89 protein-coding genes, 2 pseudogenes and 1 riboswitch are annotated in these 89,634 nt (G+C 60.1%); of the genes and pseudogenes, 38 read left to right on the top strand and 53 right to left on the bottom strand.

Going from position 1 to position 89,634, the window contains the following annotated elements; genetic code table 11:
• The 4 genes from purL to grxD all read left to right on the top strand — a co-directional run.
• A partial coding sequence (gene purL, locus AC2FNB_RS02000; protein ID WP_496744148.1) for a phosphoribosylformylglycinamidine synthase subunit PurL occupies window positions 1-1,532 on the top strand: 1,532 nt, incomplete at its 5' end.
• A 148-nt stretch (window positions 1,533-1,680) separates the two neighbouring features.
• A complete protein-coding gene (locus AC2FNB_RS01995) occupies window positions 1,681-1,917 on the top strand; it encodes a BolA/IbaG family iron-sulfur metabolism protein (protein WP_480748372.1) in 237 nt (78 codons plus the stop codon).
• 183 nt (window positions 1,918-2,100) lie between these two features.
• Window positions 2,101-2,334 carry a hypothetical protein gene (locus AC2FNB_RS01990; RefSeq protein ID WP_496744146.1) on the top strand — a complete coding sequence of 78 codons (234 nt, stop codon included), beginning with the start codon at window positions 2,101-2,103 and terminating at the stop codon, window positions 2,332-2,334.
• Between the two features lie 33 nt (window positions 2,335-2,367).
• Window positions 2,368-2,730, top strand: a complete 363-nt coding sequence (gene grxD, locus AC2FNB_RS01985) for a Grx4 family monothiol glutaredoxin (RefSeq protein WP_480748370.1) — start codon at window positions 2,368-2,370, stop codon at window positions 2,728-2,730.
• Between the two features lie 81 nt (window positions 2,731-2,811).
• Here grxD and AC2FNB_RS01980 read toward each other — a convergent pair whose 3' ends face one another.
• Genes AC2FNB_RS01980 through AC2FNB_RS01970 form a run of 3 tightly spaced genes read right to left on the bottom strand, consistent with a single transcriptional unit; the run spans window position 2,812 to window position 4,228 of the window.
• Window positions 2,812-3,162 carry an MliC family protein gene (locus tag AC2FNB_RS01980; protein ID WP_496744144.1) on the bottom strand — a complete coding sequence of 117 codons (351 nt, stop codon included), beginning with the start codon at window positions 3,160-3,162 and terminating at the stop codon, window positions 2,812-2,814.
• A complete protein-coding gene (locus AC2FNB_RS01975) occupies window positions 3,159-3,554 on the bottom strand; it encodes a cell division protein ZapA (RefSeq protein WP_480748368.1) in 396 nt (131 codons plus the stop codon). The genes AC2FNB_RS01980 and AC2FNB_RS01975 overlap by 4 nt, the downstream gene beginning before the upstream one ends.
• Window positions 3,554-4,228, bottom strand: a complete 675-nt coding sequence (locus AC2FNB_RS01970; RefSeq protein ID WP_496744142.1) for a hypothetical protein — start codon at window positions 4,226-4,228, stop codon at window positions 3,554-3,556. The genes AC2FNB_RS01975 and AC2FNB_RS01970 overlap by 1 nt, the downstream gene beginning before the upstream one ends.
• 235 nt (window positions 4,229-4,463) lie before the next feature.
• Here AC2FNB_RS01970 and tkt point away from each other — a divergent pair, with 235 nt between their 5' ends.
• Window positions 4,464-6,485 (top strand): transketolase, encoded by a 2,022-nt coding sequence (gene tkt / locus AC2FNB_RS01965; protein WP_496744140.1) that lies wholly within the window; start codon window positions 4,464-4,466, stop codon window positions 6,483-6,485.
• Between the two features lie 99 nt (window positions 6,486-6,584).
• Here tkt and AC2FNB_RS01960 read toward each other — a convergent pair whose 3' ends face one another.
• On the bottom strand, window positions 6,585-7,172 hold the full coding sequence (locus AC2FNB_RS01960; protein WP_496744138.1) for a hypothetical protein: 588 nt from the start codon (window positions 7,170-7,172) through the stop codon (window positions 6,585-6,587).
• Between the two features lie 631 nt (window positions 7,173-7,803).
• Entirely contained in the window at window positions 7,804-8,754 is a 951-nt protein-coding gene (locus AC2FNB_RS01955) for a DUF808 domain-containing protein (RefSeq protein WP_496744137.1), read from the bottom strand.
• A gap of 183 nt (window positions 8,755-8,937) precedes the next feature.
• Between AC2FNB_RS01955 and gap (AC2FNB_RS01950) the strand changes: the two genes are divergently transcribed.
• From gap (AC2FNB_RS01950) to gap (AC2FNB_RS01940), 3 genes are all read left to right on the top strand, one after another.
• Complete coding sequence (gene gap, locus AC2FNB_RS01950; RefSeq protein WP_496744135.1) at window positions 8,938-9,939, top strand: type I glyceraldehyde-3-phosphate dehydrogenase; 1,002 nt, start codon at window positions 8,938-8,940, stop codon at window positions 9,937-9,939.
• Window positions 9,940-10,015: 76 nt separating this feature from the next.
• Window positions 10,016-10,159, top strand: a complete 144-nt coding sequence (locus AC2FNB_RS01945; protein WP_496744133.1) for a hypothetical protein — start codon at window positions 10,016-10,018, stop codon at window positions 10,157-10,159.
• 82 nt (window positions 10,160-10,241) lie between these two features.
• Complete coding sequence (gap, locus tag AC2FNB_RS01940; RefSeq protein ID WP_480748361.1) at window positions 10,242-11,321, top strand: type I glyceraldehyde-3-phosphate dehydrogenase; 1,080 nt, start codon at window positions 10,242-10,244, stop codon at window positions 11,319-11,321.
• Here the strand turns inward: gap (AC2FNB_RS01940) and coaD are convergent.
• The 3 genes from coaD to AC2FNB_RS01925 form a co-directional block, all read right to left on the bottom strand.
• A complete protein-coding gene (coaD, locus tag AC2FNB_RS01935; RefSeq protein ID WP_496744131.1) occupies window positions 11,253-11,744 on the bottom strand; it encodes a pantetheine-phosphate adenylyltransferase in 492 nt (163 codons plus the stop codon). The two genes, gap (AC2FNB_RS01940) and coaD, sit on opposite strands and share 69 nt — an antisense overlap.
• 106 nt (window positions 11,745-11,850) lie before the next feature.
• Window positions 11,851-12,288: a CBS domain-containing protein gene (locus AC2FNB_RS01930; protein ID WP_496744129.1), complete on the bottom strand. Its 438-nt coding sequence runs from the start codon at window positions 12,286-12,288 to the stop codon at window positions 11,851-11,853.
• 61 nt (window positions 12,289-12,349) lie between these two features.
• The gene (locus tag AC2FNB_RS01925) at window positions 12,350-13,252 is read right to left on the bottom strand and encodes a LysR family transcriptional regulator (RefSeq protein WP_480748358.1); all 903 of its coding nucleotides are present in this window, start codon (window positions 13,250-13,252) and stop codon (window positions 12,350-12,352) included.
• A 100-nt stretch (window positions 13,253-13,352) separates the two neighbouring features.
• On the opposite strand from AC2FNB_RS01925, the gene AC2FNB_RS01920 reads away from it, so the two are divergent.
• Together AC2FNB_RS01920 and AC2FNB_RS01915 are read left to right on the top strand one after the other, a co-directional pair.
• Window positions 13,353-14,852, top strand: a complete 1,500-nt coding sequence (locus tag AC2FNB_RS01920) for a CoA-acylating methylmalonate-semialdehyde dehydrogenase (protein ID WP_480748357.1) — start codon at window positions 13,353-13,355, stop codon at window positions 14,850-14,852.
• A gap of 194 nt (window positions 14,853-15,046) precedes the next feature.
• Window positions 15,047-15,643, top strand: coding sequence for a L,D-transpeptidase (locus AC2FNB_RS01915; protein ID WP_480748356.1), 597 nt, complete (start codon window positions 15,047-15,049; stop codon window positions 15,641-15,643).
• 56 nt (window positions 15,644-15,699) lie between these two features.
• Here the strand turns inward: AC2FNB_RS01915 and AC2FNB_RS01910 are convergent, their stop codons facing one another.
• Together AC2FNB_RS01910 and AC2FNB_RS01905 are read right to left on the bottom strand one after the other, a co-directional pair.
• Entirely contained in the window at window positions 15,700-16,191 is a 492-nt protein-coding gene (locus tag AC2FNB_RS01910; RefSeq protein ID WP_496744127.1) for a fasciclin domain-containing protein, read from the bottom strand.
• A 71-nt stretch (window positions 16,192-16,262) separates the two neighbouring features.
• Entirely contained in the window at window positions 16,263-17,078 is an 816-nt protein-coding gene (locus tag AC2FNB_RS01905) for a class I SAM-dependent methyltransferase (RefSeq protein ID WP_496744125.1), read from the bottom strand.
• Window positions 17,079-17,249: 171 nt separating this feature from the next.
• Between AC2FNB_RS01905 and AC2FNB_RS01900 the strand changes: the two genes are divergently transcribed.
• The 5 genes from AC2FNB_RS01900 (at window position 17,250) to AC2FNB_RS01880 (ending at window position 22,084) form a co-directional block, all read left to right on the top strand.
• Window positions 17,250-18,365 (top strand): carboxylate-amine ligase, encoded by a 1,116-nt coding sequence (locus AC2FNB_RS01900; protein ID WP_496744123.1) that lies wholly within the window; start codon window positions 17,250-17,252, stop codon window positions 18,363-18,365.
• 122 nt (window positions 18,366-18,487) lie between these two features.
• Complete coding sequence (locus tag AC2FNB_RS01895) at window positions 18,488-19,630, top strand: acyl-CoA dehydrogenase family protein (RefSeq protein ID WP_496744121.1); 1,143 nt, start codon at window positions 18,488-18,490, stop codon at window positions 19,628-19,630.
• An 8-nt stretch (window positions 19,631-19,638) separates the two neighbouring features.
• Window positions 19,639-20,679 carry an enoyl-CoA hydratase/isomerase family protein gene (locus AC2FNB_RS01890; RefSeq protein WP_496744119.1) on the top strand — a complete coding sequence of 347 codons (1,041 nt, stop codon included), beginning with the start codon at window positions 19,639-19,641 and terminating at the stop codon, window positions 20,677-20,679.
• 3 nt (window positions 20,680-20,682) lie between these two features.
• Window positions 20,683-21,555, top strand: coding sequence for a 3-hydroxyisobutyrate dehydrogenase (gene mmsB, locus AC2FNB_RS01885; protein WP_496744117.1), 873 nt, complete (start codon window positions 20,683-20,685; stop codon window positions 21,553-21,555).
• Window positions 21,556-21,658: 103 nt separating this feature from the next.
• Complete coding sequence (locus tag AC2FNB_RS01880; RefSeq protein ID WP_480748349.1) at window positions 21,659-22,084, top strand: hypothetical protein; 426 nt, start codon at window positions 21,659-21,661, stop codon at window positions 22,082-22,084.
• A 2-nt stretch (window positions 22,085-22,086) separates the two neighbouring features.
• On the opposite strand, the gene AC2FNB_RS01875 is transcribed toward AC2FNB_RS01880, so the two are convergent.
• The 3 genes from AC2FNB_RS01875 to lpdA form a co-directional block, all read right to left on the bottom strand.
• Complete coding sequence (locus AC2FNB_RS01875) at window positions 22,087-22,671, bottom strand: VOC family protein (RefSeq protein WP_480748348.1); 585 nt, start codon at window positions 22,669-22,671, stop codon at window positions 22,087-22,089.
• Window positions 22,672-22,748: 77 nt separating this feature from the next.
• Window positions 22,749-25,607 carry an excinuclease ABC subunit UvrA gene (gene uvrA / locus AC2FNB_RS01870; RefSeq protein ID WP_496744116.1) on the bottom strand — a complete coding sequence of 953 codons (2,859 nt, stop codon included), beginning with the start codon at window positions 25,605-25,607 and terminating at the stop codon, window positions 22,749-22,751.
• A gap of 372 nt (window positions 25,608-25,979) precedes the next feature.
• Window positions 25,980-27,374, bottom strand: a complete 1,395-nt coding sequence (lpdA, locus tag AC2FNB_RS01865; protein WP_480748346.1) for a dihydrolipoyl dehydrogenase — start codon at window positions 27,372-27,374, stop codon at window positions 25,980-25,982.
• A gap of 216 nt (window positions 27,375-27,590) precedes the next feature.
• Between lpdA and AC2FNB_RS01860 the strand changes: the two genes are divergently transcribed.
• Entirely contained in the window at window positions 27,591-28,025 is a 435-nt protein-coding gene (locus AC2FNB_RS01860; RefSeq protein WP_496744114.1) for a hypothetical protein, read from the top strand.
• Here AC2FNB_RS01860 and AC2FNB_RS01855 read toward each other — a convergent pair.
• The 4 genes from AC2FNB_RS01855 to AC2FNB_RS01840 all read right to left on the bottom strand — a co-directional run bounded on the left by AC2FNB_RS01855 (window position 28,022) and on the right by AC2FNB_RS01840 (window position 34,480).
• Window positions 28,022-28,600, bottom strand: coding sequence for a DUF924 family protein (locus AC2FNB_RS01855; protein ID WP_480748344.1), 579 nt, complete (start codon window positions 28,598-28,600; stop codon window positions 28,022-28,024). The two genes, AC2FNB_RS01860 and AC2FNB_RS01855, sit on opposite strands and share 4 nt — an antisense overlap.
• 109 nt (window positions 28,601-28,709) lie before the next feature.
• Complete coding sequence (locus AC2FNB_RS01850) at window positions 28,710-29,981, bottom strand: MFS transporter (protein WP_480748343.1); 1,272 nt, start codon at window positions 29,979-29,981, stop codon at window positions 28,710-28,712.
• A gap of 108 nt (window positions 29,982-30,089) precedes the next feature.
• Complete coding sequence (gene queA / locus AC2FNB_RS01845) at window positions 30,090-31,136, bottom strand: tRNA preQ1(34) S-adenosylmethionine ribosyltransferase-isomerase QueA (protein WP_496744112.1); 1,047 nt, start codon at window positions 31,134-31,136, stop codon at window positions 30,090-30,092.
• Window positions 31,137-31,180: 44 nt separating this feature from the next.
• The gene (locus AC2FNB_RS01840) at window positions 31,181-34,480 is read right to left on the bottom strand and encodes a YhdP family protein (RefSeq protein WP_496744110.1); all 3,300 of its coding nucleotides are present in this window, start codon (window positions 34,478-34,480) and stop codon (window positions 31,181-31,183) included.
• A 165-nt stretch (window positions 34,481-34,645) separates the two neighbouring features.
• Here AC2FNB_RS01840 and AC2FNB_RS01835 point away from each other — a divergent pair, with 165 nt between their 5' ends.
• The 6 genes from AC2FNB_RS01835 to AC2FNB_RS01810 all read left to right on the top strand — a co-directional run bounded on the left by AC2FNB_RS01835 (window position 34,646) and on the right by AC2FNB_RS01810 (window position 39,381).
• Window positions 34,646-35,110: a peroxiredoxin gene (locus AC2FNB_RS01835; protein WP_480748340.1), complete on the top strand. Its 465-nt coding sequence runs from the start codon at window positions 34,646-34,648 to the stop codon at window positions 35,108-35,110.
• Window positions 35,111-35,131: 21 nt separating this feature from the next.
• Entirely contained in the window at window positions 35,132-35,986 is an 855-nt protein-coding gene (locus AC2FNB_RS01830; RefSeq protein ID WP_496744108.1) for a ferritin-like domain-containing protein, read from the top strand.
• Between the two features lie 183 nt (window positions 35,987-36,169).
• A complete protein-coding gene (locus AC2FNB_RS01825) occupies window positions 36,170-37,498 on the top strand; it encodes a DUF5930 domain-containing protein (protein ID WP_496744106.1) in 1,329 nt (442 codons plus the stop codon).
• Window positions 37,488-37,997 carry a bactofilin family protein gene (locus AC2FNB_RS01820; RefSeq protein ID WP_480748337.1) on the top strand — a complete coding sequence of 170 codons (510 nt, stop codon included), beginning with the start codon at window positions 37,488-37,490 and terminating at the stop codon, window positions 37,995-37,997. The genes AC2FNB_RS01825 and AC2FNB_RS01820 overlap by 11 nt, the downstream gene beginning before the upstream one ends.
• A 158-nt stretch (window positions 37,998-38,155) precedes the next feature.
• Entirely contained in the window at window positions 38,156-38,845 is a 690-nt protein-coding gene (gene aqpZ / locus AC2FNB_RS01815; RefSeq protein WP_496744104.1) for an aquaporin Z, read from the top strand.
• A 179-nt stretch (window positions 38,846-39,024) separates the two neighbouring features.
• Window positions 39,025-39,381 carry a hypothetical protein gene (locus AC2FNB_RS01810; protein WP_496744102.1) on the top strand — a complete coding sequence of 119 codons (357 nt, stop codon included), beginning with the start codon at window positions 39,025-39,027 and terminating at the stop codon, window positions 39,379-39,381.
• A 12-nt stretch (window positions 39,382-39,393) separates the two neighbouring features.
• Here the strand turns inward: AC2FNB_RS01810 and AC2FNB_RS01805 are convergent, their stop codons facing one another.
• The 3 genes from AC2FNB_RS01805 to AC2FNB_RS01795 all read right to left on the bottom strand — a co-directional run bounded on the left by AC2FNB_RS01805 (window position 39,394) and on the right by AC2FNB_RS01795 (window position 41,525).
• Window positions 39,394-40,356 (bottom strand): DUF3179 domain-containing protein, encoded by a 963-nt coding sequence (locus tag AC2FNB_RS01805; protein WP_496744100.1) that lies wholly within the window; start codon window positions 40,354-40,356, stop codon window positions 39,394-39,396.
• Between the two features lie 124 nt (window positions 40,357-40,480).
• Window positions 40,481-41,026: a peptidylprolyl isomerase gene (locus AC2FNB_RS01800; RefSeq protein ID WP_496744099.1), complete on the bottom strand. Its 546-nt coding sequence runs from the start codon at window positions 41,024-41,026 to the stop codon at window positions 40,481-40,483.
• A complete protein-coding gene (locus tag AC2FNB_RS01795) occupies window positions 41,019-41,525 on the bottom strand; it encodes a peptidylprolyl isomerase (RefSeq protein ID WP_480748332.1) in 507 nt (168 codons plus the stop codon). The genes AC2FNB_RS01800 and AC2FNB_RS01795 overlap by 8 nt, the downstream gene beginning before the upstream one ends.
• 133 nt (window positions 41,526-41,658) lie before the next feature.
• Here AC2FNB_RS01795 and AC2FNB_RS01790 point away from each other — a divergent pair, with 133 nt between their 5' ends.
• The 5 genes from AC2FNB_RS01790 (at window position 41,659) to AC2FNB_RS01770 (ending at window position 47,186) form a co-directional block, all read left to right on the top strand.
• Complete coding sequence (locus AC2FNB_RS01790; RefSeq protein WP_496744097.1) at window positions 41,659-42,855, top strand: phosphoglycerate kinase; 1,197 nt, start codon at window positions 41,659-41,661, stop codon at window positions 42,853-42,855.
• Window positions 42,856-42,999: 144 nt separating this feature from the next.
• Window positions 43,000-43,299 carry an FtsB family cell division protein gene (locus AC2FNB_RS01785; protein ID WP_496744095.1) on the top strand — a complete coding sequence of 100 codons (300 nt, stop codon included), beginning with the start codon at window positions 43,000-43,002 and terminating at the stop codon, window positions 43,297-43,299.
• 180 nt (window positions 43,300-43,479) lie between these two features.
• Window positions 43,480-44,469, top strand: coding sequence for a pyruvate dehydrogenase (acetyl-transferring) E1 component subunit alpha (gene pdhA / locus AC2FNB_RS01780; RefSeq protein ID WP_496744093.1), 990 nt, complete (start codon window positions 43,480-43,482; stop codon window positions 44,467-44,469).
• Window positions 44,470-44,484: 15 nt separating this feature from the next.
• Window positions 44,485-45,858: a pyruvate dehydrogenase complex E1 component subunit beta gene (locus AC2FNB_RS01775; RefSeq protein WP_496744091.1), complete on the top strand. Its 1,374-nt coding sequence runs from the start codon at window positions 44,485-44,487 to the stop codon at window positions 45,856-45,858.
• A gap of 14 nt (window positions 45,859-45,872) precedes the next feature.
• The gene (locus tag AC2FNB_RS01770) at window positions 45,873-47,186 is read left to right on the top strand and encodes a pyruvate dehydrogenase complex dihydrolipoamide acetyltransferase (RefSeq protein WP_496744089.1); all 1,314 of its coding nucleotides are present in this window, start codon (window positions 45,873-45,875) and stop codon (window positions 47,184-47,186) included.
• A 72-nt stretch (window positions 47,187-47,258) separates the two neighbouring features.
• Here the strand turns inward: AC2FNB_RS01770 and cysE are convergent, their stop codons facing one another.
• Entirely contained in the window at window positions 47,259-48,068 is an 810-nt protein-coding gene (gene cysE / locus AC2FNB_RS01765; protein WP_480748324.1) for a serine O-acetyltransferase, read from the bottom strand.
• A gap of 85 nt (window positions 48,069-48,153) precedes the next feature.
• On the opposite strand from cysE, the pseudogene AC2FNB_RS01760 reads away from it, so the two are divergent.
• A pseudogene (locus AC2FNB_RS01760) lies at window positions 48,154-48,488 on the top strand (TraR/DksA family transcriptional regulator).
• On the opposite strand, the gene AC2FNB_RS01755 reads toward AC2FNB_RS01760, so the two are convergent.
• The 16 genes from AC2FNB_RS01755 to AC2FNB_RS01680 all read right to left on the bottom strand — a co-directional run bounded on the left by AC2FNB_RS01755 (window position 48,469) and on the right by AC2FNB_RS01680 (window position 60,988).
• Window positions 48,469-48,765 carry a DUF7742 family protein gene (locus AC2FNB_RS01755; RefSeq protein WP_496744087.1) on the bottom strand — a complete coding sequence of 99 codons (297 nt, stop codon included), beginning with the start codon at window positions 48,763-48,765 and terminating at the stop codon, window positions 48,469-48,471. The pseudogene AC2FNB_RS01760 and the gene AC2FNB_RS01755 overlap by 20 nt on opposite strands.
• Before the next feature lie 5 nt (window positions 48,766-48,770).
• Entirely contained in the window at window positions 48,771-52,706 is a 3,936-nt protein-coding gene (locus tag AC2FNB_RS01750; protein ID WP_496744086.1) for a baseplate multidomain protein megatron, read from the bottom strand.
• The gene (locus tag AC2FNB_RS01745) at window positions 52,707-53,153 is read right to left on the bottom strand and encodes an NlpC/P60 family protein (protein ID WP_480748321.1); all 447 of its coding nucleotides are present in this window, start codon (window positions 53,151-53,153) and stop codon (window positions 52,707-52,709) included.
• Window positions 53,150-54,037, bottom strand: a complete 888-nt coding sequence (locus AC2FNB_RS01740; RefSeq protein ID WP_496744084.1) for a phage/gene transfer agent baseplate hub protein — start codon at window positions 54,035-54,037, stop codon at window positions 53,150-53,152. The genes AC2FNB_RS01745 and AC2FNB_RS01740 overlap by 4 nt, the downstream gene beginning before the upstream one ends.
• Window positions 54,037-54,669 carry a phage distal tail protein, Rcc01695 family gene (locus AC2FNB_RS01735; protein ID WP_496744082.1) on the bottom strand — a complete coding sequence of 211 codons (633 nt, stop codon included), beginning with the start codon at window positions 54,667-54,669 and terminating at the stop codon, window positions 54,037-54,039. The genes AC2FNB_RS01740 and AC2FNB_RS01735 overlap by 1 nt, the downstream gene beginning before the upstream one ends.
• 16 nt (window positions 54,670-54,685) lie before the next feature.
• Window positions 54,686-55,348, bottom strand: a complete 663-nt coding sequence (locus tag AC2FNB_RS01730) for an RcGTA-type gene transfer agent tail tape measure protein (protein WP_480748318.1) — start codon at window positions 55,346-55,348, stop codon at window positions 54,686-54,688.
• Entirely contained in the window at window positions 55,335-55,544 is a 210-nt protein-coding gene (locus AC2FNB_RS01725) for a rcc01693 family protein (RefSeq protein ID WP_480748317.1), read from the bottom strand. The genes AC2FNB_RS01730 and AC2FNB_RS01725 overlap by 14 nt, the downstream gene beginning before the upstream one ends.
• A complete protein-coding gene (locus AC2FNB_RS01720) occupies window positions 55,541-55,861 on the bottom strand; it encodes a gene transfer agent family protein (protein ID WP_480748316.1) in 321 nt (106 codons plus the stop codon). The genes AC2FNB_RS01725 and AC2FNB_RS01720 overlap by 4 nt, the downstream gene beginning before the upstream one ends.
• A gap of 4 nt (window positions 55,862-55,865) precedes the next feature.
• A complete protein-coding gene (locus AC2FNB_RS01715) occupies window positions 55,866-56,279 on the bottom strand; it encodes a phage major tail protein, TP901-1 family (protein ID WP_480748315.1) in 414 nt (137 codons plus the stop codon).
• A 25-nt stretch (window positions 56,280-56,304) separates the two neighbouring features.
• Window positions 56,305-56,718 carry a DUF3168 domain-containing protein gene (locus tag AC2FNB_RS01710; RefSeq protein ID WP_480748314.1) on the bottom strand — a complete coding sequence of 138 codons (414 nt, stop codon included), beginning with the start codon at window positions 56,716-56,718 and terminating at the stop codon, window positions 56,305-56,307.
• Window positions 56,715-57,053: a head-tail adaptor protein gene (locus tag AC2FNB_RS01705; protein ID WP_496744078.1), complete on the bottom strand. Its 339-nt coding sequence runs from the start codon at window positions 57,051-57,053 to the stop codon at window positions 56,715-56,717. Before AC2FNB_RS01705 ends, AC2FNB_RS01710 begins: the two co-directional genes overlap by 4 nt.
• The gene (locus tag AC2FNB_RS01700) at window positions 57,050-57,649 is read right to left on the bottom strand and encodes a head-tail connector protein (RefSeq protein ID WP_480748312.1); all 600 of its coding nucleotides are present in this window, start codon (window positions 57,647-57,649) and stop codon (window positions 57,050-57,052) included. Before AC2FNB_RS01700 ends, AC2FNB_RS01705 begins: the two co-directional genes overlap by 4 nt.
• 170 nt (window positions 57,650-57,819) lie before the next feature.
• Window positions 57,820-58,998 carry a phage major capsid protein gene (locus tag AC2FNB_RS01695; RefSeq protein ID WP_496744076.1) on the bottom strand — a complete coding sequence of 393 codons (1,179 nt, stop codon included), beginning with the start codon at window positions 58,996-58,998 and terminating at the stop codon, window positions 57,820-57,822.
• A 34-nt stretch (window positions 58,999-59,032) separates the two neighbouring features.
• Window positions 59,033-59,578 (bottom strand): HK97 family phage prohead protease, encoded by a 546-nt coding sequence (locus tag AC2FNB_RS01690; protein ID WP_496744074.1) that lies wholly within the window; start codon window positions 59,576-59,578, stop codon window positions 59,033-59,035.
• Between the two features lie 26 nt (window positions 59,579-59,604).
• A complete protein-coding gene (locus tag AC2FNB_RS01685) occupies window positions 59,605-59,823 on the bottom strand; it encodes a GTA head formation protein, RCAP_rcc01685 family (RefSeq protein WP_480748309.1) in 219 nt (72 codons plus the stop codon).
• The gene (locus AC2FNB_RS01680; protein WP_480748308.1) at window positions 59,816-60,988 is read right to left on the bottom strand and encodes a phage portal protein; all 1,173 of its coding nucleotides are present in this window, start codon (window positions 60,986-60,988) and stop codon (window positions 59,816-59,818) included. The genes AC2FNB_RS01685 and AC2FNB_RS01680 overlap by 8 nt, the downstream gene beginning before the upstream one ends.
• A 212-nt stretch (window positions 60,989-61,200) precedes the next feature.
• Between AC2FNB_RS01680 and AC2FNB_RS01675 the strand changes: the two genes are divergently transcribed.
• The 9 genes from AC2FNB_RS01675 (at window position 61,201) to AC2FNB_RS01635 (ending at window position 70,405) form a co-directional block, all read left to right on the top strand.
• Window positions 61,201-61,710 (top strand): hypothetical protein, encoded by a 510-nt coding sequence (locus AC2FNB_RS01675; RefSeq protein ID WP_496744071.1) that lies wholly within the window; start codon window positions 61,201-61,203, stop codon window positions 61,708-61,710.
• 312 nt (window positions 61,711-62,022) lie between these two features.
• Complete coding sequence (locus AC2FNB_RS01670; RefSeq protein ID WP_480748306.1) at window positions 62,023-63,357, top strand: adenylate/guanylate cyclase domain-containing protein; 1,335 nt, start codon at window positions 62,023-62,025, stop codon at window positions 63,355-63,357.
• A 64-nt stretch (window positions 63,358-63,421) separates the two neighbouring features.
• Window positions 63,422-63,565 carry a hypothetical protein gene (locus AC2FNB_RS01665; protein WP_480748305.1) on the top strand — a complete coding sequence of 48 codons (144 nt, stop codon included), beginning with the start codon at window positions 63,422-63,424 and terminating at the stop codon, window positions 63,563-63,565.
• 78 nt (window positions 63,566-63,643) lie between these two features.
• Window positions 63,644-64,150 carry an Lrp/AsnC family transcriptional regulator gene (locus tag AC2FNB_RS01660; RefSeq protein WP_496744070.1) on the top strand — a complete coding sequence of 169 codons (507 nt, stop codon included), beginning with the start codon at window positions 63,644-63,646 and terminating at the stop codon, window positions 64,148-64,150.
• Window positions 64,151-64,297: 147 nt separating this feature from the next.
• The gene (locus AC2FNB_RS01655; protein ID WP_496744068.1) at window positions 64,298-65,440 is read left to right on the top strand and encodes a glycine cleavage T C-terminal barrel domain-containing protein; all 1,143 of its coding nucleotides are present in this window, start codon (window positions 64,298-64,300) and stop codon (window positions 65,438-65,440) included.
• A 24-nt stretch (window positions 65,441-65,464) separates the two neighbouring features.
• A complete protein-coding gene (locus AC2FNB_RS01650) occupies window positions 65,465-65,965 on the top strand; it encodes an OsmC family protein (protein ID WP_496744066.1) in 501 nt (166 codons plus the stop codon).
• Window positions 65,952-66,737, top strand: a complete 786-nt coding sequence (locus tag AC2FNB_RS01645) for an enoyl-CoA hydratase (RefSeq protein ID WP_496744065.1) — start codon at window positions 65,952-65,954, stop codon at window positions 66,735-66,737. The genes AC2FNB_RS01650 and AC2FNB_RS01645 overlap by 14 nt, the downstream gene beginning before the upstream one ends.
• A 4-nt stretch (window positions 66,738-66,741) precedes the next feature.
• Window positions 66,742-68,376, top strand: coding sequence for an acyl-CoA synthetase (locus AC2FNB_RS01640; RefSeq protein WP_480748300.1), 1,635 nt, complete (start codon window positions 66,742-66,744; stop codon window positions 68,374-68,376).
• A 166-nt stretch (window positions 68,377-68,542) separates the two neighbouring features.
• Window positions 68,543-70,405 (top strand): adenylate/guanylate cyclase domain-containing protein, encoded by a 1,863-nt coding sequence (locus AC2FNB_RS01635; protein WP_496744063.1) that lies wholly within the window; start codon window positions 68,543-68,545, stop codon window positions 70,403-70,405.
• A 37-nt stretch (window positions 70,406-70,442) separates the two neighbouring features.
• On the opposite strand, the gene AC2FNB_RS01630 is transcribed toward AC2FNB_RS01635, so the two are convergent.
• The 16 genes and pseudogenes from AC2FNB_RS01630 to fabD all read right to left on the bottom strand — a co-directional run bounded on the left by AC2FNB_RS01630 (window position 70,443) and on the right by fabD (window position 88,953).
• Complete coding sequence (locus AC2FNB_RS01630; protein ID WP_496744061.1) at window positions 70,443-71,813, bottom strand: DNA-packaging protein; 1,371 nt, start codon at window positions 71,811-71,813, stop codon at window positions 70,443-70,445.
• A complete protein-coding gene (locus tag AC2FNB_RS01625; RefSeq protein WP_480748297.1) occupies window positions 71,722-72,066 on the bottom strand; it encodes a hypothetical protein in 345 nt (114 codons plus the stop codon). The genes AC2FNB_RS01630 and AC2FNB_RS01625 overlap by 92 nt, the downstream gene beginning before the upstream one ends.
• Window positions 72,067-72,519: 453 nt before the next feature.
• A pseudogene (locus tag AC2FNB_RS01620) lies at window positions 72,520-73,030 on the bottom strand (ABC transporter ATP-binding protein); the annotation flags it as partial.
• Window positions 73,027-74,076 (bottom strand): FecCD family ABC transporter permease, encoded by a 1,050-nt coding sequence (locus tag AC2FNB_RS01615; protein WP_480748296.1) that lies wholly within the window; start codon window positions 74,074-74,076, stop codon window positions 73,027-73,029. The gene AC2FNB_RS01615 and the pseudogene AC2FNB_RS01620, both read right to left, overlap by 4 nt.
• Window positions 74,073-75,083 carry an ABC transporter substrate-binding protein gene (locus AC2FNB_RS01610; protein WP_496744060.1) on the bottom strand — a complete coding sequence of 337 codons (1,011 nt, stop codon included), beginning with the start codon at window positions 75,081-75,083 and terminating at the stop codon, window positions 74,073-74,075. Before AC2FNB_RS01610 ends, AC2FNB_RS01615 begins: the two co-directional genes overlap by 4 nt.
• Window positions 75,084-75,233: 150 nt before the next feature.
• A riboswitch (cobalamin riboswitch) is annotated at window positions 75,234-75,426 on the bottom strand.
• A 42-nt stretch (window positions 75,427-75,468) separates the two neighbouring features.
• The gene (locus AC2FNB_RS01605) at window positions 75,469-77,205 is read right to left on the bottom strand and encodes a Mur ligase family protein (RefSeq protein WP_480748294.1); all 1,737 of its coding nucleotides are present in this window, start codon (window positions 77,203-77,205) and stop codon (window positions 75,469-75,471) included.
• Window positions 77,206-77,214: 9 nt separating this feature from the next.
• The gene (cphA, locus tag AC2FNB_RS01600; RefSeq protein WP_496744058.1) at window positions 77,215-80,019 is read right to left on the bottom strand and encodes a cyanophycin synthetase; all 2,805 of its coding nucleotides are present in this window, start codon (window positions 80,017-80,019) and stop codon (window positions 77,215-77,217) included.
• Between the two features lie 23 nt (window positions 80,020-80,042).
• On the bottom strand, window positions 80,043-80,930 hold the full coding sequence (locus tag AC2FNB_RS01595) for a cyanophycinase (protein WP_496744056.1): 888 nt from the start codon (window positions 80,928-80,930) through the stop codon (window positions 80,043-80,045).
• Between the two features lie 54 nt (window positions 80,931-80,984).
• Window positions 80,985-82,151, bottom strand: coding sequence for a beta-aspartyl-peptidase (iadA, locus tag AC2FNB_RS01590; protein WP_496744054.1), 1,167 nt, complete (start codon window positions 82,149-82,151; stop codon window positions 80,985-80,987).
• Between the two features lie 316 nt (window positions 82,152-82,467).
• Window positions 82,468-83,628: an endolytic transglycosylase MltG gene (gene mltG / locus AC2FNB_RS01585; RefSeq protein ID WP_496744052.1), complete on the bottom strand. Its 1,161-nt coding sequence runs from the start codon at window positions 83,626-83,628 to the stop codon at window positions 82,468-82,470.
• Window positions 83,629-84,894, bottom strand: a complete 1,266-nt coding sequence (fabF, locus tag AC2FNB_RS01580; RefSeq protein WP_496744050.1) for a beta-ketoacyl-ACP synthase II — start codon at window positions 84,892-84,894, stop codon at window positions 83,629-83,631. It lies immediately after the preceding gene.
• Window positions 84,895-85,230: 336 nt separating this feature from the next.
• Window positions 85,231-85,974, bottom strand: coding sequence for a 1-(5-phosphoribosyl)-5-[(5-phosphoribosylamino)methylideneamino]imidazole-4-carboxamide isomerase (locus AC2FNB_RS01575; protein ID WP_480748288.1), 744 nt, complete (start codon window positions 85,972-85,974; stop codon window positions 85,231-85,233).
• A gap of 123 nt (window positions 85,975-86,097) precedes the next feature.
• A complete protein-coding gene (locus AC2FNB_RS01570; protein ID WP_496744048.1) occupies window positions 86,098-86,637 on the bottom strand; it encodes a GNAT family N-acetyltransferase in 540 nt (179 codons plus the stop codon).
• A gap of 143 nt (window positions 86,638-86,780) precedes the next feature.
• The gene (locus tag AC2FNB_RS01565) at window positions 86,781-87,014 is read right to left on the bottom strand and encodes an acyl carrier protein (protein ID WP_480748286.1); all 234 of its coding nucleotides are present in this window, start codon (window positions 87,012-87,014) and stop codon (window positions 86,781-86,783) included.
• Between the two features lie 205 nt (window positions 87,015-87,219).
• On the bottom strand, window positions 87,220-87,957 hold the full coding sequence (gene fabG / locus AC2FNB_RS01560; protein ID WP_496744046.1) for a 3-oxoacyl-[acyl-carrier-protein] reductase: 738 nt from the start codon (window positions 87,955-87,957) through the stop codon (window positions 87,220-87,222).
• 57 nt (window positions 87,958-88,014) lie between these two features.
• The gene (gene fabD, locus AC2FNB_RS01555; RefSeq protein WP_496744044.1) at window positions 88,015-88,953 is read right to left on the bottom strand and encodes an ACP S-malonyltransferase; all 939 of its coding nucleotides are present in this window, start codon (window positions 88,951-88,953) and stop codon (window positions 88,015-88,017) included.
• A gap of 158 nt (window positions 88,954-89,111) precedes the next feature.
• Between fabD and AC2FNB_RS01550 the strand changes: the two genes are divergently transcribed.
• Window positions 89,112-89,634, top strand: a 523-nt coding sequence (locus tag AC2FNB_RS01550) for a cytochrome b (RefSeq protein WP_496744042.1), incomplete at its 3' end; no start/stop codon positions are given.

Here is an 89,634-nt window from a genome sequence, read left to right as displayed (position 1 = left end):
AGACCGGTCGCGATGGTGTCGGCGGCGCCACCATGGCCAGCGCCGAATTCGACGACACGATCGAGGAGAAGCGTCCCACCGTTCAGGTCGGCGACCCCTTTACCGAAAAACGCCTGATGGAGGCCTGTCTGGAATTGATGCAGACCGGCGCCGTCATTTCGATTCAGGACATGGGCGCGGCGGGCCTGACCTGTTCGGCGGTGGAAATGGGCGACAAGGGCGGTCTGGGCATCAAGTTGGACCTCGATGCAGTACCGCAACGCGAAGAGAACATGACCGCGTATGAGATGATGCTCAGCGAATCTCAGGAACGCATGCTGATGGTCCTGAAGCCCGAGAAAGAGGCCGAGGCCCGTGCAGTTTTCGAGAAATGGGATCTGGATTTCGCTATTGTCGGGGAAACGATTGCCGAAGACCGCTTCCTGATCGAGCACAATGGCGAGATCAAGGCCGATCTCGTTTTGTCAAAGCTGTCATCCACCGCGCCGGAATATGACCGCCCCTGGGTGCCCACACCTGCGGCGGAACCTGTGGCCGATGTACCGCAGATCGATCCGGTGGACGGCCTGCGCGCCCTGCTCTCTTCGCCCAACTATGCGGCGAAGCAGTGGGTCTATGAGCAATATGACACCATGGTCATGGCCGACAGCAGCCGCACGCCCGGTCTGGGCGCAGGCATGATCCGGGTGCACGGCACCGGCAAGGTGTTGGCCTTTACCAGCGATGTGACCCCCCGATATGTGCGTGCCAACCCCGAAGAAGGCGGCAAACAGGCAGTGGCCGAGGCCTATCGCAATCTGACGGCCGTTGGCGCGAAACCACTGGCGTCCACTGACAACCTGAATTTCGGCAATCCGGAAAAGCCGGAAATCATGGGGCAGTTCGTTGGTGCAATCAAAGGTATCGGCGCGGCCGTGGCCGCACTGGACATGCCGATCGTATCGGGCAACGTGTCCTTGTATAATGAGACAGATGGTCAGGCGATCTTGCCAACCCCGACAATCGGCGCAGTTGGCTTGCTGACCTCGACCGACGAGATCATCGGCAACGAAGTACGCGAGGGTCATGTGGCGCTGGTGATCGGTGAGACCGCAGGCCACCTTGGCCAGTCTGCGCTTTTGGCCGAAGTGTTCCACCGCGAAGACGGCGACGCGCCGCATGTCGATCTTGAGGCCGAAAAGCGCAATGGCGATTTCATCCGAGCCAATCGCGGCATGATCAAAGCCTGCACCGACCTCGGCGACGGCGGCCTTGCACTGGCGGCGTTCGAGTTGGCCGAAGCGGCGGGCGTGGGCGTTCATCTGGATGACGCACCGACCGAATTCCTGTTCGGCGAAGATCAGGCCCGCTATCTGGTTGCCTGCAACTTCGATCAGGCCGAAGCGCTGATGATCGCCGCTGGTCAGGCGGGCGTGCCGCTGGTATCCGTCGGCCGCTTCACCGGCGACAGTGTACGCATCGGTAGTTCCGAAGCCTCGCTGGCGGAGTTGAGCGAGATATTCCGCTCCAGCTTTGCCGCCGCCGTGGCCTGATCGTCCGGCTGTACTTTCTGTCTGAAATAGCGGCAAATCCTGTGCTCTGACAATGGCGCAGGCTTTGCATCTGCGCGCAGCCGTGACGCACTTGCGCCCCTCTGCGCATCGCTCTACATCTTGGGAAAGACCTATTGGAGTTACCTACATGCCGATGAGCGCTTACGAAATCGAAAAGCTGCTGCGCCAAGCCTTTCCGGATGCGGACATTCAGGTCGGTGGCAATGATGGCGTTCACATGTCCGCCATGGTGGTGGATGAAAGCTTTCGCGGCAAGAACCGGGTTCAGCAACAGCGTGCGGTCTATGCGGCCCTAAAAGGCAAGATGGACGGCCCGGACGGAGAGTTGCACGCACTGGCATTGACGACAAAAGCGCCGGAGTAGTGGATGAACCAATCGGATGGGCGTTACTACGGCTCGTTTATCTGATTTTGGATATTGTCAATTTCGTCGCAATACTCTTCTGCGACCTGCCAAAGCTACTGAAACACGGGCCTAGATATTGGCGCGTTACACGAAAAATGAGACGCCGCGCTTACGAACGACGCAAGGGATGAGTATCGATACATGACGTCTTGGCTGATATGGATCGGTTGCGGAATTGTCGCCTTGGTGGTTGCCGCCGCTGTGATTGAGGCTTATCTCAAACGCAACATCAGACGCCGGTTGTCGGATATGCGCCCTGACCCCGAAACCCTCAAACGCCGCCCGTGGGAGGCCGATGGGGTGTCAAAGGTGCATGACGAGAACCAAAGGTTGGAAAAAGGAAACTGGTGGCTTAGCCGCCGGATGACGAAATGAACCGCCCGTTGGGCAGATACAAGGACACGCAAGATGAGCGATGCAAAAACCCGGATCGACGAAACCGTCAAAGCCAATGATGTCGTGCTCTACATGAAAGGCACCAAGGAGATGCCTCAATGCGGCTTTTCCAGCCGCGTCGCCGGTGTGCTGAACTACATGGGTGTTGATTATACCGACGTCAACGTTCTGGCGGATGACGAAATCCGCCAAGGCATCAAGGACTATTCCGACTGGCCGACCATTCCGCAGCTTTACGTCAAGGGCGAGTTTGTCGGTGGCTGCGACATCATCACCGAGATGACCCTGTCGGGCGAACTGGACTCGATGTTCGACGAGAACGGCGTGAGCTATAACAAGGAAGCCGCCGACAAGATCCGCGAAGCCAACGCTTGATCTGACGGTCAGAGCGGGTGGTCATCGGGCTGCGCGCTCTGGCATTCCAATAGGCCGGCGTCACCGCTTGCCTGTCATGCTCTAGCGACTGGAACAGTTCCTGTACAAGATCCGTTCAGGGGCTGTTGATCCCGTCGCCTGATGAGTGATCGTCGCATCCCAGCCTTTCGAGCGCAGGACATAGGTGCCAACCGCATCAACCGATTCATAGCGGATGCCCGAACCGCTGGGGGCTTGCCGCATCGATACGAGCACCCCGTCAACAACCATGGCCGCCGCCGACGTTCCGTCTGTTGCATTGAAATAGGACACCGGGATCTGAGTACCGCCTTCACAAGTGAAGCTGACAGAAAGAATGTCGATTTCAGCCACGGCACTCGTGGCAAGAACTGACAGTGCCACGCCGCAGGCAAAAAAACGCGCACCCCTCATTTGCCTGCCTTCTCTTCAATAGCCGCGGCAAGAGACTCGGCCCGCGCCGCCATTTCGGCCAGCGTGTCCGTCACCGAAGGCGGGATGACCGCAACCTCGATCCTTTCGGGTTCCGGCATTGGTGCGTTGCGTAACGCCACCAACTGCGCCTCGCGTTCGGCAAGTTTCGCCTCAACCGCCTTGATCCGGTCCTCGGCTGCCGCGGCCTTGTCTGCAAGCATCAGCCCGGCCATCAGCAGCATGCGGGCTTCGGGCATCCGCCCGATCTGGTCGGACAGAACCTGCGCCTCGTCATCGAGCATCTTGGCGGCTGCGTGCAGATAGGATTCCTCACCCTCCTGACAGGACACGTCGAAACCGCGCCCGCCGATATGAATGGTCACGTCCGGCATTACTCCACCTCTCCTTCTGCCAGGTTGGCATTGGCCAAAAGCGGTTCAAGCCGGGCCAACACCGCGCGCGCTTCGGCGGCATCGGTTGCCCGCACCGCACGCAGGGCTTCCAGTTCCTGTTCGGCCGCTTCGTTGAGCAGTTCATGATCGGTCAATCCGGCTTCGGCCGCCGCCTTGAGCTTGGCGATCATATCGCGCAACTCGTCATTGGATTTTCGCAGACGTCGAAGATCGCCGTCCAGCCGGACCATCGCCTCTGCGTGGCTGACCCGTTCAGCACGAAGCATTTCCAGTTCCGCACTCAACTCCGCCACACGCTCGGAATTGGCCAGTTCTGCCTTGAGCGCCGCAATCTCGGCCTTGAGTGGACCCACTTCCTCTACCGCGTCCAGGGCGGCTTTGGCCTCGGCCAGTTCAGACCGCAACGCATCGGCCATTTCGCCGCCGCTCAACTCATCTCGCAGCGCCGCAATCTCGGCAGAATGGCGATCTCTCAGCGTATTGAGACGCTCTTCAAGTTGCGCGTTTGCCAGCCGTTCTTCCTGCAAGGCTTCGCTCAGCCCTGGTTCCTGACCGCCGTCAGTCGAGGCCTTTCCTTCCAGTGCGTCGACACCGGCACTGATCCGCTCCATTGCGGACAGGATGCGGTGGTGCAATTGTTCGATCTGGCTCATGCCTGTTTCACCTTTGATCCAAGGTTCATTGTTTTGCCTGCCGCCACGAATCGGAGGGGGCTGGCGATAGCACTAGTCTAACGAAACGGGGCGGAAAATACCCCCCTTTTGCTTTCAACGACTTGCAGGCCACAGTTGAGGTCCCCGCCCCGTTTCGTGCCGGGTTCTGCTTGCACTTTGAGGGTTGGATGCTATTGAGCGCGCAATTCGCCCGTAATTCAAAGGAACAAGTCCCGTGGACCTGACTGCGCTGCGCAATGCCAACCCCGAACACTGGGCCAAGGCCTCGGCCATCCGCTCTCTGACCCTCGACGCTGTGGCCACTGCCAATTCCGGCCATTCCGGCATGCCGATGGGCATGGCCGATGTGGCGACGGTTTTGTTCGAAAAGCATCTGAAGTTCGATGCCGCAAATCCGACATGGCCGGATCGTGACCGGTTCATCCTGTCTGCTGGCCACGGTTCGATGCTGATCTATTCGCTGCTCTATCTGACCGGCAGCGCTGAAATCACGCTGGACGAGATCAAGAACTTCCGCCAGTTGGGCGCCAAAACCGCGGGCCATCCGGAGAATTTCCTGGCAAGCGGCATCGAAACCACCACCGGCCCGCTGGGCCAGGGCATTTCCAATGCCGTGGGCTTTGCCATGGCCGAGGAAATTCAGCGTGCGCACTACGGCGGGAAAGTTGTCGATCACTATACGTACGTGATTGCAGGCGACGGCTGTCTGATGGAAGGCGTCAGCCAGGAAGCGATAGGTTTGGCGGGGCGTCACGAACTGAGCAAGCTGATCGTGTTCTGGGACAACAACAACATCACCATCGATGGCACCGTCGAATTGTCGGACCGCACCGATCAGGTGCGCCGTTTCACCGCCTCGGGCTGGCATGTTATCGAAATCGACGGTCATGACCCCAAAGCCATTGACGCCGCCATCGAGCAGGCCAAGAAATCGAAGAAACCGTCGATGATCGCCTGCAAAACCCATATCGCGCTTGGTCACGCGGCGCAGGACACTTCGAAAGGCCATGGCGCGCTGACGGATGCCGAGCAGCTGAAAGCCGCGAAAGCAGCCTATGGCGCACCGTTGGGCGCCTTCGAGGTTCCTGCCGACGTCAAGGCGGCGTGGGAAGCTATCGGGGCACGTGGCGCGACCGAACGGGCAGCCTGGGAGGAGCGCTTTGCCGCCCTTTCGGACCGCAAGCAGGCCGAGTTCAACCGCGCCTATGCCTTTGAAGCACCCAAAAAGCTGGGCAGCGTCATCCGGGCGCTGAAAAAGCAGGTCTCGGAAGACCAGCCCAAACTGGCAACCCGCGCTGCATCGGAAAAGGTGCTGAGCGTGGTCAACCCGGTGATGACCGAAACGGTGGGCGGCTCGGCCGATCTGACCGGCTCGAACAACACCAAGACCGGCGATCTGGGCGTGTTCGATCCGGAAAACCGCAAGGGCCGGTACATCTATTGGGGCATTCGCGAGCACGGCATGGCGGCAGCGATGAACGGCATGGCGCTGCATGGCGGTATCCGCCCCTATGGCGGAACCTTCATGTGCTTTACCGACTATGCCCGCCCGGCGATGCGTTTGGCCGCGCTTATGAAAATTCCGACGGTATTCGTCATGACCCATGACTCAATCGGATTGGGCGAAGACGGCCCCACCCATCAGCCGGTCGAGCATCTGGCAATTTCTCGCGCGACGCCCAACACCTATGTCTTCCGCCCCGCCGACACGGTGGAGACCGCTGAAAGCTGGGAAATGGCGCTGACGTTCAAGAATAGCCCATCAGTGCTGTCGCTGACCCGTCAGGGCGTTCCGACCGTGCGCACCGATCACAAGACCCGCAACCTGACCTCGCAAGGCGCGTATGTTCTGGCCGAGGCAGAAGGCAAGCGTCAGGCCATCCTGATCGCCACCGGGTCCGAGGTGGCCATTGCGATGGACGCCAAGGCAAAGCTGGAGGCCGAAGGGATCGGAACCCGCGTCGTATCGATGCCTTGCATGGAACTTTTTGCCGAACAGGACGAAGCCTATCGCAAAAAGGTTCTTCCCGCAGGCCCGGTTCGCGTCGGCATCGAGGCTGCCGTGCGGGCGGGCGGCTGGGATCGCTGGCTGCTGGGCGAACGTGGCCGCGAGGCCAAGGCCGCCTTTATCGGCATGTCGAGCTTTGGCGCGTCGGCCCCGGCGGATGAGTTGTACAAACACTTTGGCATCACGGCAGACGCAACTGTTGCCAAGGTGAAAGAGATGCTAACTTAGCCCAAACCGCGATCCAATAAAAAAACGGGAGCCCTCGGGCTCCCTCTTACTTTCGACTATTCACTCAAAGTCATCGGAATTCGAATCTGACCGATGTACCTACTGCAGCAAAACCACAGACACGCCACTGCGCCTGACCAGCTCTTTCATCGAGTATTGCCTGTTCTTTTTTAGCGGAAAAGGAATTCCGCTCATTCCCAATCCAAAGGGATCGCCACGAGTGTATTCCTCTTCAGCCAAGATGTGTTGATTTGCTTTGATGCAATTATACTCTCCACCCCTCTCCCCAGTTACCGGATTAATTGTCTGGGGTCCGTACTTCCAACAGAGCTGCGCATATTTCGATCCACGAACAGGTGCTTTAACAGTCCATTCCCCCACTACCACATCCGTATTTCCTGGATACCACAAAAAGGCTCGACCTTCTGGGTCGAGATATTCAACCTGAGTTCCGTGCTGGACATTGTAGTCCAGATATGTCGCACCTGAATATCGTTCACGCATTCCTGCAACTGAAAAGGTTGCAGAGGGATACCTTTCAATCTCAGCAGACCATCTGGCCTGATCTATCTTAAGCTTTTCTTGAAACTCACTAGGGGTCAAACCACTTGAACAACCACAGATCGAACCAGAAAGGACTACAAGGATAAGGGTTTTCGTCAGCGGCACCAGAGGTTTACGCTCCATCCAAATCTCGAATACTCGGCTGCGGGAATGGATTTTCCGATGGCCCCGGTCGGTACCGGTTGGCCAAGAACGGGAACAGTGCCGGGCGGAACTGAGTATTGTCGTCCAATCGAATTCCTTGTCACCTTCCGCCCCTGACACACCGTTTGAAGCGCAATGTCCTGTCCCATCTTGAAGGCGTTACTCGCGTTCTCATCGGTGCCGTAAGCCGCAGCAAATCTTTCGGCGGTCTCACGATTCAGCGGTGACAAAAAGATGTTGGACTTAGAGTAGGAGGTTCCTTCCGAAACTATGAGTCTAACACTTACTGGATAACCCGCGTGAGGACCGTCGTTTGGTATTTTAGAAACCGAGGCGCTTATGTAGCGCAACTTCTGCTGTTCGGTCGGCATTTTAATAACTACATACGAGCTAACAAGGCTAGGGTCTGAGTAGGTTGGCGCGGGCGTTCTCGTTGTCTGGTGTGAAGCAGAACAAGCCGAAAGAAGAGAGACGGAAACAGCCAGTACGGCGATGGCTCGCTTCGATATGCGATTCAACAGTTTTACTCCTAGAAACAAAAGGTTGTTTAATTGCCTAACCACAGAGGCAGGGTTTCGTTTTGAACGTATGGTCCTTGGCTTATTATACTTCAAGTCTTAAAAAATACTGGCCCCACAACCTTGGTTGCCAGCGGGATCAACAGCAGCCCCAGCGCCACCCCGAACACCCCGTCCATCGCCGCCTTGGCTGTCCACTCAGCAAAGCTGGCCCAGCCGGCGGGCACGGAATGACCGACGGCATAGGCCCAGTCGTGGATCAGATGGCCCAGCCAGCCAAAGCCCAGCACCTCCAGCCCGTGGATGATGATGGAGCCGCCGACCCACAGCATCGCCGCGGTGCCGACCACCGACAGGATCTTCATCAGCACCGGCATGAACTTGACCAGCCCGCGCCCCAGGCCACGGCCCACAGGCGTCGGCGCGTTTTGCGCCAGGAAAAGGCCCACGTCGTCCATTTTCACAATCAGCCCGACCGAGCCATAGACCGCGACAGTCACGCCAACACCGACCACGGCCAGCGTTGCCGCCTGCATCCAGCCATTGGGCACCTCGATGGCCGCCAGAGCAATCGTCATGATTTCCGCCGACAGGATGAAATCTGTCTTGATCGCCCCCTTGACCTTCTGCGCTTCCAGGTGGCCGGGATCCTTGATGCTCATGTCCTCGTCGATGGCATGACTGCCATGCGGGAAAAGCACGTGAAAGATCTTTTCCGCGCCTTCGAAACACAAATAGGCGCCGCCAATCATCAGAAGCGGTGTGATCAACCAGGGCGCGAAATTCGCCAGCAACATCGCCACCGGCAAAAGCAGGATCAGCTTGTTGAACAGCGAGCCACGCGCAATTTTCCAGATGATCGGCAGTTCCCGCGCCGGAGCGAAACCCTGCACGTATTTCGGCGTCACCGCCGCATCGTCGATGATCACGCCTGCGGTTTTGGCGCCAGCCTTCCCCGCAGCTGCCGCCACGTCATCGACTGATGCCGCCGCGACCTTGGCAATTCCCGCCACATCATCCAGCAAAGCCAGAAGACCACTCATTCCCGCGTCCTTTCGCTCATCCTGCCGCTTTGGAACCCTACCTGATCCAAGGCTTAGCGCAAGCGTTAGCGCAACCGCTCAAGTTTTGCGCTAACATATTCAATTTACGCCGCTTTTGATCTTTCTGTACAGGTCTGGCGCGTCTATATGGCCTGCAAGTTTCACGTCATTCGGAGTCGCAATATGACCATCAAGGTTGGCATCAACGGTTTTGGCCGCATCGGTCGCTGCACCCTGTCCCACATCGCCGCTTCGGGCCGCGATGATATCGAGGTGATCAAGGTCAACGCGACCGGCCCACTGGAAACCGCCGCCCACCTGATCAAGTATGACAGCGTGCATGGCCGCTTTCCCGGCGATGTGACCATCGGCAACGGCACCATGAACCTGGGTCGTGGCGATATGCAGATGTTCTCGACCTACGACATGAACGAGCTGGACTGGTCGGGCTGCGACGTGGTTCTGGAATGCACCGGCAAGTTCAACGACGGCGAAAAGGCCAAGGCGCATCTGGAACGTGGCGCCAAAAAGGTGCTGCTATCCGCGCCCGGCAAGAACGTCGACAAGACCATCGTCTTTGGCGTCAATGACGACCAGCTGGAAGCCGGCGACAAGATGATCTCGAATGGCTCCTGCACGACCAATTGCCTGGCACCTCTGGCCAAGGTTCTGGACGAAGGCGTCGGTATCGAGCATGGAATCATGACCACCATCCACGCCTATACCGGCGATCAGCCGACGCTGGACCGCCGCCACAAGGATCTGTATCGCGCCCGCGCTGCAGCCATGTCGATGATCCCGACCACGACCGGCGCCGCCAAGGCTTTGGGTGAGGTCCTGCCGCGTCTCAAGGGACGTCTGGACGGCTCGGCCATCCGGGTGCCCACCCCGAACGTGTCGGCCGTGGACCTGACTTTCCGCGCAGGCCGCGACGTGACCGCTGAAGAAATCAACGCATTGGTCAAGGCGGCCGCCGGTGGCCCGATGAAGGGCGTGTTGGGGTATGAACCCGCGCCGCTGGTGTCGACAGACTTCAACCACACCGAAGAAAGCTCGATCTTTGCGCCCGATCAGACCCGCGTAGTCGATGACCGCATGGTGCGCGTGCTGGCCTGGTACGACAACGAGTGGGGTTTCTCGGTTCGAATGGCGGACGTTGCCGTAGCCATGGGAAAACTCGACTGAATTTGACTTAACACCTTGAGATGAAACGCCCGCTCAGGTTATCTGGGCGGGCGTTTTCAATTGCACCGGGGCCCACATGACCAACAGAATCGCCGTCTGGTTTTTGGTTCTGCTGCTGGGAGCCGTCATGCTTGATTACAGCCTGTTCGGCACCGAGCACCTGCTTTTCCTTGGCAAGAAACTTTACGATTTTCTGGATTGGCTCGCCTTTTGGCGATAACGAGCGCCAAGTCTTGACATTTGGCGTCAATTCGTGATGTTAGCGCTAACTTTTCTTGAGGAAGCGAACTTTCGGCGCGAATATGACAATCAACCTTGCCATAAATGGATTTGGCCGCATCGGTCGGGGGATACTTCGTGCGTCCATGGAAAGCGGGCGCAAGGACGTGCAAATCGTCGCGATCAACGACTTGTCTTCGCCACAGATCAATGCGCATCTCTTTGAATTCGACAGCGTCCATGGCCGATATTCGAAGCCCGTGAAACTGACCGACACGCATCTGGATGTTGGGGCCGGGCCGATCCGGTTGACCGGCATTCAAGCTCCTGAAGATCTGAATTGGTCTGACGTGGACGTTGTTCTGGACTGTACCGGAGTATTCCGAACCCACGAAGGCGCCGCGCGCCACCTGAAGAACGGCGCAGGCAAAGTTCTGATTTCCGCACCGGCCCGAGGTGATACTCCGGTCAAAACCGTTGTTTTTGGCGTCAACGATCATGAACTCACCGATGAGCATCGGATCGTGTCAAACGCCTCCTGCACGACGAACTGCCTGGCTCCTGTCGCTGCCGCGTTGGATGCAGGTGTTGGTATCAAGCACGGCTCGATGACGACGGTGCATGCCTATACCGTCAGCCAACCCGTCCACGATACGGCGACCAAGGACCCCTATCGCTCGCGCGCTGCAGCCTTGTCGATGATTCCCAGCACAACTGGCGCCGCTGCGGCGGTCGGTCTTGTCCTGCCGCAATTAGCCGGAAAGCTCAGCGGGCAGGCAATCCGGGTGCCTACCCCGAATGTCTCGGTTGTCGATCTGGTTGTCGAGGTGTCGCGCCCCACCACGGTTGAGGAAGTCAACCGGATGCTGTGCGAGGCTGCTGCCAGAATACCGCAGGTTCTTGCGGCGGAGGACCGTCCCCTCGTTTCGGTCGACTTCAACCACGATCCGCATAGTTCCACAGTGTCCCTGTCCGAAACCACCGTTACCGATGGCACTCTGGTTCGGGTTCTGGCCTGGTATGACAACGAATGGGGCTTTTCAAACCGGATGCTGGATACGGCTGCGGTGATGGGAGCGATTGGTTCGCGATCTTCAGTGAAGCCGGTCCACCAAGGCGTCGCGAACTCGGGGCGTGACGAACTTCGACACGTCCCCGCCTAAGCGGGCAATTTCCTTGACCAGTTTCGAGGCGATGGCCTGGTGCCGCGCCTCGGCCATCAGGAATACGGTTTCGACGGAACTGTCCAATGCCCGGTTCATGCCGACCATCTGGAATTCGTACTCGAAATCCGCGACCGCGCGCAGACCACGAATGATGATTTGCGCGCCTACGTCATTTGCGCAATCGATCAGAAGGTTCTCAAACGGGTGCGCAACGATCTCAGTTCCGGTTTGTTCACTCAACTGCGCGCATTCGGCCTCGATCATCGCCACACGCTCTTTCAGATTGAACAACGGACCCTTGTCCCGGTTGATCGCAACGCCGATCACCAGTTTGTCCACCAATGCTGCGGCACGGCGGATAATGTCTATATGACCCAAGGTAATCGGATCGAAGGTACCGGGATACAATCCAACCCGCATGTCGCTCTCCTGCGCAAGATTGTTTCTGCGGAAGCAAACACAACTTCGCTGCAGGTGCAAGAGGGCACGCCGCCCACGGCGCACCCATGCTTCAACCCGCAGTGAATCAGTGACCCATGATCATGCCTTCCAGGGCATCCTTTTCCATTGCCAGTTCAGCAAGTTGCGCCTTGACCGCGTCACCCAGGGTCACGATGCCGATCAGCTTACCTTCTTCGACCACAGGCATATGGCGGAACCGCCTTTCAGTCATCTGTGAAAGAATATCCTGAACGCTGGCCAGACTGGTGCAGGTTACAAGATCGGATGTCATGTACTCGCTGACGGCCTGTGTCAGGCATCCACTCCCGCTTGCGGCAAGCTCTCGTACGATGTCGCGTTCGGATAGAATCCCGACGGCTGTCTGCCCGTCATCATCCGACACCACGACCGTCCCGATGCGCTTTTCCGCGAGGATTTTCGCAACCTCCGACACAGTCGCGGAGGATCCAACGGTGACCACGCCCGAGGTCGCCTTGGATTTCAGAATGGCCTGTACGAGCATATGCAATACCTCCGAAATATAATTGCCGTATTACAAAGCGTTGCTGCATTGCATGGCCCTGTCAAGATGAAGCTGCCGCCTCCAGCCGCGCTACCTCGTCGCGTATGCCGCGGCTGAGCGCCTCGGCGAACCGGTTCAGACGCTCGTTGCGCTTGTCGCCCAAGTGCCGCACCAGATGAAACCCTCGGGTCAGACTGATCTGATCGGTCAGGATTTTCCTGAGCTGCGGATGGAATGGCAAAGTGAAATCATGGGCCACGCAAACCCCGGTTCCCAGCGTCACCTGACGCAATTGGACAGAGACCGAATTGGACGCGAGTGGAACCCGCTCGATACCAATGTCGTTCAGGTAATCCAGTTCCCGGTCAAAGATCATATCGGGGATGTAACCGATCATGCGATGGCCCTTGAGGTCCTCAACCGAATTTATCCGGGGATGGGAGGCGAGGTAATCTTGCGTGGCAACCAAGTGCAGTTTGTAGTCACTGATCCTCTGCACCAGCAATTGCCCCGCCGTGGGCGCGCTCACTGTCACCGCCATATCCGCCTCGCGGCGAGACAGATTGATGATCCGAGGCAATGCAAGAATCTGGATGTCGAGATCGGGATTCGCGTCGCTGATCCTGGCGCAGACTTGTGGCAACAGATAGTTGGCGCTCCCGTCCGGTGCCCCGATGCGGATCTGGCCTGACAGTTTTTCAGCCGGTCCAGCCATTGCCCCTGCTGCCAGACGCATCGCCTCTTCGGCCTGTTCACCATGTTTCAGCAACCGTTCCCCGGCGGGCGTCAGCACATAGCCCTGTGGCGATTTCGTGAAAAGCGGAGCACCGAGAGCGGTTTCAAGGCGCGATATCCTGCGACCGACAGTTGCCGGGTCCAGTTTAAGCTGCTTTCCGGCACCTGACAGGCTTTCCTCCCGCGCTACGGCAAGAAACACCTTCATGTCATCCCAGTTCGGCTCCATTCCGTACCTACAATTTTGCAAAACTGCTTTGGAATATTGCCTCTGTTCAGTTGATTTATGCAAGCCTATGGTGCGCGCAACGTCACCGGAGGAGTTTCACATGCAAGAACTTTATCACTTCATCAATGGCAAACACGTCGCTGGCACGTCCGGCCGTACTGCCGATGTCTTCAACCCCGCAACTGGCGAAGTGCAATATCAGTGCCCGATGGCCAGCGCAGCCGAAACCACGGCCGCCATCGAACAGGCAGCTGCCGCACAGCCACAATGGGCCGCCTTCAACCCCCAGCGCCGCGCTCGCGTAATGATGGCCATGGTCGGTTTGATGAACCGCGACATGGACAAGCTGGCCGAGGCGCTGAGCCGAGAGCATGGCAAGACCCTGCCCGACGCCAAAGGTGACCTGCAGCGCGGTCTCGAGGTGATCGAATACTGCATCGGCGCGCCGCAGATGCTGAAAGGCGAATTCACCGACAGCGCCGGCCCCGGCATCGACATGTATTCGATGCGCCAGCCGTTGGGCGTGGTGGCCTCGATCATGCCGTTCAACTTTCCCGCCATGATGCCGCTGTGGCACGTGGGCCCTGCACTGGCTTGCGGCAACGCCGTGGTGCTGAAGCCCTCTGAACGCGACCCATCGGTGCCGCTGATGTTGGCGGAACTGTTCGTCGAGGCCGGACTGCCCGAAGGCGTCTTCCAGGTCGTCAACGGCGACAAGGAAGCGGTTGATACCCTTCTCGACAGCGACATCATTCAAGGCGTGTCTTTCGTGGGCTCCACCCCGATCGCGCAGTACATCTATGCCCGCGCCACCGCGAATGGCAAACGGGCCCAGTGTTTCGGCGGCGCCAAAAACCACATGATCGTGATGCCCGATGCCGACATGGATCAGGCGGCAGACGCTCTGGTCGGCGCCGGCTTCGGCGCGGCAGGCGAACGCTGCATGGCCGTATCGGTCGCCGTGCCGGTGGGCGAGGAAACTGCCGATCGTCTGATCGAAAAGCTGGTTCCGCGCATCGAAAAGCTGAAAGTTGGCCCTTACACTGCCGGTGACGACGTCGACATGGGCCCCGTCGTGACTCGTGAGGCAAAAGAACGGATCATGGGCTTGATCCAGTCCGGTGTCGATCAGGGTGCGGAGCTGGTTGTCGATAACCGCAACTTCTCATTGCAGGGTTACGAAGACGGCTTCTTTGTCGGCCCGCACCTGTTTGACCGCGTCACCCCCGACATGGACATCTACAAAACCGAGATTTTCGGCCCGGTCCTGTCCACTGTGCGCGCCGGATCTTACGAAGAAGCCATAGGTTTGGCGATGAGCCACGAATATGGAAACGGCACCGCGATTTATACCCGTGATGGCGACACCGCCCGTGATTTCGCCAGCCGCATCAACATCGGCATGGTCGGTATCAATGTTCCGATCCCGGTTCCGCTGGCCTATCACACCTTTGGCGGCTGGAAGAAATCCATGTTCGGCGACCTGAACCAGCATGGCCCCGACAGCTTCAAGTTCTACACCCGCACCAAGACCGTGACCGCCCGCTGGCCGTCCGGCATCAAGGAAGGCGGCGAGTTCAACTTCAAGGCCATGGATTGATCGACCTGCAATAACCGTCTTGACGACCCCGGCCAAACGGTCGGGGTCTTTTGTTCAGGCAGTTCTTTGCCGGACACAACCTGATTTCGCATCACGCTCACGCAAATTTCGAAAATTCCATCTTTAAAAGTGAACGCGCAGCGCATAATTTCCCGCGCAAATACATATCGAGCAGCGACATTCCGGAGGCAATCTTGTCCCAGCCCAAAATATCACGCCGCAGCATTCTATTGGGTGCCGCCACTACTTTGGCCACCCCTGCCCTCGTTCGCGCGCAGAGCGCTTTTCCGGCAGAGGAACCTCCGATCGAGACGCAGGTGCCCGTACGTCGCAATATCTCGTCTTTCTCGCAACAAAGCTGGCAGGACCATTTTGACCAACTGGGTGTCGGTTGCCTGCTGGCGGACATCACCAGCCGCGCGGTGCACTATTGGGGTGGCGATGGGCAGACGTATCGCCTGTACCCGTCCTCGGTACCGATGAGCGAAGAACTGACAAAGCGCGGCTATACTGAAGTTGTGCGCAAAACCGAGAACCCAAGCTGGACCCCGACGGCGTCGATGCGCGAACGGGACCCGACCCTGCCTGTTCGTATCGATGGCGGCGACCCAGGAAATCCGCTTGGCTCCCGCGCCATGTATCTGACCTGGCCCGCATATCTGGTTCATGGCACGCACGACACCCGAAAGATCGGGCGTCAAAGTTCATCCGGTTGCATTGGCCTTTACAACCGCCACGTCGAGGAACTGTATCAACTGGTGCAGGTCGGCACCCAGGTCCGGTTGGTGTAATAACAAAAAGCCCCGGCCACCAAGGGCCGGGGCAGTCTCCCTGAACACAGGGGTGCTCACTCAGGCAGCAGGACCGTATCTATGACGTGAATCACTCCGTTCGACGCTTCGATATCGGCCTGAACAACCTTGGCTTTGTCTACCTTTACGCCATTGCGAGCGTTTACGCTCAGCCGGTCGCCCTGCACGGTCAGAACTTGCGCGCGTTTACCGGCAATATCACCCGACATGATCTCGGCCGGCACGACGTGATAGGTCAGGATGGCGACCAGTTGATCCTTGTTTTCCGGCTTCAACAGATTTTCCACCGTTCCCTCGGGAAGTGCCGCGAAGGCTTCATCCGTTGGGGCGAATACCGTGAATGGCCCTTTGCTTTTCAGCGTTCCCACAAGGTCCGCAGCCTGAACCGCCGCAACCAGAGTGTTGAAAGAACCTGCTTCGACCGCTGTGTCGACAATGTCCATTTCTGCTTTGGCCTGCAACGGCACCGCGCCCGCGAATGCAACGCTTGCCGCAGCTACGGCTCCCAAAAACCCTCTTCGAAACATATCGGAAATCTCCTCTCCCGCTTGTGATGAAAGGAGATACGCAGCCTTTTTCAGATCGGATCAAAATTAATTTAGGTAATTTTCTGAACCCAGAGGCTTTGGGCCCTGCCAGCCTTGAGAAATGGCAATGCCTCTAGTGCATCCGGGCGGGCTTGCTGCAAGTAATAACCGGGCCAAAGCATCTCGAATCCACCGGACTGAAGCAGGGCGTGCAACACGTACTGTTCGGCCCATCCCGGGCAATCATAAAAAAACCGTTTCGGGTATTCATAGGGTAAGAACACGTCATGCACGTGGATGACCACACCAGGCTTCAATTGCGGGATGATGCGGCAGAACAGATGCGCCACGTCGTTGCTCATCCTTACGACATGGCTGGAGTCGATGAACAGGATGTCATCCGCTTCGAGCTCGGCAAACAGCTCCGGCTCCACGTCTTCAAGGCGCTTCTTTTCAAACCGATCCACCACATGCGCGATGTCGGCCCTTGGATACGGGTCGATCGCGGTAATCCGGGTATCCAGCCCGCCGTCGATGCTGGCCTGACGTGTTACCTTGGTAGAATTGCCGCATCCAACCTCGATCACGCGCCTTGGCTGATACCGTCGGACCATTAGGTAAAGCGCGTCCGCATCTGGACTGTCGAAATAGCCGTTTTCAGTGCGGTATCCTGTCTGGTTTTTTGATGGGTCCTTCAACGCTGCAAGTGCATTGCCGTGGGCCTCATAGTCTTCGACCAGGCTGGTGATATCGAAATCCTGCATCCCCGGCGACAATGTATATGCGGGGCGATCCAGGCCTCCTGCCCGTTCAAAGGCTTCAAGCCTCGCGCGCTCGTCCAATTCTCTGGTCTTGTCGATCAGTTTTACCCCGAATGAATCCAGCATCGCGTTTATCCGGGGGAACTTTCTGGGCTTCACCTGAGCGGTCCTTTTTGATTGCGGCTTCGCGCCTCAATACCCGGCCCACAGCGCCTTTCGCAAGAACCTGCGCCCAAACCCTTGGCAAAAAGGGGATTTCCGTATTCACTAGACGAAATTTCGAACGGGAGGCACGACATGCAGCAGGAGTTTACGCTGGGTATCGAGGAAGAATACCTGCTGGTCGACAAGGATTCCCTGCAACTTTCCGAAGCACCTGCGGCATTGATGGAAGCGTGCCAGAGTGATTTCGAAGGTCAGGTCAGTCCGGAGTTCCTGCAATGCCAGATCGAGGTCGGCACCCGCCCCCACGCCACGATTGCCGGCGCACGCGACGACCTCAAGCGTCTGCGGTCCTGCGTGTCCCAACGCGCCGCCGAGCACAATCTGGCGCCGATCGCCGTGTCATGCCATCCCTTCGCCAACTGGAAAGATCAGCATCACACCCGCAAGGAACGCTATGACGCATTGCAGCATGCCCTGGGCGGCGTTGCCCGACGCATGCTGATTTGCGGAATGCACGTTCATGTCGGCATCGAAGACGCATCCCTGCGCGCCGATCTGATGCCCCAGTTGTGCTATTTCCTGCCTCATCTTCTTGCCTTGTCGACCTCGTCACCCTTCTGGAATGGCGAGGACACAGGCCTGTCCTCATATCGCCTGACAGTCTTTGACAACCTGCCGCGAACCGGATTGCCGCCGAGTTTTGGCAGTTGGGCGGAATACCAGCGTACCACCGGTATTCTGGTTGAACTCGGCGTAATCGAGGACACGACAAAAATCTGGTGGGATTTGCGGCCATCGCATCGGTTTCCGACCCTTGAGACCCGGATCATGGATGTTCAGCCGAGATTGGAACATACGCTGTCGCTGGCCGCAATGAACCAGGCGCTTGTGCGCATGCTGTGCCGCCTCAAGGACCGCAACCTGCGGTGGCGCCACTATGATCGTTTCCTGATCGGAGAGAACCGCTGGCGCGCGCAACGCTATGGTGTAGGCGAAGGCCTGATCGACTTCGGTGACCGGTCGATCAAGCCGATGATCGAGTTGATGGACGAATTGATAGGCATGTTGGCCGAGGATGCCGAAGCTCTTGGAACGCTGCCTGAGATTGCTCGTCTGCGCCAGATTGCCAATTCCGGCACCTCCGCGACCCGCCAGCGCCGGGTCCATGCTGAAGCCATTTCCAGAGACGAAGATGGCGGTCAGGCAGTCGTTAGACACCTGATCGAAGAATTCCACGCGGACCTCTAGTCTGTCGACAAGCCAAGTCAGGCCGCATCAAGCAGCAATGGCTCTTTCTGTCGTTGAAAAACTTCTGTAAGAATTCGGAAATAAACAGTCGTTCAATTCATCGCGCGCAAGGGAGACAGGCCATGGATTTCGCACTGACCGAGGAACAGACAGCCATTTTTGACATGGCCCACGCCTTTGGGCAGGAAAACATCGCCCCCTTTGCCCGTCAATGGGAGGCCGAGGGCACGATCCCTAAAGAGCTGTGGCCACAGGTTGGCGAACTTGGGTTTGGCGGCCTTTATGTCTCGGAAGAAAGTGGCGGCTCGGGTCTGAGCCGGCTCGACGCGACGCTTGTCTTCGAAGCCCTGTCGATGGCCTGCCCCTCGGTCGCGGCCTTTCTATCGATCCACAATATGTGCGCCAAGATGCTTGACAGCTTCGCCAGCGACGAGCTGAAGGCGCGCATCATGCCGGATGTGTTGAGCCTCAACACCGTGCTCAGCTATTGCCTGACCGAACCCGGCTCGGGGTCGGATGCGGCAGCCCTGAAGACCCGTGCCGAACGCACCAACGAAGGTTACACGCTCAACGGCACCAAGGCGTTCATCTCGGGTGGCGGATACTCCGACGCCTATGTCTGCATGGTGCGCACCGGTGAAGACGGTCCCAGGGGGATTTCAACCGTTTATGTCGAGGAAGGCACCCCCGGCCTCAGCTTTGGCGCGCTGGAACAAAAGATGGGCTGGAAAAGCCAGCCGACAGCGCAGGTCCAGTTTGACGATTGCAAGATTCCCTCCGGTAATCTGGTGGGAACCGAAGGCGATGGTTTCAAATACGCGATGATGGGCCTGGATGGCGGGCGCCTGAACATCTCGTCCTGCTCACTTGGGGCCGCGCAGACTGCGATCAACATGACGCTGCAGTACATGTCCGAGCGCAAGGCTTTCGGCAAATCCATCGATCAGTTCCAGGCGCTGCAATTCCGGCTGGCGGATATGGAGATCGAGCTGCAGGCGGCACGCACCTTTCTGCGCCAGGCCGCATGGAAACTGGATCAGGGCACGCCGGATGCCACGAAATTCTGTGCGATGGCCAAGAAGTTTGTAACCGAGACCGGATCGAAAGTCGTGGATCAATGCCTGCAGTTGCACGGCGGATACGGTTATCTTGCTGATTACGGGATTGAAAAACTTGTCCGTGACCTGCGCGTGCATCAGATCCTCGAGGGAACGAACGAGATCATGCGCGTCATCGTGGCCCGACACATGCTTGCCAACCGCTGAGGGATTCCATGGCTGACATCGACATCCGAGTGACCGGACGAGCCGGCCGGATCACCCTGACCCGTCCGCATGCGTTGAATGCGATGAGTTATGAGATGTGCATGGCAATCGATACCGCCCTGCGCAATTGGCGCGAGGATGATGATGTCGATCTGGTGATCCTGGATGCCGAAGGCCAAAAGGCTTTTTGCGCCGGTGGTGATATTGCCGAGCTTTATGAAACCGGGATCAAGGGCGATTTCGGCTATGGCCGCACGTTCTGGCGTGACGAATACCGCATGAACGCGATGATTTTCGAGTACCCCAAGCCGGTCGTGAGCTTCATGCAGGGCTTTACCATGGGCGGCGGTGTCGGCATCGGGTGTCATGGCACCCACCGGGTTGTTGGCGAAAGCTCCAAAATCGCCATGCCGGAATGCGGCATTGGCCTGATCCCCGATGTGGGTGGGACGCTGATGCTTTCACTGGCGCCGGGCCGGGTGGGTGAATATCTGGGGTTGACCGCCGGGCGCATGGGGCCGGACGACGCCATTTTTGCGGGCTTCGCAGACCACTATATCCCGCAGGAAAAGTGGGGCGGCCTGATCGAAATGCTCGAAGCCTCGGGCGATGCCGAACACGTCGCAACCCATTCAGAACCCGCGCCCGAAGGTACCCTGCGCCCAGCTCAGACGGACATCGACCGCCACTTTGGCGGCGAGTCATTGGGCGATATCCTGACATCCCTGCGGACCGAAGATACCGATTTTGCCAAAGGCACGCTCAAGGCGCTTGGACGCAACTGTCCGATTTCCATGGCATGCACGGTTGAAATGCTCCATCGGCTTCGCGGCCCGTCCCTGACGATCCGCAAAGCGTTGGAGATGGAATACCGGTTCACCTATCGGTCGGTGGAACACGGCGATTTCCTTGAAGGTATCCGTGCACAGATCATCGACAAGGATCGCAATCCCAAGTGGCAATATGCCGACATGAACGTTCCCGCCGTGGCCGTTTCCAAAATGCTGCAACCACTTGGCGCAGACGCACTGACATTCAAGGAGGAATGAAAGATGAAAATCGGGTTCATTGGTCTGGGCAACATGGGCGCGCCGATGGCCGCCAATCTGGCCAAGGCCGGGCACGAGGTTGTTGGCTTTGATATGGCCGACGTGTCGATCGACGGTGTCCGGATGGCCGACAGTGCGGCAATGGCTGCAACGGATGCCGAAGTGGTCATCACGATGCTCCCCAACGGTCAGATCCTGCGGTCGGTGGCTGGTGAGGTGATCCCCGCCATGTCCAGGGGCGCGGCGCTGGTCGACTGTTCCACCGTGGACGTGGACAGTGCCCGCGCGGTGGCCGAACAGGCAAACGCGGCAGGGTTGCTGTCGGTCGACGCCCCTGTTTCGGGCGGCATCGGCGGCGCGGCAGCCGGGACGCTCACATTCATGGCTGGAGGCTCGGCCGAAGCGTTTGCCAAAGCCGCACCGCTGTTTGAGATCATGGGGCAAAAAGCCGTACATTGTGGCGAAGCCGGAGCCGGACAGGCGGCCAAGATCTGTAACAACATGATCCTCGGCGTCACCATGATCGCCACATGCGAAGCCTTTGCGCTGGCCGACAAGCTGGGCCTGGACCGGCAAAAGATGTTCGACGTGGTTTCAACTTCTTCCGGCTACAGCTGGACCATGAACGCCTATTGTCCCGCTCCGGGCGTCGGTCCGCAAAGCCCTGCGGACAATGACTACAAGCCGGGATTTGCAGCTGAACTGATGCTCAAAGACCTGCGTCTCAGCCAGCAAGCCGCCGAAAGCGCCGATGCGGATACTCCAATGGGCAAGGCCGCCACCGCGCTTTATGAAGCTTTTGTCGAAAACGAAGATGGCAAGGGCATGGATTTCAGCGCCATGCTACCCCGGTTCGAAAAGCGGAGTCGTGACTGACGGCAGGTTTTCGCCCAGTGGTTTGAAAAGCGGGCGCAATTCCCCATCTGATGAGGTAACGCTAGTTCAACAGCCTCAGCGTTACCGCATAGGAGCATGATCGATGAAAATGCTAGCCTTTACCGCCGCGATTCTTGCGCTGGCCCTTAGCCCGGCAGTTGCTATGGCTGGCAATGGGAACGGCAAAGGAAAAGGCAAGGGAAACAACAACAACAACAACCGTGTGAAGATTGAGCGCGTATCGCCAGATTATGGCCGCGATGATCGCCGGTACTACGGTTCTGTCGGTCATTGCCCACCTGGCCTTGCCAAAAAGGCGGTGCCTTGTGTTCCGCCCGGTCAGGTCAAGAATCGCTACTACACCGGGGACTACATCTATCGCGACTACATCCGGATCGACGATCCCTATCGCTATGGTCTGAGGCGCGATGGTTACTATGTCCGCGCTGGCGACTACGTCTACAGCGTCGACCGTGATACCCATAAGGTGTTGAACCTGATCGGCGCGGTTGCCGATATCCTGAACTGACTTCAGCGATACGGGTTCTTTGGCGAGCGGTCCTGTGACAGGCTGTCTTGCCTGCTTTGCACCAAATCTCCGATTGCATCCGCCAAATGGATGCGGTCGATGTTGTAGTCGCCTCTTTCGACCCGCAACCGGTGTGCCCGGATCAGAACATCTGCGTGAGTACAGCCTGTCGGCGGATCGAACCGATAGCTTGCCAGTTCGATCAGCAATCCCAGCGGGTCCTTGAAATAGATCGAATCCATGAACCCCCGATCCTTGGGGCCGGAATGGCCGATCCCCCGTTCCTCAAGCCGCTCGACGGCCTGCCAGAACGTCGCTTGAGACACATTGAAGGCCAGATGGTGCACGCAGCCCGGATCGGTCGGTGTACGTTCGCGACTGCCTTGTCGATTTTCATTGGTGAATACCGTGATCAGCCGCCCGTCACCGGGGTCGAAATACAGATGACCTTCGTCCGGATTATCAAGGTTGGGCTGGTCGAACACAAAGGGCATGCCCAGCACGCCCTCCCAAAAATCAAGGCTGGTTTGCCGGTCCGCTCCGGTTAACGTGATGTGATGCACCCCTTGGGTCTGCAACTTGCGCATCTTCTCTCCTCCCTTGTTACAAAGAGGGTGCCACAGTCTGGCACGCGTTGCAGCCCGGAAATGATTTGGTCGATGCCCTACTCGGCCGCAACCCGTTCGGGATTCAACATCGGCTTCAGATACCGCCCGGTATGGCTGCGTTCGCATTCGGCCACGTCCTCTGGGGTGCCTTCGGCAACGATCCGTCCACCGCCATCACCGCCTTCGGGGCCGATATCGATGATGTGGTCGGCGGTTTTCACCACGTCCAGATTGTGCTCGATCACCACGACAGTATTGCCCTGTTCGACCAATTCATGCAAAACTTCCAACAGCTTGCGCACGTCTTCAAAATGCAGACCTGTGGTGGGTTCATCCAGAATATAAAGAGTGCGACCTGTCGAACGCTTGCTGAGTTCCTTTGACAGCTTCACCCGTTGCGCCTCACCGCCGGAAAGCGTTGTGGCCTGCTGACCGACCTTGATATAGCCCAGCCCCACCCGCGCCAAAGCATCCATCTTTTCGCGGATCGACGGCACCGCCTTGAAAAACTCCTGCGCATCCTCGACCGTCATGTCCAGCACATCTGCGATGGATTTGCCCTTGAACTTGATTTCAAGCGTTTCGCGGTTGTAGCGTGCGCCCTTGCAGGTTTCGCAGGTGACATAGACATCGGGCAGAAAGTGCATTTCGATCTTGATGACACCGTCACCCTGACAGGCCTCGCACCGCCCGCCCTTGACGTTAAAGCTGAACCGACCGGGCTTGTAGCCGCGCGCCTTGGCCTCGGGCAGACCGGCAAACCAATCGCGGATCGGGGTGAACGCCCCCGTGTATGTCGCCGGGTTCGACCGCGGTGTGCGCCCGATGGGGCGCTGGTCGATGTCGATGACTTTATCCAGAAACTCAAGCCCCTTGATCGTTTCGCATGGCGCTGGGGTTTGCCGCGCGCCATTCAACCTCATCGAGGCGGTCTTGAAAAGCGTTTCAATGGTCAACGTTGACTTGCCCCCACCCGAAACGCCGGTCACACAGACGAATTTGCCGAGTGGGAAAACGGCGGTCACCTCCTTGAGGTTATTTCCGGTGGCCTTTACCACAGTGACCTTCTTGCCGTTGCCGACGCGACGATCCGCCGGAATCGCGATCTCGCGCATGCCGGACAGGTATTGGCCGGTGATCGAAGCAGCGTCCGCCGCGATGTGTTCGGGCGTTCCATGGCTGACCACTTGCCCGCCATGCACCCCAGCACCTGGGCCGATGTCGAAAACGTAGTCCGCCTCGCGGATCGCTTCTTCGTCATGTTCGACCACAATCACCGTATTGCCCTGATCGCGCAGGTTCTTGAGCGTGCCCAGAAGCCGGTCGTTGTCGCGCTGGTGCAGACCAATCGATGGTTCATCCAGCACATAAAGCACCCCGGTCAGACCCGAACCGATCTGGCTGGCCAGACGGATGCGCTGGCTCTCGCCGCCCGACAAGGTCCCACTTGAACGCGACAACGTAAGATATTCCAATCCCACATTGTTCAGGAACCCCAATCGTTCGCGGATTTCCTTGAGAATGGCGCGCGCGATTTCGTTCTTCTGCATGCTCAGATGGTTCGGCGCGTCCTCGATCCAGGCCAAAGCTTCGCGGATCGACATCTGCACCACGTTACCCACATGCTGGCCCGCGATTTTCACCGCCAGCGCTTCTTCGCGCAGGCGATGGCCACGACATGTTCCGCAGGGTCGGTTGTTTTGATAGCGCTCAAATTCCTCGCGAATCCAATTCGAATCCGTCTCGCGATAGCGGCGCTCCATATTCGGGATTACGCCCTCAAAGGTGCGGGTGACTTGATAAACCCGCCCACCCTCGTCGTAGCGGAAGGGAATTTCTTCGTCGCCAGAGCCATACAGGAACACTTGCTGCACCTTCTCGGGCAGATCCTTCCAAGGGGTGTTCTTGTCAAACTCGTAGTGGCGCGCAATGGCCTGGATTGTCTGCAGGAAATAAGGCGACTTGCCCTTTCGCCAAGGCGCCAGCGCCCCGTCGTAGACCTTGAGCGTCTGGTCGGGCACCACGAGGCGTTCGTCAAAAAACAGCTCGACCCCCAGACCGTCGCAATCCGGGCAAGCCCCGAATGGCGCGTTGAATGAAAACAGGCGCGGTTCGATCTCAGGGATGGTGAAACCACTGACAGGGCAGGCAAAATTCTCGGAAAACGTGATCCGCTCCGGATCACCGTCGCGCGGTGCGGTCTCCAGAATGGCGATGCCATCGGCCAGATCAAGCGCGGTTCGCAGGCTGTCGGCCAGACGAGTCTCCATCCCTTCACGGACCACCAGACGATCCACCACCACATCGATATCGTGGCGGAATTTCTTGTCCAGCACCGGAGGCTCATCCAGTTCATAGAACTGACCATCGACCTTGACCCGCTGGAACCCCTGCTTGCGCAGCTCCAGAAACTCTTTTTTGTACTCGCCCTTCCGGTCGCGCACGATCGGCGCAAGCAAATAGCCGCGCGTGCCCTCCTCCATCGCCATAATCCGGTCAACCATGTCCTGCACCTGCTGCGCCTCAATGGGCAGGCCGGTGGCCGGGCTGAAGGGAGTGCCTGCGCGGGCAAACAGCAGGCGCAGATAATCGTAGATCTCGGTTACCGTGCCAACGGTCGAGCGCGGGTTTTTCGAGGTCGTCTTCTGTTCGATCGAAATCGCGGGGGACAGGCCGCTGATGTGATCCACATCCGGCTTTTCCATCATATCGAGGAACTGGCGCGCGTAGGCCGACAGGCTTTCGACATAGCGCCGCTGCCCTTCGGCATAAATTGTATCGAAGGCCAACGAGGACTTGCCCGAACCCGACAGCCCAGTGATCACTACCAACTGGTCGCGCGGAATATCCACGTCGATTCCCTTGAGATTGTGCTCACGCGCGCCACGCACTTCGATATTCTTCAGTTCCGCCATGACCTACCTCGGCAACAATTCCTAATAGATAGTTGAGACAGCCTGAGTCTCCAACCAAAAAATAAGAACATACAAAGAACATTCATACAGTACCATGGATAGACCAACTGGGGCTCTGCCCCAGACCCCGGGATATTTGAGGCCAGATGAAGTAACGGATCCTTAACCCGTTTTCGGCAGAGTGACCCCGCGGTGCAGGCGGGGACGCCGATGACCGCGCCAGGTGAAGCGCCCCGACCGGTTCGGGGCGCGGATCCCGTGTTCATCTGGCCTCAAATATCCCCGCCGGAGGCACTGGCTTTCGCCAGAAAGCCCAACAAAAAAAGCCGCGCCAGAGGCGCGACCTTTTGAGAAGCCAATTGTTTTTCGGGATCACATGTGGATCACCCGCCCGTAAGCGTCCAGCACGCTTTCATGCATCATTTCGCTGAGCGTGGGATGCGGGAAGACGGTGTTCATCAAATCTTCTTCCGTGGTCTCCAATTGGCGGCCCACCACATAACCTTGTATCATTTCAGTGACCTCGGCACCGATCATGTGTGCACCCAGCAATTCGCCGGTCTTGGCGTCGAACACGGTTTTGACCAGCCCTTCGGGTTCTCCCAGCGCAATCGCCTTGCCGTTACCAATGAAGGGAAAACGGCCCACCTTGACTTCATACCCCAGTTCCTTGGCCTTGGCTTCGGAATACCCCACTGATGCCACCTGCGGGTGGCAATAGGTGCAGCCTGCAATGCTTTCAGGTTTGACCGGGTGCGCGTGCTTGCCCGCGATCAGGTCCGCCACCATGACACCCTCGTGGCTTGCCTTGTGCGCCAACCACGGCGCACCCGCAATATCGCCGATGGCATAAAGCCCCTCGACCCCGGTACGGCAGAATTCATCCGTCACCACATGGGTGCGATCGATCTTGACCCCCAGGGCTTCGAGCCCGAGGCTTTCCACGTTGCCAACAATACCCACGGCGGAAATCACCGTGTCGAACTCGTGCTTTTCGATCTTGCCCTTGACCTCGATATGGGCGGTGACCTTGCCCTTGCCGCGATCAAGTTGCTTGACCATCGCCTTTTCCATGATGGTCATGCCCTGTTTGGTAAAGGCTTTCTTGGCAAAAGCGCTGATTTCGGCATCTTCGACAGGCAAGACACGATCCAGAACTTCGACCACGGTCGTATCTGCGCCCAGAGTATTGTAAAAGCTCGCGAATTCGATGCCGATCGCGCCCGAACCGATGACCAGAAGCTTCTTGGGCATGCGCGGTGGCTGCAGCGCGTGCTTGTAGGTCCAGACCAGATCGCCATCTGCCTCCAGTCCCGGCAATTCCCGGGCGCGTGCACCGGTAGCAAGGATGATGTTATTTGCGGTCAGTTCCTCGGTGCCCTTGTCGGTCTTGACGCTGACCTTGCCCTTGGCGGGGATCGTCGCCTCCCCCATTACAACGGTGACTTTGTTTTTTCTCAACAGGTGGCCGATACCACCCGACAACTGCGCCGCCACCCCGCGCGAACGTTTGACCACCGCATCCAGATCGTAACCGATATTTTCAGCCTTCAACCCGAAATCCTTGGCCCGCTCCATCAAGTGGAACACTTCCGAAGAGCGCAACAGAGCTTTGGTCGGAATGCACCCCCAATTCAAACAGATGCCGCCCAAATGTTCACGTTCGACAACAGCGGTTTTCAGGCCCAGCTGCGCTCCACGAATGGCGGCGACATAGCCGCCGGGGCCTGCGCCGATTACGATCAGATCAAAGGATTGTGCAGCCATGTTTCCCTCTCGGCGCCGGTCGTTTCAAAACTAGTTTACCATTAAACTAATTTTCCAAGCACATCAACAACACTTCCCCGCGACAAATGCGACGCGAGGTCAAACAGTATGTGACAAGCGGTTTCCAGCCTATACGCGACCACACCGTTTGGCTAGAAAAGAAGGCGCACTGATTGGCATAGCACAATTTCACATCCGGGTTCAGAGGGATCAGTAATGGCCAGGACACTCAAAGACTTGCTTCTCGCGATGCTCAACGCGACATTGATCCTTTTGGCGTTGTGCCTGTTTCTGGGATGGAAACTGCTGTCGACCCTCGACGGTTTCAAGGAAGATTTCGCCCAAAGGCTCGAGCTGCTACAGCCGCTGCGCACGCAGACACAAGACATCACGGGCGAGCTGAAGGGACTTAGAAATGATCTGAAGGAGCTTGGTGAGAATAACGGGGAGATTTCGCCAGCCGTGGCCCAGAGAATTCTGGGAGTGCTGGCCCGAACAAATGCGATTGAGCAGAGGCTTGAAAAAACTCAGTCTCAATTGGCGGATCTGGCGGATGCCCCAGAGAAACTGATCGATCACGCCATCGACGCGTCCGCTGCGGCCATAGCCAACAGCATAAACGACATCAGAAGTTGCACCCCAGCGTCTTAGATCGCGGCTTGCAGTTCCCGCACGGTCTGACCGTATCCACCACTGCTGACATAATCAGCTTCCTGCGGTGTCATCTCGCGATGGAGAGCTTCGTTGCGATACGGAAAACGCCCGAACTTGCGGATGATCTCGCGATGCGCTTGTGCGTGCAACAGATTGCCGGCACCTGATTGCGGCATACGCTGATGCAGCAGACGAACGCAGCGTTCCTGATCGCACAGGTTTTCCGAATGCATCAACGGCATATAGAAAAACTGCCGTGCCGGCTCATCGATCCTCAGATCCCAGCCCCTGTCGATCGCGCATTTCGCGGCGGACAGAGCCGCGCGGTCTGATGCGAACGCGCGCCCCTCGCCCCGGAACATGTTCCTCGGAAATTGATCCATCAGGATGATGTATGCCAACGTCCCGCTTGGATAGGTCAGCCACAGCGCAAACTTGCCCTGACATGCACCATTCCAGCTTTCGAGAAACTTGTCGCGAACAAGCGCGTCCAGCGCTTCATCCTGCTTGTACCACCCTTCGGGCCCAACTTCATCTAACCAAAAACTCAATACTTCTTCAGGACTTACCATTGCCCTTGCTCCACTAATGTTCCCCCCCAGGGGCACTACTTGTATTAAAATGACTTTTACCAACTTGTTACAATAAAATATTGCAACATTCGCGACACATTTCCAACCACTAAGCTACATCCTGTGCGTCGCGCTCTTCCTGCCCGGCTTCGATCGCAACCTCTTGTGCAACCTCCAGCACGACGGGCGATGCTGTCGGATAGAGCGTGGTCATCGCGCTTGTCTCGTCTATCGGGGTCGAGGCACGCTGCGTCATCCGGTAAAGAGCGTAAAGTGTCATCACGAACAGAAGTCCCGAGAAAAACAGGAAAAAACCGGACGGACCAAAGACACTGTCCCCCATCATCCACCCAACGATCACTGGGCCGGCAATTGCGCCGAGACCGTTGATAAAGACCAGCCCACCCGAGGCGGCGGCCATGTCTTCGTGCTCAAGATAGTCGTTCGTATAAGCGATGAGCAGGGAATACAGCGGGTTGGTCATGCCCCCGATCACGAATGCCGCAGTAAGAAGAACATGGAAACTGTTGCCGAAAATCATCGCAATTAGTGCGGTTCCACCGCCAACGGCGGCGGCCAGCATGATCAGAACGCGCCGATCCATGCGATCCGAGAACCACCCCAGCGGATACTGCAATACCACTGCTCCTACATAGAAAGCCGCAACAAAGGTCGAGATTTCCACAAGGCTCAAGCCTGCCCGCGCGCCATAAACCGCAGACATGCCGAACTGTGCGGAAAAGACACCGCCTAGCAGGAACATCCCTACACACCCCAGCGGCGAGATGTTCATCAACTGTTTCAGCGTCATCGGCTTTGTGGTGTCGAACGCAGGTGTCGGCGAGATCGACAGAAGAATCGGACCGAACGAAATCGACACCAGGATCGACGCGATGACAAAGGTCTCATACCCCGCAGGATCGCCAAGCAAAAGCAGGCCCTGGGCGGTAATGATCCCGGCCATCTGTACGATCATGTACAGCGACAGTGCCTGCCCACGGTTTTCATTACTTGCCGCGTTGTTCAGCCAGCTTTCAGCGGTGACATAGACCCCGGAAAAGCAAAACCCGATGATCACGCGACCAAGCGACCATGCGACCGTGTTGGCCAGCATGGGATACATGATCATCACGGCAGAAATGAACGAGGCCAGCGCCGCAAACACACGTACATGGCCAACCCGACGGATCATCTCGGGCGCGAGCCGCGACCCACCAAGAAAGCCCAGGAAATAGGCGGACATGACAAAGGACATCTCAAGGGTCGTAAACCCCTCGATCTCGCCCCGAACGCCCAGCAATGTACCTTGCAGACCATTGCCAACCATCAAAAGGCCCATGCCCAGCAAAAGCGCCCACGCGCTGGAAAGTACCTGAATCATCGGAGCCTCTGTCTATTTCTGCCGCGTTTCGCGTTAGTGTCCACGCAGATATCATTTGTAGGCGCTTTTCGACAACATTTGCCGAAATTGCGCTTTGGAACACGCCATTCAGGGGAACAAAAGCGACGCATCCCCGTAGGAAAAGAACCGGTATTTCGTTTCGATTGCGTGGGCGTAAACACGCTGCATTCGATCACGCCCCATCAGGGCTGAAACCAACATCAGCAAAGTCGATTTGGGCAGGTGAAAATTGGTCATCAAGGCATCCGCGACGTGAAATTCGAATCCAGGGTAGATGAAGATGTCCGTCTCACCTTCCCAGGGTTCGATTTCTCCGCTTCGCGCGGCACTTTCGATGAGTCGCAGCGCGGTTGTGCCAACCGGAATGACCCGACCGCCCGCCGCCTTGGTGGCCCGGATCTCGTCGACCGCCTGCGCACTGACCCGCCCCCATTCCGCGTGCATCCTGTGGGTGGTCACATCCTCGACTTTCACCGGCAAAAAGGTTCCGGCCCCCACATGCAAAGTGACATGAGTGAACGCTATCCCCTTGTCTCTTAGCGCCTGCATCAGCGCATCGTCGAAATGCAGCGAGGCTGTCGGGGCCGCCACCGCTCCGGAATGCCGGGCCCAGATGGTTTGGTAGTCCGTCTTGTCCTGCTCGTCTGCGGGCCGTTTCGCGGCGATATAGGGCGGCAAGGGCATTGCGCCCGCCTCTTCCAACGCGCGGTCAAAGTTTTCTCCCGCGAGGTTGAAGCGCAAAAAAGCCTGCCCCTCGTCTACTCGCTCCAGAATGGCGCTGAGCCTGTCGGAAAAGACTATCTCCTCACCGAGTTTCACTTTCTTCAGTGGCTTAATCAGCGCTGCCCACGTGCCCTCGGCCTGAGGGTCAAGCAACGTCGCCTCTATCGCGGCCGAAACCGGGCCTTGCGAGCTTTGCCTGTGCCGACGCCCGCTGAGCCGAGCCGGGATAACCCGCGTGTCATTCAGCACCAACCGGTCTCCCGGTCGCAACCAGTCCGGCAGATGAATGGCTGTGGAATCCGTGATCCGATCGGCCTCTGCCACCAGCAAACGCGCAGAAGAACGCGGGCTGGCCGGGCGGGTGGCGATCAGGTCTTCGGGCAGGTGGAAATCAAAGTCGCTCAGTTTCATGCGCGCGCTTTATCTTGCCCAAAAGGATTCGACCATCACCCACTTCATCGATCGCTGCCTTGCAAGCGTTTCGTTGGCTTCTCTGCCGCCTCGTTCTCGGGGGTCAGCAGTTCACTCGCGTCATCCGGCAAGGCTGGTGGCGGTGTGCGCAAAAGGTTTCGCAAAAAGACAGGAGCCAGTCCGGACAAGGGATTTACGCCCACTTTCGGATCGGATAGCGGGCCGCTCAGTGTATAGTTGAATGCGAACACACCCTCGCCCTTGCGGGTCAGAACACTGCCGATCGCATTCAGCAGGTAAACCGGCGTCACTGCCCCCTGCAAATCCAGCCAGCGGCGCTCTGTATCCACCTTTCCGTCAAATGAAAGCCCGATGGACGGGCCAACCGCACTACCTCTCAGCACCGTGACCTCGGACGGTGAAATCCGCATCTGACTGTCGATGCCAGTGAAATATATTCCCTGCCCCGTCATTTCATCCAAGAGACCAACCAGGCTGATTGCATTAAGCAAAGCCGCCATAGCCGGGGCGTCCTTGACCCGGGTATCTGTAATTCTCAGTACGGCATCATAGTGTCCAGAGGCCTGAACCGGTTCGAGAGTAAGGCGAAAGTTGCCCCCATGCGCCTGCGTCAGAATTTCCGAAGACCGCATGACCCCGCCGGCATCCGCCGACTGCAGAATGATACTGCTGCGATCTGCCCGGGGCACCAATTGCCCCGAAACCGATGTTCCGCCATTGACTTGCGCTGTGAAAGTTCCGCCAAGCCCTCCAGACGTGCTGAAGCCGCCCTGAAACCCAGTCAAGGCAATCGTGTCGGTAATCTGCAACCTGTCGAGCCGTACTTCCAGATCCGGGCCACTACCGCCCACAGCGGCCGTTCCACCAGTACCACCAGAGCCGAAAGTGGCGGTTCTCATATCCATTCGACCGCCAAGAATGCGAATGTCGGGCGCCTGATTTCCTCGGCTCACCAACTCCACAGGGATCGACAACCAGTCGTCTATTTCAAAGGAAGAAAGCCGCACGCGATCCATCTGAGACTGATTGGTGAACGAAATGGTTCCGGTCGTCTGCAACCCCGCCGCATCGACTTTTAATTCGTCCACGTTCATCCCCGCACCCAAGACAGCTTTCATGGAAAGCGCCCCGGAAGTGTCCGGAGCCTTGCGCCAGCCCAGTTCCGGAATTGCAAGCCCTACCCCGACCAGATCAGACTGTGCCGTCAGCCTCGGAGCTTCACCACCTCCCAGGTCAACGGTCACCTCCGCGTTGCCTTTGCCAGTTAACATCCCGTCCGGAAGCCCCGCCTTGATTTCGGCCATCAACCGTGGCGACAACTCGATCTGGCCCACCAACTGGCTTTGTTCCGGCGTGGAACCGCCAATGGACTGTGTCCAGCGACCCCGCATCGGAACCGACCCGAAATACCCCTCCCCCGAGATCGAGACTTGCGTCTGATCCCCAGCAAGGTCGAGACGGTCAGCGCGCACCTTGATACCGGGAACAAGCTTGTCGCTGCTCACATTACCCAGATCACCGGTATAGTGAAATTCCATATCCTCCAGCTCGACGCCGTCCCGCAAAGGCAGGGCCAGCGTTCCCTCCAAATCCACCAGACCTTGCGCCAGATCCACAGGCAGGTCGGCTTTGGTCATGACTTCCAATGGTGGGAGGTCCAACAATGAAAGCGCCGCCGTGGCGCTGCCGTGAGCGCGAATTCGAGCAATACCCGGCGCAGCTTTCTTGATGCCGATGTCCGGAATGATAAAGGACGTACCTGCCGCATCGATCGCACCGCCCTGATCCGGAACCACCCGCCCCCGCTGGGCGGTAACCGTAAACCTGCGCCCCACCAAACTGGCCTGCCCCTGGGCATCGACGATAGGCGGAAGGGTCTTGGCAAATTTGATCGTGGCGTCCTTGTAGTCGAAATCGGCATAAAGGTCCGGGGGCGATCCGGGCTTTAGCCTGACGGCAAGATCGAGATCTTCCAACCGCCCATCCAACAGGTTTTCCGACACCCATTCGCGAGGCTTGATAGCGGCTTTTTCCGGCCAGTATTGCAACAATTGTGCGGGCGTCAGATGATCCAGTTGCGCATCCAGATCCACGCCCCATCCATTCGGCAATCCTTTCAGGTTCCCGAAGGCTTGCAAACGGCGGTCCTTGTCCTCGACAACCAGTTGCCCGATCCGCAATTCGAAAGGCGCAAGTTTCAATTGAAAATCGATCGCCGCGCCTGACAATTCCAGTGCTTCGGCATATACTCCGGCCGGGTTGACCTTGATCCCCGACGACCGGAACTGTGCGGTAAAGCTGTTCAGTTGGCCGGATTCCACACCCTCAAGATCCGCACGGCCGTCGATCATGGCAGACCCCCACGGCGAGACAATGGAAATCTCGCTGAAATCCAGAAACTGCCGTTTGGGGTCATAAGAGAAATATGTCCGGGCGGTGTCGAATGGAATGGGACGCACTTCGGGATTGGGCTGCAGGACGCCCTTGGCGATCTGCAACGTCGCAAAGACCGGGTCCAATGTTCCGTCTGCCCCGACGCTGCCACGCAACGCGCCAGACAGCGGCGCGCGCAATACTTGCAGCCAGGCCAGGACCGGGCTTTGCACCGCAATGTCTTCGGCCGGCAGATCGGTGACGCTGACACCGAAACTTGCCTCGGGCGAACCCAGCTTGCTAGTATAGTTGAGCTCGACGGTACTTGCATAATCACGCCCGCCCAAAAGCGAAAAGCCGGTCGCGATGCGGATTTCATCGGCGCCGCGCGTGATCTGGATGCGCCCGCCGTCCATTGTCCACGATCTGTTCTGGCGAAGATCGCTGTAGTGCAGCGTAATCGCGTCCAATTCGAACGAGGTCAGCGCGGACAATGTCGGTGACAGAAACAGGGTGTCGGCTTCTTCGATCAGCTCCCTGATACTGGGCGCTCGTTCCACGGGGGCGCTGTTTTGACCAACGATCAAGGACAATTGGCCGCTCTTTTCGCGTTGCAGAACGATATTCGCTCCACTCATCATAATGCGTTTGGGGCGAATTTCCCCGCGCAACAACGGGCGCATCGCGAGGCTCGCACGCATGTCGGACAGTTGCGCGATTTGGTGCCCCTCACTGTCGCTCAGGGTCACATCCCGCAGCCTCAGACGCGGTCGCCAGCCCTCGTGAATGATGAAACTTACATCCCCGAACTTGATCTGCAGACCGCCGGTGACCTGTTCCAGACGTTGCTCGACGCGGTCCCGCAGCCATTGCGGCGCGTGCATTGTCTGTCCGACAACCATAAGCGCCGAGATCACGGCCAGAACGATCAGAACGAAGCTTCCACGCATTGCCCACACTGCGGCCTTGCGCCTGCGTGAACGGTGACGAGCGGGCTTGTTACTCCCGCCTTCCGGTTTTTCGGATTCGCCTTTGTGTACCTCGGCGTCTTTCAACTTGCCCGTCCCGGCCTAATATGTTGAGCAACATGCACTGATTTCCGCCGGAGAATACTCATGCCCGAAATATCCGATCCCGCTCCCGAATTCACCCTGCCCCGTGACGGCGGCGGAGAAGTCACGTTGTCAGCCCTGCGTGGCACTGCCGTGGTTCTGTTTTTCTACCCCCGTGATGATACTCCGGGCTGCACCAAGGAATCCATTGGATTTTCCGAGCTTTTGCAGGAGTTTGCCGATGCGGGCGCAAAAGTGTTCGGGATTTCCCGCGATAGCGTGGCCAAACATGACAAGTTTGTCGCCAAGCACAGCCTGACCACCCCGCTTTTATCTGATGAAGGATCGACCGTATGCGAGGATTATGGCGTCTGGGTGGAAAAGAACATGTACGGTAAAAAATCCATGGGCATCGAACGCTCGACATTTCTGATCGATCCGCAAGGGCAAATCGCGCAAATCTGGCGAAAGGTGAAGGTGCCCGGCCATGTCGAAGAAGTGCTGCAAGCTGTCCGCAACCTGACTTGAGCCAATCCTTGCGCATTGCGAATGGAGCAAAAAGACGTGCCCCTGACTCTGACTGAAATGGCAACCCAGGTTCTGACCACAGCGGATGGGCACGCCAAGACCGCCCTGTCGCAGAAACATGCTGCGGCGTGGTTCGCCTTTCGCGCCGGGAACGCTCCGGCAATCGATATCGGCACGGCGTCTCCTCCGCTGCATCCGGCCCGTCCTGATCGCCCGGAGCTTCTGTCGCCGCGAGATGTTCCCAAGCGGAGACCCGGATCCGAGGCTGGTCGGATCGCGCTTTTGCATGCCGTTGCGCATATCGAGCTTAACGCAGTGGACCTGCATTGGGATATCATTGCCCGCTTCGGGCACATCCCGATGCCAGTCGGATTTTATGACGACTGGGTAAAATGCGCCGCCGAGGAATCACGCCACTTTGAGCTGGTTTGCGAATGTCTGGACTCGATGGGCAGCCACTATGGCGCTTTGCCCGCACATGCCGGGATGTGGCGCGCGGCCGAGGACACGGCAGAAGATCTGATGGGGCGTCTGGCCGTGGTTCCGATGGTGCTCGAAGCCCGCGGTCTGGATGTAACCCCCGGAATGATTGACATTTTCCGCAAAGCCAGGGTGCAGAAAGCCATTGATGCGCTGGAAGTGATCTATGCCGAAGAGGTCGGCCATGTGGCCTATGGGTCAAAATGGTTCCATTTTCTTTGCGGGCGGCAAAACACCGATCCCAAAGAGGTGTTCCACCAGCTCGTGCGGCGCTATTTCCACGGGGCGCTAAAACCCCCTTTCAACGAAGAAAAACGCGCCGAGGCGGGGCTGCCACCCGATTTCTACTGGCCCTTGGCAGATGAACTGCCGCCCCCGGGAAAGACGATCATCTAGACCTTTCGGACACCCGAGATCGGCAAGAACCCGCTCATCCCAAGCGTGTTTCTTCTTCGTTTTTCGACCGACTGGTTAACAAACTTGCCCCAATCGCCTCACCTCGCTATGCAAGCGCCCCAAGGGACGGTCGTATCCACTCTCGATCTGTTCCTTCACAGGGGATGAAAAGAGGAAAGGCGCGTGCGGACACGTCTGACGATCAGAATTCACGCTCTGCTTGAGAAACATTTTCCCGAGCGCAGAGTGTTCCTCAAATCGGACAACGATACGCGCTTCATCCGGTTGCGGCCGGAAACTCAGATCATCGCATTTTCCGGCGTCACCCTGACGCTTGCCTGGACCATCGTGGCCACGGCCATCATCCTGATGGACAGCATCGGATCAGGCAATTTCCGAGAGCAGGCAAAAAGAGACCAGGCGACATACCAGGAAAGGCTCAACATCCTGTCACAAGAACGGGATATGCGCGCCGAAGAAGCCCTGGCAGCGCACCAACGGTTCAACGCGGCCCTCGAACAGGTTTCAGCAATGCAATCGGAACTGCTGAAATCCGAAAACCGGCGGCGCGAGTTGGAAACCGGGATCGAAGTGATCCAGACCACTTTGCGTGAAACCATGAAGCAGCGCGAAGTGGCCCGTTTGGCGCTGGCAAATCTCGAGCAGAATACAGGCGAAGACGCGGCCAGTGCAAAGCTGGCCGCGTCGGCCCCTGTTCAGATGGCGTTCATGTCCGAAGCTTTGTTGCGAACCGCGCAGGAGCGCGATCTGATTGAGGCCAACGCACAGTCGGCTTTGGATCAACGCGACGATCTGGAACTGGAAATTCAGCTTATGCGCGAACGCAGCGACCAGATTTTCCGTCAACTCGAAGAGGCAATGGCCATCTCGGTCGAACCGCTGGACAAGATGTTCCGGCAGGCGGGTATGCCCACTGACCGCATCCTCGAAGAGGTTCGACGCGGCTATAGCGGTATGGGCGGTCCGCTGACCCCTTTGTCGTTCAGCACGCGCGGTGAAGAACCGACCGCCGACGAGATTCGCGCCAACAATTTGCTAGAGCAGATGGACCAGCTCAATCTTTACCGCATCGCGGCCGAAAAGGCGCCTTTCGCCAGTCCGGTTCATTCCGCAGTTCGGTATACCAGCGGCTATGGCTATCGCCGGGATCCGAAATCCGGCGGTAAGCGCATGCATAACGGGTCGGATTTCGCAGGCTCACACGGCACCGATATCTTTGCCACCGCGGATGGCGTTGTCACTCATGCTGGCTGGCAATCAGGTTTTGGACGGCTTGTGAAGATCAAACACGCTTTCGGAATCGAGACACTTTACGCTCATAACACGTCTATCCGCGTCAAGGTCGGACAAAGGGTCTCGCGCGGGGATCATATAGCTGATATGGGTAGCACCGGACGGTCGACCGGCACACATCTGCACTATGAGGTGCGCGTGAACGGGAAACCCGTGAATCCAATGACTTACATCAAGGCTGCGAGAAATGTTTTCTAAGAGCAAAATCAACGAGCCGGCATCCAAGGCACCCGAAGCGGCCAAGCCCGCAACTCCATCGACACCGCCAAGCCCGGCACCTGCAGAAACCAAGGCAAGCGCGCCCAAGCCAAAGCCGCCCGCATCGGTGCTGTCGTCGGATCTTCATATCACCGGCAACATCAAGACCACCGGCGACATTCAGGTCGAAGGCACGGTCGAAGGCGACATTCGCGCCCACCTGTTGACCATTGGCGAAACGGCCACAATCAAGGGTGAAGTCACGGCTGACGATGTCGTGGTCAATGGCCGCATCGTGGGCCGCGTCCGTGGACTGAAAGTGCGCCTGACCTCGACCGCACGGGTCGAAGGCGACATCATTCACAAGACAATCGCAATCGAAAGCGGTGCCCATTTCGAGGGCTCGGTGCAGCGTCAGGACGACCCGCTGAACCCCGGTCGTTCCGGCAACAAGGGCGCCGGCAATCCAGCCGCGGCAACAGCTGAAGTCAGCCAGTAATTCGGCTGAAATTACGACCTTTGAGCGCCTCGGGAAGCCCCGGGGCGTTTTTAGTTGAAAGACGGCTTCACGCTGCAAGCGGATTGCTGAACATTTTTCTTCCAATTGAAACAAATGCCTGCCTACTATCATGCATTCAACTTTGGGAGGAACGTTGGATGTCTTCAAAGCTTTTAGCGGAATTTTTTGGCACGTTCTGGCTGGTTCTGGGCGGGTGCGGCAGCGCAGTTCTTGCAGCAGGTGTCGCAGACGTTGGCATCGGCTGGCTGGGCGTGGCGCTGGCCTTTGGCCTGACCGTACTGACCATGGCCTTTGCCGTCGGCCATATCTCGGGTGGGCATTTCAATCCTGCCGTCAGCCTTGGCCTGATGATCGCGGGCCGGTTCGAGGCGAAAGACCTGATCCCCTACTGGATTGCCCAGGTCGTGGGTGCAATCGTTGCGGCGGTCGTTCTGTATATGATTGTCTCTGGCGCGCCCGATTTCACCGGCGTCGGCGGATTTGCGTCAAATGGCTATGGCAGTGCTTCGCCCGGTGGATATTCGATGATGTCCGGATTTGTGACCGAGGTCGTGATGACCGCCTTTTTCCTGTTCATCATTCTAGGGGCAACGTCCAAGGGCGCCCCAGCCGGGTTTGCGCCGATCGCCATCGGTCTCGGCCTGACGCTGATTCATCTGGTTTCAATTCCCGTCACCAACACTTCGGTCAACCCGGCGCGGTCGACCGGTGTGGCGCTGTTTGCCGACGGACCAGCGCTGGCCCAACTCTGGATGTTCTGGGTAGCTCCGCTAATCGGAGGCGCAATCGGCGGCCTGATCTGGAAAGCTGTCTCAACCGACGACTGAAAGATTGCGCGACACCTTACAAACGCCGCCTCATCGGGCGGCGTTTTTCATGAACGTCTCCGGCCCGCCCCTGGTATATGGGTCAGTTCCGTACGCCGAACGCTCGAACACATTTCCGATTCAGGTTCCCGCGTGATATCATGCCCGGGTTTCAGCATTGTATTTTGGAGGGGGAAATCATGATGACACCGGAATTGCGCGCCACCTATTCCCTGGCACGACAGACCCATTATTTCAGGATCATGCAAACGACCATATTCTCGTTCATTGCATTGGCGACGATCATTCATTTCGGGCCACAGGGCTTTTCGCCTGCGCTGGCCATGCTGGTGATCGTAACTACGGCTTATGGCATCCTCGCTGGCGGTACTGCGCTGGACGATATCATCAACCTGATCGCCGACCTCTCTCCGGACATGGCCGAGACGAATATGGGCAAGGGGATCAAATCCCGGAACATGCCGATGCTCAAAATGATTTCGGCCTTCCTTATCGGGCTGACCGGGCTGGCGGAACTTGTCGCGCTTGCGGCCTGAACACTGCGCGGTTCATCGCCCTAGCATCCATTGCCCGTTCGGCCAGAAAGCATGGAAGGCAAAGGCGAACATGACATCATGGGGCACATCACGTCCCTGCCCGTCGCGAACGCGGATCGATCCCACATCACGCCCATTGCGAATGAGGCCCGTATCCAGTGCCGAGGCCTGACCGGCCTTCCATGTTATGCGCACACCCGCCTCTTTCACGTCAGCCTCCTCGCTGAGCCGCTTCATGGGCCAGGCTAGATTTCCAACCCGCACGACGCGTTCCAGAGGGTGGATGCCATGCGGTGGCATCTCGCCGGAATACAGGAACGGTTTGCGCGACCCGTCATAGCCACGATAAGGATTGCGCCCATATGACCGGCTGTATTCCGGCTCGGCCATGACCAACCCATCCGGGTTGCGGGTGGAAAAGTCCTGCCAGCTTTCCATCCAGGATGGCAGGGTTTTCAGCCGGGTCCCGGTCAGTTGCCCCACGATCGCCTCACCCACCGCCTGTTGCCACCAGCTTTGGGTTTGGCGGTCATACATCACCATGTCCGAGAACCGCAGTTTGCCGCTGACACCAAAACTCAGCTCGCCACTTGCCGTCCTGCGATCAAAGGTAATCGCCGAGTTGCAAAGCGGACAATAGGTAACCGCGACCGGAACACTTCCGATCCGGTCATTCACGATCTCATGCCAGATCAGATAGCGGATCGGGTAGGCCCTAGGCCCTTGGCCGTCGATCTCGACCGTGATTACCGGCTCGCGGGAACTGATCCGGGTTTCCTCGCTGACGACCTTAAACGCAGGTTCGTCAATCGCCGGTATCCCGTCCTTGGGCGGGCCGCCTGACTGAATCTCGGACCAGTTTCGCACGCTTGTACGGTTGAAGTCGGTTTCGGGCCATTCAGTCCGCCAGAACTCGGGACTGGCCCACACTTGTGCGGCCAGGAAAACGGCAATTGCGATCGAAAGAACACGCATGCGGCTTGCTCCCGCCAGATGCTCAATACTGAGCGCGACACGTTCGCAAAGCCACCCCAGCGCACACAGACGTGATGCAATGTGCGGGAGCCCGGCGCAGAGGTTTTCCGCGCCGGGCGCGCCGTCACTCGGTGACGGTGACCTTTTTCATGACATCGGGCTGCCCGATCACAGCACCATTGGGGCCTTCGCCGCGCTTGATGGCATCGACCACATCCATGCCATCCGTGACTTTACCCACGACGGTGTACTGGCCGTCCAGGAACGGACCCGGCGCGAACATGATGAAGAACTGCGAATTGGCGCTGTTCGGATCCTGCGCCCGCGCCATGCCAACAATGCCCCGATCATAAGTGATGTCCGAAAACTCGGCCGCAAGGTCCGGCCGGTCCGACGCACCAGTGCCCGCGCGGCGCATGTCGCTGCCCAGTTTGCCATGCTGCACATCGCCGGTCTGCGCCATGAAACCCTCGATCACGCGGTGGAACACAACCCCGTCATATTGACCGTCTGCCGCCAGTGCCGCGATCTGTTCGACGTGCTTGGGAGCGACGTCCTCGAACAGATCAATGGTGATTGTGCCATTGGCCTCACCTTCGATCTCGATCTCAAGCCCGGTGGCCAGGGCCGGGCTGGCCAACAGGGCAAATACGGCTGTCAGTTTACGCATCGGCGGCCACCTTGACGCTGATCATGCGATCGGGGCTTGCGGGCGGCTCGCCACGCACGATTGCGTCCACATGCTCCATCCCGGCAACCACACGACCATAAACCGTGTATTGGCCGTTCAGGAAATGATTGTCCTTGAAGTTGATGAAAAACTGCGAATTGGCCGAATTCGGGTTGGCCGAACGCGCCGCGCCCAGCGTTCCGCGATCATGCGGCAGCTTGGAAAACTCCGCCGGCAAATCCGGCAGAGAGGACCCACCCGTTCCCGCCATGCGGATGTTGAACCCGTCTTCCATATCGCCATGCTGAACGTCGCCTGTCTGGGCCATGAAGCCGTCGATTACCCGGTGAAAGCACACGTTGTCATATTCTCCGGCGCGCGCCAGCTCCTTCATCCGCCCGCTGTGTTGCGGGGCGACATCAGGCAGCAGTTCGATAACCACATTGCCGTTCTTCAACTCGATGATGATGGTGTTTTCGGGATCCTTGATCTCGGCCATTGGGCCCTCCTGTCGATGGATATTGCGCGAATACCTAAGCCCCACGCGCGCGAATGCCAAGTGACGCATTGACCTTGACGCGAAATGCAGGAAAAGAACCGCCCAAACCGGATGCAATCAGCGGAGCGGCAAAATGGGCTGGAAGACACTTGACGACATGAATCTGAGCGGCAAGCGCGTGCTGGTGCGGGTCGATATCAACGTACCGATCGTGGATGGCGTGGTGACCGACTCCACTCGCATCCGCCGCATCGCTCCGACCGTGCGCGACATCCTTGCTGCCGGTGGCCGTCCGATCCTGCTGGCCCATTTCGGTCGCCCCGGCGGCGAACGGCGCGAGAACCTGTCGCTGAAACAACTGGTCCCGACACTGGAACGCGCCTTTGAAACCAAGGTCCGTTTCGCTGCCGATTGCATCGGCCCGGCTGCCGAGCTTGCCGCTGAATCCTTGCAACCGGGAGAGGTTCTGCTGTTGGAAAACACCCGGTTTCATGCCTCCGAAACCAAGAACGACCCGGACCTTGCCGCAGGTATGGCGCGGCTGGGCGACGTCTATTGCAACGACGCGTTTTCCGCGGCCCACCGCGCCCATTCCTCGACCGAGGCCATCGCCCGCCTGCTGCCCGCCTGTGCAGGCCGCCTTATGCAGGCAGAGTTGCAGGCACTGGAAAGTGCGCTTGGTGCTCCAAAACGCCCGGTCACGGCAGTTGTCGGCGGCGCCAAGGTGTCGACCAAGCTGGAATTGCTAGGCAACCTGATCGATAAGGTGGATTATCTGGTGATCGGTGGCGGCATGGCCAATACCTTCCTCGTCGCCAAGGGCCATCACGTCGGAAAATCTCTGGCCGAACGGATCATGAAAGACACCGCCGCTGAAATTCTTGCCAAGGCCGAGGCGTCTGGCTGCAAGATTGTCCTGCCCAGTGACATCGTCGTGGCCAAGAAGTTCGAATCCCACGCACCGCATGAAGTTCTTCCCGCCGATCAATGCCCCGAAGACGGGTTGATCCTGGATGCGGGACCCGACAGCGTCGCCACGATCATCGATATTTTCAACCAAAGTCAAACGGTGATCTGGAACGGCCCGCTGGGCGCTTTCGAATTGGAACCGTTTGACGCTGCAACCAACGCAGCGGCCCTGAAGGCGGCCGCCCTGACCCGTGCGGGCAAGCTGACGTCGGTTGCGGGGGGCGGTGACACTGTCGCGGCGCTGAACGCATCCGGGGCCGCCGGGGATTTCTCGTATATCTCCACCGCAGGCGGTTCGTTCCTTGAATGGATGGAAGGCAAAACCCTGCCCGGTGTCGCTGCGCTGGAACAGGATAACTGATCTTCGTTTGGCTTACCCTTTGGAATCAAATCGTGAATCTCAATGCATTTTTGGGATTCACAAGCCGAATCACCTGTGACATATTGAGTGCAGACGCTCGCAAAGGGCGCGTTTCCTGAGGCAGAAATCATACGGCAAAACAGAGTGTCCCGTTCCAGTCGACCCAGTTTAGGTACAGTTTTGTTCTTCGCGGTGGCCTTCGCGTTGGGTGTTTATTTCACCTTTGCGGCGGTACAAGGTGATTACGGGCTATTCCGACGGGTCGAAATTGCGGCGGAACGGGACGCCCTGTCACGCGATCTGGCGATGCTTGAGGATCAGATTACCGAAATGGAAAACCTGACCCTGCGCTTGTCGGATACCTATCTTGACCTCGATCTGCTGGATCAGCAGGCGCGCTCGGTGCTGGGTTTGCTGCGCGCGGACGAAATCGTCATTCACTGAAATCGGTCTCCGCAGGAAAAAACCTCGAAAAACGCGCACGTGACCGTACTTTTGTCAAGAAATCGGCAGAACAAGACTTGACCGGACGCTGCGTCACATTTCCCCTCGCCAGGGGGAGAGAAATGCTTTATGAAATAGTTTAACGCTAAACTATCTTGCCGAAGGGGAGAGGTCGCCACGATGGCTGCGCGAAAAACCACAAAGAAATCAAATGTTTCAGCAGAAGAGCTCAAAACCTATTACCGCGAGATGCTGCTGATCCGCCGATTCGAGGAAAAGGCGGGTCAGCTTTATGGCATGGGTTTGATCGGCGGGTTCTGCCACCTTTACATCGGACAAGAGGCCGTTGTTGTCGGTCTCGAAGCCGCGGCCGAAGACGGCGACAAGCGGATCACCTCCTATCGCGACCACGGCCACATGCTGGCTTGCGGCATGGATCCGGGCGGCGTGATGGCCGAATTGACCGGGCGCGAGGGTGGTCTTTCCAAAGGCAAGGGCGGCTCGATGCACATGTTCTCGAAAGAGAAACATTTTTATGGTGGCCACGGCATCGTCGGTGCTCAAGTGCCGCTGGGCGCGGGCCTGGCATTTGCCGACAAATACAAAGGCAACGGTCGCGTGACCTTTACCTATTTTGGTGATGGCGCGGCAAACCAGGGTCAGGTTTACGAGACGTTCAACATGGCTGCCATCTGGAACCTGCCGGTGGTTTTCGTGATCGAGAACAACCAATACGCCATGGGTACGGCACAGTCCCGTTCGACCTCGACCAAGGACATCTTCCATCGCGGCGAGGCGTTTGGCATCCCCGGCGAAATCGTCAACGGCATGGATGTGCTGGCTGTCAAGGAAGCGGGCGAAAAGGCTGTCGCCCACTGCCGCGCCGGCAAGGGCCCCTATATTCTTGAGGTCAAAACCTACCGCTATCGCGGCCACTCGATGTCGGACCCGGCCAAATATCGCACCCGCGAAGAGGTTCAGAAGGTCCGTGAACAAAGCGACCCCATCGAACATGTGCGCGAACTGCTGCTGACCGGCAAGCACGCGACCGAGGACGACCTGAAGGCGATCGACAAGGAAATCAAGGAGATCGTAAATCAGGCCGCCGAATTCTCGAAAGAAAGCCCCGAGCCGTCCGTGGACGAACTCTGGACCGACATTTACGCCTGAGAGGACGCATAAGACATGGCAACCGAAATTCTCATGCCCGCCCTTTCGCCCACGATGGAAGAGGGCACGCTGGCCAAATGGCTGATCAAGGAAGGCGACACTGTATCCTCGGGCGATATCATGGCCGAAATCGAAACCGACAAGGCGACGATGGAATTCGAGGCGGTCGATGAAGGCATTGTCGGCAAAATTCTGATTGAAGAAGGCACCGAAGGGGTCAAGGTCAACACCCCCATCGCAATTCTGGTTGAAGAAGGCGAAGATGCTTCCGCCCTTCCGTCGGCAGCCCCTGAAGCAGCCTCGGTTACCGAGGCCGCCCCAGCGGCAGCTCCTGCCCCCGCTCCTGCCGCATCGGCCCCGGCTGCGCCGGTCGTCGATCTGTCGCCAGACTGGCCCGCGGATGCCTCGATGAAAGCCCAGACCGTTCGCGAAGCTCTACGTGACGCGATGGCCGAAGAAATGCGCGGCGACGAAGACGTCTATCTGATGGGCGAGGAAGTCGCCGAGTATCAGGGGGCCTATAAAATCTCGCAGGGTCTGCTGGACGAGTTTGGCTCCAAACGCGTGATCGATACCCCGATCACGGAACATGGGTTTGCCGGTATCGCAGTGGGTTCGGCCTTTGGCGGTCTGAAACCAATTGTCGAATTCATGACCTTCAACTTCGCCATGCAGGCGATTGACCAGATCATCAACTCTGCGGCCAAAACGCTCTATATGTCCGGCGGCCAGATGGGTTGCCCCATCGTGTTCCGAGGGCCAAACGGGGCCGCGGCCCGCGTGGCCGCGCAGCACAGCCAGGACTATGCCGCATGGTACATGCAAATCCCCGGCCTGAAGGTCGTCATGCCCTATTCGGCGGCTGATGCCAAAGGTCTGCTGAAATCGGCCATCCGCGACCCCAACCCGGTCGTGTTCCTGGAAAACGAAATCCTCTACGGCCGCTCTTTTGAGGTGCCGCAGGTGGATGACCTGACCATTCCGCTGGGCAAGGCCCGCATCTGGCGCGAAGGCTCGGACGTGACCATCGTCAGCTTTGGCATCGGCATGCAATACGCGCTGGAAGCTGCTGACAAGCTGGCCGAAGACGGCATCAGCGCCGAAGTGATCGACCTGCGCACCATCCGCCCGATGGACACTGGCGCCATCATCAACTCGGTGATGAAGACCAACCGTCTGGTGACAGTGGAAGAAGGCTGGCCGCAGGGATCCGTCGGCAGCTATATCAGCTCGGTCGTGATGCAGGAGGCGTTTGATTACCTCGACGCGCCGGTCATCAATTGCACCGGCAAGGACGTTCCGATGCCCTATGCCGCGAACCTCGAAAAGCTGGCCCTGATCACCACGGATGAGGTGATCGCCGCCGTCAAACAAGTGACCTACCGGTAAGGAGCGACAGACAGATGCCTACAGAAATTCTGATGCCCGCCCTGTCCCCGACGATGGAGGAAGGCACGCTTGCCAAATGGCTGGTCAAGGAAGGCGACACCGTCTCCTCCGGTGACCTGCTGGCCGAGATCGAAACCGACAAGGCCACGATGGAGTTCGAGGCCGTTGACGAAGGCACCATTGGCAAGATCCTGATCCCCGAGGGCACCGAAGGGGTCAAGGTCAACACGGCCATCGCGGTTCTGCTGGAAGACGGCGAAAGCGCCGATGACATTGGCACGGCTCCGGCTGCGGCCCCGGCGGCTGCGCCCGCAGCCGTCGCGGGCAACGAGGCTGCCGCGCCAGCGGCACCCGAGGCGCCCGCCCCTGCCCCGGCCGCTCCGGCCAAGGCAGATGGCGGTCGGATTTTTGCCTCGCCTCTGGCCCGCCGGATTGCCGCGCAAAAAGGTCTCGACCTGACGCAGATTGCCGGTTCTGGCCCGCATGGTCGCATTGTCAAGGTTGATGTCGAAGGCGCAACTGCTACCGCACCTGCGGCAGCCCCTGCCACTGCTCCCGCCGCCGCCGCGCCCGCAGCTGCCCCAGCAGCTCCGTCTGGTCCATCGGCGGATATGGTCGCGCGGATGTACGAAGGTCGCCCGTACGAGGAAATCAAGCTCGACGGTATGCGCAAAACCATTGCCGCACGCCTGGGCGAGGCCAAACAGACCATCCCGCATTTCTACCTGCGCCGCGATATCAAGCTGGATGCGCTGCTGAAATTCCGCGGGCAGCTGAACAAGCAACTCGAAGGCCGCGGCGTCAAGCTGAGCGTCAACGACTTCATCATCAAGGCCGTCGCCAATGCGTTGCAACAGGTTCCGGCCTGTAACGCCGTCTGGGCAGGTGACCGGGTGCTGCAACTGAAACCGTCAGATGTGGCTGTTGCCGTCGCAATCGAAGGCGGGTTGTTCACGCCGGTCCTGCAGGATGCTGACATGAAATCCCTGTCGGCCCTTTCGACCGAGATGAAAGACCTCGCCGCCCGCGCACGCGAACGCAAGCTGGCACCGCATGAATATCAGGGCGGCACCTTTGCCATCTCGAACCTGGGCATGTTCGGCATCGACAATTTCGACGCCATCGTGAACCCGCCCCATGCCGGTATTCTGGCCGTCGGCACCGGCATCAAGAAACCGGTTGTCGGGGATGATGGCGAGCTGACCGTGGCAACGGTGATGTCTGTCACCATGTCCGTTGACCACCGGGTCATCGACGGCGCGCTTGGCGCGCAGCTACTGCAAGCCATCGTCGACAATCTGGAAAACCCGATGGTCATGCTGGCGTGAGCAACACCGACCTCGCGAAAAGAAAGGCCGCCTCGAATATCGAAGCGGCCTTTTTTGTTAGTTCAAATCGACCTACTGATCTTTGCCCAGCATATGGTCCATATTGACCGAAGGCTGATCGCACCCCGCCTCTCCCACGATCTTGGCAGGGATACCGGCCACCGTGGTGCAAGGAGGCACTTCTTGCAACACGACAGAACCGGCGGCGATGCGGCTGCAACGACCGACCTTGATGTTGCCCAGAACCTTGGCCCCGGCCCCGATCAAAACACCATCACCGATCTTGGGATGGCGGTCTTCCTCTTCCTTGCCGGTACCGCCCAACGTCACCGAGTGCAACATCGACACGTTGTCGCCGACCACCGCGGTTTCCCCGATCACGATGGAATGGGCGTGGTCGATCATGATCCCCTTGCCGATTTTTGCGGCCGGGTGAATGTCGATGCCGAAAATCTCGGATGACCGCATCTGGAAGAAATAGGCCAGATCAAAGCGCCCCTTTCGCCACAGCCAATGCGCGACTCTGTAGGCCTGCATGGCCTGATAGCCCTTGAAATACAGAATCGGTTGCAACAGGCGGTGGCAGGCCGGATCCCGCTCGAAAACCGCCATCAGGTCGGCGCGTGCCGCCTCAAGCAGGCTGGGATCATCCTCATAGGCCTCGTCCACGATCTCACGCAGAACCATCATCGACATCTCGTTCGAGCAGAGCTTGGCCGATACGCGATAGGACAGCGCACGCTCAAGGCTCTTGTGATGCAGGATACAGGCATGAACCAGCCCGCCCATCAACGGCTCCTTGTCGACTGCCCCAAGGGCTTCGGTGGTGATCCGGCTCCAGACCGGATCGATGGGCGTCAGTTTTCTGCGTGTCTCGACCATGGCTTTTCGTCCTCTGCTCCGACTAGAATACCCATCTAAGGCGGAAAACGCCAAACGCAAACCCTTGAAGTGCGACATAACATAAATGAATGAGACCGAACTGCACAAATTCGAATGCCTGATCCACGAAAAACTGGCGGAACTGGAACAAGGGTCTGTTGCCGGGCGCGATGCACTATCGTGGAACTCGATCAACAGGCAGTTGGGCGCCTCAGCCGCATGGATGCATTGCAGAATCAGGCGATGGCCAAGGCACAGCAAGCCCGGCGTGATGTTGAAACAAGACGTTTACGATCGGCCTTGCAACGCATCGAAGAAGGAGAGTTCGGTTATTGCGAAGATTGCGGCGACGACATCACGCCAGGGCGGCTCAAGCTCGATCCGGCGGCCAGTAAATGCGTCAGCTGCGCCTCTGGCTGATCCCACGGCGAACGAGGTGCCGCAACACGGTTTCAAAGCAACAGCAATATTCCAGATCATCGAAACCCGGCTCGTCCGCCAGCACCCGCTTGCGAGCCGCCGACATCAGCGACCCGTTCCCGAAAACCGGATGCAGCCGCCCGGTTCTGCGCACATGACGGTCGGCCAGTTCCGCCTCCAGGATCAATCGGCGGCACAGACGTTCACGCAGGCCGGGCGCGGCCCGCAACAGCGCCCGCGCCGCCGAACTGACGTCCCCATGCAGAACCGGACGCAACCACGCTACTCCAGCCGCAAGCCGGTGAACGGGCCGGGGCCGTAAATCACCGATACCTGTGCCACTTCGATCTCGAAGGGCATCGTGACCCCATCCGCCGCTTGCGCACCCGCGCCATACGTCCAAAGCGGTGCCTCGGTCACCGTCTCGCGGACAATCGCCCCATCCTTGCGGACACGAACCAGATAGGCCTCGCTTTCTTCGCCCAGCGGCACCTCGAACCCGTCCCAGCTGTCACCGTCAATCCGTGTACGACGGATCCAGGACAGCACCAGATCTCCCCCTTGCTCAACAGCTCGCAAATGCACCGGCGAATAGGGGCGCAGGCCGTTTCCATCGAACGACTCGATCCGATGCGTGTAGGACGGATCGTCGTATCCCCGGCGGGCCGATCCGATGCGATAGTGTTTGGCCAGCCGGCGCTCCGACCGCTTCAGCCCGATCTGCGTCGCAGCCCCGTTCATCAACACAAAGTTCGACCCCGCAGGCCAGACCTCGGGCATCAGTGCGTCACTGCCCAACTGGCCGCGCAGGCGCCCGCGCAGCAGGTAGGTTCGTTCCGCAATCAGCTCGGCATCGCGAAACTGGAACAGTTCCCAATTGCCGTTGCTGCCGTCCCCGATAGCCGCAAGATTGGCGCCGTTCAGTACCGTCAAGGCGGATCGCGACTCCAGCGCCCCGGCTGTCAGCTTAACCTGCAACGCGTCGCCTTCGTCCCAGCGACCGGCGTCGCTGCGCAACAGTCCGGTCTCGGTGAACCCGATCACGGCGCGACGGGCAACGATGTCGGACAAGGCATAGTCCTCGTCACTTGTCGAGGCATAGACCGCAACCGATCCCGGCCACGGACTTGCGGTAACCGCCAGGTGCGGCGCATGGGCAACCTCGTCGCCAGTGATCAGCGGCAGATCCAAAAAGACCGGCAGAACCGGCAACGGCGGTACAAACGCCTGCCCACTTGGCAGCACGTCGTCGATATTGCTTGGACGATACACGTTCGGCTCGATCCGCACGGCCTCGACCAATTGCAATTCGGTCTGCTCCACCCGGTCGATACGGAACAGCACGCCTGCCTCGCCATTGGCACCAGGCAGGCGCACGATGTCGCCTGCTCCCACCTCAATCTGAGACGGCGGCAGCGCGAACTTGACTGTTTCACGCGACGCCCGCGCTTCTGCCAACCATCTTTCGACCGTCTGCCGCCCCTCGGAACGGGTCATCGACAACGGCATCTCGCTGGCGGCAACGGAATGGGTGGCCTCGTCCGGCAAAACCGCCTCTTCCGATACAACATCGTGATCTGCATCCGATTGCACGAATTTCAGCCGTACCCGGCCTGACATTTCCACATCTGCCTCGCGGCGAAACTCAATCGTGCCATCTACCTCCGACGACATTGCCAACTGGTCTTCGATCAGATCAACAGGGCGCAACCCGTCCCGCATCCGGAACGTCAGCACGCCGTCCCGCTCGATCGCATCAAAGCCATAGCGCAACATCAGAGGTTGCAGAAGACCGCGCGCATCGCTGACCTCTTCGGCCACATACCCACGCACGATGCCCCACAGCTCCGACACATCAATTTCGCGCACTCCCGAGCGATGACAGATCTCACCCACCACCGAAGCCAGTGTGCGGCTTCCCGACCGCCCGTTCAGCCAGTGACCGCGCGGATAGTTCCCGCCATCGCTCCACAGGCTCACCCGATTGGGAAAAACCGGAAACGGGCGCAGGTCCCAGGCCCAGACATAGGCATTGGTCATGTCAATCATCCGGCCCTCGTACAGCGGCGAAACCGGATTGTTCTCGGGCTTGTCCCAATACCCCAGCACCGCCTTGAGGTACTGAACCTGGATCAGATCATCCCGAGCGCCGCTGGAATACTTCGGCAGGTGGGATTCCGACGATTTGGGGTCCAGAAACTTGTTCGGCTGATTGGTCCCCTTGTCGATGGCAGCACAACCCAGTTCGGTGAACCATATCGGCTTCGACCGCGGCTCCCACGCGGTCGGCGTTTCCATACGCTCTCCACCGATGCGCTCGTGATGCGGATTGGCCCACCAGTTGCGCAGATCCTTGTATCGCCAGACCCACGGTTCGCTATGTTCGCCATCGGTGATCGGCGTGCGGATCTGCGCCTCTTCCGCCTCGGGCGAGTGGTAGTACCAGTCATAACCCTCGCCGCCTTCGATATTGCCCTGCAGATAGCTCAGATCATAGATCGACCGCACCCCGCCCAGCGCGTCCAGATGTTCCTCACCCTCGCGCCAGTCCGAGATCGGCATATAGTTGTCGATACCGATGAAATCGATGTTGTCATCGGCCCAAAGCGGGTCAAGGTGGAAATACCGGTCGTTGCTGCCGTCCTGCGGCTGATACCCGAAATATTCCGACCAGTCGGCGGCATATCCGATACGGACATCCGGACCCAGAATGGCACGCACCTCAGCGGCAAGCTGTTTCAACTCCGCTACCGCCGGAAAGCCCGAGGCGCCGCGAATTTGCGTCAATCCACGCATTTCCGATCCGATGCAGAACGCATGCACCCCACCTGCCGCAGCGCAAAGCGCGGCATTGTGCAGGATGAACCGGCGCAGCCCCCATTCATCGGCACCGGTATAGGAAACGGTTCCGTCGCCGATCACGAAATCTGCCGCCGACACCGTGCCAAAGAACTGTGCCACTTGGGCATCTGCCGCAAAGGTTCCATCCGATGACCCCGGTCGCCCCGGCGCTACGTCCAGGGTGATCCTTCCGCGCCACGGCAGGTGCGGCTGATCTTCGTTCCCTGTCCACGGATCGGGTAAACCGTTTCCGGCCAATTGATCCATCAGGATAAACGGATAGAACATCACGCGCTTGCCGCTGACGTTCAGGTGACGGATGGCCTCGATCACCGACGCATCCGCCGGGGTGCCACCATATACCGGCTCGCCATCCGCGCGCGGCATTTCCTGTGCGCCAGCGCGTGAAACACCCGACACGCGCCACGGCATATTCGCCCCATCATAGTCCCGACGTTCCACCTTGGGCCGGATCTCACAATCCCCGCACCGCAGGTCATTGCCGAACCAGGACACGATCAGTGAAGCCGCCTCACATCCCGGCAACTCAGAGTCCAGTACTGCCAGCGAAGTCAGCATGTCCGTCTGGCCCGACGGCGAATTGGTGTTGGCCGCCCAGTAACTACCCGGCCCGTCAGTATAATTGACTTGCCGCGTCGACAGCGCATATTCACCGGTTCCCGGCATCAACGCGACGCCCCGCACGATCGCGGCCAGCCGGTCGTCATACCCCGGCATGTCCGGCTGTTCCTGCCGCACCACCTCGAACGAGAATTGCGGCACCCGGTTGCCATAGGGCACCAGTTGCAGGTTCTCGATCACCACGTAAGCCGTACCGCGATAGGCGGGCACCTTGCCCGCCCCCTCGATGGCTTCCAGCAGCGGATCCGGTAGCTGATCTTGGGTACCCCGATAGACGCGCATGTCCAGGTCTGCATGCGCGATCTCTTCGCCGTCAGCCCAGACACGGGTGATCCCCGCAATCTCGCCCGCACCTACGGAAATGGCCAGCGATACTGAATAGCTGTGCTCGGTCGTCGTCACCTCGGGTTTCGGCGCAGCGCCCTTGCCGCCGCCGGATGTATGGCTTTGCGTCGTGGACAGGAAATCCGACGCCCAGATGACCTGCCCCCCGACACGCATCCGGCCAAATACCGAAGCCACCGGCGCCCCCTCACCGGAACTGGTCAGGCGAAAGCGATCAACCTTGCCGGTTTCAACCGCCTCGCTGCCGCCCCCCAACAGGCGCTGGTCGATCACCCGGCCCAGCGTCGCCCCAACAGCGCGCCCGATGATGGCGGTGGAGAGGCCCGCGACGGTTCCGCCGATCGACCCGCCAATGGCCGCACCTGCGGCAGAAAGTAGAATGGTCGCCATTTACTGCTCCTTCAGCGGAAATTGAAACCGGGCCGCGATACGGTTCCGCCACGGCTCGCTCAATGGATTTTCGACAACACCTCGCCCGGAATAAGCGTGGATGAATTTCGGATGCGGACCGGTCTCGCTGATCAGCCCGACATGCTTGGCAACCGAGGCGCTTCGCATCCTGAACAGGATCACGTCGCCCGGCTCCAACTCCGACAAGGGACTCTCGATCAGATGTCGGCGCGCCGCCTGCCACAAACGTTCCTCGCCCTGCGGCTCCGACCAGTCCATGCTGTATGCGGGAACCGTCTCGGGCTCGGCCCCGTAAAGCTCGCGCCAGACCCCACGCAACAGCCCCAGACAATCCGTCCCTGCACCGCGCCAGGACGCCTGATGCAGATAGGGCGTTCCCACCCAGCCCCGTGCGGCCTCGACCACATCTTGCCTTCCTGCCGTCATCTCCGGCTGCCTCCGGTATTGGCGGCGCTCGATTTCGGCACCGCCAGGACCCAATCCTCATTGGGCAGGTCCGGAAAACCTTGAAAGTTCCAGAGGTTGTTGAACTTGAGCCGGCAGGTTTCGAACCGCTTGTCGCAGCCCGCCACCAGCCTTACCCGATCGCCGGCCACAAGACCCGCGCGGATAGGCTCCCACAACTCGATGACCCTGTGGCCCTCTTCGATCTCGTCGCGCTTGATCGTGCCCCACAGTCCCAAAGCCGGGCCGTCAAGCACCGTCATTCGCCCGCGCTGGAACCATCCCGGCTCGAACCCGCTCAGATCGGCCCAGCGGAACACGCGGGCGTCTTCCATGGCTTCGATGCTCAACTCGACCGAATATCCCGGCTGCGCGGCGTCAAACCTACAATCGCGATCTCCCAGAACCGCCGTGCATGGCTTCTGATAGATACGCCCCAGCGGACGGTTCAGGCCATCCGTCAACCCGCGCATCTCGGCGTGAAACGCGCCGCCCGCGCGACGGATCTCGCCAATCGAGCCACGAAACTGCAGCCAGCGGTCGCGCGGGTCGGCCCAGTTCACCAGCCAAACCCGCACCTCGGCACCATCAAAACGCCCGGCCTCGATATCCTCGTCCCGGATGGCGGCATCCGACAACACGCCCATCGCCTCGCTGTTGTCGATGGACAAACCGGTCGATTGCTCCAGTGCCGCCGCCGTCAGGCCGCTGTCAGCCTGAAAGTCCACCCCTTCAAAGCTCAGTCCACAATCGTGATCGGTGAACCCGTATTCCACGCCGTCGCTCCGCGTCACGGCCCAGCACCGGCAAAGCGTGGTCAATCCCCCCGCCACATGCGCCTGAAAACTCTTGGACATGCTCGCCATCAGACCCGCACCTCCACCACCGGCACATTGGGCACGTCGCCTGCCTGGAAGCTCGCCACGCTCGTCTGGATACGGTCGGTGTCAAACCGCACGGGAACGTCAAACTCGAACCCTGCCGATATCTGCGCCTCTTCCGAAGGCGGCACCGCGAATGTCACCAGACCTGTTGCGGGATCAACGTCGAAATCAACCCCCTCCTTCATCTCGTCCTGTTCGACGCCGATCCGCACCGTGCCCAGAACCGGTTTGAGGATCGGGCGCGCATACTCGAACCCGCCCGAGCGATAGGTCTTGAGCAACTGGAACACCGTGGTTTCCCCATCGCCGCGCGCAATCACCTGATCCCCGAACGCAGTCCCGGCCGAGGCCAACCCCGATTTGAAATCCGACCAGTCCTTCCATCGAAAGCCGTAAAGCTGCCCGCGCCGCGCTTCGAAAAACGAGATCAGCACCTCGATATCGTCAAGCGAGCGCATGCCCAGACCGGCATCATAGCGCCGCCGCGAATGGGCCCAGGGCGTGTTGCGCTCCTCGAACCCGTTGGCCAGCGTCACCACATCCGTGCGCCGCTCGGGCCCGCCGACCGAGCCGAAACTCAGATTGGCGGGAAACCTCACCTCGTGAAAATTCATCTCTGTCCTCCCGGCCTCAACGATTGCGATTGCCGCGGCCCAGCGCGCGGCTCATCTGCGCCGCGATCTGCCCCTGGCTGCGGCGGAACCCCTGCACATCCGGGGTTGTCACGTTCATCACCACATTGATCGGTTGGCCGCCTCCGGCGCTGCGCACCCCAAGCTTGCCGTCGGCGCCCCGCGCCAGCGGCATGATCGCCTCGGGCCCAGCTTCGCCCATCAGGCCAAATCCGCCCCGCATCGGAAAGGATGTCGGGCCGCTGACGACACCACCATTGGCAAAAGGCATCACCCGCCCCTGCGCAAACCCGGCACCTTTGGCAAAGGGCAGAATGCCCTCGACCAGACTGTTCACACCCGAGGCCAGCAAGCCGCCGAAATGATCCGTCACCGGCTTGATCGCGGCCGAATAGGTGGTCTGGATCATCGACTGCGCCACCGTTTCCAGCGCGTCCGACAGCTTCATCCCGTCAAACACCACGCCATCGAACGCCCGCCGCAGCCCCTTGGACAATCCCCGTTCCAGCGTCGCCACATCCTTGCCCGTTTCCGCCAGCGCCGAACGCACGCGCTGCAGCTCGCTGTCGAACCCTGCGGCCATGGCAGCCGCGTCGCCCAGCGCATCTCCCAGCGCCTCGCTGCGCGTTTCCAGATCGTCGAACCCGTCACTCTCCGTCATCGCTTACTCCTTGTGTCTTGTCCGGAAAGGCCGCCAACAGCGCCTCCAGACCCTTGCGGTTCATCGGCGACTGCCCCGCACCCTGCCCCAGCATCAGCCGCAACTCAGCCGGGGTCAGACGCCAGAACTGCTCCGGCGTCAGCCGCAGGCCCGAAAGCCCGGCCCGCATCAGCGCGGACCAGTCGAACCGGCTCATGCCTCGCCCGGCAGCATGAAGGCCCGCGCCAGCAACTCAGCCGCAACCCTCGCCGCCGCCATCGGCCCGCCCTCGATCTCGGCCCGCAGCAGGTCGGTGCGGCTCACATCCGCACCGCCGCCGCGCAATCCGGCAACCACCAGCGCCAGCACGTCGCGGCTGGAATAACTGCCGCCTTCGAACCGCTGCACCAGATCCACCAGCGATCCGGCCTCAAGCGCCTGCTCCAACTCGGCCAAAGCGCCCAGCGTCAGCTTCAGCACCCGCCGCTGCCCGTCGATGGTCAATGCCACCTCACCCGTCCACGGATTGGCCATCGCGTTACAGCGCCGTAAAGGTCAGCGCCCCGGCACTTGCCAGGCTCATCTCGTATGTCGCCTCGCCATTGTGCGAACCCGCATACTCGATCCCGGTCACCTGGAACGGTCCCTCGACAATGCCGAAATCGGGTATGATCACCTGAAAGGCAGGTATCTCGCCGTCAAAGAACAATTGCCGCGCACGCTCGTCCGTGCCGGCATCCCTGAACACGCCCGAGCCCGAGATCGCGGCAGATTTCACCCCCGCTCCCGACAGCAATTCACGCCAGCCACCCTGGCTTTCCAGGCTGGTCACATCCACGCTTTCCGCGTTGAAGCTGATCCGCGTGGCACGCAGCCCCGCAATCGTCTCGAACAGGCCCGTGCCGTTCATGTCCACCTTGACCAACAGGTCTTTTCCGTTCTGGGCACCCATATGCTCTCTCCAAAAGTTTGATTGCTCAGTTGTCTTCCACGCGGGCGCGGAATCTCAGATCGATCTGGCGCATCGCGCCACCCGTTCCGGTGCGCCGGGCCGAGGCCTTTTCGAACCACAGTCCCACCAGCCGCCCCCGGCTCAGGCTCAGCGGCGGCGCCTCAAGCGCATCGCAGATTGCCCCGGCCACAGCCTTGCCCGTTGCAAATCCAGATGCCTCGGACACCACCGAAATCGTCAGGCGGTGCAGCGCTCCCGCGCCGGATTTGTCCGACGCCTCGCGCACCTCTTCCGGTCCCAGCGTCACATAGGTCTCGGGCACCGTCCCCGACGGCACCACGTCGAAGATCGCGCTTCCAACCAATGCCGCAACGCCCACGTCCGCCAGCAGATGCTGATACACCGCCGCCTGCAGCGGGGCTGCCATTCCATAACTCATGCCGCCACCTCCTCATCTACGAAACAATTCAGAAAACGCCCCTGCGCGTCATGTTCGGCCACCGCCCGGATCACCAACAACCGCGCGCCATCGCGGAACCGCTGGTCGGGCGCCGGTCGCATGCTTGACCCCTGCGGCGCGGCCCGCACCACGATGCGGTAGCCGACGCGCGATATCGCGGCCCCACCCACCGGGCGTTCGGCCCCGGTGCGGGCAGTCACCTCGGCCCAGACCGTGCCCTGCGCGATCCAGCGCTCCGTAAACCCGCCCGCGCCATCCGGGCTGCGCAGCGGCGCCTCCAACACCAGCCTTCGGTTCAGATGCGGCAGCCTCATTGCAGCACCCCCGCGCCAAACCGGACCATGCGATAGCGCTGGATCAGGCTGGTGACCCCAAAGGGCATGCACCCGTCACCCAACGCGGTCTCATGGCGGTATTCATAGTAATGCGCCGCCAGCATCAGTATCGCCTGCACCAGATCGGCAGGCAGTTCACCCCAATCCGGGGCCATCCCGGCGGTAAAGGTGATCCGGACCGACCCTCCGGTTGCGACAACGGGCAGATACGCCCCCACCGGGCACAATAGCGGCCTCTGAGTGTCCTGCACCAAACGGTACCGTGCGGCGTCCACCACCGTCTCGACACCCGCCGCATCGATCAGCACCACCGCTTCGACCGATTGCACCGGCGCGGTTGGCAATACTTCGCGGTTCCGATCCCGCCAGCCGGTCAGCGTCCAGGAAAACTGGCGCGCGATCAGCACCTTGCCGGTGCGTGCCTCAATTGCGGCAATGGCCGCACGCAGAAAACCTTTCAGCACCTCGTCCTGCACGTCGCCCTCGGCAAACCCGGTGCCCAGCCGCAGATGCGCCTTGAACTGATCCACCGGCAGCGCCGCATCCGCGATGGCGGTTTCTTCGATCAACATCATCCATTCACTCCGCAATCTCGGACCCCACCGGGGCCTCAGTCAGGAAAATGATGGGCACGCGCCGCCCCACGTTGCTCGGACGGAGGGGAGCAGCTAGACAACGCGAGGGATCTCACCCCGGCCCGCGCCCGCCACCCGAGGCAGGTCACCCCGCCCCGGCTTCGACGCGGTTACGCGGCGCCGAATTTCACCAGCTTGATCGCGGCAAAGTCGCTTACATCGCCGCCGACGCGTTTGGTCGCGTAAAACAGCACATGCGGCTTGGCGCTGAACGGATCGCGCAGCACGCGCAGATCAGGGCGTTCGGCAATGGTGTAGCCTGCCTGAAAATCACCGAAGGCGATCGAAAAGCTGTCAGGGCCCGCATCCGGCATATCCTCGGCGATCAGCACCGGATACCCCATTAGACGCGCAGGTTCGCCCGCGGCCAGACCATCCGACCACAGGAATCGGCCATCGGCATCCTTCAGCTTGCGGATCAGGCCCGCGGTTTTGGAGTTCATCACGAATGTACCATTGACCCGGTATTGCGCACCCAGCGCATAAACCACGTCGACAATCGCATCGGCGTCGACACCGCCCGCGATCCCGGTCGGCACATAACCAATGTTGCCCCAGGCCCAGACGTCATTGTCGACCGCCGGATGGTTCAGGATACCCGTGGGCTTGTCCGCGCCATCCCCATTGATAAAGGCCGACGCCTCGGCCCGGGCGAACTTGTCGGCAATCCGCCCCGCCAGCCAGCCCTCGACATCGAACGCGCTGTCATCCAGCAAACGCTGCGACGCCTTGGGCAGCGCACTCAGTTCGTTCAGCGGGATCGAGATGCGTTCGATCGACGGCGTCCCGGTCTCGGAGGTGACCGCGCTTTCATCGGCCCAACCCGCACCCAGATCGGTATGATCGATCAGCACGTCGAACGAATTCGCCTCGACATTCACCACCGACGCGATCGACCGGATCGAGGCGGTGGATTTCAGTACCGACTTGATGATCTCGGCGGTTTGCGGATCGATCAGATAACCACCATCGCTGTTAACGGCGGTGGACAGAGATTTCGCCTCCATCTCAAGGCCGCGCAGCCCGTCATCGTCGCCCGACCGCACATAGGCGTCAAAGGCTTTTTGATGTGGCGCTCCTTCGTCGCCAAAGGCCGCCAAATGCGGGCGCGCCGCCTTGTTTGATTTTCGATCCAGCATGGTCAGTCGCTCTTCTGTCTGTTGCAATCTCGTTTGAACTTCAGCCTTCAGCCCCTTGAATTCACTCACGAAGCCAGCCATCGCCTGCTTCACCTCCTGAACCAGGGGCACACCCTCTCCGGCCAAGGCCGGGGTTTCGGTCTTGCTCATCAGCACTTCCTTTTCTGGGGGTGGTTTTACGGCGCTAGGGTCGCGCCAGCTCCAGCCGGGCATCACGGAACACCTCGGCAATCTCGCGCCAGGTATCCCCGGCCTCGGGGTCCGCTCCCTTGGCGGCAACCCGGGCGCTGGGCAACATCGGAAAGGTCACCAGCGACACCTCCCACAGCTCCAGCTCGGTCAAAAGCCGCTGACCCTTGTCATCTTTCGCGGCGCGCTTGGTTCGATAGCCGATCGACAGACCGTCGATCGCGCCCGCACGGATCAGTTCCGCTGTCTCGCGTCCCTTCTGTGTGCTCTCCAGCAGCCGCCCCTTGACCCGCAGTCCCTGCGCATCCTCGCGCACCTCGTCCCAGACGCCGATCGGTTGCGCGGGGTCGTGCTGCCACAGCATCTTGACCCGCCGACCCGCCACCGCCAACGCCGCAAGCGAGGCGCAATAGGCGCCCTTCTGCACCACATCGCCGCCTTGATCCACCTGCCCGAACAAGCTGGCATAGCCCTCGATCACCGCATCTCCGGTCACCGAAAACCCTTCGCCGAACCGCGCGAATTTGTGTTCCAATTCCATGAACACCTCCTCGTAAGCCTCTGATTTTATGGCGCTGCCACCAGAAACGATTGCACCGCCTGCGCCAGGATCACCGCCGCCACGCCGTAAACGGTCAGCCACAGCCGCTTTTCCAGCCGCTCCATCATCTCTTCGATCCGGTCCAGCCTGCGACACAGGTGCTCGTGCTGGATCGCCGCGACCCGTTCATGCGCCGCCAGTCGCAAGCCCGGCGCGCAGTCGAATGGCGAATATCCCTCAGCCATCCGCATCCTCCACCAGCAGCGGCAGTCCTAGCAAAGACCGCTTTTCCGCGTCGGTCAGAAAATCGGCGCTGCTCACGCGCGCCCATTGCGCATCGCGCTCGGCGGCCAGTGCGGGCACCTGATCCAGATCGGGCTTCAGCATCAGATCCTCGCCGGTAAAGCCCGACAGCCACTCCGACACCGCCGCCGCCACCCGCGTCACCAGGGGCAGCACGGTCAGGCGGTAAAACGCCCGGTTGGCCTCCTGATAGTTCGAATAGGTCGCGTCGCCCTGTATCCCCAGCAGCATCGGCGGGACCCCAAAGGCCAGCGCGATCTCGCGGGCGGCGGCTTCCTTGGTCTTCTGAAACTCCATGTCCGAGGGCGAGAACCCCATCGGCTTCCAATCCAGGCCCCCTTCCAGAACCATCGGGCGGCCAGCATTGCGCGCCCCGCGATAGTTCTGCTCGATTTCATCTGAAAGACGGCGGAACTGATCCTCGGCCATCACGCCGTGACCATCGCCACCCTTCCAGACCAGCGCCCCCGAAGGCCGCGCCGCATTGTCCAGCAGCGATTTCGACCAGCGCGAGGCGCTGTTATGCACATCAATCGCCATCGCCGCCGCCTGCAACGGCGAAAACCCGTAGTGATCATCCTGCGGATGAAACGCCTTGATGTGACAGATGACATCTGCCGCGAACCGGTGCGTCTTGCCGCCCACGCTGTAATCATACGCCCTGGGCCACCCATCCGCCCCCGGCACCACGCTCATCCGGTCGGAACGCAGAACGTGCAGCTCAACCGGCAGCCCGTCCTCGGTCTGTACCGCCTCGACATAGGCGTTTCCCGACAACAGCAATTGCCCGAACAAGGCCTCCATCATCTCCGCCCGCCCCTGCGCCGCATTCGGACGCCGCATCAGGGCCAGCATCGGATGTGTCTCGTAACGCTGCGCCTGATCCTGCAGCACCAGCGGCAGCGCCGCCGCCGATTCAGCGATCAGCTTGACCGACCGAAACCCCACCGGATTGCCGGAAAACCCCGTCCGCGTCAGCGAGACGGTGTCGCGCGGGCTCCACGCCACGCGCCCGCCCGTCTGCCACGCCACCACAGGCCCCGCCGCGCTCGCCTTCGCCTCCGGCGCGCGCCCAGCCGATCCACGACGCAAGAAATCGAATACCATCAGTTGATGCTCCTTTCTGCCGCCGCTCTGCCCGGCTTGTTGAAAGGAGTTATGACGGGCAGAGGTTTAGGTCTTGGGAACGGAGCGTACGGGGGTTGGGCAACGGGGAAACTCTCAAGTAGCAAAGAGTATTCAAACTTATGGTTGTGCGAGGCACCTAATGACGCCAGTTATGAGATTGCGGCACTAACAATCTGATTGGTTTATATATAATGTCTACACGTGGTGATGAATACTTGCTTGCGATAGGTCAATTGACTGAGGCCTACAGGGAGCTTGACGCTAAGTTGCTTGGTGCCTGCACAAATTGTTTCTCTCTCAATATGCAGGCAAGTTTGGCGATCTTTGGAGCAAGCGACCCCAAAAGGAAATCAGAAACAATAAAGCGATATCTCGCTGAAGTTTTTAGAAACAAGACACAAGAGGTTTTTGTCAGTTGGTTGGAAATCTCGAAGCGCCTTAACGACCTCGTAGCCGAGAGGAATGACATAATTCACTCAATCATAATGGAACAGAAGGACGATGAGACAACATTCTGTCGGTTAGCCAGCGCAGCACCGAAATATCAAGCTGGCGGCGAGTATCATCATCATGGAGGGTTCTCCACTTACACGAATGCCGAAATAGTCGCCGTTTCTCATAAAATGATAGACCTAAGCGAGCAAATAAGTGGCTTTTTGAAGACACATGCTGCAGTTCTCAAAGACAGGGATCGCCACTAAGTAAGAAAAACAGGTCTGTGCTGATTGGCCAGCGCACCTATTCCCAGTGGAATTGCATTTTCACTGTACCCTCACAAAGCCCTCACCCTCGGCCGCCGATACACCCCCGCAGGCCCCACAATCAACTCATGCAGCGCCCAGACCAGTGCATCCACCCGGTCGGGTGAGCCCTGCCGTTTGATCCTTCACACCCAGATACATCCCCAAACCAAACATTGACCAAAATCCCCATCACCGCTCATGATGAACATGCATCGGCCTCATCCCGGATCCAATTCGGAAGAGCAACCAGCCTGCAATTGTGGGGGAAACATGACCGTCAACGTCGAAACCAGCTTTACCGAAAGCGAGGGGTTGTCCATCGCCTATCAGGTCTGGGGTAACGGGCCGCGCAACCTCGTGCTGGTGCCGGGAATGATTTCACATCTCGAGGCGTCGCTGGAAAACCCCGGTTATCTGCAATGGATGAACGCCCTCAGCTCCATCGGGCGGCTGGCCACCTTCGACAAGCGCGGCAATGGCATGTCCGACCGCATCCAGGGCACGCCCACGCTGGAAGAGCGCACGATGGATATCGAGGCGGTGATGGATGCCGCCGACATGGCCTCGGCCACTGTCATCGGCTTTTCCGAGGGTGCCGCGCTTGCCTGCGTCTACGCGGCCATGCGCCCCGAGCGGGTCGAACGGCTCGCCCTGTGCGGCGGCTATGCGCAGGGCCGCCTGACCCGCGGCTATCTGGATCAGGAAAGCCTTGAACAGGCGCTGAAGCAATTCCACGAGAACTGGGGAAAGCCCAACAAACCGCATCCCTTTTCCGATTTCGGCCCCGCCAGGGATGACGCCGAAGGTCAGGAAGCCTGGGCGCATTTCCAAAGAATGAGCGCCACCCCCATCACCGTCGCCAACCTGTTCGAACTTGCCGCCCATATCGACATCCGGGAATTGCTGCCCTCCATCTCACAACCCACGCTGGTCATTCACCGCGATACCGAAGAACCCAACGGCCGCGACTGCGCTCAGGATTTCCTGCGCCTGATGCCCGCGACCGAATACCGAACCGTGCCGGGCCACGAACATGTACCGTGGGAAGGCGACGTCGACCGCTATGCCTCGGCAATCGTCGAATTCGTCACCGGCGCAGCACCGGTGACGCTGCAACCCACGCGTACGCTCGCCACCGTCCTGTTCTCCGATCTGGTGGACTCGACCTCGCAACAGGCCAGTATCGGCGACGAAGGCTGGCGCGACCTGATGAACCGCCACGACAGCATCTGCTCGTCGCAGATTGCCCGCCACGGCGGCCATCTGGTGAAGTTCACCGGCGACGGCGTGCTGGCGACGTTCGGCTCTCCCACCAACGCCCTGACCTGCGCCAACTCGGTGCGCGACGCCCTGTCGGCGATCGATCTCAGAACCCGCTTTGGCGCCCATACGGGTGAGATCGTCATTCGCGGCGACGACATCAGCGGTCTGGGCGTGGTCGTGGCCGCAAGGGTGATGGACCGGGCGCAAGGCGGCCAGGTCCTCGCCTCCGATCTCACCCGCCAGCTCATGCTTGGCGCGCCGTTCCGCTTTCAGGACTGCGGCGAACATGAACTGAAAGGCGTCCCCGACAAATGGCGCCTGCACGCGGTCAGCCCCGCCTGAACCGAACGCATTTCGAACCGCCGGGATACCTGTCCCGATTTGATCCGCACAAATAAAAGTGCGCATGGGCGACCTGCTGCAATCGCGCCTGCGCGACCGGATGCTGAAATACCCTGTCATCAACGAAGCCTTGAACACACACGTGTTGTCGGCGTTCGAGCCGATGGCAACCAGCGGACCAGGACCGGCAGAACCATCCGGAAAATGAAACTTCCAAAAGGAATAAGTTGCACCCGCGAAATTGGTGATAAATATTGCGGCACGATCCAAAGAGGGTTCCGAACGAATGAAAAAGCTTGGCCTGGATGCGACCGACATTCGCATTCTCAGCGCAATTCAGAGCCATGGCCAGCTAAGCAAAACCAAGCTGGCCGAGCTCGTGAACCTGTCCCCGACACCGTGCTGGGACCGTTTGACCAAGCTGAAAGCGGCCGGGTATGTCCGGGGGTACCACGCCGATATCGCGCTTGAGCGCATCGTCGACTACACCCAGGTCATCGTGACCGTCTCGCTGACGCAGCACCGCAAGGCCGATTTCGACCGGTTTGAGGAATGCATCAAGAAACTCGACGAGGTCACGGAATGCGTCGCGACCGGCGGCGGCATGGATTATGTGCTCAAAATCGTCACCCCGTCGCTCGCCCGCTTTCAGGACCTGATGGAAACCCTGCTTGCCGAAGAGCTGGGCGTCGGTCGGTACATGACCTATATCGTCACGCGCAAGGTCAAATCCGCACAGCCGAATCTTGCGGAACTGGCGGCCGGCACCGCCCGGCCAAAGGTCACAGACTGAACGGTCTTTCCCACGCCGGATAAAAAGCCTGTTTGGCCTTTCCGGGCCTCGTTTTCAGACCGCAACCGCGCGCCATCCCACGCTAATCACTCGCCCAGTTCAAATCATCCACCGCAGATTGGCCGGTGGTGAAAAAGGGTGAAAGACATGACGCAATCAGACGATTTCGGTTTCGGCACGCAGATCCGGAAATCCCCCTATTTCGACGCAACCGTTCGCTGGGGCGCAAAGGGGTTCTCGGTTTACAACCACATGTATATCCCGCGCGATTTCGGCGACCCGGAACAGAACTTCTGGAACCTCGTCAACGACGCGATCCTCTGTGACGTGGCGGTCGAACGTCAGGTCGAAATCACCGGTCCTGATGCCGCGCGCTTCGTGCAGATGCTGACCCCGCGCGATCTGTCGAAAATGGCCGTGGGCCAGTGCAAATACGTGCTGATCACCAACGCCGACGGCGGCATCCTGAACGACCCGATCCTGCTGCGCCTTGCGGAAAACCACTTCTGGATTTCGCTCGCTGACAGCGACATCCTGCTATGGGCGCAGGGCGTGGCGGTGCATTCCGGCCTGGACGTCACGATTTGTGAACCCGACGTGTCGCCGCTGCAGCTGCAGGGCCCGAAATCGGGCGAGATCATGCGCACGCTCTTTGGCGACACCATCATGGACCTGAAATACTATTGGCTGCGCGAAGTCGAACTCGACGGTATTCCGTTGATCGTATCGCGCACCGGCTGGTCCAGCGAACTGGGCTACGAGCTTTACCTGCGCGACAGCACCTTTGGCGATGCCCTGTGGGAGCGGATCATGGCGGCAGGCATGCCCTTTGGTCTCAAACCCGGGCACACCTCGTCGATCCGCCGGATCGAGGGCGGCATGCTGTCCTATCACGCCGATGCCGACATCCACACCAACCCGTTCGAGCTGGGCTTCGACCGCCTTGTGAACATCGACATCGAGGCCGAATTCATCGGCAAGGCCGCGCTGCGCCGCATCAAGGAAACGGGTGTCAGCCGCAAACAGGTGGGGCTGGTCATCGACGGCGCGCCGCTGAAAGGGCCGAACACGACCTTCTGGGCGATCAACGCGGGGGGCGAAAGCATCGGCAAGGTGACCTCGGCCGTCTACTCGCCGCGCCTCAAGCAGAACATCGCCCTGGCGATGGTGTCCGTCGATGCCGCGGTGATTGGCACAGAGGTCGAGGTGATCACGACCTCGGGGCCGACCCGCGCCATCATCGTGGATATCCCGTTCTACGACCCCAAGAAATCACTCGCCGCCGCGTAACGGACAGGCCCGGGAGTTCAAAAAATGTCGGACCTTTCGATCCAGCTGCACTGGCACCGCACGACCCCCGAGTTCAAGCCGGGGGCCTATTCCGCAGAACATGTGGTGCAATACAATAACCAGTATGACGTCCAGGTGGACGCCGCCCCGGATTGGGGCGGCGATCCCGCCAACACCAACCCTGAACAGGCGCTGGCCTCGGCCCTGTCAAGCTGCCACATGATGACCTTTCTCGCGTTGGCCGCCAAGGCAGGCTGGCCGGTGGCCAGCTATCACGATCACGCCGTTGCGCATCTGGGCAAGAACGCGCGCGGCCAGATGTCGGTGACACGCATCGACCTGCATCCGGTGGTGCGGTTCGACACCGGCTTTCAGGTCGGCGACGCGGACATGGCGCAGATGCAGGACCGCGCCCATCGCTACTGCTTCATCGCCAACACGCTGGCCGACAGTGTCGAGGTGAACATCCTGCATATCCCGAATGTCATCCACTTCCGTGACGGAGAGAACGATGTTGCTGCGTGATCTGGACAACCGGGGCATCCTGCGCCTGACGCTGGACGATGGCGCGCGGCGCAATCCTTTGTCCGAGGCAATGCTGCTCGCCCTTGGCACCGCCTTTGCCGAGGCGGGAACCAACCCGGAAGTTCGGGTGATTGTCCTCGCCGCGAACGGGCCCGCCTTCTGCGCCGGTCATGACCTCAGGGAAATGACCGCCGGACGCACGAACCCGGATCGGGGCCGGGCGTATTTCACCAAAATCATGACGATGTGCTCGGCCACCATGCAGGCGATCGTGAACTGCCCCAAGCCCGTGATTGCCGAGGTCGCGGGTATCGCCACGGCGGCCGGGTGTCAGCTTGTCGCCAGCTGCGATCTGGCCATCGCAGCGGATACCGCGCAATTCAGCACGCCGGGTGTACATATCGGGCTGTTCTGTTCAACACCGATGGTCGCGCTGTCGCGCAATGTTGCCGGCAAGCACGCGATGGAAATGCTGTTGACCGGCGACATGATATCCGCCGCCCGGGCGGTCGAATTCGGGCTGATCAACCGCGTGGTACCCCCCGAGGCGCTGCGGGATGCCACGACAGAGATGGCCGCCAAGATCGCCTCGAAATCCAGCATGACGCTGGCCACCGGCAAACGGGCCTTCCATGCCCAGCGCGAACTGCCCCTGGCAAAGGCATACGACTATGCCACGCAGGTGATGGTCGACAATATGCTCGCCCGTGACGCCGAGGAAGGCATCGGTGCCTTCATCGAGAAACGCAAGCCCCAATGGCAGGACGCCTGAACCGATGGACAAAAACCCCTATAACTCCGGCCTGGACCGCAACCCGGCGAATTACCAGCCCCTGACACCGCTCAGCTTTCTGGAACGCGCCGCAACCGTCTTTCCCGATCATACGGCGATCGTGCACGGCCCCCTGCGCCGCTGCTATGCCGAGTTCTATGCACGGTCGCGCCGGCTGGCCTCTGCCCTGGCCAAGAACGGGATCGGGCGCGGCGATACGGTGTCGGCGCTGCTGTTCAACACGCCAGCGATGCTGGAATGCCACTACGGTGTGCCGATGTGCGGGGCGGTTCTGCATTCGATCAACACAAGGCTGGACGCCGCCATCATCGCCTTCCAGCTTGACCACGCGATGTCAAAGCTGGTGATCGTGGACCGGGAACTGATGCCGCTGATGCAGGAGGCGCTAGCGCTTGCCGCGGTAAAGCCGACGCTGATCCAATATGACGACCCGGAATATGACGGCCCGCGGACCGAATTCGAGGCCGCCGATTACGAGGTGTTCCTGACCCGCGGCAACCCGGATTTCGCATGGCTGATGCCCGAGGACGAATGGGATGCAATCTCGATCAACTACACCTCCGGCACCACAGGCAATCCCAAGGGCGTTGTCTCGCATCACCGGGGCGCATATCTGCTGGCGCAAGGCAACGCGCTGACCTCATCAATGGCAAAACACGCGGTCTATCTGTGGACCTTGCCGATGTTCCACTGCAACGGCTGGTGCTTTCCCTGGACGATGTCAGCGATCATCGGCACCCATGTCTGCCTGCGGCAGGTCCGGGCCGAACCGATCTGGAATGCCCTCGCCGACGAAGGCGTCACCCACCTGTGCGGCGCGCCCATCGTGATGTCGCTGCTGATTTCAGCCCCGGACGACGTCAAACGCGATCTCGACCGGCCCGTGCAGTTCTTCACCGCCGCCGCGCCACCGCCGGAATCGGTTCTGGCAGACATGAAAGAGGCCGGTTTCGACGTCACCCATCTCTACGGGCTGACCGAAACCTACGGACCCGCCGTGGTCAACGACTGGCATCACGACTGGTCCGCCCTGCCTCCGGCGCAGCAGGCCGCACTCAAGGCCCGCCAGGGCGTGCGCTACCTGCCGCTCGAAGGGCTCGACGTTGTCGATCCCGACACCATGCAGCCCGTTCCGCGCGATGGCCGGACCATGGGAGAAGTCATGTTTCGCGGCAACGTCGTGATGAAGGGCTATTTCCGCAACCCCGAAGCGACGCAAGAGGCCTTTGCCGGTGGCTGGTTCCATTCGGGCGATCTGGGTGTGATGCATCCCGATGGCTATATCCAGCTCAAGGACAGATCAAAGGATATCATCATCTCGGGCGGCGAGAACATCTCGTCGATCGAAGTCGAAGAGGCGCTTTATCGTCACCCCGACGTCGCAGTTGCCGCCGTCGTCGCCATGCCGCACGAAAAATGGGGCGAAGTGCCCTGCGCCTTTGTCGAACTGAAGACGAACGCAGCGGTCGAAGAAACAGCGCTGATCGGCTTCTGCCGGCAAAGCCTGGCCGGGTTCAAGGCACCAAAACGGATCGTTTTTCAGGACCTGCCCAGAACATCGACCGGGAAAATCCAGAAATTCACCCTTCGCGAACAGGCGCGCATGTTTACCGCCTGAAAACACCACCGGGCATCCCCGACACCGGGATGCCCGGGCCTCAACCAGAACGACCGAACACGTATCCCGGCCTTCGCTCGCACCAGACCGCCGAAAGCGCAAGACCACCACTTTTCATTGTCTGAAAAAGAAAACTTGCTAGTCTTTGGCTGAGGAGGTCCAGCCGATGGAACGCCGCCTGAGCGCTATCCTGGCTGCCGATATGGTCGGCTATTCGCGGCTTATGGAAGCCGATGAAATCGGCACACTTGAGCGCCAGAAAGCTCATCGTTCAAACCTCATCGACCCTGCCATCGACAAATTCCGGGGGCGCATCGTCAAGGAAATGGGCGATGGCTTGCTGGTCGAGTTTCCGTCGGTTGTCGATGCCGTCCAATGCGCCGTCGAAATCCAGCGCACCATGCCCCAGCGCGAGCAGGACACCGTACCCGATCGACGGATCGCCTATCGCGTCGGGATCAACCTGGGAGACATCATCGTCGATGGCGACGATATCTACGGCGACGGCGTGAACGTGGCGGCCAGACTGGAACAGCTGGCCGAACCGGGCGGCATCTGCATCTCCGGCACCGCCTACGACCACATGCGCTCTGCCGTCAAGGTCGGCTATGTGTCGATGGGCGAGCTTCAGGTCAAGAATATCGAAAGACCGATCCGGGCGTACAGGGTTCTTACCGATCCCCAAAAGGGCGACGCCACAGGCAATCCCCCCAAAAGGCTCCAACCAAGCCGTACAATGGCAATTGCAGCAATTGTCCTTCTTCTTGTTTTCGGGATGGCCGGGTGGTGGACCTTCAATCAGTCCGCCCCCCAGGCGGGCAGCGAAAACCGACCACCGCTGGCACTCCCCGATAAACCATCAATCGCCATCCTGCCCTTTGCAAATCTATCAGGTGACGCAGAACAGGAATACTTTGCCGAGGGCTTCACCGAAGACCTGACCAGCAACCTTGCCCAGTCGAAAGACCTGTTCGTCATCTCCCGCAATTCGACATCTGCCTACAAGACGCGCCCTGCGAATATCCGCGACATAGCCGCCGATCTTGGTGTCCGCTACGTTCTCGAAGGGTCGATCCGCCGCATCGACGACAAGATCCGGATCACGGCTCAGCTCATAGATGCCTCCAGGGATACGCATGTCTGGGCAAAACAATATGATGAACCCGTCTCCGGTATATTCGACGTTCAGGACGACCTCACCCGCGAAATCGCGGGCAGCCTTCTGGTCAACATGCGCAAGGCAGACCTCGACCGGACGCGCCAAAAGCGGCCAAGCGACCTGACCGCCTACGACTACGTGCTGCGCGCCCGCGCGCTCTGGGACACCCCCGGCAAGGAAGCCAAGCTCGAAGCGCGCGAACTGGCGGAAAAAGCCATCGCGCTGGACCCGAACTATGCACCCGCCTATGCCGTTCTCGGCGACACCTACAACAGCGCGTATATTCTTCAATGGGAAGGACCCGAAGCGCTCGACAAGGCCTATGACCTGGCGCGCAAGGCGGTAGAGCTGGACCCGAGATCGTCGCAATCCTACGAATTGCTCGGTCGCGTATTCCTGCGTCAGAACAAGCACAACGAGGCCATCCTGTCGCTGCAAAAGGCGATTGACCTCAATCCCAACCGATCCTTTCACTACGCAGCCCTGGCCGACGTTCTGACATTCGCCAACCGGCCGGAAGAAGCCATTGACCTTATGCAAACGGCGATCCGGCTGGATCCGTTCTATCCCGCCCGGGACAACATGTATCTCGGTCGGGCCTACTATTTCAGCAAGCGGTACGAAGAGGCGATGGTCGAACTGAGAACCTGCGTTATCCGCACGCCCCGGTATCGTCCCTGTTACATGTATCTGGCGCCGACCTACGCCCAGATGGACCTGCCGGACGACGCCGCGAACACCGTGGACGAGCTGATGCGGATTGCACCAAATTTCTCGATCTCCAAATCGGTTCGTGGCCACCTCCCGTTCGTGGAACCGGCGATGAACTTCTACATCGACGGGCTGCGCAAGGCAGGTGTTCCCGACTAGCGCCAATGCGCCTCCACAGAAGTCCTACCCCTTCCCCTCACAAGACCCGCAGCCGGGGGCGCCGATACTGCGCCGCAGGTGCCACCAGCAACTCGTGCAATGCCCAGACCAGCGCATCAACCCGGTCGGGCGAACCCTGCCCTTCAAACCCGCGCGTGGTCAACTGGCACATCTGCTCCTCCAGCGCGTCCAGCCCGGCCACATGGGACACCCGCCCCTGCTCGTAGAGCGCCGCCACCGGCTCCGCCCGCGCCACTTTCCCGCGTGACGCCCGCACCGCCCGGAACGGCACCAGCGGGTCGACCTGCCGCACGACCTCTTCCACCAGCTGCCCGCCCTGATTGACCTCTGCCACCAGCCTCTCGGCCCCGAACTCGTCCATCGCGGCTATCGCCGCCCGCGCCCAGCCCGCCGGACCAACGCCCTGCACCGTCCGGTCAGCCAGCACAAAGGCCCGCCAGTCCTCGGGCGGGCCTTGCACTTGCGCCCCAACCACCACGATCCCGCAGGCATCTGCATCCACCCCGCCACTCACCGCCGGGTCCAGCGCCACAACAATCCGATCCAGATCCGGCACACGCGCCGCCCGCGCCGCCTCCAGCATCGATCCGGTCCACAGCGCGCCCTCGGCATCGGCCAGCAGCACCCCGTCCAGCTCCTGCCGCCCCAGCCGCGTCCCCGCATAGCGCGCCCGCACTTCTTCCAGAAACGACGCTGCCAGGTTGGCCCGGTTCGCCTCGGTCGGCGCATGGGTCACCACCGTGGACGGTGCCGCCAGCAAATCCTTCAAAACCTTCACGTTCCGCGGCGTCGTGGTCACACAGGCCTGGGGCAGATCCCCCAGCCGCAACGCAAATTGCAACATGTCCCAGGTCTCGCTCGGCTTCGGCCACTTGGCCAGCTCGTCCACCCAGGCGGCATCGAACTGCGGCCCCCGCAAACTGTCCGGATCATGCGCCGAAAACACCTGCGCCTCGGCCCCGTTGGGCCAGACCAGCTTGCGCTCCGACGCTTTCCAAGCGGGCCGACGATCCGGCGGTGAACACTGCAAGATCCCGCTATCGCCGAAAATCATCACTTCGCGCACCTGATCCCGGGTCTCGCCCACCAGCGCCACACGCCGCGCCACGCCCTTGTCCAGCGGCTTGGCCCCCTCGACCATCGAGCGAACCCACTCGGCCCCGGCCCGCGTCTTGCCCGCGCCGCGCCCGCCCATGATGACCCATGTGCGCCAATCCCCCTCGGGCGGCAACTGATGCGGCATCGCCCAGAACTCGAACAGGAAAGGGAGGGCACACAGCCCTCCCTCCCCGATCTCACTCAGAAACCTCTCCCGCACCGCAGCATCGGCGGAGGCGAGCCAGCCTGCACCCGATCTCAGATCGGGCCTGCTCAAGGTCGAGCGCATAGCCCCCCTGGGCAATTCCTTGTTGTCTGTGATGGTGTTCGACAAAACTCGTCTCCACTTTCTGACAGTTCCGGATCAGGCCGTCGACCTGACCAAGCTGCTTGGCTGTGCCAGCAAGATCTGCTTCCTCCCCGGTGACGATCTGCTTGCGCAGGTCTTCCGCCGCTTGCCGCAGACCGCGAATGGACGTTTCGAGCGACTGCAACAAATCAGCCGTCCGGGCGATCCTCTCTTCCGGGGTAATCATCGTCATATGTGCGTCTGACCTCATGCGTGAGTTGTTCCGCACGAGAGAAACGAAAAACGGCCACCGGATCAGATCCGGAGGCCGCCGCCCACTTCTTCTAGCATGACACAACCTATACGAGAGAAAGGTCGCAGAGTCAAGAATTTTCGCAACAGCTGCAACGGGTTGCGTACGGCGCGGGTTAAGGAAACACTAACGGCAGCCCCGGTCACGGCAAATGATAGGACAGGAACCTCTCCGTCCCCTCGCCATTGTGGCTCCATCTCGCCCGCACCCCGAACACCTCGGAAACCGTCTCCAGGGACAACGCCTCGGCAGGCGCGCCAAAGGCGACCAGCCGCCCCCCGGACAGTACCGCCACCCTGTCACAGGTCATCGCCTGGTTCAGATCGTGCAGCGCCATCACCGTTGTCACTTTAAGCGCGCGGACACAGCTCAGGATCGACAGCTGGTGGTGAATGTCCAGATGGTTGGTCGGTTCATCCAGCAGCAGCAGCCCCGGCTGCTGCGCCAGCGCGCGGGCAATATGCAGCCGCTGGCGCTCTCCACCCGACAGGGTTGCCCACTCCCTGTGCGCCATCCCGGCCATGTCCACGGTCCGCAGCGCCTTGTCGACCTGCCACGTGTCTTCCGCCTGCCAAGGCCGCAGGGCCGACAACCACGGCGTGCGGCCCAGCTCCACCACCGACCGCGCACTCACCCGCTCTGTCGTGTCGGCCTGTTGCTCGACAATGGCGACACGCCGGGCGATCTGCCGCCGCCCAAGCGCCGACAGGGGATCACCGGCCAGTTCGACCTGCCCCGAACTCGGGCGCACCAATCCCGCCAGCAGGCGCATCAGGGTCGACTTGCCCGACCCGTTGGGACCGACCAGCGCCAGCGTCTCACCGGGGTCCACGTCAAAGGACACACCTGACAACAGGCGCTTGCCGCGCACGGCGTAACTCAGGTCTCGGGCCTCGATCCTCATCGCGCGCTCCTTTGTCCGCGCACCAGAATGACGGCAAAGGCTGGCGCACCTATCAACGCAGTCACCACCCCGATGGGCAGGACCTGACCGGGGATGATGATGCGCGACACGATATCCGCTCCAATCAGGAACACGGCACCGATCAGGGCGGCGGTCGGGATCAGGCGGCGATGCCCCGGCCCCACCAGAAATCGCGCGGCATGCGGGATCACCAGCCCGACAAAGCCGATGGACCCCACGATCGATACCATGACCGCCGTCGTCAGCGCGGTGGCAAGGATCAGCACCGCCTGCACCCGCCGGACGGGTATGCCCAGCGACGCCGCGGAATCCGAACCAAAGGTAAAGGCATCCAGCGCGCGGGCGTGAAAACGGCAGATCAGCCAGCCGGCAAAAGCCACAGGTATCGCAAGATACACATCCGGCCAGCGCACCCCGCTCAGGTTGCCCATCAGCCAGAACATGATTCCGCGCGCCTGATCGGCATTGGCGGATTTGGCGATGATGAAGGCCGTCATCGCGTTGAACAGCTGCGATCCCGCAATCCCCGCCAGAACGATCTGCGCCGTTGCCGCCCGTCCGCCACCCGCACCCGCCGCACGGGCCAGGATGGCAACGAACCCAAAAGCCAGCAGCGCACCGTTGAACGCGCCAAAGGACAGGGACAACGCGCCGCCGCCCAATCCGGCGATGGTCACCGCCACCGCCCCGGTCGAGGCCCCGGCAGAGATGCCCAGAATATACGGATCGGCCAGCGCGTTGCGCAGCAGCGCCTGCAGCACCACACCCGCCACGGCCAGTCCCGCGCCGCAGGCCGCGGCGACCAGCGCCCGTGGCAGCCGGTAACTCCACACGATCCCCTGATCGATCGGATCGACGGCCAGACCCGCCCCGGCCAGCTTGTTGGCCAGCACTGAAAACACAAGCTCGGGCGCAAGCGCGGTTTCCCCGATCATCGCGCCCGCCAGAACCGCCGCAACCAGCACCGGCACGGCAAGGCACACGGCCCCCAGTACGTGCCGGGCGATTGCGGCGATCTCGCTCACTGGCTGTTACCGCCGCTGCTCAACTCCTCGGCCAGATCCTCCAGCGCCGGAATTGCGCGTATGGTGGCGTCCATGGCCTGTGCGTCCATGATGACGATGCGGTCGTTCCTGACCGCATCCATCCGGCTGGCCACCGGGTCGTTGCGCAGAAACTCCAGCTTTTTCTCATAGTCATCGGCGGCAAAGCGGCGACGGTCCATCTTGGCGATCACGATGACGGTCGGATTGGCCTTGGCAATGGTTTCCCAGCCCACCGTCGGCCATTCCTCATCCGTTTCGATGACGTTGCGGATGCCCAGCGCGTTCATCATATATCCCGGCGCGCCTTTCTGCCCGGCCACGAACGGATCGCTTTCCATCTCCGGGGACGAGAACCAGAACACGGCGGACACGTCGTCAAGTTCCACCGCCTTCGCCCTGGCAATGGCTGCGGCCTCGCGCGCCCTGTAGTCCGCCACCAGTTCCGCACCCTTCTCGGACGCCCCAAAGACAGCGGCCAGTTCCTCGATCCCCTGATACAGCGTATCGGTCGAGAACATCTCGATCCGCGTCCCGTCACTGCCGACCGAGTTGTCCTTGCCGACGCAATCGGCGGGCATCACATAGGTCGGAATGCCCAGTTCGTGAAACTGTTCGCGCGTGGCAACGATGCCTTCGGGGCCGACATGCCATTCATATTGCGCCGCCACCAGACCGGGCCGCCTGGCAACCACGCTTTCAAAGCTGGGGTCGTTGTCGGCCAGACGCTCCACCTTGGCGTTCACCTCGGCAAATTCAGGCAGAACCTCGTTGAACCAGACCGAGGTTCCCAGAACCTGCTCGCCCAGCCCCAGCGCATAAAGCACCTCGGTCGCGGCCTGACCGACCGTGACCGCCGACGCCACTGGCGCCTCGAACGTCACCGAATGGCCGCAGTTTTCGATGGTCAGCGGAAAACTTTCGCTGGCGGCCACACTTGCCGCCGACAGAGACAGGGAAAGGCCCACAAGGCCGGTACGCAAAACCATGATGATCGATCTCCATATGTCAATGACCGGAGAACGGGTGAAAGGGCATTGACCAAAGCGACAGTCGCATTTCGTCTTCTGTCGGTGCAGGGCGGCGCACGGCCCCCCGGCAGGATCCTTTGGCAACCTCCCCGGACAACCCCGTCCGGTGTGTTTCGGTTTTTACCGGCAGGTCTCCTGACTGACGGGTCGTCGCCTGTCCTGTCTTCCCAGACCTGAAAGGCCCAGTGACACGAACGGACAGCGCTCGCCGCCTACAGTTGCGGGGGCAGTTCCGGTTGATGCCGCGCGGCACCTCGGATTCCCTCTTAGCCCTTTCGGGACCGGTACCGCGCGCTTAGTGCAATCCTTACGGTGCGGCAAGAAAATTCTGCGCGCGCCCGGGCTAGCTCTGCAAAAGGTTCAGCACCGCATCGCGCTCTGACAGAACCAGCAACAGCGCCAGATCACCGGGCTCGACCCGATCCAGGATCATCCTGCTGGCCTCGACCGGCGAGGCCGCGCGCAGAACCTGATCCTCCCGCAGCCCGCATTCCGTGGCGGTCTGCCGGATCAGCGCCGGAATCTCGCCCAGCTCACGCCCCCGCAGATACCCTTCCAACTCGGCGGCGACCACCACATCCGGTTGAAACCCCAGCGCCGTTCTGGTGACCTCCCGGATATCCTGGTCCGACCGATCGCCCGCATGGCTCAGCACGATGAAGCGCCGCTTTGCCGACAGCCCGCCCAGCGCCTCGCACACGGCCGCAATCGAATGTGGATTGTGGGCAAAATCGACAAACACCCGCGCGCCGTTAAAGGCGAACTCGTTGCACCGGCCCGGATTGTCACGGGCATCGGGCCTGAACCCGGCCAGCCCGGCGCGAATGGCCTCAACCGGGATCTCCATCGCACGCGCAAGGCACAGCGCCGCCATCGCGTTCAGGATGTTATAGCGCGCCGCACCCCCCATGGTCAGCGGCACATCGCGAACCGATTGAATGACCTGCTCGGCCTGCCCATCGAAGAACACGATCTCTTCTCCACGCAGGAACGAACAGCACTCTCCCCGCTCGCGGGCGCGGCGGATCAGATCGTTTTCCGGGTCCAGCGAGAACCACCAGATCACACCCGGCGTGGTTTCCGCCTCGTCCCGCACAAAGGGATCATCCGCGTTCAGGACCAGAACACCGCCCTTCTTCAGGGCGCGGCGCACGGCAAACTTCGCCTGCGCCAGTTCCGGCACCGTGTTGACGCCGTACTGGCCCAGATGATCGTTGGCCACATTCGTCACCACCGCGGCCGAGGCCGCGCGGGTCGGCAGCCCCCGGCGCAGGATGCCACCGCGCGCCACCTCAAGACAGGCGATCTCAAGCCGACGGTCCCGCAACAGCATCCGTGCACCGCCCGGCCCGGAATAGTCGCCCCGGTCCAGGATATCGTCCCCCACCCGCACGAACTCGGTCGAGGTCAGCCCCGCCACCCGGCCCGACGCACGGGCAATCGCCTCCAGCAGACGGGTCGTCGTGGTCTTGCCGTTGGTGCCGGTGATGAAAGCGACGGGAATGTTGTGCAACGCGCCCCAATCCACCGCGTCGGGCGAGGGCAACGCATCCCAGGCCCATGTCCGGCTGCCCGCGCCGTGACCCAGCGAGATCTCGTCATCGTCGCACAGGATATCGACGCCGTGCTTCTCCGCCGCCTTGATCAGCGCGATCAGGGCCGGGTTGGCCTCACGCTCCATGACGCCCCTGAGGTCGGCAACCATCGCCTCGAAATTTCCCGAGGCCGCCCCCGTCAACTCCGCCGCACAGAAATGCCAGGCGGTCTGGGCCGCAAATACCGCCGAATACAGCTGATCCATCGGCGCGGAAATCGCCAGGTTCACGCCGCCGGTGAACGCCCGCCACGCCAGCGCCTCATCCTGCCAGCCCAGCGCATCCAGCACGCGGCGCGCATGCACCTGCCACAAGCCGGTGACACGCTGCGCCAGATCACCGTCGAAAAACACATCGACAACCGCCCCCGGACTGTCCCACATCAGGCCCGGCCCGGTCAGCCGGCGCGCGTCGTCCACACGAAACAGATCGCTTTGCGCGCAGGTGATGGTCAGCGCGGTTTCAAGCGCCTCTATCCTGTCCATGTCGCCCCCTCAGTCGGAGTCCTCACCAACATCCCGCGGCAGCCGCACGCCGCGTTCATCCCGGATCAGCGCCTGATCGCTGTCAAACAGCTCCTCGAACGCGCCGGGAACGGGTGCAGGCGCCGCCGCACTCGCCTCGGCAGACTCGGCATCCTCATCCGAATTGAAATAGATGATCTGCTTCCAGCACCGCGCCGTGTCATCACCAAAGATCACCAGCACGTCGCCTGGTGCCGCCATGTCCAGCGCCGCGTTGATCGCCTCGACCTCGTCGGGAATGACGCTGATCGCCTCCTCGGCAACTCCGCCCGACATCAGGCCCGATTTCAGCATCTGCGGGATTTCGTCATGGCCGCGCCCGCGGCGGTTGTCATCGGCCTTGCAGATGAAATGATCGAAATGCCCCGCCAGCGCCTTCGCCGCATCCGCCACGTCCTGATCGCGCCGGTCACCGGGCATCGAGACGACGCACAGCCGCCTGCCCTTGACATCCATCCGGTCGGACATCGCGCTCATCGCCGCCAGCGCCGCCGGGTTGTGCGCATAGTCCAGGATCACCTTGAAGGGATGCTCGTCAAACACGTTCATCCGCCCCGGTGCCTGGAAATAGCTGGTGTCGAAGGTGCGCAACCCGTGCCGGATATTGTCCAGATCGACCCCGAAACTATAAGCCATGGCTGCCGCGAACATGGCGTTCTGCACGTTGAAGATCGCCTTGCCCTCAAGTGCTGCCGGAATCAGATGCGACCACAGGATCGGGATATGCAGCCCGTTGTCATAGATGGTCAACATGTCGCCATTCATGCCCTGTTCCAGCACGATGGCCTTGCCGCCCGCCTGAATATGCTCCTTCACCAGGCTGTGGCCCGGATTGGTCGTCACGTAAAAAATGGTCTTGGCCGGCGCATAATCGGCCATTTTCAGACAGTTGATGTCATCGGCGTTCAGCACCGCCGTGTCGGTGGCGCTTTCCACCACCACGCGCTTGACCACCGCCAACTGCTCGACCGTGTCGATGCCGCCCAGCCCCAGATGGTCGGCCGAAACGTTGAGACACGCCGCCACGTTCGAGCGCTGATAGCCCAAACCCGACCGGACAAGCCCGCCGCGCGCGGTCTCCATCACCGCGAAATCCACCATCGGATCGCGCAGCACGATCTGCGCCGATTTCGGCCCCGTCATGTCACCCTTGACGCTCAGCTTGCCATCCACATAAACGCCGTCCGTCGAAGTCATCCCGACAATCTTGCCGCTGGCCTTCATGATATGGGCCAGCATCCGCGACGTCGTGGTCTTGCCGTTGGTTCCGGTGATCGCGGCAATCGGGATGCGGGTCTGCTGGCTGGCCGGGAACAGCATGTCGATCACCCGTCCCGCAACGTCGCGCGGCTGGCCCTCGGACGGGGCCACGTGCATGCGGAAACCGGGCGCCGCGTTCACCTCGACGATCGCGCCGCCGATCTTCTTGTAGGATTTGGTGATATCGTCGATCAGGAAATCGACGCCGCCCACATCCAGCCCCACCGCCATGATCGCGCGCTCGGCCATGTCGCGATTGTCGGGATGCACCACATCCGTCAGGTCGATGGCGGTGCCGCCGGTCGACAGGTTCGCCGTCGAGCGCAGATAGAAAATCTCGCCCTCGGGCAGCACCGTTTCTTCGGTCACGCCCGCATTCTCCATCAGGCGCCTGGCCTGAGTGTCGATCTCCAGCATGGTCAGCACCTTCTCGTGCCCGATGCCCCGGCGCGGGTCCAGGTTCACGATGTTGACCAGCTCGGCAATCGTGTGCTTGCCGTCGCCCACCACATGGCCCGGCACCCGCTTGGCCACCGCAACCAGCTTGTTGTTGACCACCAGCATCCGGTGATCGAACCCGGTAATGAAGCTTTCGACCAGAATGGCGCGGCTGCGTGAATGCTCCTTGGCCTCGGCAAAGGCGGTCTCGACCTCGGATTCCGAATTCAGGTTGATCGACACGCCGCGCCCGTGATTGGCATCCAGCGGCTTGACCACCACCGGAAACCCGATCCGCGCCGCCGCCTTGGCCGCCTCGCGCGCGGAATAGACCATGCGCTGTTGCGGCACCGGCAGGCCCAGATCGTTCAGCAGGTTGTGGGTGTCTTCCTTGTCACAGGAAATCTCCACCGCGATATGCTTGGTTTCCGAGGTGATGGTGGCCTGAATGCGTTTCTGGAACTTGCCATGCCCGAACTGCACCAGCGAGCCTTCGTTCAGGCGGATCCAGGGAATGTCGCGCTCCTCCGCCGCCCTGACCAATGATCCGGTCGAGGGGCCGAATTCCTTGCGCTGCGCCCGCAGGACAAAGCTGCGCAACTCGTCGTCCCAATCGAACTCGGGATCGAAATCGTACTCCAGCTGCTCTTTCAGCTCCTGCGGCAGCAGATGCATCAACAACCGCATCGCCAGCTTTCCGGCGGCCAGCCCCACGTCGCGCTGGCGGTATTCATAGACCATGTTGTACTGGCCCGGCTGACCGGTGCCGCGGGTCCGGCCAAAAGTCACGTCCGAGCCCGCCACGTTCTGCACCTCGATGGCGCAATGCTCCAGCACATGGCCCAGCCAGGTGCCCTCATCCTCGCGCAGGCGGCGGATGAACCCGCCGGGTTCGCGATAGGAACAGCCGTGCTCGGCCAGGCCGGGCAGCGCCGCAATCAGGGCGTCGATAAACGCAGGCCCGATACGGGCCGATGGCCACTCTTCCAATATTCCCAGATCAATGACATGCCGAATGACCGGAAAACTCGCCCAGACATTCGGGCCCACAAAGACATTGGTCGAGACGATTTTCATGAGGCTCCCCGTTTATCAGATTTTTATTCCCCCCCGGCGGCGGCCTTTTCCCCGGACACTTCCGGCAGGGTGCAGAACGCCAGATGCTCATCCGGCGGAAACGCCTGACGAGCCGTCAGGTCATAACGGCACCCTTCGCCCAGAACGTCAAGCCGAAGTCCAAGCAGGCTCAGCGCCTCTCCGGCGCGCGCATCCCACATTGACGAATGGCTGAGATGGCTGGCATCGACCACCGTGACCGATCCGCTGCCCACCACTTCCAGCACGTTGTCGGGTCCGATGAAGGCCGCCGTGTCCTCGTCGATACCCAACCCGATCAGAAAAGGGTTGAAGGATGAGGCGGTTAGCAACCGCCCCAGCCGGTTGCGCTGGGTGAAATGCTGATCGATGATGACGGCGTTGGTCAGCCCCATTCCCGGCGCCAGCGTGATATTGCCCTGCGCGGGGGCCGCGTTGCTACTGCCTCCGGCGACCATGTGTTCCGACATGATGGATGCCCCCGCCGAGGTGCCCGCAACAGGCACCCCCGCCGCATTCCGCCGCCGGATCTTCTGCGCCACCAGCGTGCCGCCCAGAATCGCCGACAGCCGCAACTGGTTGCCGCCGGTCATGAAAATCCCGGTCGCCCGGTCCAGCATCCCGGCAAAATCCGGGTTGTCGCAATCGGCCCGGCGCGAGATCGGCAGGAACTCGACCTTGCCCGCGCCAAGCTCGGAAAAGATGCGGTTGTAATCCGGCCCCGTCTCTTCCAGCATCGAGGCGGTGGGGATCACCACGATATCCGCCTTCGGTCCACCCGACATCTCCACGAACCTGCGGTGGATCTGCATTTCCTTCACGCGGTCTTCGCCGCCACCGATGGGGATGATGAACCCGCGCGGGGTGTCTGCAGCAACGGGTGCTGGGCACATGTCGAAAAAACCTTCCAGTCCTGAAGCGGGCAGCCGCCAGAGCCGCGCGGACGCTTATACCTGTTCATACATGCCGCGCCGGGCTATCTGGCCGTTGCGGACATGCCATTCCCCCCGTGCCATCACATGCCGCACCCCAAGGTTTTCGTCAAGAACCACCAGATCAGCGTCCATATGCACGCCCAACCGTCCCTTGCGGCGCAGTTTCAGCAAATCGGCGACATTCGAGGTGAACGGCGCCAGCGCCTCGGCCAGCGGCACCCCCATTCCCACCAGCGCGGCCAGCGTTTCCGGCAAGGTATCCGACAGGCCGATGCCAAAACGGGTCAGGTTCCCTTCGCGGTCAAAGGCAGGCAGGCATCCGCCGCCATCCGAGCTGATGGTGAACCGCTCCATCCGACCGCCCGCGTCGCGAAACCGCACAAAAGCCTCCGCAGCCGAAATTCCGGGCTCGACATGATCATCGGGAAAGGCGGTGGCGTCGATGTAACAGCCATGCCGGGCCAGCGCCACGGCCTGCTCGAACAGCGGTTTGTTGCGGTTGACATGGGTCGGGTTGAACACCCGCGCAGGGATTTCGGACGTGGCAATCGCCTGTTCCAGCATCGACAGCCCCCGCTCCCCATCGCCCATGTGGCAATGCACGATCCCCGCCTTGCCGGTCATCAGCCCGGCCACATGCGCCTCGCTGGCGATGCGCAGCACCTCGTCCAGCGTCGGCTGGCTCGAGCGGTGATCGCTGATCGCCAGCTCCCCCACCCCGATCACCGGATCAAGAAACACGATATCGCCCCGCGCCGACCCGGTCAGCGTGGTCAGCGGCACATGATACCCCCCGGTATGACACCAGGCCGAAAGCCCTTCTTCGCGCAACCCATAGGCCTGCTGCACCAGCGTCTGCGTATTCCGCGTCAGGTCATCCGTACCCAGAACCCCGACAACCGAGGTCACCCCGGCGCGGGTAAAGGCCGACAGCATCATCGGCGGCACCCGGCTGGCCGGCCCGGTTTCGCCGCCACCCCCGGTGATATGCGCATGCGCATCGATCAGCCCCGGCACAACCGGCGCGCCCTCGGCATCCATCACCTCGGCCGTCAAAGCTTCCGGTATGTCGGGCAGACCCGCTCCCAGATAGACGATGCGCTCTCCGGCGATGACGATGTTGCCGATGCCAACCGGCTCGGGACTGTGGATCAGGGCGTTCTTGATGACGGTCAGCACAGGTCAGGTTCCTTGATGAGGGTGGCAGCAAAAACTCTGCGTCACCTCTGACAGTTCGATTGGGTTTTGGGAAACGTTAAAGCAACGTGACCCGCCCATTGATGATCAGATTTTGAAAAGTCCTGATGCAACCGACCGCATTGGCAAGGTTGCATCCCCCGGATCCGGCTCCGCCGGTCTCCAGTGGCGCGACGCAACGCAGACGGGCAAAGACGCTGCCCCGTCGAAATCGATCCATCAGACTGCCTGGGACTTGTACATTTCGCACAACACGCCCCCGAAAACCTGTACATTTCGGACAAGTCGGACAAGCGGGTCAGTCGCCCTCGCTCTTCCGCTGAGCCTCGATCTCGCGCCATTTGGCGACGTTGCGGTTGTGCTCCTGCAGCGTTTCGGCAAAGGCATGACCCCCCGTTCCGTCAGCCACGAAGAACACGTAATCCGTCTTCTCCGGCGCCACTGCGGCCTCAAGACTTGCCAACCCCGGATTGGCAATAGGCGTCGGTGGAAGGCCATCTATAAGATAGGTATTCCAAGGTGTTACGCGGCGAAGCTCGCTTTGTCGCAACCCGCGCCCCAGGCTGCCCTGACCCTTGGTGATCCCATAGATCACGGTCGGGTCCGTCTGCAGTTTCATGCCTTGTTCCAGGCGGTTGACGAACACACTCGCCACCTGCCCCCGCTCTTCTGGAACGCCGGTTTCCTTTTCGATGATCGAAGCAAGGATCAGCATTTCTTCCGGCGTCTCGATAGGCAACCCATCTTGCCGGGCCTCCCAAACCGCGTTCACCCTAAGTTGCTGTTTTTCCACCATTTTAGCAAGAACTTCGGCGCGGTTCGTCCCAGGCGTCACCTCATAACTGTCCGGTGCCAACATCCCTTCGGCCGGCAGTTCCCCGACCTCGCCGTCCAGCACGTCCATCGCCTTGAGGGCCTCGACAACCTGCCACGACGTCACGCCCTCGGCCATCGCAATGCGATAGCGGGTATCCCTCTCGGCGCGTTTTTCTGTATATTCTTCAGGCACTTGACCATCAGCAGGATCGAATTCGGCAATCTCGACAAACTCCAGCGTGGCCGGGTCCAGTTCCCGCACCTCGGTCTGGGTCCGCGTCACGCCAATCCGATACACGATTTCGGTCCCGCATGTGCTGGCCCCGCTGCGCGTGATCTCCTCGACAATCTGTTCCATCGACGCACCTTCGCGGATCAGAAAACTTCCCGCCTTAAGGTGTTGAGATTTATCGGAATAATCTGACCCCAAGCGGAAGATTGTGCCACTGGTCACCGCGCCCTGCTGCTCCAGATCACGGCTCACACGGGTCATGTTCGACCCACTGGCAACCCGCAGGCAGATGGCCGTATCCAAAGGTCCTTCAGCGGTATACTGCGACTTGCCCCACAGCACGACCCCAGCGGCCAGGAACATGCCCACCGCCAGAACAGTCAGCATGTTCGAAGCCAGACCCCGCCACATTTAGTTGGCCTTTCCGAAGATCACACTCGCATTTGTGCCACCGAACCCGAACGAGTTCGACAGGGCAACATCGATCTTGCGCTCGCGCTTGGCGTTCGGCGCCAGATCAAGCGGTGTTTCGACGGCCGGGTTTTCCAGGTTCATCGTCGGCGGGGCAACCTGATCGCGGATCGCGAGGATCGAGAAAATCGCCTCGATCGCCCCTGCCGCGCCCAGCAAATGCCCAGTGGCCGATTTGGTCGACGACATGGTCGCCTTTGCCGCGTGATCCCCCAGCAGACGCTCCACCGCTCCAAGTTCGATCGTGTCCGCCATGGTCGAAGTGCCATGCGCATTGATATAGTCGATGGCCGAAGGCTCCAGCCCGGCGCTCTTCAACGCGGCGCGCATCGAACGTTCGGCACCATCACCGTCTTCGCTAGGCGCCGTGATGTGATAAGCGTCGCCAGACATGCCGTAACCAAGCACCTCGGCATAAATCTTGGCGCCGCGTGCCTTTGCGTGCTCATATTCCTCCAGCACCACAACGCCCGCGCCCTCGCCCATGACAAACCCGTCGCGATCAACGTCATAAGGACGGCTGGCAGCTTTGGGGTTGTCCGCATACTTGGTCGACAGCGCCTTGCACGCGTTGAAACCCGCGATTCCGATTTCGCAGATGCAGCCTTCGCCGCCGCCCGCAACCATCACATCCGCATCGCCAAGACGGATCAGCCGGCTGGCGTCTCCGATGGCATGAGCACCGGTCGAGCACGCCGTCACGACCGAATGGTTCGGTCCCTTGAATCCAAAGCGGATCGACACCTGACCCGACGCTAGATTGATCAGCGCACCGGGGATAAAGAACGGCGACACACGGCGTGGGCCGCGGTCCTTGATCAGGTTGGCGGTTTCCGCAATCGATCCGAGCCCACCGATGCCCGACCCGATCATGACACCGGTACGCAGGCGAGCATCCTCATCCTCGGGCAGCCAGTCGGCGTCCTTGCACGCCATTTCGGCTGCAGCGATCGAATACAGGATAAAGTCCTGGATCTTGCGCTGTTCCTTGGGTGGCATCCAATCGTCGGGATTGAATGTTCCGTTCGTGCCATCACCGCGAGGTACTTCGCAGGCATAGGTCGTGGCGACTCCGCTTGCCTCGGCGTCGAATAAGGTGATCGGGCCGGCACCTGACTCTCCGGCCAGCAGCCGCGACCAGGATTCCTCGACCCCGCTGGCCAAAGGTGTGACCAAACCAAGACCGGTTACAACGACTCTGCGCATAGACTATGCCTCTTGCCTGCTTCCTGTTTGAAAACCGCTCATACCCCGGCCAAGGGGATGGGGGCAAGAGCGAGCATTCCTTTACAATCAGCGTTTTTCAGCCACTTGGCAATCGCAGAGCTCTGATGAACTTGCCGCAACACGCACCAGAGCAAGCGACTTCGCTGAACGGAACAAGACGTGCTCACCTCAAAACAGGTTCGATCTGAGGACCCGCCTCATCAACACCAATCCGACAGGTCGTCTTCCAAATGACGACCGAATTTCGCTCAATGCCAAAGGAACGCCAACCCGGCATGCTGCGTGGCAGCAATTTCGGGATGGCGCAGAAGTTTCTTATTGGAAATCAGCGACCGGTTCATGCGCAGACTGGGCGACAGCCAGCGCTTCGGACAGATCCAGTGTTTTGCGGAACAACGCTCTACCGACCATCGCGCCTGCGATATTGTGAATATACGCAAGACGCGAGATATCGTCGACCGAACGTACGACGCCGCTGGCGATGACGGGCGTCTTTGCCTCGGACGCCAGACCGGAAATCAGGCCCAGCTGCGCCTCGACGTCGACCATGTCGCTATTGATATCGGTCACCAGGATCGCTGCAAACGGCGTATCAGTGAACGCTTGGATAAAGGCTTCCGGCGTCCAGACACTCTGACTGCGCCACCCTTCGGTCATCACATAGCCCTGCCACACATCGACCGCCAGAACGATCTGGTCGGGATGGCGGATTGCCAGATCCTTGACCGTGTGTGGATCGCGCGCCGCAAACGTACCAAGAACAACGCGCCCCACGCCTTTGTCGATCCAATGGTCAACATTCTCGCGGGTCCGCATGCCACCGCCCAGCTGAACCGGAACGCCGACCGCGCGAATGATCTCTTCGATCAGTTCGGCATTCTCGTGACTGCCTTCAATCGCATCGAAATCGGTCACGTGAATCCATTCCGCACCGGCCTGAGCCCAGCTGCGCGCGGTCTCGACCGGATCGACATGCCACAGCATCGCCGAATCCAGCCGCCCCTTTTCGAGCGTCACGCAGCGCCCTTTTTGCAGTTCCATCGTGGGATAAATGATCATGAGCCTGTTCCTCTGCTCAGTCGTCGTGGAAATCGAGCATAGCATATCGCAGAGAGAATCGCAGTCATCTCACAGGATCGGCATCGTTTGCGCCATTTGCGGCGCACGGGCGAAAAATGCGTTTCACATCACGGCTGGTGGCCCATTGCGGCGAAACAGATTCACCAGCGTTCCGCGATACTCGGTTTCGCGCAGCGGCTTGTAACCCAGTTTTTCTACCAAGTTGCGGGATACTTCGTTGGCGACGTCCACCAATGCAACCAGCGGGCCGGGGATCACCCTGTCAAACCAGTCATGAGCGGCCTGCGCGGCCTCGTATCCCAACCCCTGGCCTTGAGCTTCTTGGGACAAGACCCAACCTGCTTCGGGGAACCGGTCGAAATCTTCGCCAAGGCAACGATTGCTGTAGAAAAAGCCTGTCTGCCCGATCATCCTGCGGGATGCTTGCGAAACAACCGCCCATTGTCCGAAACCAGTCATCTGCCAGTGACCAGCATTGCGCAGAAACGCATCCCAGGATTCGCCGCGCGTTCGCACCTCGCCACCGATAAAGCGGACGACCGTGGGATCGCTCCAGATTTCCGCAAACCGCTGAAAATCCTCAGGTCGCATCGCACACAGCGTCAAACGTGCCGTATTTATCATCGGGATGGATCGTTTCATGTCCTGCCCGTTCTGTTTTTTTGCCTCAGGAACGAAAATTGCTGGCGGTGCAGGCGTTGCGCAAGACGGAATCTGCATCGGTCAACAAAAAACGGCGCCTCCGTTGCACGGAAGCGCCGTTTTTTTGGGGTCACTCGAAAAGCTTAGGAAGCTTCGGTGATGAATTTTACGGCGTCGCCGAAAGTCTGGATGGTTTCGGCCGCATCATCCGGGATTTCGATACCGAATTCCTCTTCGAAAGCCATCACCAGTTCCACGGTGTCAAGGCTGTCTGCACCCAGATCGTCAATGAACGACGCGTTCTCGATGACTTTGTCCTCTTCAACACCCAGGTGTTCAACAACGATCTTTTTTACGCGATCTGCGACGTCGCTCATGTCTATTCCTCATTCCTTCAGGGCGCTTTGCCCGGTTCTGCCCTTGCCCGATCGGGCGGCTTTGATATGCCCGTTCCGGGCGGTTTGGGTCCCGGAAACCCCGGGGATTCGAGGACCGACCATCGGATCAGCCCTAACAGATACGCGCCGCCTATAGCACAGACAACGCAGGAGGCAAACGCTTTCCGCCTGCCACCGCCTGCGCCTACAACATGGCCATACCGCCGTTCACATGCAAGGTGCTTCCTGTTACATAAGCCGCTTCGGGGCTGGCCAAGTATAGAACTGCCGCAGCGATTTCTCCCGCCTCGCCCATTCTGCCCATCGGAACCTGCTGTAACAGGCCTGCTTTCTGGTCTTCTGTCAGTTTTTCCGTCATCGCGGTGGTAATGAACCCGGGGGCAACGGTGTTCACGGTGATTCCCCGTGATGCAACCTCATGGGCAATCGCCTTGGCAAGCCCGACCATACCGGCCTTGGACGCAGCATAGTTGGCCTGCCCGGGATTCCCGATGGACCCGACAATCGACGAAATGTTGATGATCCGGCCCCAGCGCGCCTTCATCATGCCGCGAAGAACACCTCGGCACAAACGCATGGTCGCGTTAAGATTGACATCAATGACGCTGTCCCATTCAGCATCCGACATTCTCATAAAAAGGTTGTCCTTGGTTATTCCGGCGTTGTTGACGAGTATGTCGACCGACCCCATGATCTCGGCTGCCTGTTTCGGCAACGCAACCACGGCGTCGGGATCTCCGAGATTGCAAGGCAGAACATGGGCGCGTTCGCCAAGTTCGTCAGCCAAGGCTTGCAAGGGCTCGACGCGAGTACCTGATAGCGCCACTGTTGCGCCCGCGTTGTGCAATGCGCGGGCGATTTCCCCACCGATACCGCCCGAAGCACCTGTGATCAGAGCGTTTTTGCCCGTCAAATCAAACATGATCATCCCCTTATTAGACTGCATGTCTTTTTCATACAGCTTATGTTCCTAAAACTGTCAGGTGTCGCCCGCTGTGATTTTGTTCACGTCATCGGGTGTTCCGACTGCATTGGTCGTAAGTACCCGGTCGATTTTGCGGATCATCCCCGACAGGGCTTTGCCCGCCCCGATTTCCCATAGTACGGTAACACCATTCGCCGCCATGTATTGTACGCTTTCCCGCCAACGCACAGATCCTGTGACCTGTGCGACCAAGAGCTGGCGGATCAGGTCGGGATCAGTCACAGCCTCGGCCCGCACATTGGACACCAGCGGGACGGTGGGCGCCTTGATTTCCACATCGGCCAGGGCTTGGGCCATCACATCCGCCGCAGGCTGCATCAAGGCGCAATGGAACGGGGCGCTGACAGGCAGCATGATCGCGCGCTTCGCGCCCATTTCCTTGGCAATCTCGGCGGCGCGTTCAACGGCCGCCTTGGCGCCGGACACCACGACCTGTGTCGGGTCATTGTCGTTTGCCGCTTGACAGACCTCGCCCTGGGCGGCCTCATCGGCAACCTCGCGCACCGCATCCAGATCCAGCCCAAGAATGGCCGCCATCGCTCCTTGGCCTACCGGCACGGCACTTTGCATCGCCAGCCCGCGCGTACGCAGAAGGCGCGCCGTATCGGATAAGCTCAAGGCTTCTGCCGCGGCCAGCGCCGAGTATTCACCCAACGAATGACCGGCGACAAAGGACGCTTTTGATACCGGGACTCCTTCGGCCTCCAACGCGCGCATGGCTGCCATCGATGTGGCCATCAGCGCGGGCTGTGCATTCTGCGTCAGTGTCAGTTCGTCAATATCGCCTTCCCAGATCAGCGTGCTCAGCTTTTCTCCCAAAGCCTCGTCCACTTCATCAAAGACGGCCCTTGCAGCCGGATAGGCATCAGCCAGCGCCTTGCCCATTCCGATCGTCTGGGCGCCCTGCCCCGGAAAAACGAATGCGATTGTCATTGCGACCTCTTACCTGACGTTGGGTTGCCGCGCGGTGTAAACTGCACAGGCGCGCGGCACAAGCTCTGCATAAAGACACGGAACCTGTGCGCTCTAAACAGTTGCACCTCGAGACGCGTCACATAGGTTTTCCACAAGACTAGCAGGAGAGCCGCACAGTGCCTTTTACCAACTCGTCGAGCCAATATGGAAGTATTGCCAAAACTTTCCACTGGTTGATCGCGTTGATGATTCTGACCGCCATTCCCTTGGGATGGGTCGCAAGCGAAATGGCCAAGGACATCTATGATCCGTCCGTTCAAACCACGATCGAGGACATTAGCCGTACCGTAACCGTGTTTTCCATCCACAAAACGCTGGGCGTATCAATCTTGTTCCTGGCACTCGCGCGAATCTTTTGGGCCTTGACCCAAACCAAGCCAGGCTTGCTGAACGCGGACAACAAGCCCGAAGCTTACGTTGCGGAACTCGTGCATTGGGTACTTTATGGGGCTTTGGTTCTGGTCCCGTTGACCGGCTGGATGCACCACGCCGCCACCGAGGGTTTTGCTCCGATCGTCTGGCCGTTTGGGCAAAACCTGCCATTTGTGCCCAAATCCGAATGGCTTTCCAGCTTGACTGACCGGCTGCATTGGATATTTCAGTGGGTTCTGGTTGTTGCCGTGGGGCTGCATGTGCTTG

This window comes from Ruegeria sp. BHSB058 (assembly GCF_059613285.1).
Note: the sequence above shows the minus strand (reverse complement) of the source record. Positions and strands in the feature narration are given on the sequence as shown.

Excerpts from the sequence above, each read along its gene's own strand:
- AC2FNB_RS01995 (WP_480748372.1), top strand. The coding sequence starts at position 1,681 with ATGCCGATGAGCGCTTACGAAATCGAAAAGCTGCTGCGCCAAGCCTTT.
- AC2FNB_RS01990 (WP_496744146.1), top strand. The coding sequence starts at position 2,101 with ATGACGTCTTGGCTGATATGGATCGGTTGCGGAATTGTCGCCTTGGTG.
- grxD (WP_480748370.1), top strand. The coding sequence starts at position 2,368 with ATGAGCGATGCAAAAACCCGGATCGACGAAACCGTCAAAGCCAATGAT.
- AC2FNB_RS01980 (WP_496744144.1), bottom strand. The coding sequence starts at position 3,162 with ATGAGGGGTGCGCGTTTTTTTGCCTGCGGCGTGGCACTGTCAGTTCTT.
- AC2FNB_RS01975 (WP_480748368.1), bottom strand. The coding sequence starts at position 3,554 with ATGCCGGACGTGACCATTCATATCGGCGGGCGCGGTTTCGACGTGTCC.
- AC2FNB_RS01970 (WP_496744142.1), bottom strand. The coding sequence starts at position 4,228 with ATGAGCCAGATCGAACAATTGCACCACCGCATCCTGTCCGCAATGGAG.
- AC2FNB_RS01960 (WP_496744138.1), bottom strand. The coding sequence starts at position 7,172 with ATGGAGCGTAAACCTCTGGTGCCGCTGACGAAAACCCTTATCCTTGTA.
- AC2FNB_RS01955 (WP_496744137.1), bottom strand. The coding sequence starts at position 8,754 with ATGAGTGGTCTTCTGGCTTTGCTGGATGATGTGGCGGGAATTGCCAAG.
- gap (WP_496744135.1), top strand. The coding sequence starts at position 8,938 with ATGACCATCAAGGTTGGCATCAACGGTTTTGGCCGCATCGGTCGCTGC.
- AC2FNB_RS01945 (WP_496744133.1), top strand. The coding sequence starts at position 10,016 with ATGACCAACAGAATCGCCGTCTGGTTTTTGGTTCTGCTGCTGGGAGCC.
- gap (WP_480748361.1), top strand. The coding sequence starts at position 10,242 with ATGACAATCAACCTTGCCATAAATGGATTTGGCCGCATCGGTCGGGGG.
- coaD (WP_496744131.1), bottom strand. The coding sequence starts at position 11,744 with ATGCGGGTTGGATTGTATCCCGGTACCTTCGATCCGATTACCTTGGGT.
- AC2FNB_RS01930 (WP_496744129.1), bottom strand. The coding sequence starts at position 12,288 with ATGCTCGTACAGGCCATTCTGAAATCCAAGGCGACCTCGGGCGTGGTC.
- AC2FNB_RS01925 (WP_480748358.1), bottom strand. The coding sequence starts at position 13,252 with ATGGAGCCGAACTGGGATGACATGAAGGTGTTTCTTGCCGTAGCGCGG.
- AC2FNB_RS01920 (WP_480748357.1), top strand. The coding sequence starts at position 13,353 with ATGCAAGAACTTTATCACTTCATCAATGGCAAACACGTCGCTGGCACG.
- AC2FNB_RS01910 (WP_496744127.1), bottom strand. The coding sequence starts at position 16,191 with ATGTTTCGAAGAGGGTTTTTGGGAGCCGTAGCTGCGGCAAGCGTTGCA.
- AC2FNB_RS01905 (WP_496744125.1), bottom strand. The coding sequence starts at position 17,078 with ATGCTGGATTCATTCGGGGTAAAACTGATCGACAAGACCAGAGAATTG.
- AC2FNB_RS01900 (WP_496744123.1), top strand. The coding sequence starts at position 17,250 with ATGCAGCAGGAGTTTACGCTGGGTATCGAGGAAGAATACCTGCTGGTC.
- AC2FNB_RS01895 (WP_496744121.1), top strand. The coding sequence starts at position 18,488 with ATGGATTTCGCACTGACCGAGGAACAGACAGCCATTTTTGACATGGCC.
- AC2FNB_RS01890 (WP_496744119.1), top strand. The coding sequence starts at position 19,639 with ATGGCTGACATCGACATCCGAGTGACCGGACGAGCCGGCCGGATCACC.
- mmsB (WP_496744117.1), top strand. The coding sequence starts at position 20,683 with ATGAAAATCGGGTTCATTGGTCTGGGCAACATGGGCGCGCCGATGGCC.
- AC2FNB_RS01880 (WP_480748349.1), top strand. The coding sequence starts at position 21,659 with ATGAAAATGCTAGCCTTTACCGCCGCGATTCTTGCGCTGGCCCTTAGC.
- AC2FNB_RS01875 (WP_480748348.1), bottom strand. The coding sequence starts at position 22,671 with ATGCGCAAGTTGCAGACCCAAGGGGTGCATCACATCACGTTAACCGGA.
- uvrA (WP_496744116.1), bottom strand. The coding sequence starts at position 25,607 with ATGGCGGAACTGAAGAATATCGAAGTGCGTGGCGCGCGTGAGCACAAT.
- lpdA (WP_480748346.1), bottom strand. The coding sequence starts at position 27,374 with ATGGCTGCACAATCCTTTGATCTGATCGTAATCGGCGCAGGCCCCGGC.
- AC2FNB_RS01860 (WP_496744114.1), top strand. The coding sequence starts at position 27,591 with ATGGCCAGGACACTCAAAGACTTGCTTCTCGCGATGCTCAACGCGACA.
- AC2FNB_RS01855 (WP_480748344.1), bottom strand. The coding sequence starts at position 28,600 with ATGGTAAGTCCTGAAGAAGTATTGAGTTTTTGGTTAGATGAAGTTGGG.
- AC2FNB_RS01850 (WP_480748343.1), bottom strand. The coding sequence starts at position 29,981 with ATGATTCAGGTACTTTCCAGCGCGTGGGCGCTTTTGCTGGGCATGGGC.
- queA (WP_496744112.1), bottom strand. The coding sequence starts at position 31,136 with ATGAAACTGAGCGACTTTGATTTCCACCTGCCCGAAGACCTGATCGCC.
- AC2FNB_RS01840 (WP_496744110.1), bottom strand. The coding sequence starts at position 34,480 with ATGCGTGGAAGCTTCGTTCTGATCGTTCTGGCCGTGATCTCGGCGCTT.
- AC2FNB_RS01835 (WP_480748340.1), top strand. The coding sequence starts at position 34,646 with ATGCCCGAAATATCCGATCCCGCTCCCGAATTCACCCTGCCCCGTGAC.
- AC2FNB_RS01830 (WP_496744108.1), top strand. The coding sequence starts at position 35,132 with ATGGAGCAAAAAGACGTGCCCCTGACTCTGACTGAAATGGCAACCCAG.
- AC2FNB_RS01820 (WP_480748337.1), top strand. The coding sequence starts at position 37,488 with ATGTTTTCTAAGAGCAAAATCAACGAGCCGGCATCCAAGGCACCCGAA.
- aqpZ (WP_496744104.1), top strand. The coding sequence starts at position 38,156 with ATGTCTTCAAAGCTTTTAGCGGAATTTTTTGGCACGTTCTGGCTGGTT.
- AC2FNB_RS01810 (WP_496744102.1), top strand. The coding sequence starts at position 39,025 with ATGATGACACCGGAATTGCGCGCCACCTATTCCCTGGCACGACAGACC.
- AC2FNB_RS01805 (WP_496744100.1), bottom strand. The coding sequence starts at position 40,356 with ATGCGTGTTCTTTCGATCGCAATTGCCGTTTTCCTGGCCGCACAAGTG.
- AC2FNB_RS01800 (WP_496744099.1), bottom strand. The coding sequence starts at position 41,026 with ATGCGTAAACTGACAGCCGTATTTGCCCTGTTGGCCAGCCCGGCCCTG.
- AC2FNB_RS01795 (WP_480748332.1), bottom strand. The coding sequence starts at position 41,525 with ATGGCCGAGATCAAGGATCCCGAAAACACCATCATCATCGAGTTGAAG.
- AC2FNB_RS01790 (WP_496744097.1), top strand. The coding sequence starts at position 41,659 with ATGGGCTGGAAGACACTTGACGACATGAATCTGAGCGGCAAGCGCGTG.
- pdhA (WP_496744093.1), top strand. The coding sequence starts at position 43,480 with ATGGCTGCGCGAAAAACCACAAAGAAATCAAATGTTTCAGCAGAAGAG.
- AC2FNB_RS01775 (WP_496744091.1), top strand. The coding sequence starts at position 44,485 with ATGGCAACCGAAATTCTCATGCCCGCCCTTTCGCCCACGATGGAAGAG.
- AC2FNB_RS01770 (WP_496744089.1), top strand. The coding sequence starts at position 45,873 with ATGCCTACAGAAATTCTGATGCCCGCCCTGTCCCCGACGATGGAGGAA.
- cysE (WP_480748324.1), bottom strand. The coding sequence starts at position 48,068 with ATGGTCGAGACACGCAGAAAACTGACGCCCATCGATCCGGTCTGGAGC.
- AC2FNB_RS01750 (WP_496744086.1), bottom strand. The coding sequence starts at position 52,706 with ATGGCGACCATTCTACTTTCTGCCGCAGGTGCGGCCATTGGCGGGTCG.
- AC2FNB_RS01745 (WP_480748321.1), bottom strand. The coding sequence starts at position 53,153 with ATGACGGCAGGAAGGCAAGATGTGGTCGAGGCCGCACGGGGCTGGGTG.
- AC2FNB_RS01740 (WP_496744084.1), bottom strand. The coding sequence starts at position 54,037 with ATGGCGAGCATGTCCAAGAGTTTTCAGGCGCATGTGGCGGGGGGATTG.
- AC2FNB_RS01735 (WP_496744082.1), bottom strand. The coding sequence starts at position 54,669 with ATGAATTTTCACGAGGTGAGGTTTCCCGCCAATCTGAGTTTCGGCTCG.
- AC2FNB_RS01730 (WP_480748318.1), bottom strand. The coding sequence starts at position 55,348 with ATGACGGAGAGTGACGGGTTCGACGATCTGGAAACGCGCAGCGAGGCG.
- AC2FNB_RS01725 (WP_480748317.1), bottom strand. The coding sequence starts at position 55,544 with ATGAGCCGGTTCGACTGGTCCGCGCTGATGCGGGCCGGGCTTTCGGGC.
- AC2FNB_RS01720 (WP_480748316.1), bottom strand. The coding sequence starts at position 55,861 with ATGGCCAATCCGTGGACGGGTGAGGTGGCATTGACCATCGACGGGCAG.
- AC2FNB_RS01715 (WP_480748315.1), bottom strand. The coding sequence starts at position 56,279 with ATGGGTGCCCAGAACGGAAAAGACCTGTTGGTCAAGGTGGACATGAAC.
- AC2FNB_RS01710 (WP_480748314.1), bottom strand. The coding sequence starts at position 56,718 with ATGAGTTATGGAATGGCAGCCCCGCTGCAGGCGGCGGTGTATCAGCAT.
- AC2FNB_RS01705 (WP_496744078.1), bottom strand. The coding sequence starts at position 57,053 with ATGAGGCTGCCGCATCTGAACCGAAGGCTGGTGTTGGAGGCGCCGCTG.
- AC2FNB_RS01700 (WP_480748312.1), bottom strand. The coding sequence starts at position 57,649 with ATGATGTTGATCGAAGAAACCGCCATCGCGGATGCGGCGCTGCCGGTG.
- AC2FNB_RS01695 (WP_496744076.1), bottom strand. The coding sequence starts at position 58,998 with ATGAGCAAGACCGAAACCCCGGCCTTGGCCGGAGAGGGTGTGCCCCTG.
- AC2FNB_RS01690 (WP_496744074.1), bottom strand. The coding sequence starts at position 59,578 with ATGGAATTGGAACACAAATTCGCGCGGTTCGGCGAAGGGTTTTCGGTG.
- AC2FNB_RS01685 (WP_480748309.1), bottom strand. The coding sequence starts at position 59,823 with ATGGCTGAGGGATATTCGCCATTCGACTGCGCGCCGGGCTTGCGACTG.
- AC2FNB_RS01680 (WP_480748308.1), bottom strand. The coding sequence starts at position 60,988 with ATGGTATTCGATTTCTTGCGTCGTGGATCGGCTGGGCGCGCGCCGGAG.
- AC2FNB_RS01675 (WP_496744071.1), top strand. The coding sequence starts at position 61,201 with ATGTCTACACGTGGTGATGAATACTTGCTTGCGATAGGTCAATTGACT.
- AC2FNB_RS01670 (WP_480748306.1), top strand. The coding sequence starts at position 62,023 with ATGACCGTCAACGTCGAAACCAGCTTTACCGAAAGCGAGGGGTTGTCC.
- AC2FNB_RS01665 (WP_480748305.1), top strand. The coding sequence starts at position 63,422 with ATGGGCGACCTGCTGCAATCGCGCCTGCGCGACCGGATGCTGAAATAC.
- AC2FNB_RS01660 (WP_496744070.1), top strand. The coding sequence starts at position 63,644 with ATGAAAAAGCTTGGCCTGGATGCGACCGACATTCGCATTCTCAGCGCA.
- AC2FNB_RS01655 (WP_496744068.1), top strand. The coding sequence starts at position 64,298 with ATGACGCAATCAGACGATTTCGGTTTCGGCACGCAGATCCGGAAATCC.
- AC2FNB_RS01650 (WP_496744066.1), top strand. The coding sequence starts at position 65,465 with ATGTCGGACCTTTCGATCCAGCTGCACTGGCACCGCACGACCCCCGAG.
- AC2FNB_RS01645 (WP_496744065.1), top strand. The coding sequence starts at position 65,952 with ATGTTGCTGCGTGATCTGGACAACCGGGGCATCCTGCGCCTGACGCTG.
- AC2FNB_RS01640 (WP_480748300.1), top strand. The coding sequence starts at position 66,742 with ATGGACAAAAACCCCTATAACTCCGGCCTGGACCGCAACCCGGCGAAT.
- AC2FNB_RS01635 (WP_496744063.1), top strand. The coding sequence starts at position 68,543 with ATGGAACGCCGCCTGAGCGCTATCCTGGCTGCCGATATGGTCGGCTAT.
- AC2FNB_RS01630 (WP_496744061.1), bottom strand. The coding sequence starts at position 71,813 with ATGCGCTCGACCTTGAGCAGGCCCGATCTGAGATCGGGTGCAGGCTGG.
- AC2FNB_RS01625 (WP_480748297.1), bottom strand. The coding sequence starts at position 72,066 with ATGACGATGATTACCCCGGAAGAGAGGATCGCCCGGACGGCTGATTTG.
- AC2FNB_RS01610 (WP_496744060.1), bottom strand. The coding sequence starts at position 75,083 with ATGGTTTTGCGTACCGGCCTTGTGGGCCTTTCCCTGTCTCTGTCGGCG.
- AC2FNB_RS01605 (WP_480748294.1), bottom strand. The coding sequence starts at position 77,205 with ATGGACAGGATAGAGGCGCTTGAAACCGCGCTGACCATCACCTGCGCG.
- cphA (WP_496744058.1), bottom strand. The coding sequence starts at position 80,019 with ATGAAAATCGTCTCGACCAATGTCTTTGTGGGCCCGAATGTCTGGGCG.
- AC2FNB_RS01595 (WP_496744056.1), bottom strand. The coding sequence starts at position 80,930 with ATGTGCCCAGCACCCGTTGCTGCAGACACCCCGCGCGGGTTCATCATC.
- mltG (WP_496744052.1), bottom strand. The coding sequence starts at position 83,628 with ATGTGGCGGGGTCTGGCTTCGAACATGCTGACTGTTCTGGCGGTGGGC.
- fabF (WP_496744050.1), bottom strand. The coding sequence starts at position 84,894 with ATGCGCAGAGTCGTTGTAACCGGTCTTGGTTTGGTCACACCTTTGGCC.
- AC2FNB_RS01575 (WP_480748288.1), bottom strand. The coding sequence starts at position 85,974 with ATGATCATTTATCCCACGATGGAACTGCAAAAAGGGCGCTGCGTGACG.
- AC2FNB_RS01570 (WP_496744048.1), bottom strand. The coding sequence starts at position 86,637 with ATGAAACGATCCATCCCGATGATAAATACGGCACGTTTGACGCTGTGT.
- AC2FNB_RS01565 (WP_480748286.1), bottom strand. The coding sequence starts at position 87,014 with ATGAGCGACGTCGCAGATCGCGTAAAAAAGATCGTTGTTGAACACCTG.
- fabG (WP_496744046.1), bottom strand. The coding sequence starts at position 87,957 with ATGTTTGATTTGACGGGCAAAAACGCTCTGATCACAGGTGCTTCGGGC.
- fabD (WP_496744044.1), bottom strand. The coding sequence starts at position 88,953 with ATGACAATCGCATTCGTTTTTCCGGGGCAGGGCGCCCAGACGATCGGA.